This is a genomic window from Streptomyces sp. GS7 (assembly GCF_009834125.1).
Classification (GTDB): domain Bacteria; phylum Actinomycetota; class Actinomycetes; order Streptomycetales; family Streptomycetaceae; genus Streptomyces.
In genome coordinates this window covers 1,447,086-1,561,737 of the sequence record NZ_CP047146.1, presented here as the reverse complement: position 1 = coordinate 1,561,737, position 114,652 = coordinate 1,447,086, and the positions used below count along the sequence as shown (strand labels likewise).

Here is a 114,652-nt window from a genome sequence, read left to right as displayed (position 1 = left end):
TCGCGGTGTCCAGCTTGCGGTCGTCGATGTCCACCGCGATGATCCGCGACGCCCCGGCCAGCCGCGCCCCGACGACCGCCGCGTCGCCGACCCCGCCGCAGCCGATGACCGCGACCGCGTCGCCGCGCCCGACGCCGCCGGTGTTGATCGCGGCGCCGATACCGGCCATCACGCCGCATCCCAGGAGCCCCGCGACGGCCGGCGAGACCGCCGGGTCCACCTTGGTGCACTGGCCCGACGCGACCAGCGTCTTGTCCGCGAACGCCCCGATGCCGAGCGCCGGCGTCAGCTCCGTGCCGTCCTTGAGCGTCATCTTCTGCCGGGCGTTGTGGGTGTCGAAGCAGTACTGCGGCCGGCCGCGCAGACACGCCCGGCAGGCGCCGCACACCGCGCGCCAGTTGAGGACGACGAAGTCGCCGGGCGCGACGTCGGTGACGCCGTCGCCGACCGACTCCACCACGCCGGCCGCCTCGTGCCCGAGCAGGAACGGGAACTCGTCGTTGATCCCGCCCTGCTTGTAGTGCAGGTCGGTGTGGCACACCCCGCACGCCTGGATCTTCACCACGGCCTCGCCGGGCCCCGGATCCGGCACCAGGATCGTCTCCAGCCGGACCGCTTCGTTCTTCCCCGGCGCAACGACGCCGCGCACTTCCTGTGCCATCGGTACCGCCCCTCTTCGAAGATGAAGATCACGTACGGGACCACTGTGGCGTACCGCCACCGCGTCGTGCCACACCGCACGCGGGCGGGCCGGCCACGCCGCGGGTCACCAGCGCGGCACCGCGGGGGCGGTCCAGCCGGGGTCGGCGCGGCGCATCGCGGCGGCGTCGTCGCGGGAGCGGTGGGTGCCGTCGTCGGCCAGCCAGCGGCGGTGCAGGGCGGCGAGCCGGTCGCGGTCGAGGGTGACGCCGAGGCCGGGGGCGTCGCCGACGTCCAGGTGGCCGTCGCGGAAGGCGAGGCGCTCGGTGAGGACGTCCTCGGCCTGCCAGGGGTAGTGGGTGTCGCAGGCGAAGTCCAGGTTGGGCACGGTGGCCGCCACCTGGGTCATGGCGGCCAGGCTGATGCCCAGGTGGGTGTTGGAGTGCATGGACAGGCCGACGCCGAACGTGCGGCACAGGGCGGCGAGTTCCCGGGTGCTGCGCAGCCCGCCCCAGTAGTGGTGGTCGGAGAGGACGACCTGCACGGCGCCGCGGGCGAAGGCTTCGGGGATCTCCTCGAAGGCGGTGACGCACATGTTGGTGGCCAGCGGCACCGGCGTACGGGCCGCCACCCGGGCCATCCGGTCGGTGCCGCTCGCCGGGTCCTCCAAGTATTCCAGGACGTCCTGCAGCGCGTCGGCGACCCGCAGCGAGGTCTCCACCGTCCAGGCGCCGTTGGGGTCGAGGCGCAGCGGCCGCCCGGGGAACGCGGCGGCCAGCGCCCGGATCGCCGCGATCTCCCGGTCCGGCGGGAAGACGCCGCCCTTGAGCTTGAAGGACGTGAAGCCGTGGCGGTCGGCGAACCGTCGGGCCTGGGCGACGATCCCGGCCGGGTCGAGGGCCGCGCCCCAGTCGTCGGGCTCGCCGCGGTCGCCGGGGTGGGCGGCCCAGCGGTAGAAGAGGTAGGCGCTGTACTCCACGCGGTCGCGCACCCGGCCGCCGAGCAGCGCGTGCACCGGCAGGCCGGCGGCGCGGCCCCAGGCGTCGAGGCAGGCGACCTCGAAGCCGGCGAGCACCGAGCGCCGCAGCTTGCCGGCGGTCCGGGCGCCGCGCAGTCCGGCGGCGTCGACGGTGGCGGCGTCGTCGACGGTGGCGACGGTGCCGGAGGTGGCGACTGCATGGACGGTGCCTGCGTCGGTCGCGTCCGGGGAGTCCCCGCACACCCGGTCGGCGAGCGCGGGCAGCCCGTTCAGGTCCGTGACCCTCCGACCGACCAGCGCATCGGCCAACAGACGTGCCGGGCCGAGGTATTCGGTGTCGCCGTAGGTCTCCCCGAGCCCGGTGGCACCGCCCGCGGTGACCACCTCGATGATCAGCCGCGGGGTGTAAGGCTGGTGGACGCCCTGGATGTTCAGCAGCGGCGGGTCGGCGACCAGGACGGGGGTGAGCCGGACCTCGGCGACGGTCAGGTCCTCGGGGGCGGCGGCCATCGGCACTCGTCTCCATATGTAGATGCCGTCCATGGACAGAAATGGAGCGTAGGGAGCACGCTCCAGCAGCGTCAATATCCCTGGCGGGGCGGGGCAGTTGGGCGGCACGCTTCCGCCACCCTTTACCAATGCTTTAATCTTCGCGCGTAGATATACCGATTGAGGCTCTGTTAGACCTACCCGGGACCACCCCCACCTCCCGAAAGAGCCGCGCATGCCCCGTCTCCCCCTCTCCCGCCGCACCCGCCCTGCGCTCTCCCGCCGCACCCGCCTCGCCGGTGCGGTGGTCGCCGCCCTCGCCGCCGGCACCGCGGTGTTCGGAGCCGGCCAGGCGACCGCCGAGCACTCCGTGCCGCGCACCGACAAGGAGATCCCCAACCTCACGCAGGTGCAGGACAAGATCAAGGCGTACTACGGCGACACGGTGACGGCCGACGGCGAGCACTACGCCTCCCCCACCAGCAACTACGCCCGCCAGGTCCGCGGCATAGAGGCCACGGCGCGCACCTACCTGACCGGCGCGCTCGGCAAGCACAAGCCCGCGGGGAAGGCCAGGCCCGCCATCGTCCTGGACATGGACGACACCACGCTGCTGACCTACAACTACGAGCTGAAGGTCGGCTTCAACTTCACCCCGAAGTCCCAGGACGACTACCTGGCGCACACCGACATGGCCCCGGTCTTCGGCATGAACCAGCTCGTCAACTGGGCGCACGAGAAGGGCGCCGAGGTCTTCTTCATCACCGGCCGCAAGGAGGCGCAGCGCGACTGGAGCGTGCGCAACCTCAAGAACGTCGGCTACGACGTGCCGCTGGATCCGGCGCACGTCTTCCTGCGCGACAAGGAGCACCCGCCGGCCTACCTCCCGTGCGGTGCGACCTGCTCGACCGTCGACTTCAAGTCCGGCACCCGCAAGCACATCGCGTCGCTCGGCTACCGCATCGTGGCCAACTTCGGCGACCAGTACAGCGACCTGCTGGGCGGCTCCGCGGACCGCGCCTTCAAGCTGCCGAACCCGATGTACTACCTGCCGTAGGCGGATGTACTACCTGCCGTAAGGCGCATGCACCACCTGCCGTGGGCGCCCGGCCCGGCAGGACATCCGGCCCCCGGCCCCTCCGCTGAGCGTCCGGCCCCGCCGGGCGCTCAGCGCCTCTTGGGGAGCGGCACGCGCAGCAGGTCCCGGGCGATGGTGAGTTCACCGGCGAAGCCCGCCGCGCGCGCCTGGCGCGCGAACTCGTCCGGGTCGGCGTAGCGCTGCGAGAAGTGCGTCAGCACCAGATGCCGCACGTTCGCCTCCGCCGCCACCCGGGCCGCCTGTCCGGCCGTCAGATGCCCGTGGTCCGTGGCCAGTTGGACGTCCTCGTCGAGGAACGTCGACTCGATGACCAGCATGTCCACCCCCTCCGCGAGCGCGTGTACGCCCTCGCACAGCCGGGTGTCCATGACGAACGCGAACCGCTGGCCCGGCCGGAACTCGCTGACCTCGTCGAGGGTCACACCGTTCAGCTCGCCGGCCCGCTGGAGGCGGCCGATGTCCGGTCCGGCGATGCCGCGGTCGGCCAGCAGGTCCGGGAGCATCCGCCGGGCGTCCGGCTCGACCAGGCGGTAGCCGTACGACTCGACCGGGTGCGAGAGCCTGCGCGCCTCCAGGACGTACGACGCCGAGCGGTCCAGCTCGCCGTCCTCGGCGACCGGCCGCTGGGCGATGCGGACCGTCTCCCGGTAGGCGGTGGCATAGCGCAGCCGGTCGAAGAACCGCTCCCCGCTGGCCGGGTAGTGGGCGGTGACCGGATGCGGCACCCGGTCCAGGTTGATCCGCTGGATCACCCCGGCCAGGCCCAGCGAGTGGTCGCCGTGGAAGTGCGTGATGCAGATCCGGTCGATGTCGTGCGCGGCGACCCCGGCCCGCAGCATCTGGCGCTGGGTCCCCTCACCGGGGTCGAAGAGCAGCCCCTGGCCGTCCCACCGCAGCAGATAGCCGTTGTGGTTGCGGTGCCGGGTGGGGACCTGGCTGGCGGTCCCGAGGACGACCAGTTCGCGTACGGACACGGCTCGTTATCCGGGGGGCCACTGGAGGCCGCGGCCACCGAGGACGTGCAGATGCGCGTGGAAGACGGTCTGGCCCGCGCCGGAGCCGGTGTTGAAGACGACCCGGTAGCCCCCGTCCTCGACCTCGTCCGCGGCGGCGACCTCGCGGGACTCGGACAGTATGTCGGCGATCACCTGCGGCTCGGCGGCGGCGAGCGCCGCGGCGTCCGGGTAGTGGACCTTGGGGATCACCAGGACGTGCGTCGGCGCCTGGGGGTTGATGTCGCGGAACGCGACGGTGGTACCGGTCTCCCGGACGATGGTCGCCGGCACCTCCCCGGCCACGATCTTGCAGAACAGGCAGTCGGCCTGCGGTTCTCCCGCCACCGGTGGCTCCTCCCGGGTCGCGCGGCGTGCGCCGTACGCGCCGTGCGTACGCCCCTGGGATGCTAGCGGATCACTAAGCTGGCCCTTCAGACCGCATTGGCCCCACAACCGGGAGTTATGCACCATGGCAACCACCCGCACCGCCACGACCCACTGGGAAGGCAACCTCCTTCAGGGCAAGGGCACCGTCGCCCTGAACTCCTCCAACGTCGGCACCTACGACGTGAACTGGCCGGCGCGCGCCGAGCAGCCGAACGGCGTCACCAGCCCCGAGGAACTGATCGCCGCGGCCCACTCCTCCTGCTACTCCATGGCCTTCTCGCACGGCCTGGCCGGCAAGGGCCACACCGTCGCCTCCCTCGACACCCGGGCCGATGTCACCTTCCAGCCGGGCGAGGGCATCACCGGCATCGTGCTGACCGTCAAGGCCAGTGTCCCTGGCCTGTCCGAGGAGGACTTCCGGACCGCGGCCGAGGACGCCAAGAAGAACTGCCCGGTCAGCCAGGCGCTGGCGGGCGTCAAGAACATCACGCTCCACGCGGAGCTGATCTGAACACGGAGCCGACCTGACGGAGCGCCGGGGCGGCCGTCCGCCCCGGGCACGGTCAACCGCGGTGCGCCGGCCGGCTCCTGGGCCGGCCGGCGCACCCCGGACCTCGGACGGACGCTAGCTCCAGCGCCCGGTGCGCCCCAGCAGCAGCGCGGTCGCCGCCGTGCCGGCCGTGGAGGTGCGCAGCACGGTCGCGCCCAGGCGGTACGGCTTGGCGCCCGCCTCGGCGAAGGCGGCCAGCTCCTCCGGGGAGACGCCGCCCTCCGGGCCGACGACCAGCACGATCGAGCCCTGGGCGGGGAGTTCGGCGGTGGCCAGCGGGGCGCTGCCCTCCTCGTGGAGGACGGCGGCGAAGTCGGCACCGGCGAGCAGCGCGGCGACCTGCTTGGTCGTCAGCGGGTCGGCGACCTGCGGGAAGGTCAGCCGGCGCGACTGCTTGCCCGCCTCGCGCGCCGTGGCACGCCATTTCGCCAGCGACTTGGCGGCCCGCTCGCCCTTCCACTGGGTGACGCAACGCGCCGCCGCCCAGGGGACGATGGCGTCCACGCCGGTCTCGGTCATGGTCTCCACGGCCAGCTCCCCGCGGTCGCCCTTGGGCAGCGCCTGCACGACGGTGATCGTGGGCACCGGAGGGGCCTCGGTGCGCAGTTCCGCCACGGCGACGGTGAGCCGGTCCTTGCCCTCGACGGCGGCGACCGTGCCGTGGGCACCGGCGCCCGCGCCGTCGGTCAGCACGACCTCCTCACCGACCCGCAGCCGCCGTACCGACACCGCGTGCCGGCCCTCGGGACCGTCCAGGGTCAGGGTGCCCCCGGCCCGTACGCCCGCCAGCGAGTCGACGAGGAAGACCGGCGCGGTCATGCGGCACCGCCGGTGGCGTCCACGTCCCCGCCGCTGCGGACCTCGCCCAACGCGACGCGTGCCGCGTCCAGTTCGGACACCAGCACCTTCACCAGCCGGCCGGCGGGCATCTCCCGCGCCAGCCGGTGCCCCTGCCCCGCCCACAGGTTCATGCCCTGCGCGTCGCCGGCCTTGGCGGCGGCCTTGCGGACGGTGGAGGTGAGGTAGTGCACGGCGGGGTAGGCGGCCGGCGCGTACGGGCCGTGCTCGCGAAGGAAACGGTTCACCAGCCCGCGCGCCGGCCGCCCGGAGAACGCCCGGGTCAACTCCGTATGTGTGAAAAGGGGGTTGGTCAGCGCCTGCTTGTGCAGCGGGTTGGCGCCGGACTCGGGCGTGACGAGGAAGGCGGTGCCCAGCTGCGCCATCGACGCCCCGGCGGCCAGCACCGCCGCGATCTGCGCCCCGCGCATCAGCCCGCCCGCGGCGATCACCGGGATCTGCACGGCCTCCCGGACCTGCGCGAGCAGCGCCAGCAGCCCCAGTCCCGCACCGGTGCCGTCCGCGTGCGGATCGTCCCGGTGGGTGCCCTGGTGGCCACCCGCCTCCACGCCCTGCACGCAGACCGCGTCGGCGCCGGACCACTGCGCGTCCTGCGCCTCGGCGACCGTGGTGACCGTGACGACGGTGTACGTGCCGACCTTGGCGAAGCCGTCGAGGACCGCCCGCGAGGGGCAGCCGAAGGTGAACGAGACCACCGGCACCGGGTCCTCGCGCAGGATCGCGAGCTTGGCCTCGTACCCGTCGTCGCAGGGGCCGTCGATGTCGCCGAGTTCGGTCTCGTACCAGGCGGCCTCGCCCGCGAGTTGCTCGCGGTAGACCTCGACGGCGGACGTGTCGGCCAGCGAGGGCTGCGGCATGAAGAGATTGACGCCGAAGGGGTGGTCGGTCAGCGCCCGGAGCTGTTTGATCTCCTGGTACATGCCGTCGGCGGTCTTGTAGCCGGCGGCGAGGAAGCCGAGCCCGCCGGCCTGGCAGACCGCCGCGGCCAGCTCGGACCCGGAGGCGCCGCCCGCCATCGGGGCCTGCACGATGGGGTGACGGCAGAGATCGGTGAGCGCGGTGGGCATGACCACATCGTGTCACGCCCACCGCCCTGCCCCGAACCGGGGCACCGCCTCGAAGTGCGGAACGGCCGGCCGGGGTACACCGTGTGCCTACCGCCCGTTGAACGCGTCCTTCAGGCGGGAGAAGAGGCCCTGCTGGCCGGGCTGGAACTGCCCGGTGGGACGCTCCTCGCCACGCAGCTTGGCCAGGCGGCGCAGGAGTTCCTCCTGCTCGGGGTCGAGCTTCGTCGGGGTCTGGACCTCGACATGGACGATCAGGTCGCCCCGGCCGCCGCCGCGCAGATGCGTCACGCCCCGCTGGTGCAGCGGGATCGACTGGCCGGACTGGGTGCCGGGCCGGACGTCGACCTCCTCCATCCCGTCCAGCGTCTCCAGCGGGCACTTCGTGCCCAGCGCCGCCGCCGTCATCGGGATGGTCACCGTGCAGTGCAGATCGTCGCCGCGCCGCTGGAAGACCGCGTGGGGCAGCTCGTGGATCTCGACGTAGAGGTCGCCGGCGGGGCCGCCGCCGGGGCCGACCTCGCCCTCACCGGCCAGCTGGATGCGGGTGCCGTTGTCGACGCCGGCCGGGATCTTGACCGTGAGCGTACGGCGCGAGCGGATCCGGCCGTCGCCCGCGCACTCGGGGCACGGGGTCGGCACGACCGTGCCGAAGCCCTGGCACTGCGGGCACGGCCGGGAGGTCATGACCTGGCCGAGGAAGGACCGGGTGACCTGCGAGACCTCACCGCGGCCGCGGCACATGTCGCAGGTCTGCGCCGACGTCCCGGGCGCCGCGCCCTCACCGCTGCAGGTCGTGCAGACCACGGCGGTGTCGACCTGGATGTCCTTGGTCGTGCCGAACGCCGATTCGCTCAGCTCGACATCGAGGCGGATCATCGCGTCCTGGCCGCGGCGGGTCCGCGAGCGCGGTCCGCGCTGCGACGCCGTGCCGAAGAACGCGTCCATGATGTCGGAGAAGTTGCCGAAGCCCGCGCCGAAGCCGCCCGCGCCGCCGCCGGCACCGCCGGACTGCGACAGGGGATCGCCGCCGAGGTCGTAGACCTGCTTCTTCTGCGGGTCGGAGAGGACCTCGTAAGCGGCGTTGATCTCCTTGAACCGCTCCTGGGTCTTGGGGTCCGGGTTGACGTCCGGGTGCAGCTCGCGCGCCAGCCGCCGGAATGCCTTCTTGATCTCGTCCTGCGAGGCATCGCGCCGTACGCCCAGGACCGCGTAGTAGTCCGTGGCCACTTACGACTCCGCCAGGATCTGTCCGACGTAACGTGCCACTGCGCGTACCGCTCCCATCGTTCCGGGGTAGTCCATGCGGGTCGGTCCGACCACGCCCATTTTTGCGACGGCCTCGTCGCCCGAACCGTAGCCGACGGCGACGACCGAGGTGGACGTCAGGCCCTCATGAGCATTCTCATGCCCGATACGTACGGTCATGCCCGAGTCCTTGGCCTCCCCGAGCAGCTTGAGCAGCACCACATGCTCCTCAAGGGCCTCCAACACCGGCCGGATGGTCAGTGGGAAATCATGCCCGAAGCGCGTGAGATTGGCGGTACCGCCGATCATCAGCCGCTCCTCGGTCTCCTCCACCAGAGTCTCCAGCAACACCGACAGTACTGTCGAGACCGTGCCGCGGTCGTCCTGCTCGAAGGACTCCGGAAGATCCTGCACCAGCTGCGGCACGTCCGTGAACCGCCGCCCGACGACACGGCTGTTGAGCCGCGCCCGCAGGTCCGCCAGGGACATCTCGCCGAACGGCGACTGGCAGTCGACCAGCCGCTGCTCGACCCGTCCGGTGTCCGTGATCAGCACCAGCATCAGCCGCGCCGGGGCCAGCGCCAGCAGCTCGACGTGCCGGACCGTGGACCGCGTCAGGGAGGGGTACTGCACGACCGCGACCTGCCGGGTCAGCTGCGCCAGGAGCCGGACCGTCCGGCCGACCACGTCGTCGAGGTCGACGGCGCCGTCCAGGAAATTCTGGATGGCGCGCCGCTCCGGGCTGGACAGCGGCTTGACGCCGGCCAGCCTGTCGACGAAGAGGCGGTATCCCTTGTCGGTCGGGATCCGCCCGGCGCTGGTGTGCGGCTGGGCGATGAAACCCTCGTCCTCCAGGGCCGCCATGTCGTTGCGCACGGTGGCCGGGGAGACCCCCAGCTTGTGGCGCTCGGTGAGCGCCTTGGAGCCGACCGGCTCCTCCGTGCCGACGTAGTCCTGGACGATGGCGCGCAGCACTTCGAGCCTGCGTTCGCTGAGCATCCCGCGCACCTCCAGTCCGGCCGTCCCGCCGTGTGTCGTCTCTCCTGGCACTCACCTCAGCCGAGTGCCAGACCCAGTAAGTGTACGGCCGGGTAGCACGGATGCGGCAAGGGCGGGCGTGGTGGGGAGTTGCCCGGGGCCGCGGAGTCCGACCCCGGGAGCGCCCCTCGGCGCCCCCCGACCGCTCCCCGGCCGGCACCCGGTCCGGGCCGCCGGAACGGCCGACCGTCGCGCAACGCTATCGCGATGGCGCTAGCGTCTCGGTATGCGCACTGCATGGGAAGAGGCAGGCTGGGAACAGCTCGACGACGGTGTCGTCCGGCGCCGGATGCCCGGCTGGGACGAGACGGTCGGGGTGATCGCCGGCACCGCCGGGGTCATGATCGTCGACACCGGCGCCACCCTCCGCGACGGCGCCGAACTGCGCCGTACGATCCGCGGCGTACTGGGCCGCGACGTGACGCACATCGCACTGACCCACCCGCACTTCGACCATGTGCTGGGCACCGCCGCCTTCGCGGGCGTCGAGGTGTTCGGCGCGGCCGGCCTGGGCGAGCTGCTGCTGCGCAGCAAGGACGAGCTCCGGCACTCCGCGGTGCGGCACGGCGTCGACCGGGACGCCGCCGCGGAGGCCGCCGACCTGCTGGTCGCGCCGCACCACCACGTCCACGGCGAGCTGACCGTCGACCTCGGCGACCGGCAGGTGCTGCTGGCCAACGTCGGCCCCGGCCACTCCGCGCACGACCTGGCCGTCCTGGTGCCCGGCCGGCACGGTTCCCCGGAGATCGTCTTCTGCGGTGACCTGGTGGAGGAGTCGGGCGAGCCGCAGGCCGGGCCGGACGCGCTCCCCCAGCAGTGGCCCGCCGCCCTGGACCGGCTGCTCGCCCTGGGCGGCGAGGACGCGGTGTACGTGCCAGGCCACGGCGCCGTCGTCGACGCCCGCTTCGTGCGCGCCCAGCGCGACGCCCTCGCCGCCCGCTTCGGCCCGCCGCCGTCCTGAGCCGCCGCCCCGCACCGCTCTCCGCTTCCGCCGCTCCCCCCCTTCCGCCCACCGGTCCGGCCGGTCGGTCAGTCCCACCGGTCCGGCCGGTCAGGCCGGTCGGCCCGCAGAAGTCCGTCCACAGAACAGGCCCTCATGCAGAGCAAGCGCTACCGCCCCGACCTCACTCCCCCGTGGAAGAGGCAGCAGCCGGCGCCCGAAGTGCCCGCCGATCCCGATCTGGTCGTCGAGGAGGTCACCACCGGCTACTGCGGCGCGGTGATCCGCTGCGAGAAGACCGCCGAGGGTCCGACGGTCACGCTGGAGGACCGGTTCGGCAAGCAGCGGGTCTTCCCGATGGCGCCGCGCGGCTTCCTCCTGGAGGGCAGGGTCGTCACGCTCGTACGCCCCCGGAGCCGCCCCGCGCCGAGCGGTCCGGCGCGGACCGCCTCCGGGTCGATCGCGGTCCCCGGCGCCCGCGCCCGGGTCGCGCGGGCCGGCCGCATCTACGTGGAGGGGCGGCACGACGCCGAACTGGTCGAGCGCGTCTGGGGCGACGACCTGCGCATCGAGGGCGTGGTCGTGGAATATCTGGAGGGCATCGACGACCTCCCGGCGATCGTCCGCGCCTTCTCCCCCGGCCCGGACGCCCGGCTCGGCGTCCTGGTCGACCATCTCGTGCCCGGCTCGAAGGAGTCCCGGATCGCGGCCGAGGTGACCGGTGCGCACGCGCTGGTCGTCGGCCACCCGTACATCGACGTCTGGGAGGCCGTGAAGCCGTCCTCGGTGGGCATCGCGGCGTGGCCGGCCGTACCGCGCGGCCAGGACTGGAAGACCGGGGTGTGCCGGGCGCTGGGCTGGCCGGAGAACACCGGCGCGGCCTGGCAGCGGATCCTCTCCGGCGTGCGGTCGTACAAGGACCTGGAGCCGGCCCTGCTGGGGCGGGTCGAGGAACTGATCGACTTCGTGACGGCCCCGGAGGGGGCGTAGCGGGCCCGGGGCATGTGGTGCGCCGGGGCCGTGGCGAGCGCACTCTGGTAGCAGCGATTCCGGAGGTGACCGTCATGTTGAAGACCGTTGTCGGATGGCATGTCGAGCTGGAATTCGAGGAGGACACCCACCGCACCCGGGCCGCCGCGCTGGTCCGGCTGCCCGACGGGACCGAGGTGCGGTCCCATGGTTATGCCAGCCGCCACCCCGCCGACGGGAACCAGCCCCGGGTCGGCGAGGAGGTCGCGGGCGCACGGGCGCTCAACGACATGGCGATGCAGCTGCTGACCAAGGCCCACGACGAGATCGACCAGGAGTCGGGGCGGCAGTCACGCCCGCTGACCCACTGACGTGCCCCGCTGGCCCGCTGGCCCACTGATCCACTGATCCACTGACGTACGGTGCCGCGCCGACGTGCCCGTGATCCGCTGAAGTTCCGTGCTGCGCCGACGCGTTGGGCCGGCGCCCCGTGGACCCGGTGACCCGGTGGCCGTCCCGTGCCCGGCGGCCGGGCGGTCGGACCGCGCCTGACCGGCGAGGGCCCGCCGGTCGGTCCGCTCGGTCCACCCGGCCCGTCCCCTCAGTCCACCAGGTCTCGCACCACCGCGTCCGCCAGCAGCCGCCCGCGCAGCGTCAGCACCGCGCGTCCCGCCTCGTACGGGCCGGGCTCCAGGAGGCCGTCGGCCAGTGCGCGGGCGGCGGCGCGGGCGCCCGCGGGGGCGAGGAGGGAGAGCGGGCAGCCGCCGGCGAGGCGGAGCTCCAGGAGGATGCGCTCGACGCGGCGGTCCTCGTCCGGGAGGACTTCGCGGCCGGCGCCCGGGGAGCGGCCCTCGGCGAGGGCCTGGGCGTAGGCGCCGGGGTGCTTCACGTTCCACCAGCGGACGCCGCCGACGTGGCTGTGCGCGCCGGGGCCGGCGCCCCACCAGTCGGCGCCGGTCCAGTACAGCTCGTTGTGGCGGCAGCGGGCGGCTTCGGACGTGGCCCAGTTGGAGACCTCGTACCAGGTGAAGCCGGCGGCGGTGAGCCGGTCCTCGGCGATCAGGTAGCGGTCGGCGTGCACGTCGTCGTCGGTCATCGGGATCTCGCCGCGGCGGATCCGGCGGGCCAGCCGGGTGCCCTCCTCGACGATCAGCGCGTACGCGGAGACGTGGTCGGGGCCGGCGCCGACGGCCGCGTCGAGGGAGGCCCGCCAGTCGTCGTCGGTCTCGCCCGGGGTGCCGTAGATCAGGTCGAGGTTGACGTGCTCGAAGCCGGCCGCGCGGGCCTCGGCGACGCAGGCTTCGGGGCGGCCCGGGGTGTGGGTGCGGTCGAGGATCTTCAGGACGTGCTGCCGGGCGCTCTGCATGCCGAAGGAGACGCGGTTGTAGCCGGCCGCGCGCAGCTCGGCGAGATAGCGGGGGTCGACGGAATCCGGGTTGGCCTCGGTGGTGATCTCGGCGCCGGGGGCCAGGCCGAACTCGTCGCGGAGGGCGGCCAGCATCCGGCCGAGGTCGGCAGTCGGCAGCAGGGTCGGGGTGCCGCCGCCGACGAAGACCGTCCGCACGGGGCGGGGGTCGTCGCCCAGCACCTTGCGGGCCAGGCGGATCTCCTCGACGACCGTGTCGGCGTAGGTCTCGCGGGAGGCCGGGGCGCCGCCGGAGCCGCGCAGCTCGCTCGCGGTGTAGGTGTTGAAGTCGCAGTAGCCGCAGCGGGTCGCGCAGTACGGCACGTGCAGGTAGAAGCCGAGGGGCCGGCCGGCGGCGCCGGTCAGCGCATGGCGGGGCAGCGCCCCGTCCTCGGGCATCGGCTCACCGTCTGGCAGTGCGGAAGGCATGGGGTCCATTGTCCGTCATGCGGCGGCGGTCCCGGCTCGGCTCCGGCGGCGGCCCACGTCACACGCCCGACCCGCCCCGGGGGGGGCCGCTCCGCCCCTGAGCCGTCGGGCGGTCCTAGGTGTTCTGTCCGGGGAGGTTGTGGACGGTGAGGCAGGTCTCGGCTGGGATCTTGAACAGGTGAGGGCCTTCCGGGTTCGGTGTGGATTGCGACGTCTACACCGACCGAAAGGCCCTCGTGCCCCACCGTAATGCACCCCTGACCGAGACTGGACGGCTGCGTCTGGCCCGCTGCGTCGTCGACGAGGGCTGGACCCTGCGGCGGGCCGCCGAACGCTTCCAGGTCTCGCCCACCACCGCCCAACGCTGGGCCGACCGCTACCGGCTGCTGGGTGAGGCGGGGATGGCAGACCGTTCAAGCCGCCCACACCACAGCCCGCGCCGCACCCCGACACGCACGGAACGGCGCATCATCAAGGTCCGCCTCCTGCGCCGGTGGGGCCCGGCCCGCATCGCCCACCTGCTGCGACTGGTCCCCTCGACCGTGCACCGCGTGCTGACCCGGTTCGGCCTGGCCCGCCTGACCCACCTGGACCGGGCCACAGGCCGGCCGATACGCCGCTACGAACGCGACCGCCCCGGCGAGTTGGTCCACGTGGACATCAAGAAGCTCGGCAACATCCCCGACGGCGGCGGCCACAGGACACTCGGCCGGCAAGCAGGCCGCAAGACCCGCTCGGGAGTCGGCTACAGCTACATCCACACCGCCGTCGACGACCACTCCCGCCTGGCCTACAGCGAGATCCACACCGACGAGAAAAAGGAGACCGCCACCGCCTTCTGGACCCGGGCCCAAACGTTCTTCACCACCTGCGGCATCACCGTCGAACGCGTCCTGACCGACAACGGCGCCTGCTACAAGTCCCACACCTGGCGCGATGCCCTCGCAGCAGCCGGGATCACCCACAAGCGAACCCGGCCCTACCGACCACAGACCAACGGCAAAGTCGAACGCTTCAACCGCACCCTGCTTGACGAATGGGCCTACGCGAAGCCCTACCGCTCAGAGACCGAACGCCGCGAAGCGTTCCCCCAATGGCTCCACACCTACAATCACCACCGCGGACACACCGCGCTCAAGGGCAAACCACCCGCCAGCCGCGTCCCCAACCTCACAGGGCAATACACCTAGGGCACCCCGTTCGCCGCCGCGCGGGCCGCGGCCTGGAGGACCAGCAGCGCCAGGTCGTCGTCCGGCGGCGTCGGCCCGAAGGCGTGGACCGTGCGCCGGATGTGCTCGGCGATGTCCTCGGCGCCCTGCCCGGCCGCCGCGGCCAGGGCCTGGGCCAGCCCGTCCTCGTCGTCGAACAGCCGCCGCCCCGAGCGGCGCTCGGTCACCCCGTCGGTGACGCACAGCAGCGTCTCCCCGGGGCGCAGGTCGAACGACTCGCTGACGTACGCGGCGTCCTCGACGACCCCCAGCAGCATCTGCGGCGCCGCCACGACCCGGACCGCGCCGTCCGCACCCAGCACCAGCGGCAGTGGGTGGCCGGCGCTGGCCAGGGTGCAGCGGGCGCCGCCGGCGCCGCCCCGGTACGGCACGATCTCGCCGTACAGGAGGGACAGGAAGCGGGCCTGCTCGCCCTCCTCGCGGATCTCGACGGGCGCCTCGGCCCCGGCGCCGGCCGCCGCCACCGCCGCCGCGACCGCCGCGACCGAGTCGGCGGCCTCGCGCGCCATGGTCTTGTTGAGCCGGTCGAGCACCTCGGAGACCCCGAAGCCGTCGCGGGCCAGCAGCCGCAGCACCGGCCGGGCCAGGCCGGTGACCGCGGCGGCCTCGGGGCCGCTGCCGCAGACGTCGCCGAGGGCGAAGCACCAGCGGCCGTCCCCGGCCTCGAAGAGGTCCCAGAAGTCGCCGCCCGCCCAGGCACCCTCGCGCGGTTCGTAGACCACCGCGGAGTGCACCCCGGGCACCCGGGCCCGGCCGCGGGGCAGCAGCCGCCGCTGGAGGACCTGGCTGATGCGCTCCTGGCGGCTGTAGGCGCGGGCGGTGGCCAGCGCCCGGGCGGCCCGGCGGCACAGGTCCTCGATCAGCGCGACCACCTCGTCGGGGAAGTGCAGCAGCCCGGCCCGGCCGAGCAGCACGGTGCCGAGCCGGCGGCCACCGGCGACCAGCGGGCAGGCCAGGGCGGCGCCGCCGGGCTCGTAGTGGCCCGGTTCGTGCGGCCAGGGCCAGGGCGCCGCGGTGGGCCTGCCGCCCAGGGCCTCCCCGGCGGCGACGCCCGGCGGCTGCTTCTCCAGGGCGGTGCGCAGCGCGTCGATCCGGCCCTCGGACAGGTGCCAGACGCGTGCCAGCCGCGGCGCCTCGCCGCTCATCGCCAGCCCGCGTCCGGGGGCGCCGCCGTCGCCGTCGTGGAGCCACACCGCGCACCAGTCGGCGAGCCGCGGAACGATCAACTGGGCGGCCAGGGAGGCGACTTGGTCGGCGTCGAGCTGTCCGGAGAGCAGGTCGGACGCCTCGGCGAGGAAGGACAGCGCCCCGCTGTCGACGCCGCCCCGGCCGCGGGCCCGGCCGGCGGTCGCGTCGGGGCCGTCGAGGCCGTCGGGCGGGGCGGTGCGGCGGGGCACCGGGGCGAGGAGTTCGGCGGCTCGCAACCCGCGCCGCAGCAGCTCCTCGTCGACCGCGCCGTACTCATCGCACTCGCCGTACGCCCCGAACGCCCCGTCCACCACCTCCGGTTCCGGCCGTACGCCCTCCGGGGCGCCCACCGGCAGCCGGAACCACACGGTCTTCATCGCCCGGCGGTAGGTCACGCCCCACGCCTCGGCCACCGCGCTGATCAGCTGGAGGCCGTGGCCGCCGCCCTCGTAGGCGCCGGTGTCCTCGCGGGCGCGGACCGGCTGCGTGGGGTGCCGGTCGGAGACCTCGACGACCAGGCCGGCGCGCGGCGGCTCGTCGGGGTCCACTCCCGGCGGGGCGTCCGGGAAGGGCCCCGGCTCCGCGTCCGGGTCGAGCCGGCAGCGCAGTTCGACGGTGGTCCCGGCGTGCACCACCGCGTTCGTCACCAGCTCGCTGACCAGCAGTACCGCCTCGTCCGCCAGCCGGTCGGTGAGCCCCTCGGCGCCGGGCAGCCGCTGGGCGGCCCAGTCGGCGAACGCGCCCCGGACGAACTGCCGCGCGGCGGCCGCCGCCCGCGGGTCGCCGGGCAGACTGGCTCGCAGGGACCGCGTGGCGGCTCCCGCAACGTCGTTCCGTTCAGACGAAGTTGTCGTCCTCATTGAGCAACTCCCGAGCAGCTCCCCTGCAGCGCCGGATGCGCCACCGCCAGGGTGACAGAACGAGCGCACCCATAAGCGGTGAGTTACGGAAGTACGTGGTCAGCGCCGTCAATTCGGCTGACGCCGCACGGTAGTTGACCGACACGGGAAGATACGTCCGAATCAACCTGTATGGACAACTTCACCCGCACCGCCCGTCCGCCCGGACACCGCGGTGCGGGGCGGACCGCCCGGCCCGCCCCGCACCCGCCGTCGCCGGGTCCTATGCCTCCCGCGACCCGGCGTACATCTCCTCCAGCAGGTCCTTGAAGGCCCGCTCGACCGCCGGCCGCTTGATCTTGAGGCTGGGGGTGACCTCGCCGTGCTCGATGTCCAGGTCGCGCGGCAGCAGCCGGAACTTGCGGATCTGCTGCCAGCGCTGGAGCCCTTCGTTGACCCGCTCCACATAGCCGTCGATCAGCTCGCGGACCTGGTCGGTGGCGACGACCTCGGCGTACGTCCGGCCGGCCAGCCCGTGCTCCTTGGCCCAGCCCAGGATCGTCGGCTCGTCGAGCGCGATCAGCGCGGTGCAGAAGTTCCGGTTGGCGCCGTGCACCAGCACGTTGGAGACGAACGGGCAGACCGCCTTGAACTGGCCCTCCACCTCGGCCGGCGCGATGTACTTGCCGCCGGACGTCTTGATCAGGTCCTTCTTGCGGTCGGTGATCCGCAGGTAGCCGTCCGGGGAGAGCTCGCCGATGTCGCCGGTGTGGAACCAGCCGTCCTCCTCCAGGACCTCGGCGGTCTTCTCGGGCAGGCCGTGGTAGCCCTGCATGATGCCGGGGCCGCGCAGCAGGATCTCGCCGTCCTCGGCGATCCGCACCTCGGTGCCGGGCAGCGGCTTGCCGACCGTGCCGGTGCGGTACGCCTCACCGGGGTTGACGAAGCTGGCGGCGCTGGACTCCGTCAGGCCGTAGCCCTCCAGGATGTGGATGCCGGCGCCGGCGAAGAAGTAGCCGATGTCGGGGGCGAGCGCGGCCGAGCCGGAGACCGCGGCGCGCAGCCGGCCGCCGAACGCGTCGCGCAGCTTGGTGTAGACGAGGGCGTCGGCGACCTTGTGCTTGGCGGCGAGCGCGAACGGCACCGAGGCGTTGCCGGTGCGGCGGAAGTTGTCCTGCGAGAGCTTGGCGTACTCGCGGGCCACCTCGGCCGCCCACTGGAAGATCTTGTACTTGGCGCCGCCGCCCGCCCGGGCCTTGGCCGCGACGCCGTTGTAGACCTTCTCGAAGATCCGCGGGACGGCCGCCATATAGGTGGGCCGCACCACCGGCAGGTTCTCGATGATCTTGTCGACCCGGCCGTCCACGGCGATCACCTGGCCGGTGGCGATCTGCCCCGCGGTGAGCACCTTGCCGAAGACGTGCGCGAGCGGCAGCCAGAGGTACTGCACGTCCTCCGCGTGGACCATGCCGGTCGCCTGGATCGCACGCGCCATGTACGCCCAGCAGTCGTGCGGCAGCCGCACGCCCTTGGGGCGGCCGGTGGTCCCCGAGGTGTAGATCAGCGTCGCCAGCTGGTCGGCGCGCAGCGCACCGACCCGCTCCGTGACGCACTCCGGGTGCTCCTCCAGATACGCCGTGCCGCGCTTCTCCAGTTCGGCGAGCGAGAGCACCCAGCCCTCGGGGTCGCCCTCGGCGGGCTGCGCGGCGCTCTCGTCGATGACCACGACGTGCGCCAGCTCGGGCAGCTCGGCGCGCCGCTCGCGGGCCTTGGCGAGCTGCCCGGCGTCCTCCGCGATCAGCACCCGGCTGCCGGAGTCGGCCAGGATGTACGCGGTCTCCTCGGCGTTGGTGCTGGGGTAGACGGTGGTGGTGGCGGCACCGGAGCAGAGCACCCCGAGGTCGGCGAGGATCCACTCGACCCGGGTGTTGGACGCCAGCGCCACCCGCTCCTCGGGGCGCACCCCCAGCGCGATCAGCCCGGCGGCCGTGGCGTGGACCCGCTCGGCGGCCTGGGCCCAGGTCAGCGTCTTCCAGTCGTCCGGACCGGCGGAGGAGGGGACGGGATAGCGGTACGCCTCGGTGTCGGGCGTGGCCGCGACCCGTTCCAGGAACAGGGTCGCCACCGAAGGCGGCCGGTTTTCGATCAGCGTGTGGGTGTCCGTCACGGCATCCTCCGGGGCCCGCTTCATTGCTGGTGACTCGCGAGTAACCTTTGAGCAGTGATCAGAGTAGAACGCGTGACGCCGCCATGTAAGGGGCTGCGGTCGACTGGTTCAGGATGTGACCACCGCGATAGGTGTACGTAACAGTCGTATGACCCGGCGGAGAGCGGCGGCCCGCACCGGCCCCGGCACAGCACAGGGCGCCGGCCCCCGAAGGAACCGGCGCCCCACCACCGGCCACCGGCCGGCTGCTTCCCCCTACCTCTTCCTGCTTCGCCCTGCTTCTTCCTACTTCTTCGCCTTGCCGTCACCCTCGGAGTCCGACGACAGCACCGCGATGAAGGCGTCCTGCGGCACCTCCACGCTGCCGACCATCTTCATCCGCTTCTTGCCTTCCTTCTGCTTCTCCAGCAGCTTCCGCTTACGGGAGATGTCACCGCCGTAGCACTTGGCGAGGACGTCCTTGCGGATGGCGCGGACCGTCTCACGGGCGATGACCCGGCTGCCGATGGCGGCCTGGATCGGCACCTCGAAGTTCTGCCGCGGGATCAGCTCGCGCAACTTGGCCACCAGCCGCACGCCGTACGCGTACGCCTTGTCCTTGTGCGTGATCGCGGAGAACGCGTCGACCTTGTCGCCGTGCAGCAGGATGTCGACCTTCACCAGGTCGGAGGTCTGCTCGCCGGTGGGCTCGTAGTCCAGCGAGGCGTAGCCGCGGGTCTTGGACTTGAGCTGGTCGAAGAAGTCGAAGACGACCTCGGCGAGCGGGAGGGTGTAGCGGATCTCGACCCGGTCCTCGGAGAGGTAGTCCATGCCGAGCAGGGTGCCGCGGCGGGTCTGGCACAGCTCCATGATCGCGCCGATGAACTCGCTCGGCGCCAGGATCGTGGCCCGTACGACCGGCTCATGGACCTTGTCGATCTTGCCGGTCGGGAACTCGCTCGGGTTGGTGACGATGTGCTCGCTGCCGTCCTCCATGTCCACGCGGTAGACCACGTTGGGCGCGGTGGCGATCAGGTCGAGGCCGAACTCGCGCTCCAGCCGCTCACGGATGACCTCCAGGTGCAGCAGGCCCAGGAAGCCGACGCGGAAACCGAAGCCCAGGGCGGCCGAGGTCTCCGGCTCGTAGACCAGCGCGGCGTCGTTGAGCTGGAGCTTGTCCAGCGCTTCGCGCAGCTCCGGGTAGTCCGAGCCGTCGAGCGGGTACAGCCCCGAGAACACCATCGGCTTGGGGTCCTTGTAGCCGCCCAGCGGCTCCTCGGCACCCTTGGCGAGCTGGGTGATGGTGTCGCCGACCTTCGACTGCCGGACGTCCTTCACGCCGGTGATGAGGTACCCGACCTCGCCGACCGACAGGCCGTCCGCCGGCGTCATCTCCGGCGAGTTCGTACCGATCTCCAGCAGCTCGTGCGCGGCGCCGGTGGACATCATCTTGATCCGCTCGCGCCTGCCGAGCGTGCCGTCGACGACCTTCACGTACGTCACGACGCCGCGGTAGGCGTCGTAGACCGAGTCGAAGATCATCGCGCGAGCGGGGGCGTCCTTGACGCCGACCGGGGGCGGCACGTCGCGGACCACGCGGTCCAGCAGCTCGGGCACCCCGACGCCGGTCTTGGCGGAGACCTTCAGCACGTCCTCGGGCTCGCAGCCGACCAGGTTCGCCAGCTCGGCGGCGAACTTCTCGGGCTGCGCGGCCGGCAGGTCGATCTTGTTGAGGACGGGGATGATCGTGAGGTCGTTCTCCATCGCCAGGTAGAGGTTGGCGAGGGTCTGGGCCTCGATGCCCTGGGCGGCGTCGACGAGGAGGATGCAGCCCTCGCACGCGGCGAGGGAGCGCGACACCTCGTAGGTGAAGTCGACGTGGCCCGGGGTGTCGATCATGTTGAGGATGTGGGTCGTCCCACTCCCCTCCTCGCCCTCGGACGGCGCCCAGGGAAGCCGGACCGCCTGGGACTTGATCGTGATGCCGCGCTCGCGCTCGATGTCCATCCGGTCCAGATACTGCGCGCGCATCTGCCGCTGGTCGACGACACCGGTGAGCTGGAGCATCCGGTCGGCGAGCGTCGACTTGCCGTGGTCGATGTGCGCGATGATGCAGAAGTTACGGAGGAGCGCCGGGTCGGTACGGCTCGGCTCCGGCACGTTCGTAGGGGTCGCGGGCACGCAGGATCCATTCAGTGAACGCGGTAGGCGGGACAGGGGTGCGTCGTACGGGGTGTGTCATCTCGTGTCGGACGACGTCTCCCCCATCGTCCCATGAGCGACGGGGGTGGGGCGGTTTGGGCGTCCGCGGGGCGGCCGCCCGGTCCACCCGGACGCGTCGACGGCGGGTTGGGCGGACGCTTCGGCGGCGGGGCGGGCGCGTCGGCAACGGGCGGGGCGGGGCGGTCTTGGCCGGGGCGGTCTTGGCTGGGGCGGTCGGCCCGGGGCGCCTGTGGTCCGTACCGGGATGCCGGTGGCCGGTGGCCGGTACCGGGATGCCTGCGGTCCGTACCGGGGCGGGCGGGGCTGGTACGGGGCGGTACCGGGGCCGTGTGAGGAAACGGTCGCCGGTTGGGGGCGGTCGCGTGCGATGGTGGTCCCCGGTCGGGAGTCGGTCCAAGGTCGGGAGTCGGTCCAAGGTCGGGAGTCGATCCCTGGTCCGGAGGCGATCCCGGTCCGGAGGCGGTCCCCAGCCCGGTTTGGGAGCCATAAACCCTGCTGGTAACCTGGTCCACTGCGCTTCGTGCCCTCTCTCGTGCGCGGCGCACATCGAAACTCCAACGAACCTGAAAAGGCTCTTTCGTGGCGAACATCAAGTCCCAGATGAAGCGGATCAAGACCAACGAGAAGGCTCGTCAGCGCAACAAGGCTGTCAAGTCCGCTCTGAAGACCTCGATCCGTCGTACCCGTGAGGCCGTCGCGGCCGGTGACCTGGAGAAGGCCACCACCGCCGTGCGCGAGGCTTCCAAGAAGCTCGACAAGGCCGTCAGCAAGGGCGTCATCCACAAGAACGCCGCCGCCAACAAGAAGTCGGCGCTGGCCAAGACGGTCGCCGGCCTCAAGGGCTGACCTTCTCTTCCTGACCGCACCAGCTGCGGTCACCCTGCCGCCAGGGACTCAGCGGCCCCTCTCACCGCTCCCTGACCGGTGCACCACCGCGCCGCACGCGGCCTGCGTTCGCCACGCGGGTGCGGCGCACCCGGCTCGCTCGGCGGAATCGCCGAAGCAGCCACACAAGCTGGATACGGAAGCCCCGTCTCCGCCCCTCTCCGGGGCGAGGGCGGGGCTTTTCGCCGTGTGAGGCGGCGGGGGGACGCGGTGAGGTGGAGCTGGTGCCGCGGGCCGGGGTGGGATGGGATGGGATGGGATGGGACGGGATGGCGTGCGGGTCGCAGGGGCTGCGGGGGGGACGGCGCGCAGGTCGGGCGGCGGGCAGACCTGGGACAGCGTGCAGGTCCGGCGGGGGACGGGCAGAGGTGGGACGCGAACGCCAGGGGCCGGGCGACACGACCTCAGAGGCTAGAGGGCCAGGGGGTCAGGGGCCTGGCGACATGGTCCGGGATATTCGCTCCCATCCCCGATATCTGGATACCTCCGAAGCGGGTTGACTGTCGGCGATGTCCCGCTACGCTGCGGCCATGTCCAACACGGGGGACCAGAACAATCCCTACAACGCCCCGCCGCAGCCGAGTCCTTACGGCCCGGCTCCCGCGCCGCAGAACCCGCCGCCCGCCCAGCAGAATCCGTACGCGCCGCAGAACCCGCCGGCCGGGGCGCCGCCTCAGGCGCCCGGCAGTTACGGCTATCCGGCGATCGGCACCGCCGGGACACCGGGAGCACCCGGAGCACCGGGAATTCCCGGCATATCCGGGGTGCCCGGCGCACTCATAGGCACCGCGCCAGGCGCACCCACAAGCGCCGCGGGGGTACCCGGCATACCAGGAGGGGCCCCGCTCGGCGGCGTTGCCGGCGGCACGGGCAGCGGCGTCTCCGGCTGGCTGTGGGCCCTCGGCGGCGCGGTCGCCGCCACCGCCATCGGGGCATCCGTGCTGTTCGCCACCGGTGGCTTCTCCTCGAAGCCCAGCCCCGACCTCAAGGGCTACGCGTACAAGAGCGACCTCTGCGCCGCCACGTCCATGACCCCCTTCGAGAACGCCCACCTCCAGACGAAGCCGAGCAGCGGGACCACCGGCTCGGCTTCGCCCGGATCGCCGACGGAGAACCCCCAGCACAGCGGCACCCAGCAGCCGTCGATGGACTCGATGTGGTGCAACGTCACGCTGACGCCGGACGGCGCCGGAAGCACCGGCTACTCCTCGACCTGGCTCTACAACGCCGTCACGCTGCACAAGAAGTCCGACCCCGCCCCGGAATTCGCGGACAACTACCGCTCCTGGGAGAAGCAGGAGACGTCGGTCCACTACAAGGTCGCGTCCGTACCGGGCATCGGCGACGAGGCGTATCTGGTCACCCGCGACGACACCTCCAACAACACCGGCGCCTACGTCATCCTCGCCGTCCGCGACGGCTGGCTTACCTACCAGTCGACCTGGTCCAGCTATACGTCGAGCACCGCCACCAGCAAGCCGCCGACCACCGACCAGATCACCACGATGCTCGAAGCCAGCGCCAAGGACACGCTGCGCCGGCTGAAGGGGTGAGCGGCGGCGGGCAGGCCGGGTAGCGCGCGGGCCGGGGCAACCCGGCTGCGGGCGCCGCTGGTTGGGGCCCGCAGCCGAGTCGCCCGTCATGGGGCACGAGCGGCTGGGGGCCTGTGAGGGAGGCTCGGCATGGGCCCGTCGTAAGTGACCGTGCGGGACCCGTGGGTGGGACCCATGAGTTGGGCCCATGAGTTGGGCCTGTGGGTGGGGCCTGTGGGTGGGGCCTGTCGTGGCAGCCTGCGGGGAGGTCGGTCGGCTCGGCACCATGCGACCACCGCCACATCCGGCGCCAGACCCATCCGCACGCCAGACCCGCCCGCCTACACGCCCGCACACCGCAACGCTGTCGGGCGCCGCCTTCGGCTCTCCCCCGCCGCCCGCCTCCCCTAGCGCCGGGAGCGAGCCGCCCGGGCGATCGCCACCACGGCCTTCTCCAGGGCGTATTCGGGATCGTCCCCGCCGCCCTTCACCCCCGCGTCGGCCGCGGCCACCGCGCGCAGCGCCGTCGCGACACCGTCCGCCGACCAGCCGCGCATCTGCTGCCGTACCCGGTCGATCTTCCACGGCGGCATCCCCAGCTCGCGGGCGAGGTCACCGGGGCGGGCGCCGCGCGGTGCGGAGGCGAGCTTGCCGATGGCTCGGACGCCCTGGGCCAGCGCGCTGGTGATCATGACCGGCGCGACACCGGTCGCGATCGCCCAGCGCAGCGCCTCCAGCGCCTCGGCGGCCCGGCCTTCCACCGCCCGGTCGGCGACCGTGAAGCTCGACGCCTCGGCCCGGCCCGTGTAGTAGCGCGCCACGACCGCGTCATCGATCGTGCCCTCGACGTCGGCGGCCAGCTGCGAGCACGCCGACGCCAGCTCCCGCAGATCGCTGCCGATCGCGTCGACCAGCGCCTGGCACGCCTCCGGCGTCGCCGAACGCCCGGCAGCCCGGAACTCACCTCGGACGAACGCGAGCCGGTCGGCTGGCTTGGTCATCTTGGGGCAGGCCACCTCACGCGCCCCGGCCTTACGGGCCGCGTCCAGCAGGCCCTTGCCCTTGGCCGCGCCCGCATGCATCAGCACCAGAGTGATCTCCTCAGCGGGCGAGCCGAGATACGCCTTGACGTCCTTGATGGTGTCCGCGGACAGGTCCTGGGAGTTCCGCACCACCACGACCTTGCGCTCGGCGAAGAGCGAGGGGCTCGTCAGCTCGGCGAGGGTGCCGGGCTGGAGCTGATCCGAGCTGAGGTCGCGCACATCGGTGTCCGCGTCGGCCGCCCGGGCAGCCGCCACCACCTGCTGCATCGCGCGTTCGAGCAGCAGGTCTTCCTGGCCCACCGCGATCGTGACGGGGGCAAGGGGGTCGTCGTTAGCTGTCTTCCTGGCCATCGCGTCCCAGCATCCCACGCCCCACTGACATCGCCTCCCGCACCACAGCCCGCCCACACAGCAGCCCGTTTGCGCCGCGGCCTGTCTGCGCCGCGGCCCGTCTGCACAGCCGCCCGGCCGCGCTCCGGCCCGCTTCCCGGAACGCCGTACCGCTCCCCGACAATGGTCCGGTGAACGACACACATCACCTGCGCCACGTCCTCGTCCTCCCCGACCGCGACGCCGCGGAAGAGGTCGCCGAGGCGCTGACCGAACGCTTCGGCGTCGCCGAGGCACCCCAGCTCGTACGGGACGCGCTGGCCGGCGAGGACGACGCCGAGGACGCGCAGTGGCTGGTGGTCGTCGAGGACCCGGAGGCCGCCTACGACGCGGACCGGCTGGACGACCTCGCCGCCGAGTACGAGGGCTGGCGCGAGGAGGAGTGACGACCGGCGGCAGCCCGGGCACCCGTCACCGAGCGCCGGGGGGGCATCGCTCCCTGCCCCGATCACCGCCGCCGACGGGGGCCTCCCCCCCCCCGGCCCCCAGCCCCTCCCCACCCTCCCCACCCCGCCCTTCGGTTAGCTCCCGGTCTCCGGCCTCCGCCCTCCCCACCACTGCTGCTTCTACTCCTGCATCTGCATCTGCCTCTGCATCTGCCTCTGCATCTACTTCTGGTCGATACCGGTGAACGTGGTGACGACGGGCTCCCTGTCCAGCGAGATGCCGAAGTGGCTGCGATAGGCGGACAGCACCTCGGCCGCGCCCAGTTCACGTTCCTCGCGCGCACCATCGGCCCCGGTGACCAGCAACGTACGGCCGGAGAGCGTGACCCGGCCGGTCTCGGTCAGCCGCGAGCAGACCAGCGACTGGGTGAAGTGCGACCGGGGCGAGGTGCGGTTCCACCAGCAGCCGACCTCGAAGTCCGCGAGCGCCCGCGGGCGTTGCTCGACCCTGTACTGCGGAACCCCGTCCCGCAGAACGTCCAGATCCCCCTCGTCGGTCTCCTCGATACGGAAAACGCCCCCGGGATCCGCCTGATCCTCCCGACTGTCCAGCCGCAGCGGATAGTGGCTGTGCCTGCCGAAACCGACATCCGTGAGCCACGGCCCGGTCGGAGTCCGCACCCGCAACGCCAGGTGGTCATACGGAATCCCGATCCCGTCGGGTCCGAACACCCGCGCCGACAGCAGTGCGACCTCGTAGCCGAGTGCCCGGAGCAGTATCGCGAAGGCTCCGTTGAGTTCGTAGCAGAACCCGCCCCGCCGCGCCCCGACGATCTTCTCCAGCAGCGGGCCCTCCGCGAGCACGATCTCCTCACCGAGATGGATCGAGAGGTTCTCGAACGGCACGGCCCGCAGATGGCTCAGATGCAGCCTCCGCAGCGCTTCGGCATCCGGCACGGCGGGCCGGTCGGCACCTATCCGCCGGAGATACCGGAGAGACGCATCGGTCGTGCCGGGCGCCCCAGGCTCACCGGCCACGCCTGTCGCACTCCTGTCGTCAGGCACACCGGTCGCACCTATCGCACCCCTGCCGTCAGGCACACCGGTCGCACCTATCGCGCCCCTGCCGTCAGGCGCCTCGGTGACGGCCGTCGGATCCGTAGGGTGGATGGGGTCGATGCGGTTGATGGGGTCGATGCTGTTGATGGGATCGATGGGGTCGGCGTGCATCAGAAGTGTGTCCTCTCCATCGGATCTGCGTCCTCTCCATGATGGAACGGGCGCCGAGGCGGGGTCGACGGCCGGCTCCTCCCCTGGACGGTGGTCCCGGCGGCGGCGACGTCTGGCGGAGCCCGTCCGGCGAAGGGAACGGCGTCCGCTGACCACCGCGGACAGCTTGGCCGGGGTGCCCAGGACCGCGAGGGCCCCGTCGGTGTCGGTGCGCAGTACCCGTGCGCCCTGGCCACGCAGCGCCGCGATCGTGCGGGACGCCGGATGCCCGTACGGATTTCCGGCACCGCAGGAGATCAGCGCCAGCCGCGGCGCCAGGCGGTGTATCAACTGGGGGTCCTGATAGGCGGATCCGTGGTGCGCCACCTTGAGGACGTCGACCGCGGACAGCTCCGGATGAGCGGCCAACAGGGCCTGCTGGGCGCCCGGTTCGAGATCACCGAGCAGCAACACGGTCAGACCCCCCGTACGGACGAGCAGCGTGACGCTGGCGTCGTTGGGGCCGGTGAGCCCAGCGGTGCCGGGTGCAGCGCCGGTGACGCGCGATGCCACGGGTACCAGTGGGGGCACCGGCCGTGGGGGCATGGGCGGTGAGGGAACCGGCGACATCGGGAATGGCAGGGGCGGGACCGGCGGGGCGAACGGCGCGGGTGGCCAGAGCACTTCCCAGGTCAGCGTGCCCAGGCGGCGCCGCTCCCCCGGTACGGCGACGGTCACCGGAACCCGCGCGTCCGCCGCCACCCGACGCACGGACCGGACCTGGCCGTACGGTTCCTGGAGCGACGTGGTCTCGATCGCGCCGACCGAACGGCCGCGCAACACCCCTGGAAGCCCGTCCACATGGTCGGCGTGAAAGTGCGTCAGGACGAGGAGGGGGATGCGCCGGACGCCGAGTTCGCTCAGGCAGCGGTCGATGGCGCGCGGGTCGGGCCCGGTGTCCACCACGAGTGCCGTACCGTCCCCGGCGGCCAGCACCAGGCCGTCGCCCTGCCCGACGTCGCAGGCCACCATCCGCCAGCCCGGCGGCGGCCAGCCGGTCAGGATGCGGGTGAGCGGCGCGGGACGGCACACCGCCAGAACGAGGGCCAGCGCGCACAGCACGCAGAGCCAGGGCCGGCGCAGTGCCCGGCGGCCGACCGCCAGCAGCACCACGGAGGCGGCGGCGAGCGACAGCCCGCCCGCCCAGCCGCCCGGCCAGGCGAACTCCGCCCCCGGCAGCGCCGCTCCCGTGCGCGCGACCCAGGCGATCCACCCGGCCGGCCAGCCCGCACACCACGCCAGCCCCTGAGCGAGCGGGAGGGCGACGGGAGCGGCGGCGAGGGCCGCGAAGCCGAGGATCGTCGCGGGGGCCACGGCCAGCTCGGCAAGCAGGTTGCAGGGCACCGCGACCAGCCCCACCCGCGCCGCGATGACCGCGATCACCGGGGAACAGACCACCTGGGCGGCCGCCGCGGCGGCGATCACCTCCGCGAGCCGGGGCGGCACCCGGCGCCGCCGGAGGGCGTCGCTCCACGGCGGGGCGAGCAGCAGCAGCGCGCCGGTGGCCAGGACGGAGAGCAGAAAACCGTAACTCCGGGCAAGCCGGGGGTCATAGAGGACCAGCAGCAGGACGGCAGCGGCCAGTGCGGGAAGCAGCGAACGCCGTCGGCCGGTGCCGATCGCCAGCAGCGTGATCAGCCCGCAGGCGGCGGCCCGCAGCACGCTCGGATCCGGGCGGCATACGACCACGAACATCAAGGCGAGCCCGCCGCCGACGAGGGCGGTACCACGCAGCGAAAGTCCCAGCCGCCGTGCCAGCCCGCGGCGTTCGGCCCGGGCCGCCAGGTGTGGTGGGCCGATCAGGAGAGTGAGCACGATCGTCAGATTGCTGCCGGAGACGGCGAGCAGATGCGTCAGATCGGTGGCCCGAAAGGCATCGTCGAGGTCCTGTGGCACACGGGAGGTGTCGCCTACGACGAGGCCGGGCAGCAGCGCCCTGGCATCCGGACGCAGGCCCTCGGTGGCTTCCCGGAGCCCGGCACGCAGCTTCCCGGCCAGTTGCTGCAGGGCGGAGGGCGGGCCGACCGTGCGCGGCGGCCCGTAGGCGGTGATCCGCAGCACCGCGGCGACCGGCTCGGCCGACGACAGTGGCGGTACGGCACGGGCCGCCACCCGGATACGCGTCGACGGCAGCAGCCCACGCCACTCCGGCAACGCCCCGCCGGATCCCTCGGCCCGGCCTCCCGTCCCCGACGCGTCCGGCACACCGGCCGGGCCTCCGCCCGCGGACTTCCGGCCACCCGCACCCCGTTCCTCCGAGCCATCCCCCGGCCCCTGCCCTGCCCCCTCCCCTTCCCTTGAATCGTCCCCGGCACCGTGTCCCGAGCCTTTCCGTGCATCGTGCTGCTGGACGACGGCGAGCACCGGGGTGCGGACGGCGGTGACCGACCCGTCCGGTGCCATGACACGGACGGCATCGGCGGTGAACACCAGTGACGGTGGCGTGCGTTGCGACCCGCGCACCTTGGGCCGGGTCATCCGTGGGTCGCCGGTCAGCTCCAGCTCCACAGTGAGCCGGGCGTTCCGCTGTGCCCAGACCGGCAGCGGACCGCTCCGTGCCTCCGCCGCGTGCAGCGCCCCGGACGCCGCCCCCGCCGCCGCGCACAGCAGCACCGCCGCCACGGCGACGAGCGCCCCCGCGGACCAGATGCGAGCCGGGCGCGAGCGGTCCGCCGTCCGGTCCTCGCCCACCGCGGACGGGCCTTCCCTGGCCTTCGCCCTCCACAGAGCGCAGGCCGCGAGCGCCACCGCCACCGCACAGGCCACGGCCACGCCACCGCCCGGCGCGTCCAGGCCGATCGCGGCAGCCGCCCAGGCGGCCAGCGCCGGTGCCACCAGCCGGAGGTCGGCCGGGCCGGGCTGCCGCCGCTCCGACACGTCCGCCTGGTCGCGATCGGCGGGCACGGAGCCGGGAGTGGCGTCCACGCGGTCGGCCGGATCACGGCTGGTCGTCATCGTCATGGCTCCACCAGAGGGCGCAGGTCGGCAAGCCGCCGATCACCGATACCGGGCACCTGACGGAGCTGGTCGACGGAGGTGAACCCGCCGTGCTGGGTACGGAATTCGATGATGCGGCGAGCGAGGGCGGGCCCCACCCCGGGAAGGGCGTCGAGCTGCTGCTCCGTAGCCGTACCGAGACTCACCGGCCCGCCCGCACCACCGCCCTGCGGCCCGCCCCCAGAGACACCACCACCGACACCGCCGGCCCCACCGCCGGCGTTGCCGCCGCCCTCCTCGCCGACCACGATCTGCTCGCCGTCGGTCAGCAGCCGAGCCCGGTTCAACCCGTGGGTGCTCGCGCCGTGGAGCACTCCGCCCGCGGCATCCAGCGCATCGATCACCCGCGCCCCCGCCGGCAACCGGTGAATCCCCGGATGCCCCACCTTCCCCACGACGTCGACGACCACCATCCGACCGGCCGCACCCGGCGGCCCGCCCGTAACGGAGGCAGCGGACGCACCGTTCGCCGCCGACGGCTGCCGGGACGACGAACGTCCAGCGGGGCCGGGCGCCGCGGGCGCGGCCCGCTCGGCGGTCGGGGCGCCCACCGGCTCGGGTCGCGCGGCCCAGAAGTGCTGAACGGCGAAGCCCATCGCCACCACGAGCACCACGGCCAGCGCGGCAAGCGCCTTGGGGTCCGTGCCGCACCTCAACTGCACCCACAACGGCAGCCGTTCCCGTACGGCGGACCACACCCGCCCCGGCCGCCGCACGCCGGGCGGATCGTGCTCACGCGACGGCGGCGCACGATGGGCATGCGGTGGATCCGCCCCGGCGCCATCGCCGGCCGGCCTCCCCACCCCGCCGCCCCGCCCCGTGTGCGCATCCGCATCGGCAGCGCCCCACGTTCCGATGGCACCCTGCGTATCGGCCGCGCCGGGAGCACCGGCAGGGGCCTGAGGGCTGGCGGCGGCACGAGGACCGGCACTGGGTCGCGCGTCTACGTCAACGCCGGCGTCTGCGTCTGCGTCTGCGTCTGCGGGCGCATCGTTACCGCCGTCCGAATCCGCGTCCGCTCCTGCGACTGCCGGCGCCTCCGCTTCCGGCTCCGGCTCCGGCTCCGGCTCCGCGCCGAAGATCGCGGCGGCACGCACCCGCATGCGCTCCCGCTTCCATTCCCTCAGTCGCTCCCGCTCCCGCCGCCCTCGCATGGACGGAACGACCGAGAAGGAGGGAACGGGAGAGGGAAGAACAGCGGAAGGACCGGAGGAGGGGACAGAGGAAGTGGCAGAGGAGGAGATCGCGGAAGGGAAGGAAGCCCGCGACGGAACTGACGAAGAAACGGATGAAGAGGCGGATGGGGAGGCGGATGGAGAGGCGGACGGGGAGACCGACGAAGACGCAGATCGGAAAGTGCTCATAGCTCTCGACGGTAAGCACGGCGCGCGAATCTCGCCGATCTGCGTCAAATACCGTGGATAACCATCGAGTTGTGGATAACTCCGTCACCCTTACGGGCAAGCGCGGCCCACACCGGACGCACCTGCCGCGTCCCTCACCTCGGTGACACCACAGCCCCCAATAGCCCCGGGCCCGTGTGCGCGCCGATCACCGCGCCGACCTCGCTCACATGGAGTTCGTTCAGCCCCGGCACCCGCTCCCGCAGCCGCTGGGCCAGCGCGTCCGCGCGCTCCGCCGCCGCGAGATGGTGGACGGCGATATCGACCTGGCCCTCCCCCGCCCGCTCCGCGGCGATCTCCTCCAGCCGCGCGATGGCCTTGGAAGCCGTACGGACCTTCTCCAGCAATTCGATCCGTCCGTCGGCGAGTTGGAGGATCGGCTTCACGGCGAGCGCCGAGCCGAGCAGTGCCTGCGCCGCGCCGATCCGGCCGCCGCGCCGCAGATAGTCGAGGGTGTCGACGTAGAAGTAGGCGGAGGTACCCGCGGCGCGCTTCTCCGCCGCGGCCACCGCGTCGTCCGCGTCCCCGCCGCCCTCCACCGCCTCCGCAGCGGCCAGGGCGCAGAACCCGAGCGCCATCGCCACCATTCCGGTGTCCACGACCCGTACCGGCACGGGGGCATCCTTCGCCGCGAGCACCGCCGCGTCGTAGGTGCCGGAGAACTCCGAGGAGAGATGGAGCGAAACGATGCTGCCCGCCCCCTCCGCCGCGATCGCGCGGTAGGTTTCGGCGAACACCGTGGGGCTCGGCCGCGAGGTCGTCACGGGCCGGCGCTTCTGGAGCGCCTGGGCGACGGATCTCGCGGAGATCTCGGTGCCCTCCTCCAGGGCCTGGTCCCCCAGGACGACGGTCAGCGGTACGGCCGTGATGCGGTGGCGCTCGATAGCCGTCCGCGGCAGGTAGGCCGTGGAATCGGTGACGATCGCGACATGGCGGGACATGACTGGGAGATTATCCGGGGATCCGAACGCCCGACAGTCCGGGCCCCTCCCCAAGATCTTCCAGGTTTCACCAAGGCTCTGCCAAGACCCCATAGCTCACCGGCAAGACCCCATGGCTCACCGGCCGTCGGGCCGACAGCCACCGGCAGGAGACCGGGGTGACGGAGATCCCCGGACCGCCGCTTTCAACGTTTGGTGCTCTTCTTCCCCCTCCCCCCTGCCCACCCACCCCCACCCCACCCGGCCCCACCAGAGCCTCAAGCCGCAGAGACACAGAGGGCCTCAGAAACACGGAAGCACGGACGCACGGATGCGCAGAAGCGCAGAAGCGCAGAAGCGCAGAAGCGCAGAAGCGCAAGAGCGCAGCTACGTAGAAGCACACAGGCTCAGAGCCGCAGAGCCTCGGAACCTCAAAGCCCCGACACCTCCATGGCTCGGAATCACGAGAACCCGGGAGCCCGGACGCCGCGAAGCTCACAACGCCAGGCGGCCCGTGTCCCGCCGTCCCTCCGCGCGTCAGGTCTTCTCCCGCTGGGTCTCCTCCCGCAGGGGCTTCTCCCACGGATACGACCGCTGGGTACGCGGATCCGGGGCGGTGATCGCCGGAGCCTCCTCCCCCGAGGGCCCCCACGAGTAGGCCCCACCGGCCCCACCGGCCGCGCCGGCACCCGGACCCGCTGCCGCACCGGGTATGGAACCGGAGTCGGAGTCAGAGCCCGAGCCGGAACCCGCACCGGAACCGGCCCCCGATCCCGTCCGCGTGGGCCCACTCTCCGGGGCGTCCGCCGTCCAGTGCCGTAGTGCGCCCACCTCCACGTCGATCTGGTCGGTCAGCGCCGACAGGTCGTCGTCGGCGAACTTGCGGGCCCGGTCACAGGCGGCCCAGCGCAGCGACTCCGCGGAGTGGGTGATCCGCTCCGTGCGCTCCCGGAGTTCGGGGAGCCGGGCCGCGATGGTGGCCTTGTCGGGCTCCCGTTCCAGTCGCCGCAGCTCGTCGTCCAGTTCGTGGCCGTGGGCGCTGAGCCGCTCGAAGAGGCCGACCGCCTCGCCGAGCGAGGCGTCGTCCGAGGAGCCGGTGCGCAGCACTTCCTGGGTGGACCGCATGGACGTCCGCAGGGACAGCCGCAGTTGTGCCAGCTCGCCGACCGCACCGGGCTGGGTGAACTGACGGGCGCGCAGGGTGGTGTCCTCGACCGTTCGGCGGGCCTGGGCGACCTTGCGGTCCACCCCGCGCTTGGCCGCCTGCACCGCCTTGACCGTGAGGAACACCCCGGCCGCCACGAACAGCACGAAGAGCAACCCGATGACGGCGACAGCGGCTTCCATGGACGCTCCCCAGAGGTGTCGGCGGCGCCGACTCCGCGTCGGCGCCCGTACCTCCACGGTAAACGCCCAGGGCAGGTCGAGGGTTCCGAACGGACCCCCAACCTGCCCGTAGGGGAAAGCCCCTAGATCGATGGTGGCGCACCCCGAGACGAGGCCGTCCCGGACGGCGTTCCCGCAGGTCAGCCGCCGGGCGGGGCCCGGAGGACCGGAGCCGTGGACGGCCGCTGTCCGCACACCGGCCACACGCCGGCCGGCCACCGGTCGGCGTCGGCGGGCCACCCGGCCGGCCACCTGGGCGACCTCTCGCCCACCGGTGCCCGGCCGGCGGCCCGCTACGTCAGCTCCTTCGTCCAGCCCCTCGACCAGCTTCTGGTCAAGTTCCTCGTCGAGTTCCTCACCCAGTGCGCCGGCGCCCGCTACGCCGGAACGATGTTCACCAGCTTCGGCGCCCGGACGATCACCTTGCGGATGCCCGCGCCGCCCAGCGCCGCGACCACCGCCGGCTCCGCCAGCGCGGCGGTCTCCAGGTCCGCGTCGGAGATCGACGGCGCGACCTCCAGCCGGGCCTTGACCTTGCCCTTGATCTGGACGACGCAGGTGACGGTCTCGTCGACCACGTACGCCGGGTCGGCCACCGGGAAGTCCGCGTGCACCACCGAGTCGGTGTGGCCCAGCTTGCGCCACAGCTCCTCGGCGATGTGCGGGGCCAGCGGGGCGATCAGCAGCACCAGCTGCTCCGCGATGGTGCGCGGGACCGGGCCTCCCGCCTTCGTCAGGTGGTTGTTCAGCTCGGTGATCTTGGCGATGGCGGTGTTGAACCGCAGGTTCGCCATGTCTTGGGTGACACCGTCGATCGCCTTGTGCAGCGCCCGCAGCGTGGCCTCGTCCGGCTCGGTGTCGGCGACGGTGGCCGCACCGGTCGCCTCGTCCACGACGTTGCGCCACAGCCGCTGCAGCAGGCGGTACTGGCCGACCACGGCGCGGGTGTCCCAGGGGCGGGAGACGTCCAGCGGGCCCATCGCCATCTCGTACAGGCGCAGGGTGTCCGCGCCGTACTCGGCGCAGATCTCGTCCGGCGTGACGGCGTTCTTCAGGGACTTGCCCATCTTGCCCAGCAGTCGGGAGACCTTGCCGCCCTCGTAGTAGAAGACGCCTCCGTCGTGCTCCTCGACCTCGGCCGCCGGGACGGCGATACCGCGGGTGTCCCGGTAGACGTACGCCTGGATCATGCCCTGGTTGTACAGCTTGTGGAACGGCTCCGCGGACGAGACGTGCCCCAAGTCGTGCAGCACCTTGGACCAGAAGCGGGCGTACAGCAGGTGCAGTACGGCGTGCTCGGCGCCGCCCACGTACAGGTCGACACCGCCGTGCGGCTGGCCCTCGCGCGGGCCCATCCAGTACTGCTCGACGTCCGGGTCGACCAGTGCGCCGTCGTTCTTCGGGTCCAGGTAGCGCATCTCGTACCAGCACGAACCCGCCCAGTTGGGCATGGTGTTGGTCTCGCGGCGGTAGCGCCGCACCCCGCGGCCGTCGCCCAGGTCCAGCTCGACGTCGACCCAGTCCTCGTTACGGGACAGCGGGGTCTCGGGCCGGGTGTCGGCGTCGTCCGGGTCGAAGGTGCGCGGCGAGTAGTCGTCGACCTCGGGCAGTTCCAGCGGCAGCATCGAGGCCGGCAGCGGGTGCGCCACACCGTCCTCGTCGTAGACGATCGGGAACGGCTCGCCCCAGTAGCGCTGGCGGCTGAACAGCCAGTCGCGCAGCCGGAAGTTGACGGTGCCCTCGCCGATGCCGCCGGCGGTCAGCCAGTCGGTGATCCTCGCCTTGGCCTCGGCCACGCCCAGGCCGTCCAGCGAGATGGTGCCGTGGGACGAGTTGACCAGCTTCGCGTCGTACGAGCCGAACGCGTCGTCCCAGGCGGCGGGGTCGGTGCCGCGGCCGTCGGTGGGCTCGACGACGCAGCGCATCGGCAGTTCGAAGGCGCGGGCGAAGGCGAAGTCGCGGGTGTCGTGGGCCGGGACGGCCATGATCGCGCCGGTGCCGTAGCCCATCAGGACGTAGTCGGCGATGAAGACCGGGATCCGCTCGCCGCTGACCGGGTTGGTGGCGTGGACGCCGGTGAAGACACCGGTCTTGTCCTTGGCCTCGGCCTGCCGCTCGACGTCCGACTTGGCGGCGGCCTGCTTGCGGTAGGCGGCGACGGCCTCGGCGGGGGTGGCGTGGCCGCCGGTCCACACGTCGTGGGTGCCCTCGGGCCAGGCGTCGGGAACGATGGAGCCGGTGCCGTCGTCGGAGCCGGCGATCAGCGGGTGCTCAGGGGCCAGCACCATGTAGGTCGCGCCGAACAGGGTGTCCTGGCGGGTGGTGAAGACGGTGATCTTGTCGTCGCCGGCGGGGAAGTCGACCCGGGCGCCCTCGGAGCGGCCGATCCAGTTGCGCTGCTGCAGCTTGATGGCCTCCGGCCAGTCCAGCGCGTCCAGGTCGTTCAGCAGCCGGTCGGCGTAGGCGGTGATGCGCATGTTCCACTGGCGCAGCTTGGACTTGAAGACCGGGTAGTTGCCGCGCTCGGAGCGGCCCTCGGCGGTGACCTCCTCGTTGGCCAGCACGGTGCCCAGTCCGGGGCACCAGTTGACCGGCGCGTCCGAGGCGTACGCCAGGCGGTACCCGCCCAGGACGTCGGCCCGCTCGATCGGGCTCAGTTCGCTCCAGGGACGGCCGTCGGGCGTCTGCCGGGTGCCGGCCTCGAACTGGGCGACCAGGGTGTCGATCGGACGGGCCGCGTCCGCGTCGGGGTCGTACCAGGAGTTGAAGATCTGCAGGAAGATCCACTGGGTCCACTTGTAGTACGCCGGGTCGATCGTCTCGATCGAGCGGCGCTGGTCGTGGCCCAGGCCCAGCCGGCGCAGCTGGCGCCGCATGTTGACGATGTTGGCCTCGGTGGAGACCCTCGGGTGGGTGCCGGTCTGGACGGCGTACTGCTCGGCCGGCAGCCCGAAGGCGTCGAAGCCCAGGGTGTGCAGGACGTTGTGGCCCGTCATGCGCTGGTGGCGGGCGTAGACGTCGGTGGCGATGAAGCCCAGGGGGTGGCCGACGTGCAGCCCCGCACCCGAGGGGTAGGGGAACATGTCCATGATGAACTTCTTGGGACGGGCCACCAGCTCGGCGTCGCCGGCCAGGCCGCCCTTCGGGTTCGGGGCCTCGTAGGTCCCCGCCGCCTCCCAGAAGTCCTGCCAGCGTGCCTCGATGTCGGCGGCCAGCGCGGCCGTATAGCGGTGCGGCGCTGCCACCTCGGCAGCCGAAGTCGTCTCGCTCATCGTCCTCAAAGCTCCATCGATCGTCTCTGCCTGCGGCTGCTGCGGACACGGTTCCTGCCGAAACAAAAACGCCCCTCACACAGGAGGGGACGCCGCGCCGATGCCGATCCGGGCGGCCACAGCACATGGCCCGGTCGGGACTGAGTCAGCGCGGCCCGCTAAGCAGAAGGCGTACGGCACACATGGCGCCAGGGTACCGCAGGGGCAACGGGGCCCGCGCCCGGGTTTCCCCGGCGCGAGCCCCGCGCCCGTTGCGCCACGCTCCGCCACCGCCGTGCCCAGGAGGTCACGGATCACGCGGAGCGGTAGTGCAGGCCCCTGGCATCAGGGGCGGTAGGAACTCACATATCCGGCGCCCGGCGAGCCCACGCCGGTGACGTTGTCGTATCCGACGGTCGCGTGCAGGGAGCTGTCCTGCCCCAGGGTGCGCAGCGACGTCGTGGTGCCCTTGGCGGCGTCCGCCCCGTTGACATAGTCGACACGGACGACCGCCAGGCCACGGCCGGCACCCAGGGGGTGGTCGGTGACGTCGTGGTACGCGGCGGTGCCGTAGCGCTGGTAGATGGCGGGGTTGGCGAAGCCGATGGCGACGCCGTGCCGGGCCTGCGTCGCCAGTGCCTGGACACCCGCGATCACCGGCGCCGCCAGGGAGGTGCCGCCGATGCGGTACTCGTCATAGCCGAGCTTGCCGTTGGGCAGGGTCTGGGTCTGGCCGACCAGGAAGCCGGTGTTGGGGTCCGCCACGGCCGAGATGTCCGGAACGGTCCGCATCGCACTGCCACCGTTGGCCTTCGCCAGCCCGTCCGGGACGACACCGCGCTGGTAGAAGGGCTGCGGGACGCTCTTGCTGGTGCCGCCGCCCGCGCCGCCGTTGAAGGTGCCGGGGAAGTCGGTCCAGTCGCCGTCCTTGGAGAGCACCGACTTCTGGGTGCCCCAGCCGGTCTCCCACTGGTACGTGTTGCCCTTGCCGATGGCCAGGGAGGTGCCGCCGACCGCGGTCACCCATGCGGAGTTCGCCGGGGTGCCCACCTGCTTGGAGCCGGTCTTGGCGACCTCGTCGCCGTCGTCACCGGAGGAGAAGTAGAAGCCGATGCCCTGCACCGCGCCCTGCTGGAAGAGCTGGTCGTAGGCGGCGGCCACGTCCGGGGTCTCGTTCGCCTCGACGTCGCCCCAGGAGTTGGAGACGATGTCGGCGAGGTGGCCGTCGACGACCTTGCCGAGCGAGTCGAGCAGGTCGTCGTCCTGGCAGGAGGCGGAGCCCACGTAGACGATGTCGGAGGCCGGGGCGACCGCGTGGACGGCCTCGACGTCGAGGGTCTCCTCGCCGTACCAGCCGGCCGCACCGCAGTCCGCGATGTGCGTGTAGTCCTTGGGCAGCACCTGCGACAGCTGGCCCTTGCGGTAGCGGGGGTCGCCGTTGCGGTGCGCGTAGGTGTCCGCGTCCTTGGCGATGGTCGGCGAGGCGTACGCGTCGGTGATCGCGACGGTGACGCCCTTACCGGTCCAGTTCTTCGCGCCGTAGGCGGCGCGCAGCTGCTTGCCGGTGTAGCCCTTGATCGCGTACGGCGCCTTGCCCCCGAAGGCCGACGGCAGGCCGGTGTTCGTCCGGGAGCCGTAGTACGAGGAGAACGGCCCGGCGTTGCGGAAGACCGGGGAGGGCGGCGGCAGCTGGGCGGAGTGGTGCTGGGCGAACCGCGGCGCGTTGTCCAGGCCGGTGACCGTCAGGACCGCGTCGGACACCGAGCCGGGAGCGGAGGCGGTGGCCGACGGCGCGTGGTAAGTGTGGCCGTTCTTGCGGTAGTTGTGCAGGTCGGTCGCGAAGGCCCGCTGGGCGGCAGCCGCGTCGCCCTTGACCGTGACAAAGCGGTTGGTGGTTCCGGTGACCGTCAGGCCGGACTTTTTCAGCCAGGCGGTCACCCTGGCTATCTGGTCCTTCGTCGCACCGTAGCGGGCACGCACCTGGGCGGGGCTCAGGTACTTCCCGTACGCGGCGGAGTGCGGGTCCGACACGGCCTTGGCGTACTCCGCGAGGCCCTTGGCGTCGCGGCCGGCCAGGTAGACCCGGGCGGTGACGCCCGTGGAGTCGGCGGCGGCACCCTGGTCGGCCTGGTCGGTGGCCCACTGCGGCTTGGTGCCCTGCAGTGCGTGCCGACCCCCGTCGTGGCCTGCGGCGTCGGCGGCCGGCGCGCCCAGCGCCAGCGTTCCGGCGACCAGCGGCAGCGCCGCTGCCCAGGCCAGACCGGCACGGGCGCGCGGCGATCTGGTACGGCTTGCTCTCATGTAACCCCCTGCTGTGGCGATGCGGTGCGCTGCGTGGTGACGCGCTGCGCCGGTGCGCCGATGCGCGGCACCTCACGAGCGGTGAATGCGTTGGATGTGACGGTCACGCGATTCGCCACTCTTTCGGTGAACGGTTCATGTCAGGGATATGCGATCACCAAGAAGAGACCAAGGAACGGCAATGTCCGGGTAGGAATGACGTCTGAGGGGACGCCCAACTCGCCCTGGCGGACGCCTCGATGACCGGATATCAGCGCAACCTTGGAGAAACGTCCCCGCCCTGGACGCCGTCCCCGGGCAACACGCAGCAGAGCGGGCCGTCCGCATCGGACGACCCGCTCTGTCTTCTGTGGAGCTAAGGAGAATTGAACTCCTGACCTCCTGCATGCCATGCAGGCGCTCTACCAACTGAGCTATAGCCCCAGGCCTTGTTCCGCTGCGGTTTCCTTCCGGCTCCCCGCTGCGGCATCGCCTACATTACACGGACCTCCCCGCCTTCTGCCAAATCGCCCGCCCGTCACCCGACCACCGCCCCTGGACGAGGCCCTTCGGGCCGCAGCGCCCCCGAGGGCCCTCCGGCGGGACCCGAGGTACTGTCGGCGAGCCGTGCCCGATTCGTCCAGGGAGCCCGTACGCCGTGACCGCGCCGGAGCTGGAAGCGCCCACCGACCCCCGCGGTCCGCGCCCCCTCGTGGGCGCCGTCCGCCGCCACCCGACCCTCGTGGCGGCACTGGCCTGCCTGGTCTCCTTCGCCGCCTTCTGGGTCGTCCAGCGCCTGGCGCATGTGTCGATGATCGACCTCATGGTCTACCGCGCCGAGGGCTGGACCGCCCGCAACGGCGAGGACCTCTACGACATGGTGGCCACCTCCGCGCATCTGCCCAACACCTATCCGCCCTTCGCCGCGCTGCTGTTCATACCTCTGACCTTCTTCGGCGTCGGGACGATGCGCACCCTCGCCACCGCCGGCAACCTCGTCCTGCTCGTCGCCGTCGTCCACCTCTCCCTGCGCCTGGTCGGACGGCCCCGGCGGCTGCCCCGGCCCGCGGCCACGCTGGCGCTCTCCGCGCTGCTGGTGTGGTGCGAGCCGGTCTGGACGACGCTGCGCTACGGCCAGATCAACCTGCTGCTCGCCGTCATGGTGCTGTGGGACCTGACGCGCCGGGACGGCAACCGCTGGGCGGGCATAGGCATCGGGATCGCGGCCGGCATCAAGCTGACCCCGGCGCTCTTCGTCGTCTTCCTCGCCCTGGCCGGTGCGGTCCGCGCCGGCCGGATGCTCCGCTCCGGCGCGGACCGGCGCGCCGCCTGGAACCCCTGGCTGCGGCAGGCCGCGGTCGCCACCGGGACGTTCTGCGCCACCGTCCTCCTCTCCGCGATCGCGCTACCGCGCGACTCGCACCGCTTCTGGACGCAGATCGTGTTCGCCGCCGACCGGGTCGGTGAGGTGGAGATCACCGCGAACCAGTCGCTGCGCGGCGCCCTGGCCCGGCTGCTGCACACCGACACCCCGGGCACCGCCTGGTTGGCCCTGGCCGCCCTGACCGCGGCAGCCGGGCTGGCCCTGGCCGCCGGGTCGCTGCTGCGCGGCCAGCGCTCCTGGGCGACCCTCGCCTGCGCCGCGACCGCCCTGCTGGTCAGCCCGATCTCCTGGTCCCACCACTGGGTGTGGGGCGTCCCGATGCTGATCCTGCTCGGCTCCGAGGCCCTGGAGAACACCGGCGCCGCCGCGCGCCGCTGGTGGGCGGTGACCGCCGTGATGGGGCTGATGTTCTGCTCGTTCGCGCTGTGGTGGGTACCGCACCGCTGGCACCAGCACGCGGAACTGCACCAGAACGGCGGCCAGATGCTGCTCTCCGCCGTCTACCCGCTCGCCGGGCTGACGCTGCTGGCACTTGCCGCGGTCCGACTGCGGCGGCTCACCCGGCGCGACGCCCGCGGCGGTGCCGGCGGTCCCGGCGACACCGGCGCGGACAGTGGCGGCGACGGCACCGGCACCGGCCCCCGTCAGGCCGCGGTCGCCGGCGATATCTGAAGCCGCCGCGCCCGCCCCGCAGTTGACCGTCGCTCACTCCGGCCCGCGCCGACCCCACGGGCTTTGACGCCCCCTTGGGCCGTGACGATCCCCTGGACCTCGACGACACCACGGGCGCTACAGGCGGCCCGGCCCGCGCGCCCCGGACAACCGGGCCCACAGCGCGCCGTACACCGGCACGATGCGCGTTCTTCCCTGTCCGTCATATCCGCCCCCGTCACGCTATACCGTGCCGCCGCGGCCGATTCCGGCGGCGGCTCGTACTGCGGGAACGCGCAGCCGCTCCGCGGGAGTTCCGACTCACCGAAGACGATCGAAAGTGTTCACCGCTGACCGGCACCGCCCGGAAACGACCGCGTGGCGGGAGTACGCGGCCCGGCCGACGGGCCCCAACTCACGCCGTAACTCACGCCGTGGCGAACGAATAGAACCGTTTCAGCGTGCAGTGCTCGTCCAGCAGCCGGCCGTAGATCGGCTCCCCCTCGAGTTCCCGGTAGGTCTCGATGGGGTCGCCCTTTATGACCAGGGCGCGGGCGCATTCCTCGCACCAGTACTGGTAGTCGGCGTTGACCGGTTCCATGTCCCGGACGATCGGCGTACCGCTGCCGCACCAGTCGCATTTCCTGCTGTGGGCGCCCATCCATCAGCTCCAACTGTGGCCGCAGGCCGTACAGACGAAGGAAATCCCCCCGTTGTCGCCCAGCACCTGGGCGACGTGGGAGGAACCGCACGCGGGGCACTGGAGAGCGGAACCCTCACCACCGCACGCGGAAGCCGGACCGTCGACAGGGCAGGTGAAGCGGAGCACGTATTCCGGCAGCCAGTCATAACCCTGCGCCTCGGCCACGTCGAGGAGGTCGTTGACCTCCTCAAGGATGCTCGTGGGCATCGCGATCTCTCCTCCTCTGGCGGCGCCGTCCGATTCTGCCACGGACCGCCCACCGGGTCAGGACCGCCGTCCCGCCACCCCGGCGGCCCAGCCGCACACCGCCGCGCCGGCCAGCGCGAGAACGCTCCCCCACAGAGCCCGCGCCGCGCCGGCCGCCCCCTCAGCCGCCAGCCGATTCAGGAAGGCCGTCCCGAAAAGCGACGTTCCCAGCAGCAGTCCGACCTGGTTGACGGTCACCACCAGCCCGCTCGCATCCGCCGCGTCCTCCCGGCGCACGGACGCCAACGCGGCGGCGTTGTCAGTGCCATCGCCTTTCATGGCAGGTGGAGTTGACGGGGTGCCGGCGGCGTCCCTGAGGTGAGGGTGCCCGCTGATCGCCCGGCTTCAGGGACCAGTGAGGAGTTCGCGCGCCTGTGGGCGGGCGGGGATGTCGCGCCGCACGCCCGCCGCATGAAGGTGATCCGGCACGCCTCGGTCGGCGAGGTGCGGCTGGTATCGACGTCGCTGGTGGTGGGCGCGGTCCCCGAGACCCGGATCGTGGTCTACACCCCGGCCGACGAGGAGAGCCGCAGGCTGACGGCGGTGCTGCGCACGGTCCATGACCCGGTCCTCGGCTGCCCGGCGCATCGGCGGCCCACCTCCGAGGTCGTGGCGGAGCTGGAGCGGAAGTGGGAGGGGCAGGGGGAGGGCAGCTGGGCCGCGTCGTCGCTGCGCTGACCGGCGGTGCGCGCCAACTCCCGGGCCCGCGGCCCGAAGCGCGCAGCCGAGCCGGGCGCCGTAACGCGAAGATCCCGCCTCCTGCTGGAGACGGGATCTTCCGGGTTGTGGAGCTAAGGAGAATTGAACTCCTGACCTCCTGCATGCCATGCAGGCGCTCTACCAACTGAGCTATAGCCCCGGGTCTTGTTCCGCCCCTCCGGGTTTCCCCCGGCGGCGCCGCGAACAAGAAGAACTTTAGCCTGCGACCTGCCCGGATGTGAAATCCGGAGGGCCGCCCCCGCTCCGGGGGCTCAGGCGTCGTCGCCGAGCACCGGCTCCGGGAGGGTGCCGGCGTTGTGCTCCAGCAGCCGCCAGCCGCGGGCGCCTTCGCCGAGGACGGACCAGCAGCAGTTCGACAGGCCGCCCAGGCTCTCCCAGTAGTGGGAGTCCAGTCCGAGCATCCGCCCGATGGTGGTGCGGATCGTGCCGCCGTGGCTGACGACGACCAGGGTGCCCTCGTCGGGCAGCTTGTCGGCGTGGTTGAGCACCACCGGGGCGGCCCGGTCGGCGACCTCGGTCTCCAGTTCGCCGCCACCGCGGCGCACCGGCTCACCGCGCTTCCAGGCGGTGTACTGCTCGCCGTACTGCGCCAGGATCTCGTCGTGCGTCAGGCCCTGCCAGGAGCCCGCGTAGGTCTCCCGCAGCGCCGGGTCGTGCGTCACGTCGAGACGGGTCAGGGCGGCCAGCTCGTCGGCGGTCGCCGCCGCCCGGCGCAGATCGGACGCGATGATGGCGTCCGGCCTCAGGGCGGCGAGCAGCCGGGCCGAGCGCCGCGCCTGGGCGAGGCCGGTCTCGGTCAGCTCGATGTCCGTCGAGCCCTGGAAGCGGCGCTCCAGATTCCAGGCCGTCTGGCCGTGGCGCCACAGGACGACGCGGCGGCCCCGGCCGCCCTTGGTGCCGTTCAGAGCAGATCTCCGTCCTCGTGGCCCGCGGTGGCCTCGGCGTGCGCGGCGGCCTTGCCACGGGTGGCCTTGGCCTCCTCGGGGAGGTCGAGTTCGGGGCAGTCCTTCCACAGGCGTTCGAGCGCGTAGTAGACCCGCTCCTCGCTGTGCTGGACGTGGATGACGATGTCGACGTAGTCGAGCAGCACCCAGCGCGCTTCCCGGTCGCCCTCGCGGCGGACCGGCTTGGCGCCGAGGTCCTTGTTGAGTCGTTCCTCGATCTCGTCGACGATCGCCTTGACCTGGCGGTCGCTGGGCGCGGAGGCCAGCAGGAAGGCGTCGGTGATCGAGAGGACGTCACTGACGTCGTACGCGATGATGTCGTGCGCGAGCTTGTCGGCCGCTGCCAGAGCGGCGGCGTTGATGAGCTCGATGGAGCGGTCCGTGGCGGTCACAAGCGGCTTTCCGGGTCGGGGGGTGCTTCTCCGGCCGGGGCACTGGGCGCGCGGCGGAGCCGGGGCGCGCCGCGGCCCGCCGGTCGGTCGGATCAGCGGTCAGGTACCCCTCAAGGGTCTCACGGACCACCGACACTCCCGGCGGGCTTTTCGGGCCCGCCGGTCGGTGCCGGTGTTCGACCAGGTCAGCCCTTGTAGTCCTGGCCCAGGACGACGCCGATGTCCGCGTTCGAGGCGACCTTGCCCTGCGTGACCGCGCCGGCCGGGAGGCCCAGCGTCTTGGCGACCTCGGCGGCCTTCGCCTTCTGTGCGGCGTCCGCGTACGTCACCTGGGAGGTGGCGGCCGTGGTGTCGCTGCCGCCGTCGACGAAGGTGTAGCCGCCGTTGAGGAGGGCGACCTGCGCCTTGCCGGTGGCGGCCTTCTCGCCGGAGGCGTTGCGGACCGCGACCCGGGGGGTCGTGCCGGAGGCGGTCTTCTTGACCGTGCCGCCCAGGACGTCCTTGACGACACCGGCCGCCGCGGACGGGCTGAGCGTCCCGTCGGCCTGCACGGGCAGCGTCGTGGTGGTGTAGGCGCCGGTCTTCGCCAGCTCCGCCCGCTGGGCCAGCGAGCTGCCCAGCTGGGCCTCGGTGAGCGGCGGGTCGAGCACCTGGAGGAGCGTCTTCACGGTGGCGGTGGCGCCGTCCGCGTCGCTGGAGACCTTCTTGAGGGTGGCCTGCATGACCTGCCCGAACCGCGCCAGCTGCTTGGTCTCGCTCTCGCCGGGCCCCTGGTAGGTGGCGTAGGCGACGGCCGCCTGCCCGTTGAGGGTCTGGGCGGAGCCCTGCTTGACCAGCGGGGAGTCGTCCTTCTTGGCGCCCGGTACGGCGGTGTCGGTGTCGAGGGTGATGCCGCCGACCGTCTCGACCAGGTTCTCCAGATAGGGGGTGTCCAGTCGCCAGCTGGCCTTGAGGTCGGCGCCCAGGAGGGTGTTGAGGGACTCCCGTGTCGGGTCGGTGCCGTCGTCCTTGACGGACTTGCCGAGCGTCGTGGTGGTGCCGTCGTCCTTGCTGACGATGAGGTTGTTGGGCAGCAGGAGGGTGGTGCCCTTGTGGGTGGTCTCGTTGTCCACGAGGAGGGCCGTGGAGCTGTTGCCGGTCTTGATGTCCCGCAGGTTCACGACGAGGACGTCGCGCTTCTGCGCGCCGGCCGCCGTGTCGGTGGCGCCGCCCGCGCCGGAGAGCCCCGGCAGTTTGCCGGCCCACCACAGGTAGCCGACCCCGCCGGCCACGAGGAGGGCCAGCACGACCGACAGCGCGACGATCCGGCTGCGCCCGCGCCGCTTGGCCTCCTCGCGCCGCTCGGTGCGGCTCTCGGTGAACTTCAGCCAGTCGATGACGTCCTCGGAGTCCTCGTCCGGCTCCTCGATGAACGAGAACTGCTCGGTGCCGTAGTCGGGCGCCGCGGACTCCGCTCCGGCGCGCTCGGCCTTCTCGGTGCCGGCCGGCGCGGCCGGCGCCTCGGGGCTCCGCTGCGGCGCCCCGGCGTGCTGCTCTCCGTAGGAGAACTGCTCGGGGACCTGCTCGTAGGCCGGCTGCGGCGCCTGCTGCGGGATCCACTCGCCCTGGTGGGGCCGGTGCGGCTGCTGCTGCGGCTGCGCGTACGGGTCGTACTGCTGGGGGTAGCCGGGCTGCTGCTGCACCTGCCCGCCGCCGTACTCATAGCCGTACTCCGGCTGCGCCTGGTACGGCTGCCCGCCCTGGCCGGGCTGCGCGCCGTAGGGGTCGTAGCCGTCGTGGACCGGCGGCGCGGTCTGCTGGGCCGGCTGCCCGTAGGGGTCGTAGTGCTGCTGCTCGTACGACGGCTGCGGTGCCTCCTGGTGCACCGGCCGGCCGTAGGCGTCGTAGGTGTGGCTCTGCTGTCCCCGACCCTGCCCGTGGGCATACGGGTCGTGGGCATACGGGTCCTGCGGACCGTACGGATCGTGTCGGTCACTCACCGGTACCCCTTTCCGTCAGCCCCGTCAGCGATCGTCGCGGTACAGCTGCTTCTTGTCGATGTAGCGCACCACACCGTCCGGTACCAGGTACCAGACCGGATCCCCCTGGGCGACGCGCGCCCGGCAGTCGGTCGAGGAGATGGCCAGCGCGGGCACCTCGACGAGCGACACCGCTCCCTCGGGCAGCCCGGGGTCCGCGAGGACGTGGCCGGGCCGGGTCACCCCGATGAAGTGGGCGAGCGAGACCAGCTCCGCGGCATCGTGCCAGGTCAGGATCTGGCTGAGCGCGTCGGCGCCGGTGATGAAGAACAGGTCCGCGTCCTGGTGTTCCGCGCGCAGATCACGCAGCGTGTCTATCGTGTACGTCTTGCCGCCGCGGTCGATGTCGATGCGGCTGACGGAGAACTGCGGGTTCGACGCGGTCGCGATGACCGTCATCAGATAGCGGTCCTCGGCCGGGGACACCTTCTTGTGGCTCTTCTGCCACGGCTGCCCCGTGGGCACAAAGATGACCTCGTCGAGGTGGAACTGGCTGGCCACCTCGCTTGCGGCGACCAGGTGTCCGTGATGGATCGGGTCGAACGTGCCGCCCATCACTCCGAGTCGCCGCTTCACGGGTCCTGTGTGCTCTCCCATGCGTGCAGACCCTACTTGGCCAGACGCGTTGCCGGGGGCCGGGTGTTCGGGCTCAGTGGTCGCGGTTGAAACGGGTGGTGATCCAGAGCAGGAGAAGCAGGATGAAAAGGGCGCCGCCGCCGGTGATGAACGGGTTGAGGCTGTCGTGGTTGCCACCCTTCATCCCGCCTTCGGCGAGGGTGACCAGGGACTGTGCGGTGGAGTGCAGACTCATCGTTGGCAGGACCAATCCGGGCGGGTTTCGGACAGAGGCTTCCGCCACATCGTAAGCGCCACGTCACCGGGGGCTCACGCCGACTCCACCCGACGCCGCCCGGGCGGCGTCGGCGCTGGTCCCGGGGGTGCCCGTGGCCGGTCCTCAGTCCTGGTTGCCGTAGCCGCGCAGCAGGAACCACGCGAGCAGCGCGGCGCCCACGACGCCGACGATGATCACGGTACGCAGGAGCCAGCCGGGGCCGCCTCCCCTGGAGGTCTCCTCGGCGGCGGCGAGCAGCAGGGTCGGATGCGGCATGGCGGTGGCTCCCTATTGTGGCGGCCTGGTCGGTCGTTCGGTGCGCTCGCCAGCGTACGCCCGAGCATCCATTCCGCTGTCAGTGGCGTCCTCTAGGCTGAACACACGCAGTCGAACAGGGGGAGGCCCCAATGACGGAGAGCCCAGACGGCAGCGCCAACGTACCGAGCCGGGACCGCAGGCGGTTCCCCGGTATCTCGTCGCGGTCCTACGAGCACCCGGCGGACCGCTCGGCGCTGGTCGCGCTGCGCAAGCTGAGCGGGTTCGACACCGTCTTCAAGACGCTCAGCGGCTTGTTGCCGGAGCGCAGCCTGCGGCTGCTCTTCCTGTCGGACTCGGTCCGGGTCGGCGAGCAGCAGTTCGCCCACCTCAACGACATGCTGCGGGACGCCTGCCACATCCTGGACCTGGAGAAGGTCCCGCCGATGTACGTCAACCAGGACCCGCAGCCCAACGCCATGTGCATCGGCCTGGACGAGCCGATCATCGTGGTCTCGACCGGCCTCGTCGAGCTCCTCGACGAGGAGGAGATGCGGGCGGTCATCGGCCACGAGGTGGGCCACGCCCTCTCCGGGCACGCGGTGTACCGCACCATCCTGCTGTTCCTGACGAACCTGGCGATGAAGGTCGCGTGGATCCCGCTGGGCAATGTCGCGGTCATGGCGATCGTGACGGCGCTGCGCGAGTGGTTCCGCAAGTCGGAGCTGTCCGCGGACCGCGCCGGCCTGTTGGTGGGCCAGGACCTGCAGGCGTCGATGCGCGGCCTGATGAAGCTGGCCGGCGGCAACCACCTGCACGAGATGAACGTGGACGCGTTCCTCAAGCAGGCCGAGGAGTACGAGGCCGGCGGCGATCTGCGGGACTCCGTGCTGAAGATCCTCAACCTCCTCCCGCGCAGCCACCCGTTCACCACCGTGCGGGCGGCCGAGCTGAAGAAGTGGGCGGAGAGCCGCGACTACCAGCGCATCATGGACGGCCACTACCCGCGCCGCGACGAGGACAAGGACGCGTCGGTCTCCGACTCGTTCAAGGACTCCGCCTCGCACTACGCCGAGTCGGTGCGCAACAGCAAGGACCCGCTGATGGGCCTGGTCCGCGACATCGCGGGCGGTGCGGGCGACCTGGGCGGCAAGCTGCGCGACACGGTCTTCGGCTCGCGCTCCGAGGGCTCCGGTGGGGCTAACGGATCGGATGGCTCGGGTTCGGCTGGGAAGTAGCCGAAAGCTCGCCGCAGACGGAGGCGTTGGGCCGGCCGGTGGCGAAGGGGTCGGTGCCGGCGGGACGGTCGGTGCCGGCGTGCTGCCCCGCGAGCAGCGGACGCAGCACGTCGGCCGGGTTGGACGAGCAGGACAGCGGCCCTGCCTGGAGGCTGCTCTGGAGCACTTCCAGGCGGTGGTCGTTGAGGTCGTCGCGGCTGAGCCGGAAGTGCATCTCGCGCCGGACGGTGAACAGCGAGGCGGCGCCCGGCGTCGGCGTGCCGGTCCGCTGCCCCGCGGCGGCGTCCTGCGGAGCGCCGGCGACCGGCCGTACGGCGTAGACGAAGGTGTAGTCGGCGGTGACGTCCAGCGCGTCCTGGCTCAACTCCGCCGCGGTCAGCGTGCCGTTGACCCGGACGTTGCGGTCGGCGAGCTCGGTCTGCTTCGGATCGAAGCGGACCAGCCAGCCGGTCGCCGCATAGCGGCCGTTGTCGTCGGGGCGCGCCATGCTCCGGTCGAACTGGTCGAGTTGGCCGGTGTCCAGCAGCAGCCGCACCGGGCGTACGGACTCGCCGGTGAGGGTGGCCGGGTCCACCGACGAGCGGACGATGTAGTCCTTGGCGATGGTCAGCGCGGTGACGATCTGGCCGTCCGAGAAGTGCGCGCTGCGCTCGACGTCGGGGAGGTTGACGCCCGCCGCGCCGATCCGGAAGTCCGCCGCCGGGCTGTGCGCGAAGAGGTCGGCGGGGGTCGCGCCCGGTACGGTCCCGGGCGGCGCCAGCGGCACCACCGCGGACCGCAGCGGCTGCGCCCGGACCGGCTCCGGGGCCTTGTACGGGTGGCGTATGCCCATGTAGACGGCGGTGCCGAAGGCCAGCACGATCAGCAGCACCAAAAGGACCGCCTGGCGGGAGCCGCCCAGCCGCAACCATGCGTGGCGGGTCCGTACGGCCGGTGAATGGTGCTCGCCGAGCCGCTCGTCGGCGGAGAATTCCTGCAGGCGTGCAGCGCGCACGAACGACTCGTCGAAGACAACGGATCGGTACTCGTCGTCACCGCCTCCCGGGGCGCCGTCGGGCGTCCCTTCGGGAGGGTCACCAGGCCCGCTCATACAACAAGGGTAGGTCTGCCGAGGCGAAGGTAAACGCCGGGAGCCGCCACAACTTCACGTCATTGCGGCCGGGGCACGGCGGAGGACGACGGGCGCTGCGGCACCGCGGATGCGGGCGGTGGCAGGCCGGGGCGGGGCGTGTGCACGGTGTTCGCGCCGCCGGTGGGAGGGGTGCCGGTGGCCGGTGCGTCCACGCCGCTGGTGCGGGCCGGCGTCGCCGGGTTCTGGGGGCGGCCGGCGACCCCGCGGTAGACGGCGCTGAAGGCCAGCGCCACCAGCCCGATGCCCATCACCACGGCGAGCACCCAGGCCATGGGGCGGTGCCAGCGAGCGCTCCCGCGGTACGGGCGCAGGGACCCGCCGTAGGGGCCGTACGGGCCGTCGGACGGATATCCGTCGTCGTAGGCCCGGTGGCCGCCGGGCGCCGGGTGGTCGAAGTCGTCGCCGTCCGGCCCGAACCCGGGCCCCGGGCGGGCCGCCGCCTCGGCCTCCGCGCGCGCCTCGGCCGCGGCCAGCATCCGCTCGACCGCCGAGGGTTCGTGGATCGTCGCGGCCCGTACGAATTCCTCGTCAAAGACCACGGAAGCGAAGTCCTCGTCCGCTTTTCCGTGGCTCCCGTGGTGGTGCTCGTCGGGCTCCTCGCCGTCCGGGAACGGCGTGCCCCCCACGTCGTCCGGCACCCGTCCAGGGTAGCCCCGGCCGGACCGTTTGGGCAGAGACCGGAGCGACCGAACAGCGCGCGGAACGGGGCCGTCCGCGGGGCGGTTCAGCGGGTGTGGCCGTCGCCCGTGACGATGTACTTGGTGGACGTCAGCTCCGGAAGACCCATGGGGCCACGGGCGTGCAGCTTCTGGGTGGAGATGCCGATCTCGGCGCCGAAGCCGAACTGGCCGCCGTCGGTGAAGCGGGTCGAGGCGTTGACCGCGACGGTCGTGGAATCCACCAACTGGGTGAATCGGCGAGCGGCCGCCTGCGAGCCCGTGACGATGGCCTCGGTGTGGCCCGAGGTCCAGCGCCGGATGTGCGCCACCGCCGCGTCCAGGTCCGGCACCACGGCCGCCGCGATGTCGTACGAGAGGTACTCCGTCGCCCAGTCCTCGTCGGTGGCCGGGGCGACCAGGCCGGGGCCGGCCTGCTGCCAGGCCGCGTCGCCGTGCACCACGACACCGGCCTGGGTCAGCGCCTCCAGGGCGCGCGGCAGGAACTTCTCGGCGATCCCGGCGTGCACCAGCACCGTCTCGGCGGCGTTGCAGACGCTGGGACGCTGCGCCTTGGAGTTGACGAGGATGTCGATCGCCATGTCGAGGTCGGCGGCCTCGTCGACGTACACGTGGCAGTTACCGGTGCCGGTCTCGATGACCGGGACGGTGGACTCCTCGACGACCGTGCGGATCAGGGCGGCGCCGCCGCGCGGGATCAGCACGTCGACCAGGCCGCGGGCGCGCATCAGCTCGCGCACCGAGTCCCGGCTCTCCCCGGGCACCAGCTGCACCGCGTCGGCCGGCAGCCCGGCGCTCTCCACGGCGCCGCGCAGCACGTCCACCAGCGCGCTGTTGGAGGCGTAGGCGGAGGACGAACCGCGGAGCAGTACGGCGTTGCCGGACTTCAGGCAGAGCGCGGCGGCGTCCACCGTCACGTTGGGCCGGGCCTCGTAGATGATCCCGATCACACCGAGCGGGACCCGGACCTGGCGCAGGTCGAGGCCGTTGGGCAGGGTCGAGCCGCGCACCACCTCACCCACCGGGTCGGGCAGCGCCACGACCTTGCGGACGTCGTCGGCGATGGCCGCGATCCGCTCGGCGGTGAGGGTGAGCCGGTCCACGATCGAGCTTGAGGTGCCGGCGGCCCTGGCCTTCTCGACGTCCTGGGCGTTGGCGGCCACGATCGCGTCGGTGTGCGCCACCAGCGCGTCGGCGATGGCGAGCAGCGCCCCGTCACGGGCCGTGCGCGGCAGCGGCGCCAGGACGGCGGCGGCTTCCTTGGCGCGGCGGGCGGTGTCGAGGACGGGCGAGGACTGCGATGCACTGCTGGTCATGGCCGCAGCCTAGCGCCGCCGCGGGCCACGGCCACGCCGCATTCCACAGAGCGGGACACCGGTATCACCGGTGGAACGGGGCTGGGGAAAACCCCGCGGACCCGGGCATGACCCGTCGGGCAGGCCCTAGTAGGGATGGACCCCGACCGGTGACGCCGGCGGCGGGCCGTAGCCCTCGGCGACGCGCTGGTGGTAGGTCTCCCGGTCGATGACCTCCAGGCCGACGATCTCCCACGGCGGCAGCTTGGCCGTCGAGCGGTGCTCGCCCCACAACCGCAGGGCGACCGCGGCGGCGTCGTGCAGGTCCCGGGCCTCCTCCCAGTAGCGGATCTCCGCGTGGTCGTTGGCGTAGCGGCTGGTCAGCAGGAAGGGATGGTCGTGGGCGAGTTGCTCCAGCGACCGCCGGACCTCCTTCAGCGGAGCCTCCGCGCCCGAGACGCTGAGGGTGATGTGCCACAGCCGGGACGCCTCGCGGCGCTCGCTGTCCGGTGCCGGCTGCGCGGTCCCGTCCCGCTCCACACACCGGTCGTCCGCCGGCCGGGCGGCTTCGCCGCCGGTCCCGACGCTGGTCAGGGTGCGCTCCGCCGTCCCTCGGGGCGGTGCCCCTGGGCGCCCTCGTCTCACCGGCGGCCTCCTGTGATGCGAATCGCTCCGCCCCCGGGGGTGCGGAGCCGACTGGTGCGGTCGTTCTTCGGCGTCTGCGCTCGCGCGCTGCGGGCGCCGCTCCCCTACGGCGCCCCGCAACAAAGTTGACCAGTCCGCGGCCCGTCGCGGGGGCGTTTTGCCGAAGGTGCCCTTGGAAAGGCCGGTGCGGGCCGGTCCCGGACGGGCCGCCTCAGTGGTGCAGGAGCACCAGGTCGTCGCGGTGCACGACCTCGCGCTCATACGCCGGTCCGAGTTCGCGGGCCAGATCCCGGGTCGAACGGCCAATCAATCGAGGGATTTCCCGGGCGTCGAAGTTGACGACCCCGCGGGCGACCGCACGGCCGTCGGTGGCCCGCAGCTCGACCGGGTCGCCGGCGGAGAACTCCCCCTCGACGGAGGCGATTCCGGCCGGCAGCAGCGAGGAGCGCCGCTCGACGACGGCCCGCACCGCCCCGTCGTCCAGTACTAGTGCGCCGCGCGGCGCGGAGGCGTGCGCCAGCCACAGCAGCCGGTCGGCGGAGCGGCGGCCGGTGCGCAGGAAGTGGGTGCCGGTGGTGCCGCCGGCCAGCGCGTCCCCGGCGTGCACGGCGGAGGTCAGCACGACGGGGATGCCGGCCGCCGCGGCGATCCGGGCCGCCTCGACCTTGGTGACCATGCCGCCGGTCCCGACCCCCGCCTTGCCCACGCTCCCGATGGAGATGCCCTCCAGGTCCTTGGGACCGCTGACCACCGCTATCCGGGACGTGCCCGGGGTGGACGGGTCACCGTCGTAGAGGCCGTCCACGTCGGACAGCAGGATCAGCAGGTCGGCGCGGACGAGATGGGCGACCAGGGCGGCCAGCCGGTCATTGTCGCCGAACCGGATCTCGTCGGTGGCGACGGTGTCGTTCTCGTTGACGATCGGCACCGCCCCCATGGCCAGCAGCTGGTCGAGGGTGCGGTACGCGTTGCGGTAATGGGCCCGGCGGGCGGTGTCGTCGGACGTGAGCAGCACCTGGCCGACCCGGCGGCCGTAGCGCGCGAAGGAGGCGGTGTAGCGGGCGACCAGCAGGCCCTGGCCGACGCTGGCGGCGGCCTGCTGCCGGGCCAGGTCCCGCGGGCGCCGCTCCAGGCCCAGGGGGGCGAGGCCGGCCGCGATGGCCCCGGAGGAGACCAGCACGATCTCCTTGTCCTGGTGCTTGGCCAGCACGTCCACCAGCGCGTCGACGCGGTCGGCGTCCAGTCCCCCGGCGGCGGTGGTCAGCGAGGAGGAGCCGACCTTCACCACGATCCTGCGGGCGTCCGCGACGTCCTGCCTTGCCCCTGCCACCTGCATACCCCTGTGCTCGCCGATCCTGCCGTACGAATTCCGTACAGCGGCAAATCTACGGCAGCGGCCCCTTCGGACGCTTCGGCATATCGCCTGGCGGACGTCCCGGCGGACACCGGAGGCCCGCCTCCCACCCCTCTGACCGAATTTTTGTTAAGACGGTACGAGAGGCCAAAAGGTTGCGTTCGATTGGTTCGCTTTCGCGATGAAGAGAGCCACAGCAGATTGTCACCAAGGCCAACAAGGTCATACGGTCGGGTGTCCATCGGTCCCGTTTCGTCGCACTTGCGGCGTCGCAGCGCGGGACCCGGACACCGTCCCGGCCTCCCCCCGACCTTTCTTGCCGCCAGGAGCCCTCTCCCGTGCCTTCCGCCGGAATCGCCCCCAGACGAGCCGTGCAGCTCGCGGCGCTCTTCGCGATGATGGTCGCGTTCATCGCCCAGCTCATCGGCGCGCTGCTGCCCGTCATTCCGCTGTTCATCGCCGCGTCGGTCGTGAACCTGGGCCTCGACCTGGTCCTCCAGCACCAGCAGCCCGGTCTGCTCTCCGTACTCGGCCGGATCCGCTTCGACGTGACGGTGCGTCAACTGCTGCGGGACATGGTGATACTGGTCGGCCTGCTGCACATCGACGGCATCAACCCCCTGGAGGAGCAGGCACCTCTCACCATCACGCTGCTGCTCTTCTACGGCACCCACTTCGTGTGCCAGACGGTCGCGGTCCTGGTCCGCAGGGCCCGCACCCTGCCGTTCGTCACCCGCAACATCGACGCGAGCGCGCTCGCGCTGACCGACGCCCCGCCGCGGCTGCTCTTCCGGCAGACCGGCCGGCGGCTGCTGCGCTTCTCGGTGCCGACGACGGCGGGCATGATGGTCACCGCGGTCACCGGCAACGCCTACTGGGGCGGCCTCGGCATCGCCGTCGCGGTGCTGCTGTCCGCCGGCGGCACCCTCTACCTGAGCACCTGGCTGCTGCCGAAGAAGCGGACCCTCGACGAACAGCAGGCCCTGGCCTGGCTGGACCGCTGGCTGGCGGCCTACCGGCCGACGGTCGGCATGTACTTCTCCGGCGGCTCGACCTCCGCCTACCAGGCCAACATGTGGCTCGGCACCCTCGCCGAACTGGGCGGCAACCCCGTCATCGTGCTCCGCGAGCGCTTCATGGTGCAGAAGATCGAGGCCACCGACATCCCGATCGTCTGCATCCCGAAGGTCGCCCACCTGATGCGCCTGGAGCGCTCCACCCTCAAGGTCCTGCTCCACCCGGCGAATTCCGGCAAGACCTCGCAGATCCTGCGGATCCCCTCCATCAAGCACGCCTTCATCAACCACGGCGAGAGCGACAAGCTCTCCTCCTGCAACCCGTACGCGAAGGCGTACGACGAGGTGTGGGTGGCCGGCCCGGCGGCCCGGGACCGCTACCAGCTCGCCGACATCGGCATCGAGGACAAGGACGTCGTCGAGGTCGGCCGCCCCCAGCTGGCGCCGATCCGCCCCTACGAGGGCGCCCCGCTCGGCCGGTTCACCACGGTGCTGTACGCGCCGACCTGGGAGGGCTGGGACGGCAACCCGGGCAACACCTCGGTGATCCTGGCCGGTGAGAACATCGTCCGCGCCCTGCTCGCCGACCCCAAGGTGCGGCTCCTGTACAAGCCGCACCCGATGACCGGCTCCGTGGACCCGCGCGCGGGCGCCGCCGACTCCCGTATCCAGGCGATGATCGCGGAGGCCAACGCCCGGCGCGGCGGTGCGCTGCCCGGCCCCGAGGCCGCCGCCGAACTGGCCCGCCGCACCACGGAGCTGGACCGGCTGACCACCGCCGACTTCCGCGCCAGCGCCGACGAGTTGGAGCGGATGCGGCTCCAGGGCACCCCCGAGGAGGGCCGCGCCGCCGCCGTGGACGCCGCCGTCGCCGCCTGGGAGGACGCGTACTGGAACTCCGTCCCCGAGTGGGAGCACCTGGTCGTCACCGCCGCCCGCCCCGGCATCTTCGCCTGCTTCAACCGGGCGGACGTGCTGATCAGCGATGTCTCCAGCGTCGTCTCCGACTACCTGACCAGCGAGAAGCCGTACGCGGTCGCCAACACCTCGGGGATGGACGAGGACGACTTCCGGGCGCACTTCCCGACGGTGCGGGCGGCGACCATCCTGACGCCGGACGCGGAGGGGGTGGCCAGCCTCCTGGACACCGTGCGCCATCCGGAGCGGGACGCCCTGGCCGCGGCCCGCGCCGAGCTGAAGGAGCACCTGCTCGGCCCGTCCGACCCGCCGTCGGCGGTCCGCTTCGAGAAGGCCGTGCGGAACCTGTGCACCAAGGCCGACGAACGCCGGGTGCGGATGGAGAGCCGGCTCTCCGGCATCCCCGTGCAGCGCTCGCAGCGGGGCCTGAACGCCGCCGGAACGGCCGGGCAGGGCGCGGGCGGCGCCCCGGACGCGACGGCCGCCGTCTGACCCGCAGCGGGCCGCTCAGGGCCACGAACGCTACGGGACAGGCCCCCGGGAGGAGCGTTCCTCCCGGGGGCCTGTCCCGTACGACTCCCGCCCTCAGAAGGGGTTGAAGCCGTCGTAGTCGCTCTGCGCCTCGTCCCGCTCCGCGTCGCGGTCGCGGCGCCGCTGCGCGGCCGGCCGGGGCGCCTCGAAGCGGTGGTCCTCACCGCGCCGGCCCAGCATCTCCGCACCGGCCGACATCGACGGTTCCCAGTCGAAGACCACGGCGTTGTCCTCGGGGCCGATCGCCACCCCGTCCAGGGCGCGGGCGCCCGCCTTGAGGAGCGCGTCCTCCACGCCGAGGCGGCTGAGCCGGTCGGCCAGATAGCCGACCGCCTCGTCGTTGTTGAAGTCGGTCTGGCGGACCCAGCGCTCGGGCTTCTCGCCGCGGACCCGGAAGAATCCCTCGTCCTCCTGCGTGACCGTGAAGCCCGCGTCGTCGACCGCCTTGGGGCGGATCACGATGCGGGTGGCCTCCTGCACCGGCTTGGCGGCCCGCGCCTTGGCGACGATGTCGGCGAGGGCGTACGACAGCTCCTTGAGGCCCTGGTGGGCGACCGCGGAGACCTCGAAGACGCGGTAGCCGCGCGCCTCCAGGTCCGGGCGGATCATGTCGGCGAGGTCCTTGCCGTCGGGGATGTCGACCTTGTTGAGGACGACCACCCGCGGCCGGTCGCCGAGGCCGCCGTACTGCGCCAGCTCCGCCTCGATGACGTCGAGGTCGGAGACCGGGTCGCGGTCCGACTCCAGGGTGGCGGTGTCCAGGACGTGGACCAGCACCTCGCAGCGCTCGACGTGCCGCAGGAACTCCAGGCCCAGCCCCTTGCCCTGGCTGGCGCCCGGGATCAGGCCCGGGACGTCGGCGATGGTGTAGACCGTGGCGCCGGCCGTCACCACACCGAGGTTGGGCACGAGCGTGGTGAAGGGGTAGTCCGCGATCTTCGGTTTTGCCGCGGAGAGCACCGAGATCAGCGAGGACTTGCCGGCGCTGGGGTAGCCGACCAGCGCCACGTCGGCGACGGTCTTCAGCTCCAGGACGATGTCCCGCGCCTCGCCGGGCTCGCCGAGCAGCGCGAAGCCGGGGGCCTTGCGGCGGGCGGAGGCGAGCGCGGCGTTGCCGAGGCCGCCGCGACCGCCCTGGCCCGCGACGAAGGTGGTGCCCTGGCCCACCAGGTCGGCCAGCACCTCGCCGTTCCCGTCCAGTACGACCGTGCCGTCCGGGACCGGCAGGACCAGGTCCTTGCCGTTCTTGCCCTCGCGGTTGTCGCCCGCGCCGGGCTGGCCGTTGGTGGCCTTGCGGTGCGGGTGGTGGTGGTAGTCGAGGAGGGTGGTGACGTCCTGGTCGACGACCAGGATCACATCGCCGCCGCGGCCGCCGTTGCCGCCGTCGGGGCCGCCGAGCGGCTTGAACTTCTCCCGGTGAACGGAGGCGCAGCCGTGGCCTCCGTTACCCGCGGCGACATGCAGCTCGACGCGGTCCACGAAGGTGGTCATGGTGGGGATGCCTCCAGATCAGCGGGATTGTCTGCGTACTGCTGTGATTCAGATGGGATGTCTTCTTCGTAACGCGCCAAGGGCGGACCAGCCTTCCCGCTCCCGCGAGAAAAGGCGGTCCGCCCTTGGCGTGCTGCTGTACTACGTCCGGGCCGGAATTACTCGGCGACCGGGACGATGTTCACGACCTTACGGCCACGGTGGGTGCCGAACTGCACCGCGCCGGGCTGCAGGGCGAACAGGGTGTCGTCGCCGCCGCGGCCGACGCCCGTGCCCGGGTGGAAGTGGGTGCCACGCTGGCGGACCAGGATCTCACCGGCGAGGACGGCCTGACCGCCGAAGCGCTTCACGCCGAGCCGCTGAGCATTGGAGTCGCGACCGTTCCGAGTGGACGATGCGCCCTTCTTGTGTGCCATGTCTCCTCAGTCCCTTACTTCGCCGGAGCGTCGATGCCGGTGATCTTCAGCGCCGTGTGGAGCTGGCGGTGGCCGATCCGCTTCTTGTAGCCGGTCTTGTTCTTGTACTTCTGGATCCGGATCTTGTCGCCCTTGTGGTGGTCCACGACCTCGGCCTGGACCTTCACGCCGGCCAGGACCCACGGGTCGCTGGTGACCGCGTCACCGTCGACGACCAGCAGCGTGGAGAGCTCGACGGCGTCGCCGACCTTGCTGGTGGAAATGCGGTCAACCTCGATGACGTCGCCAACAGCAACCTTCTGCTGGCGCCCGCCGGTGCGCACGATCGCGTACACGCGGAACTCTCTTTCGCTAGGTTCGGATCCTCTGATGCCAGCCGCTCACACGGGCTCGGGATACGGCCCGTGAAATCCGAGTGGACGAGCGGCCTCCCTCGGCGGAGCCGAGAGGTAGTTGCTCAGGGGGGTGGTGCCACACAGACACCGACGGTCAAGGTTACGGGGCCTCGACCAGAGGGTCAAACCGGCCCCGGGCCGCCGTGACGGCCCGGGGTACCGGGTACTGCTCAGTCCTCCGCGGAAGCCGACACCGACCCGGCCGAGGACTGCTCGGCCGCCGCCGTCTTCTTCGCCGCCGCCTTCTTGGCGGTGGTCTTCTTCGCGGTGGTCTTCTTGGCCGCGGTCTTCTTGGCGGTGGTGGTCTTCTTCGCCGCCGCCTTCTTGGCCGTGGTCTTCTTCGCCGCGGCCTTCTTGGCGGTGGTCTTCTTCGCCGCCGCCTTCTTCGCGGTCTTCTTGGCCGCGGGCGCCGCCTCGGCGGGCTGCTCCTGGACCTCGGCCGGTGCCTCGGCGACCGGCTCGGCCACCGGAGCGGTGATCACGATCGTGCCCGCCGGCTCACCGACCGCCTCCGGCGCACCCGCCGGGGCGGTCACCTTGCGGGTCGCCCGGCGGCGCGGCCGGACCGGAGCGGGCTCCGCCGCCGGCGCCTCGGCTACCGGCTCCGCAGCGGGCTCCGGCGCGGCGGCCGGGGCCGCCGGCTCGGCCGGCAGCACGATGGCGGCGGCCTCCTCCGCGGCCTTGGGCGCACCCGCCGGAGCGGACACCTTGCGGCTCGCCCGGCGGCGGCCACGGCCCCGCCCGGCAGCGGCGGCCTCGGCCTCGGCCGGGCTGCCGTACCACTCGTCCGTGCCGTCCACCGAGGGCTGCAGCTCGGCCTCCGTCACCGCCACGGGCTCCAGCTCCGGCGCCGCCTCCTCCGCGGCCGCCTCGGCCTCGAGCGCCTGCTCCGGCTGCGCGCCGTTGGCGCCGGCCTTGCCCTTCTTCTTGCGCTTGCCGCCACCGCCGGCAGCGGTCGGCTGGTCCATGTGGACGATGACGCCCCGGCCGTTGCAGTGCACGCACTGCTCGGAGAACGACTCCAGCAGCCCCTGGCCGACCCGCTTGCGGGTCATCTGGACCAGGCCGAGCGAGGTGACCTCGGCCACCTGGTGCTTGGTGCGGTCCCGGCCCAGGCACTCCAGCAGCCGCCGCAGCACCAGGTCCCGGTTGGACTCCAGGACCATGTCGATGAAGTCGATGACGACGATGCCGCCGAGGTCGCGCAGCCGCAGCTGGCGCACGATCTCCTCGGCCGCCTCCAGGTTGTTCCGGGTGACGGTCTCTTCGAGGTTGCCGCCCTGGCCGGTGAACTTCCCGGTGTTGACGTCGACCACGACCATCGCCTCGGTCTTGTCGATCACCAGCGAACCGCCGCTGGGCAGCCAGACCTTGCGGTCCAGCGCCTTCATCAGCTGCTCGTCGATCCGGTACGTCGCGAAGACGTCGACCTCCGACGTCCACTTCTGGAGCCGGTCGACGAGGTCGGGCGCGACGTGCGAGACATAGCCGTGGATGGTCTCCCAGGCGTCGTCACCGCTGACGATGACCTTGGAGAAGTCCTCGTTGAAGATGTCGCGGACGACCCGGACGGTCATGTCCGGCTCGCCGTAGAGCAGGCTCGGCGAGCTGGTCGAGGACGCCTTCGCCTTCTTCTGGATCTCCTCCCACTGCGCCTGCAGCCGCTCCACGTCCCGGCGCAGCTCGTCCTCGCTCGCGCCCTCCGCGGCGGTACGCACGATGACGCCCGCGTCCTCGGGGACGATCTTCTTGAGGATCTGCTTCAGCCGGGCCCGCTCGGTGTCCGGGAGCTTGCGGCTGATACCGGTCATCGAGCCCTCGGGCACGTAGACCAGGTAGCGGCCGGGCAGCGACACCTGGCTGGTCAGCCGGGCGCCCTTGTGGCCGATCGGGTCCTTGGTGACCTGGACGAGGACGGACTGGCCGGACTTCAGCGCGGTCTCGATGCGGCGCGGCCCGTTGGCCATGCCCAGCGCCTCGAAGTTGACCTCGCCCGCGTACAGCACGGCGTTGCGGCCCTTGCCGATGTCGACGAAGGCGGCCTCCATGGAGGGCAGGACGTTCTGCACCTTGCCCAGGTAGACGTTGCCGACGTACGAGGTCGCCTGCTCCTTGTTGACGAAGTGCTCCACGAGCACGTTGTCCTCAAGGACGCCGATCTGGGTGCGCTCGCCGCTCTGGCGGACCACCATCACCCGCTCGACGGCCTCCCGGCGCGCCAGGAACTCCGCCTCGGTGATGATCGGCACCCGGCGGCGGCCCTGCTCGCGCCCCTCGCGGCGGCGCTGCTTCTTGGCCTCCAGGCGCGTCGACCCCTTGATCGACTGCACCTCGTCCGCGCCGGTGCCCTCGTCCTTCTTGCGGGGCTCGCGGACCTTGACGACCGTACGCTCCGGGTCGTCGGCGTGCGCGGTCTCGACCTCGGCGGGCTCACCGCTGCGGCGACGGCGACGACGGCGACGACGGCTGCTGCTCGTGCTGCCGCCGGGCTCGCCGGCCTCGGCGGCCCGCTCCTCGGCTTCCTCGGCTTCCTCGGCCTCCTCGGCCTCCTCCGCCTCGGCGGCCGGACGCTCCTCGCCCTCCGCGGCATGCTCCTCGGCACCCTCGGCGGCCTCACCGCGGCGACGGCGGCGGCCACCCCGGCGGCGACGGCGCGAGGGACGCTCGCCCTCCTCGCCGTACCCGGCCTCGGCGTGCTCCTCCTCCGCCTCGGCGGCCTCGGCAGCCTCCTCGGCGACCGGCTCCGCGACGGGCGCGGCGGCCACCGGCTCGGCCTCGGCAGCACCACGGCGGCGGCGCCGGCGCGGCGCGGGCGCCTCGGCCGCCTCCTCCTGCACGGCCTCCTCGTCCTGACGGGCCGCGGCGGCGTGCGCGGCAGCCGCGCTCTCCGGGGTCTGGAACATCGGCTCGGTGAACACCGGCGCCTGGAAGACCGCCGTCGGCGGCTTCTGCGCCCGGCGACGGCCACGGGCCGGCGCCTCCTGCGCGGGCTCCTCCGCGGCACGCGGCGCGGACGCCTCGGCGGCGGCCGGCTCCGGGGTGCGCTCACCACGGCGGCGCGCCCGGCGGCGCGGGGCCTCGGCCTCGGCGGCCGGCGTCCCCTCAGCCTCCTCGGCGGCGGGGGCGGCGCTCTCCTCGGCGGCGGCCTGCGGCGCCCCGGCCGGAGCGGTGGCCTTGCGGGTGGCCCGGCGACGGCTACGCGCCGGACGCGTGCCCTCCTCCGCGGCGGCGGCAGCGGCCGGCGCCTCCTCGGCAACCGCAGCGGCCTCAGCCGCCTCCTCTTCCTCTTCCGCCTCCACGGCAGCAGGCTCCGGCGCCGCGACCGGGGCGCTCACCTTGCGGGTCGCCCGGCGGCGGGTACGCGCCGGACGCGGCTCCTCTTCGGCGGCTGCGGCCGGCGCTTCCTCGGCGGCGGCCGCGGGCGTCTCGACGGGCTCGGCGGCCTCGGGCTGCGGGGGCCCGGCCGGCGCGGTCGCCTTGCGGGTGGCGCGGCGGCGGGTACGGGCCGGCTTGGCCTCGTCGCCGGTGGTGACCGCGGCGGCGGCCGGCTCCTCGGCGGCGGGCTGCGGCGCGGGCGCCTCGGCGCTCACGACCGTGGCCCCGGCGTCGGCGGCGGCCGGCGGGCCGGCCGGCCGGGAGGCCGCGCGGCGCCGGCGGCGCGGCGGCAGCGTGTCGCTGGGCGAGTGATTGTCGTCGGCACCACGGTCCGCGGACGGCGTGGATGCGTTGGGCTCAATAGATTCGAGCATGCGGGCGGTTCTCCCGTCACGCTCCCGGGCGCCGCGCCTGATTCCGGCCGCGGTCCGCGTGATGAGCGCGGTTCCGCTGTCCGGGGCGCGGGCGCCGCACGGGAGCTGTCGTCTCGCTCGCCGGGCCCGTTGGCCGGGTACCGGCGAAAGTCTCCTGGTCAGTGCGTCTGCCGGACCGGGGTGGCTCCCTGGCTGATCGGCGACGCGACGACGCGCGTCCTACGCAGTACCTTCCCCGGAAATCGCCGGGGAGGCCCCACTCGGCGCCGTCGCGGCACTCAGCCCGGCGGCCGTGGATGAGGCGGCCATGGCAGCGTCGCGGTCGGGCGCTAGCGGGTCGGTCACCGCGCCGGTCTCCTCATCGAGCAGCCCCTGCGCCAGCCTGGTCACCGCTGCGGGGACCGGCGGCGCCAGGTCGGCCGTAGCTCGGAGGCCGGACAGGACGTCGTCGGGTCGAACGGCAGGTGTCAGATGCCGAACAACCAGCCGCAGTATCGCACAGGCATTGCCGTCGGGCCTATCGCCCTCGGCAGCCGCTGCCTCCAGGCGCGCCACCGCGCCCCGCGCGTCGAAGGACCGCATGCCGTTTTTGGTGCGGCGCTCGACCTGTACTTCCTCGGCGGCGAGGAACGCCTCGACGGCGCGCCCGGCCTCCTCGGCGGCGACGCCGTCGAGCCGGATCTCCCACACCGACGCCTGCAGCCGGTCGGCGAGGCCGCTGGTGTGCGCCTCCACGGCGTCGATCACGTCGAGGCCGCCCGGCAGGGACTCGTCGAGCAGCTCGCGCAGCTCCTCCGGGTCACGGCGCGCGGTGAGCTGGATCTCCAGATACTCGGCCTCGCTGCCGGTGCCCGTCGGGGCGGCGTTGGCGTACGACACCTTGGGGTGCGGGGTGAAGCCCGCCGAATAGGCCATGGGGACCTCGGCGCGGCGCAACGCCCGCTCGAAAGCGCGCTGGAAGTCGCGGTGGCTGGTGAACCGGAGGCGGCCGCGCTTGGTGTAGCGCAGTCGGATGCGCTGCACCGCCGGTGCGGGCGGCGGGCCTTCGGGCTGTCGCTTGCCCAGTGTTACTTCTCCTTGGTGTAGGGGCGCGGCTGGCGTCGCCCGGTCCGGACCGCCCCCGCGTGGGCGAGGGCGCCCGGACGTCTTTACCTAGAGTACGTGCCCGGACGCCGCCCAGTTCCCGCCGGGGCGGCCGGACCTCGGCCCGCCCGCGTCCCCGGCCCGGCAAAATCCATCGGACGAGTGCGCCGCCCCGGTCAGCCGCGCTCTCCCCCGCCGTGGATCCAGAAGCGCAGCTTCTCCGCCCGGCGGTCCTCGAAGACCCCGCCGCACTCCTCGATCACCCGGCGTGAGGCGGCGTTGGTGTCGTCGCAGGTGAGCAGCACCGGATCGATGCCCAACGCGCGGTGGGCGTACGGCAGCGCGGCGCGCAGCATCGCGGTGGCGTGGCCCCGGCGGCGGCCGGTGGGGCGTACCGCGTAGCCGATGTGGCCGCCGTACTCGTGCAGGGACGCGGTCAGCCGGTGCCGGATGGTGAGCCGGCCCAGGAAGGTGTCGCCGTCCGCCCACCACAGGGTGGTCATCGGGACCGTGCCGTCGGCCCGCTCGTCCGGGGAGGTGGCTCCGACCAGCGCGACGTACGCGGCGAACCCCTCGGCGGACGGCCAGCGGGTGCGCCAGGTCCGCAGCTCGCGGCCCAGCCCGGAGTGGCGGGAGCGGTCCACGCCCTCGGCGCGGAACTCGTCCATGGCGGCGAGGAAGGAGGCATGGACGCGGATGGTGGGGGTGATCAACTGCGGCGTCATGCGCCTCATTGTGCGGGGCACCCGGAAGCCCGGGAGGCGGGGCCTGCGGGCCGTGACCGCACCGCAACGGGACTCCTGTCCGGGTGCTGGACCGTTCGGCCCTATCGGCCGCGGGCCCCTGGTTGAACGCTGGGGAGCAGTCTTCCTGCTAGGAGGCACGTCATGTCGATTTCCGCCGGCGCCGGGCGTTCGAGCCTCCGGCGCCGGGCTGTGCTCACCGCCGTCGCCACCCCGCTGCTCCTGACGTCGGCCGGCGCGATGTCGCAGCCCGCGAGCGCGTCGACCGCCCCGAAGACGATCACGGCCGTCACCGCGCACCACGCCGTTCCGGCGTACGAATGCTCCACGCTCAAGAACTGGCTGGACCACCACCCGGCGAACACGCCGGAGTGGCGCAAGGTTTCCCTGATGTGGGCGGACAAGGGATGCCCCTGACGCGGTGGGAGCAACTCCGCTGAGGTGGTGCCGAGCTGCGTAAGCGGGGGCACCGGGAAACGCGGCGGCCCGGCCCCGCGCGAGGCGGAGGCCGGGCCCAGGGTGCGGGGGCGCTACGTGACGACGGTCGGCGGGAGCAGCTTCTTGCCCGTCGGGCCGATCTGGATCCGGGTGTCCATCTGCGGACGAACAGCGCTCCGTAAGCGCGCCCGGTAGCCCCTGCCCCTGCCCCTCAGCACCGTGTCGCCCCGCTGGAGGCTGGAGACCAAGAGTTCCGCGGGGGCGGTCGGAGCCGACGTCCGTGCCTTCGCCCGGTCTCGCCCGGACCTGTCAGGTTCGGGCCGACGACCGCAGCTCGTCCAGCAGGGCGCGGATCCGCCGTTCGATCTCGTCGCGGATCGGTCGGACGGCGTCCACTCCTTGGCCGGCGGGGTCGTCCAGCCTCCAGTCCAGGTACTTCTTGCCGGGGAAGATCGGGCAGGCATCCCCGCAGCCCATGGTGATCACGACGTCGGACGCCTGAACGGCCTCGGCAGTCAGTACTTTCGGGGTCTGGGCGGACAGGTCGATGCCGACCTCGGCCATAGCCTCGACCACCGCCGGGTTCACCGCGCCGGCAGGGGCGGAGCCGGCCGAACGGACTTCCACCTGGTCGCCGGCGAGGTGGGCGAGGAAGGCGGCGGCCATCTGGGAGCGTCCAGCGTTGTGGACGCAGACGAAGAGCACCGATGACGTGCGGGACTCAGCCACGGGCGGGCTCCTTGAGACCGGCCGACTCGGTAGCCGGGGCGGGTGTGTCGGGGAAGAGGCGGCGGGCGGCCAGGGCGACATGGACCAGGCCGATCAGGACCGGGACCTCGATGAGAGGTCCGACGACCCCGGCCAGGGCCTGGCCGGAGGTCGCGCCGAACGTCGCGATGGCAACGGCGATGGCCAGTTCGAAGTTGTTGCCGGCCGCCGTGAACGCCAGTGTCGTCGCCCGCGGATAGTCCAGCCCAACGGCCTTGCCCAGAGCCATTGACCCGGCCCACATGACAGCGAAATACGCCAGCAGCGGCAGCGCGATGCGCGCGACGTCCAGGGGCCGGGAGGTGATGGCATCGCCCTGGAGAGCGAAGAGCACAACGATCGTGAACAGCAGGCCCCACAGGGCGAACGGGCCGATCCGCGGGATCAGCCTGGTCTCGTACCAGGTGCGGCCCTTGGCCTTCTCGCCCAAGCGGCGGGTCAGGAAGCCGGCGGCCAGGGGGATGCCAAGGAAGATCAGCACGCTGCGGGCGATCTCCCACACCGAGACACTCAGCCCGGTCTGTTCCAGGCCGAGCCAGCCGGGCAGGACCGAGAGATAGAACCAGCCGAGCAAGCTGAACGCCAGGACCTGGAAGACGGAGTTCAGGGCGACCAGGACGGCGGCGGCTTCGCGGTCGCCGCAGGCCAGGTCGTTCCAGATGATGACCATGGCGATGCAGCGGGCCAGCCCGACGATGATCAACCCGGTCCGGTACTCCGGCAGGTCGGGCAGGAGGAACCACGCGAGCGCGAACATCAGGGCCGGGCCGACGATCCAGTTGATCACCAGCGAGGGGATCAGCAGACGGCGGTCGCGGGCGACGGTGTCCAGGCGGTCATAGCGGACCTTGGCCAGGACCGGATACATCATCACCAGCAGCCCGAGCGCGATCGGCAGCGAGACGCCGGTGACCGTCACCTTCGCCAGCGCGTCCCCCAGCCCCGGAACCAGGCGGCCCAGGCCGAGGCCGGCGGCCATGGCCAGCAGGATCCACACGGCCAGGAAGCGGTCCAGGAACGAGAGCCGGGCCGCGACCGTCCCCGCCGCCGTGGTGGTGTCCGTCGCGGTCACGAGGCGGCTCCCGCGGGCGTCCGGTCGGTCCGGGGAAGGGGCTGGCCTGCGGGGCGGGTCAGTATCCCGGCGAGGCGGTCGGTCATCTCCGGCAGCAGCCAGTAATAGACCCACGTCCCGCGGCGTTCGCAGTCGATCAGCCCGGCCTGTCGCAGCAGCTTGAGGTGGTGGGAGATCGTCGGCTGCGACAGATCGAACGCCGGCGTCAGATCGCACACGCACACCTCACCACCGGCCCGGGAGGCGATCATCGACAGCAGCCGCAGCCGCACCGGATCCCCCAGGGCCTTGAAGACCTTCGCCAGCTCTGTGGCCTGGCCCTCGTCCAACGGCGCGGTCAGCAGCCCCGGACAGCATTCCTGGGACTGGCCGAGCACCTCACGCTCTTGATTCGACATACCTCTATGTTGACCAACTTCGATTCAAGGCGCAAGGTTGCATCGACAGTCATCAATGCACTGCGATGAGGAGAGTGTCATGCCCCGCGTTCAGCTCGCGCTCAACGTCCCCGACCTCGATGCGTCGGTGGAGTTCTACTCCACGCTGTTCGGTGTCGAGCCGGCCAAGCGCCGCCCCGGTTACGCCAACTTCGCCATCGCCGAGCCGCCGCTGAAACTTGTCCTGATCGAAGGTGAGCCCGGCCAGGAGACCCGGCTGGACCACCTCGGCGTCGAGGTCGATTCCACCGACCTGGTCACCGCGGCCACCGACCGCCTCAAGGAAGCGGGACTTGCGACCTTCGAGGAGAACGGCACCCCCTGCTGCTATGCCGTCCAGGACAAGGTCTGGGTCCGCGGCCCAGGCGAGGAGCCCTGGGAGGTCTACGTCGTCAAAGCCGACGCCGACGAGATGGGCAAGGCCCCCGCCCTGGAAGGCGACGCCTGCTGCACCAGCAGCAGGCCCACCGTGTGAGTTCGGCCCAGCACGGTCACCCTCGCCACGATCCGGCTATGGCTGCGGGGTGACCCGCCGGACAGCCCCCAGATGATCGATTTCAAGGGGGCCTGATGAGTGGAGCCAGGTTCATGCGCGGTCAGCCGGTCATGCGCGCACTGACCGCCTACGACCACCAAACCCCTTGGAATCGACCATCTAGGCCCTTGGCTGGGTGAAGCGGATCCGGTTCCCAAAGGGGTCGCGAAGTCCGCAGTCGCTACCGTACGGGCGGTCCGTGGGTTCCTCGGTGAACTCCACGCCTCGGCCCAGCAGCGTCTCGTACGTCTTGCGGCAGTCGTCCGTGGTGAAGATGAGCCACCCACCCATCGCACCCTTGGTCACCAGCTCCCGGACCTGCTCCGCCGTCTCCTCGGACATCGCCGGAACGCCCGGCTTCTCCAGCAGGATCTGGCGCTCGGGATGACCGGGAACGCTGACGGCCAGCCAGCGCATGAAGCCCAAGTCGACGTCGGCGGCGACCTCCAGGCCGAGCTTGCCGACGTAGAAGTCGAGGGCCTCGTCCTGGTCCAGGACGTATATCTGCGAGTGCGTGATGGCGTTGAACATGTGCATCACGCTACTGAGCCGGCGGGACGAAAACTTATCCAGAACTGCTCTGTCGACGGGCGGCACGAGCAGGACGGAAGATCAGCCGCTCGGTCGCGTCCACGCCATCGTGAAGCACGTCGGCACGCCCGTGGCCACCGCTTCCTTGCGGTACGTCCTCGGCGACCGCCCGACGATGTCGCGGAACGTGCGGCTGAAGGTTCCCGGGCTGCCGAAGCCGACCTCGAAGCAGATGTCCGTCACACTGCGGTCAGTCTCCCGCAGCAGGAACATGGCCCGCTCGACACGGCGGCGCTGCAGGTAGCGATGCGGCGTCTCGCCGAACGTGGCCCGGAAGGTGCGGGAGAAGTGCGCCTGTGACACGTGCGCGATCCGGGCCAGGGCCGGCACGTCCAGCGGCTGCGCGTAGACACGGTCCATCACATCCCGCGCCCGGAGCATGCGGCGGTTGGTCTCTTCTGCAGCGCGACTCACGGCGCCATCACATCACGGCTCGCCACCACCGAAGACAGCACCGGTGATCGCTCCGCCCGTCCGGTGCAACGAGTGCACCTCACGACCCGACGGACAGACCCTAGAGGCCGCGAGACAGCCCGAAAGGCCCCTCACACCCACTCCACCTCTGAGTGGACGTTCGAGGGGCCTCCCTGCGTCGGCAGAGGCGTTCCGGGCATCTCTGCCGATGCGACGGACCGCCGACGCCGAGCGCGCTCAGCACGTCAGCCATCTCAGGGCTCCGTGACGTCAGTCACAGCGTCGGCGATCCGCCGTAAGGCGTCGCTCACGTCACTGGCCGTTTGCGCTGTTCGCAGGCTGCTTCACGCTCAGCGGGAGCAGCTTCTTGCCCGTCGGGGCGATCTGGATCTGGGTGTCCATCTGAGGGCAGATCGAGGTCCCCAAACGGGCCCTCTCCGAACTAGAAGGCTTGGGATGCGCGGCAATGTATCCGCAGTGAGGATTGATATGTGAGGGCGATGGCGCCTCATGCTCGGGTGCTTGGTGGCCCTCGCACCGATCCGTGGTTGGGAGAGATCCACGATGACCGCGACGACAGGTGCAACCCGATCGCCTCACCCCGAGCGCCCGGGCAGGTCGGATGGAGTCTGCAGCGAGTTCACCGTCTTTACCAAGATCAAGCCGGGCCATGCGGATGCGCTGCGTAAGGACCTCGCCACGCTCGCCGACGCGGCGGATGACGAGAGGGTCCATGCGGCGGTGCGCCAGATCGGCACCCTGCATGACGCACGGCACGTGATCTTCGACAACGACACCCGGTTCATGTTCGCCAGCGTTTTCGACGGCTCCTGGGACACCTACATCGACGACTTCGCCCAGACGGTGGTCGGGGCCCGCTTCGACAAGGTCTTCTCGCACAGCGAAGGATTCCCCGGCATCGCCGATCCAGGGGTGAAGGACTGGTTCGTCGCCCACCAGGAGCCCGCAGGAGTCTTCGTCAGCGCCTACCCCGACCTGACCGTTCAGCAGATCTACAAGGACCACCGCGTGGACGACGCGTTCCAGGAGGTGCTGGACACCCCCCAGTTCCGGGCGGCGCTGGACAACCCGGCCAACGCGGAGTTGGTGGCCACTCCTGCCTTCCAGAAGCTGCTGGAGGAAGCCTCGGCCTAGAACCCGGACACAGCCGACCCTCGGAGCCCACCCACCATCGGTGGACCACGCCAGCCGGTGCGAGTCGGCCATAGCAGGGCTGTCCAGGCAGAGACCGATGTGGAGGCACAAGCAACCATGAACGCAGCGGACACCAGTAGCGCGGCCGGCGTGAGCGTCGAGATCGACGACGTCCAAAGTGGGGCCCTGCGTCCGAGGCCCGTCCCGTACGAGGGAAAGTTCGTCTTCCTGCGCGTCGATGACCGCCATGCCGGGCGCGCCCTGCTGCGGCGGCTGCTCCCGGTGACCTCGGGTGGTCTGCCGAGCGCGGACCGGAGACAGGATGCCTGGGTCGCTGTGGCGTTCACCTTTCAGGGGCTGAGGGCCCTGGGGGTGCCCCAGGAGTCGCTGGACAGTTTTCCGCGGGCGTTTCGTGAGGGCATGGCCGCTCGGGCGGAGCTGATCGGCGACGTGGGCGAGTGCGCGCCGGCCCGCTGGGAGGCGCCGTTCGGAACCGGCGATGTCCACATCGCGTTGAGTGCCCTCTCCTCCGACGCGGGACAGCTGGACAAGGAGCTGGAGCGGGCCCGTGTCGCCTACGAGGACACTCCCGACGTCCAGGTGATCTGGCAGCAGGAGGTCCGCCAGCTCCCGACCGGGCGTACCACCTTCGGCTTCCGTGACGGCATCAGCCATCCGAACATCGAGGGAGTCGGGCTACCCGGCTCCAACCCCCAGGAAGCCCCCATCAAGGCCGGCGAGTTCATCCTCGGCTACCCCGACGAAACCGGCAGCCTGCCGCCCATCCCCAGCCCCGATGTGCTGGGGCGCAACGGGACCTACGTGGCCGTTCGCAAGATTCACACCGACGTGGCGGCCTGGCGCCGGTACCTGCGCGCGAACAGTTCCAGCGCCGAGGAGGAGGCGCTCCTGGCGGCGAAGATGGTCGGGCGCTGGCCGAGCGGAGCACCGCTGACGCTGGCACCGGAGCGCGATGATCCGGAGCTGGCGGCCGATCCGCACCGCGTCAACAACTTCCTGTACCGGGAGAACGACGACCGAGGGTACCGGTGCCCCGCTGGTGCGCACATCCGGCGCACCAACCCCCGTGATGCCACCATCATCGGCGACGCACGGATGCACCGGCTCATCCGCCGCGGCACCACCTACGGCCCGCCGCTGCCCGAGGGCGTACTGGAGGACGACGGCGCCGACCGCGGCTTGGTCGGAGTATTCATCGGGGCCCACCTGGAACGACAGTTTGAGTTCATCAAGGCCGAATGGGTCAACGACGGCAACTTCATCGGCTACCCAGGCGAGAAGGACCCGGTGGCCGGACATCACGGCGGAACCGGCAGCGTCACCATCCCGGAGAAGCCGGTCCGACGGCGCCTGCAGAACCTGCCCGGCTTCGTGGTCACCCGCGGCGGCGAGTACTGCTTCCTGCCGGGGCTGCGTGCCCTGCGCTGGCTCGCCGCACTGGAGGACTGACGGCGATTCCCACCCCTGAGGTCCGATCACGCTCTTCGAGGAGAGGTCGAAGCCATGGCAGCACAGTTCGTCCGCTACACGCCTGAGGTCGAAGACGACGACCCGGACTTCGACCGCAACGTGCAGACGGTGATCGAAAAAACGGAGAGCTACATCGCCGAGTCGGTCAAGGCCGGCGGCACTGGACGGGCCCTCCGCGACGCCCACGCCAAAGGCTACGGGCTGGTCCGAGGGGAAGTGGAGATCCTGGACGGGCTTCCCCCCGAGTACGCCCAAGGCATCTACGCGACTCCGGGAACCCATGATGCGCTCATCCGCTTCTCCAACGGCTCGCCTCACGCCGGAGCCGACGCGCGACTGGGCGCCGCCACCGGACTGGCGCTGAAGATGTTCGACATCCCCGGCCCGACCCTGCTGGAAGACGAACCGGACACGGGCACATTCGACTACGCCAACATCAACGGACCGATCTTCTTCTGCAACACGGTCGAGCACTACCTGTTCATCCAGGAATTGTTCCTGAACGCGCCGGCCTACTTCTCCAAGGGCCGACCCGGCGCGCGTCGTTTCTTCACCGAGTTCGTGACCGGGAAGGGAACGCTGGACCAGGACAACTGGGCGTGGGACGAGTTCCTGGCCTTCCTGCGCCTGTCGAAGACCCCTCCGGCACACCTGCTGCTGTCGAGCTACTGGACGATGGGCGCGGTCCGGCACGGGGACTACATCGCCAAGGTGCGGATCACCCCCGACCCGTCCTCCGCCGCCGCGGTGGTCCGGCGCACCATCGACCCGACCTCGACGGCGGAGGTCTTCCGACCCGCCCTGCAAGCCGAGTTGCAGGAACGGCCCTACGCCTTCGACATCCAGGTACAACTCTGCACCGACCTGGAACGCATGCCGGTGGAGGACACCACCGTGGAGTGGCCGGAACAGCTCTCGCCGTCCGTCACCGTGGCCAAGCTGCGGCTGCCACAGCAGGACATCTCCGGCCCGGAAAACCTGGAGAAGATGGACGCGCTGTCCTTCACGCCCTGGCGGGTCACCGCCGAGCACGCGCCCCTGGGGAACATCATGCGGGCCCGCAAGGAGGTCTACCGACGATCCTCCATCGCGCGCCACAAGCTCAACCAGCAGCCGCGCGCAGAGCCGCGCAGAGCCGACGACGCGCTTGGCGCTTGACCCGGCCCAGCACCGAGACGGTGGGTGCAAGGCGGCGGTTTGACCGTCGTCGACTGCGGCCCGCGGCGCCTCGGCCCCCTGCCCGGGGGTGACAGGCGCCGCGCCGACACGGCAGTCAGCCCACTGAGTCGCGTTCGGTCACGCTGGCCTTCTCGACCCGATTCGAACGAATGGCCTAGACAGGGCGCGTGCAGCACTCGGGCGCGGGCACTCCGGCGACCATCGGACAACCAGGCCGCGCAATACGCCCGAAGGCCCCTCACACCCACTCAACCTCGGAGTGGACGTTCGAGGGGCCTCCCTGCGTCGGCAGAGGCGTTCCGGGCATCTCTGCCGATGCGACGGACCGCCGACGCTCCGAGACGCCGACGCCGAGCGCGCTCAGCACGTCAGCCATCTCAGGGCTCCGTGACGTCAGTCACAGCGTCGGCGATCCGCCGTAAGGCGTCGCTCACATCACTGGCCGCTGTTCGCAGACTGCTTCACGCTCAGCGGGAGCAGCTTCTTGCCCGTCGGGCCGATCTGGATCTGGGTGTCCATCTGAGGACAGACGCCGCAGTCGAAGCACGGGGTCCAGCGGCAGTCCTCGACCTCGGTCTCGTCGAGGGCGTCCTGCCAGTCCTCCCAGAGCCAGTCCTTGTCCAGGCCGGAGTCGAGGTGGTCCCAGGGGAGGACCTCCTCGTAGGTGCGCTCGCGGGTGGTGTACCAGGCGACGTCCACCCCGAAGTCCGGGAGGGTCTTCTCGGCGGCCTGCATCCAGCGGTCGTACGAGAAGTGCTCGCGCCAGCCGTCGAACCGGCCGCCGTCCTCGTAGACGGCGCGGATGACCGCGCCGATGCGGCGGTCGCCGCGGGAGAGCAGGCCCTCGACGATGCCGGGCTTGCCGTCGTGGTAGCGGAAGCCGATGGAGCGGCCGTACTTCTTGTCGCCGCGGATCTTGTCGCGGAGCTTCTCCAGGCGGGCGTCGGTCTCCTCGGCGGAGAGCTGCGGGGCCCACTGGAAGGGGGTGTGCGGCTTGGGCACGAACCCGCCGATGGAGACCGTGCAGCGGATGTCGTTGGACCGGGAGACCTCGCGGCCCTTGGCGATGACCTTGGTCGCCATGTCCGCGATCTGGAGGACGTCCTCGTCGGTCTCGGTCGGCAGACCGCACATGAAGTAGAGCTTGACCTGCCGCCAGCCGTTGCCGTAGGCGGTCGAGACGGTCCTGATCAGGTCCTCTTCGGAGACCATCTTGTTGATGACCTTGCGGATCCGCTCGCTGCCGCCCTCGGGGGCGAAGGTCAGCCCGGAGCGGCGGCCGTTGCGGGTCAGCTCGTTGGCGAGGTCGATGTTGAAGGCGTCGACCCGGGTGGAGGGGAGCGACAGGCCGATCTTGTCTTCCTCGTACCGGTCGGCGAGGCCCTTCGCGATGTCGCCGATCTCGGTGTGGTCCGCGGAGGACAGCGACAGCAGGCCGACCTCCTCGAATCCCGTGGCCTTCAGGCCCTTGTCCACCATCTCGCCGATGCCGGTGATGCTTCGCTCCCGTACGGGACGCGTGATCATGCCGGCCTGGCAGAAACGGCAGCCGCGGGTGCAGCCACGGAAGATCTCGACCGACATCCGCTCGTGGACGGTCTCGGCCAGGGGGACGAGCGGCTGCTTGGGGTAGGGCCACTCGTCGAGGTCCATGACGGTGTGCTTGGAGACCCGCCACGGGACGCCGGAGCGGTTCGGCACGACGCGCGAGATGCGGCCGTCGGCGAGGTACTCGACGTCGTAGAACTTGGGGACGTAGACGCTGCCGGTCCTGGCGAGGCGGAGGAGCAGCTCGTCGCGCCCGCCCGGCCGGCCCTCGTTCTTCCAGGCGCGGATGATCTCGGTGATCTCCAGCACCGCCTGCTCGCCGTCGCCGACCACCGCGCAGTCCAGGAAGTCCGCGATCGGCTCCGGGTTGAAGGCGGCGTGTCCGCCGGCCAGCACCAGCGGGTGGTCCTCGGTGCGGTCCTTGGACTCCAGCGGGATACCGGCCAGGTCCAGGGCGGTGAGCATGTTGGTGTAGCCGAGTTCGGTGGAGAAGCTCAGGCCGAAGACGTCGAAGGCACCGACCGGGCGGTGGCTGTCGACGGTGAACTGCGGCACCTCGTGCTCGCGCATCAGCTCTTCGAGGTCCGGCCACACGCTGTACGTGCGCTCGGCGAGGACGCCCTGCCGCTCGTTGAGGACCTCGTAGAGGATCATGACGCCCTGGTTGGGCAGCCCGACCTCGTAGGCGTCGGGGTACATGAGCGCCCAGCGGACGTCGCAGCTGTCCCAGGGCTTAACGGTGGAATTCAGCTCTCCGCCGACGTACTGGATCGGCTTCTGCACATGGGGCAGCAGAGCTTCGAGCTGCGGGAAAACCGACTCGGACATCTCGAACCTTCATGGGCTGACAAGGGGCGACTCACAAGCGTAACCCGCTCGGAGTCACCCCTCGGCACGGCGAGCGCCCCGCACCGCGGCGGCCGGGCGCCCGTGCGGTCACCGCCGCAGGGCGTCCCGGTACTTCGGACGGGAGACCTTCGCCCACAACCCCGGCAGTTCCCGTTCGCGGTCGGCGGCGCGGGCCTCCTCCCGGCCGTAGAGCAGGCCGAAGGTGAAACCGCTCTCACCGGCCCCGCGGGCCTGGGTGGCCAGTTCGCGCAGGGCCGCGCGGGCGACCACGCTGTCCTGGTGGTCGCCGAGCAGCTGCTGGACCTGCTTGGCCCGCCGGGTGAACGTCCGCGCCGGGCGGCCCAGCGCCGGCTGGGCCGCCTCCGCGGCGTACCGGATCCGCTTGGCGGCCTTGCGGGCGCTGTGCAGCGCCTCGTCGCGGGCCGGTCCGGCGGGGGTGCCGAGGGCCGTCTCGACGCGGCCGGCCAGCCGCCGGTAGTCCTTCAGCACGGCGTCGGCGACGATCCCGGGGGCGGGCCGGGCGGCGGGGGCGCGCAGCGGCGGATCGGCGAGCAGGGCGTGCAGGGCCTCCAGCAGGGCGAGATAGCGCGGCCCGTCGAGCGCGGCGAGCAGCCGGCCGCGCGCTCCCGTACGGCGGCGCCCCGACCAGATGCGCAGCCGGGCGGTGACCGGGCCCAGCCGCAGCGTCCGGGGCACCTCGGCCAGCGCGCCCGCCAGCCGTTCGGCCAGCACCTCCTGGTCCCGTCCCACCCCCAACTCGACGGCCAGCCAGCGGAGTTCGGCGCCGATCGGGTCGGTTGCGGCCCGGTCGAGCACCGCGGCGTAGGAGCGGAAGGCGCTGCGCAGCCGACGGGTGGCGACCCGCATCTGGTGGACGGCGTCGGGCAGGTCGCGGCGGACGGCGGGGTCCAGTGCGACGATCGCCCGGACCTGCTCGCGGACATAGTCCAGGACGACGTCTCCGGCGGTGCGACGGCCCCTCCCGGCCGGCCGCGGCGGCTTCTCCCCCGCCGCCTCCGCCACCCCTGCCGCCCCGTCCGGCGCGGTCTGCGCCAGCGCCCTCGCCAGCTTCGAGCGCGCCGGCGCCGGGCGCAGCCCCGCGGCGGCCAGCAGCCGACCGGCCTCGTCCAGCAGGGCCAAGTCCCCGCGCTCCGGCGCCAGTTCCACCTCGACCTCGCGCCAGCGGGCCTTGCCGGCCCGGCCCAGCCCCTCCGGGTGCAGCCGCCGCGCCCGCACCTCGTCCACCGCGACCTCGGCGAGCGGCGCGCCCGCGGCGTCCCGGAGCACCCGGACGGTACGCCGGGTGCGCAGCCGTACGACGGGGACCAGCTCGGCGCCGCGCACCCGCGAGCGGACCAGCGCGGCCAGCTCGGCGGGCGGGGCGCCGGACAGCGGCGCCCGGATCTCGTCGCGCACACAGCCGGCGGCGCCCGCGAGCGCGACCGGGAGCTTGAGGTGCCAGCCCGCGTCGGCACCGCCGGTGCGCCGCCGCAGGGTGATGCCGTCCGCGGCGAGGCGCTGGTCGCCGGTGTCGTAGTAGAGGGCGTCGAGGTCTTCGGCGCCCTGTTCCACCACGGTCGCGACCCGGCCGATCCCGGTCAGGTCGGGGAGCCGGATGTCGTCGGTGGCGCTTGCGGCCTCGTACTTCCGCTCGATCTCCCGCACGGTGTCCGCCATGCATCGAATCTAGTCAGCCACCACCCGCCCGACCACCCACCCGGCACCGCGGCGGGGTCGCGCGCTCCGGTGGGCGGGTAGCACTGCCGGCACACGGTGTCTTACGGTGTGTGACAGGTCGCCCACGCAGCGTGGCGACCGGCGTTCGACCGACACCGGGAGAAACCGTGCACCCCCATACCGCAGCCGTCGCCCGGCCCCCGCTCTGCGTCTCGGCGGGCGCCCGCCCCCATCTGCTGACCGCGCCGAGCAGCCCCACCGCCCCGAAGGCCGCCCGGGACTTCGTCCGCACGGTGCTGCGCCGGGGCCCGCTCGCCCCCCTGCTGGACACCGCCGTGCTGCTGACGTCGGAGGCGGTCACCACCTCCCATCTGCGCACCCCCGCGCCCGCGGACATCCTGCTGCGGGTGCTGACGGCCGGTCACGGGCTGCGGATCAGCGTGCACGACGAGCCGCCGGCGGCGGTCCGCCTCCCCGCACCCTCCCCCGAGGGCCTCCGGCACGTTCCGCCCCGCGGGGCACCGCATGTGCCGCCCGGCGACCGCGACCCGGCGCACGGGCTGCTGCTGATCAGCCGGCTCGCCGACGACTGGGGCATGACCCCGTTCGCCGGGCCGCCCCGCTCGGCGTCCCTGTGGTTCACCCTGCACACCCCGCGCTGAGCGGCCGGCCTGCGGCCCCGTACCGGCCCGGCCGCAGGCCGGCCCGGAGCCCACGGGCTCAGCGCGCGGCGGACACCGGGCGCTGCACGCGGATCGACTGGAGCAGCCCGATGGCGATCCAGACCGCGAACATCGAGGTGCCTCCGTAGGAGACGAACGGCAGCGGCAGACCGGTGACGGGCATGATGCCGAGGGTCATCCCGATGTTCTCGAAGGACTGGAACGCGAACCACGCGACGATGCCGGCGGCCACGATCGTGCCGTAGAGCTCGCCGGTCCCGCGGGCGATCCGGCAGGCGCGCCAGAGCACCACGCCCAGCAGGAGGATGATCAACCCCGCGCCCAGGAAGCCCAGTTCCTCGCCGGCGACGGTGAAGATGAAGTCGGTCTGCTGCTCGGGGACGAACTGGCCGGTGGTCTGGCTGCCGTGGAAGAGGCCGGAGCCGGTCAGCCCGCCGCCGCCGATCGCGATCCGCGCCTGGTTGGTGTTGTAGCCGACGCCGGACGGGTCCAGGCTCGGGTCGGCGAACGCGGCGAAGCGGGCGATCTGGTACGCGTCCAGCAGCCCGAGCTGCCAGATGGCGAGGCAGCCGACGACGCCGGTGCCCAGCAGGCCGAGGATCCAGCGGTTGGAGCAGCCGGAGGCGACCAGCACGCCCAGGACGATGGCGCCCAGCACCATCACCGAACCGAGGTCGGGCATCAGCAGGATGACGCCCACCGGGATCGCGGCCAGGCCGAGGGCCTGGACGACGGTGCGGTGGTCGGGGCGCGGGCGGTCGCCGGCGTCGACCCGGGCGGCCAGCACCATCGCCATGCCGAGCGTGATGGTGATCTTGGTGAACTCGGCGGGCTGGAGCGAGAAGCCGCCGGGGATCGCCAGCCAGGAGCGCGAGCCGTTGATGGTGGCGCCCAGCGGGGACAGCACCAGCAGCGCGAGCAGCACCGAGACGCCGAAGAGGACCGGGACGGCACCGCGCAGGGTGCGGTGGCTCAGCCAGACGGTGCCGGCCGCCAGGGCCAGCCCGATACCGGTGTTCAGCACGTGGTGCAGGAGGAAGAGGTACTCGTCGCCCTTGGTGAGCCCGGTGCGGTTGCGGGTGGCGGAGAAGACCAGCAGCGAGCCGAGGAAGGACAGCCCGAGGCAGGACAGCAGCAGTATCCAGTCCAGCCTGCGCACCACCGAGTCGTGGGCGGTCAGCTTGCTCCAGACGCCCGGCTCGGGGGTGTAGCGGCGGACGGCGAACGCCCGGGAGAAGAGCGGGGTGCTCACTGCGGCGGACTCCCGGAGGGCGACGGGGACGGGTCGGCCGGCGGCGGCTTGATGGGCTGGGCCTCGATGGTGCCGTCGCTCTCGATCTTGGGCAGCGAGGTCTCCGGCTTCGGGAGGAGGGCGGCCTTGGGGTCGATCTCGCCCTTGTCGTTGACGCCGTAGAGCGCGTCGTAGATCTTGCGTACGGCCGGGCCGGAGGCGCCGGAGCCGGTACCACCCTGGGAGATGGTCATGACGATCGTGTAGTCCTTGGTGTACGTCGCGAACCACGAGGTGGTCTGCTTGCCGTAGACCTCGGCCGTACCGGTCTTGGCGTGCATCGGGATCTTGTCCTGCGGCCAGCCCTGGAAACGCCAGGCGGCGGTACCGCGCATCGTCACGCCCTGGAGCGCGGCGCCGATCTGCTGGAGCGTCTGGGGCGTGTCGGGCAGGTGGCCGTGCGCCTTGGGCTGGATCATCCGGACGTGCTTGCCGTCGGCGCTGACGATCGCCTTGCCGACGGTCGGGTTGTAGAGCGTGCCCCCGTTGCTGAGCGCGCCGTAGATGGTCGCCATCTGGATCGGGGTGACGAGGGTGTCGCCCTGTCCGATGGCGTAGTTGATCGAGTCGTAGGCGTGCAGCTTCATGCCTTCGAGGCAGCCCTCACGGGCGAGCTTGGAGACGTAGTCGTCACCGCTCTTGCCCTGCGAGCACCAGGTGTCCTTGTTGGCCTTCCAGAACGCGTTCTTCCACTGGCGGTCGGGGACCCGGCCCTTCACCTCGTTGGGGAGGTCGATGCCGGTGGTCTTGCCGAGGCCGAACTGGTGGGCCGTCTTGTAGAACCAGTCGCTGGGGTTCGCCTTGGGCTTGTCGCCGCCGTCCTTCTTCCACTCCTCGTGCCCGATCCGGTAGAAGACGGTGTCGCAGGAGACCTCCAGCGCACGGCCCAGGCTGATGTCGCCCTGCGATTCGCCCTCGAAGTTCCGGAAGACCTGGCCGCCGATGCTGTACGAGCTGGTGCAGGGGTAGTGGCCGTCGAAGGGGTAGCCGGCGTTGACCGCGGCGGAGGTCGAGATGACCTTGAAGATCGAGCCGGGGGCGGCCTGCCCCTGGATGGCGCGGTTGAGCAGCGGGTAGTTGGAGTCCTTGCCGGTGAGGTGGGCGTAGTCCTTGCCGGAGATGCCGCCGACCCAGGCGTTGGGGTCGTAGGTGGGGTTGGAGGCCATCGCCACCACCCGGCCGGTCTTGGCCTCCATGACGACCACGGCGCCGGAGTCGGCCTTGTAGTTGGTGCCGGTGTTCCGGTCCACCTGCTGGCGGGCGTCCTTCATCGCCTGGTCGAGCTGCTTCTCCGCTATGGCCTGCACGCGGGCGTCGATGCTGGTGACCACGCTCGAACCGGCCTGGCCCTTGTCGCTCTTGGCCTGGCCGATGACCCGGCCGAGGTTGTCGACCTCGTAACGGGTGACGGCGGCCTTGCCGCGCAGGTACTCGTCGTACTGCCGCTCCAGCCCGGACCGGCCGATCTGGTCGGAGCGCAGCAGCGGCGCGGGGCTGTTCTTGGCCTTCGTGATCTCCTCGTCGGTGACCGGCGACAGATAGCCGAGAACCTGGGCGGCGTTGGCGTCGCCGGGGGCGGCGTAGCGGCGTACGGCGGTGGGCTCGGCACTGATGCCCGGGAAGTCCTCGGAGCGCTCGCGGATCTGGAGGGCCTGCTGGGTGGTGGCCTCGTCGGTGATCGGGATCGGCTGGTAGGGCGAGCCGTTCCAGCAGGGCTGCGGGGTCTTGGCGTCGCAGAGCCGGACCTTGTCGCGGATCTCCTGCGCGGGCAGGTTCAGGACCTTGGCCAGCCGGGTGAGCACGGCCTTGCCGCCGTCCTTCATCTTCAGCAGGTCGGTGCGGCTGGCGGAGACCACGAGCCGGGTCTGGTTGTCGGCCAGCGCCACCCCGCGGGCGTCGAGGATGGAGCCGCGGGTGGCCGGGTCGATGACCTGCTGGACGTGGTTGGACCTGGCCTTGGCGGCGTACTCCTGGCCGTTGCGGATCTGGAGGTACCAGAGCCGGCCGCCGAGCGTGGCCAGCAGCGAGAAGACCAGGATCTGGATCGCGACCAGCCGGATGGTGACCCGCGAGGTCCGGCCGGTTTCCGGAATATTGCTCATGGCGCGCAGCGCCTCCATGCGGGGTGGTGGTCGGGTGACGGGTGGGCGCTCACAGCCTCTTGACCCCCTTGAGTCCCTTGACGCCCTTCATGCGGCCCGACTTGCCGCCCCGCGCCGGCTTGGGCACCCGGCCGGTCCGTACCGCCTTCATGGCGCCGCGGCTGGCCTTGAGGCCGGTGCCGGTGTTGAGCCAGCCGTACGCCGGCTTCCGGCGGGCCACCGGAATCGCGGAGCCGCCGGAGCCGTCGGTGGCCAGCGGATCGTGCTCCGTCCGGCGCGCCAGCGCCATCACCAGCGGGACGGTGAAGGGGGCCAGCAGCAGGTCGTAGAGCGTGGAGCTGAGCAGCAGCCCGACGATGCCGACGTGCCGGGCCGCGGTGTCGCCGACGAGCGAGCCGACGCCCGCGTACAGCAGCGTGGAGCCGAGGGCGGCGCCGAGGACGACCATCAGCGGCAGGGTCGCCGAGCGGTGCTGCCCGCTGTCCGGCTTGGTCAGGCCCGCGGCGTAGCCGATGACGCACAGGACCAGGGCGTAGCGCCCGATGGCGTGGTCGGACGGCGGGGCGAGGTCGGCGAGCAGTCCGGCGCCGAAGCCGATCAGCGAGCCGCCGACGTGGCCGTAGACGAGGGCCAGCCCGAGGACCACCAGCAGCAGCAGATCCGGTACGGCGCCGGGCAGTTGGAGTCTGCCGAGGATGCTGACCTGAATGATCAGGGCGACCACCACCAGCGGGGTGGCGAGCAGGATCCGGTTGATGCGCATCGGTCAGCTCCTGGGAGAAGCGCTCGCGGAGGGGGTGGCCGTGACGGTGACCGTCGGCGTCGGTTCGGGTTTGACCGGGGGCGGCAGCACGGTGTCCCGCGGGTCCTCGCGGGGCGGCTGGACGACGACGCCGACGATGTCGAGCGACGAGAAGGAAACGAACGGCGTGACCTGGAGGGTGCGGGTCAGATCGCCGTTGAGCGGTTCGACCTTCGAGACCGTGCCGACCGGCACTCCGGGCACGAACGGCTTGTCCTTGCTGGAGCCGAAGGTGACCAGCCGGTCGCCCTTCTTGACGTCGGCCTTGCCGTTGAGCAGCTGGACGCGCAGCGAGCGGACGCCCTGCCCGTTGGCGAAGCCGATCTCGTTGGTCTTCTCCATGCGGGTGCCGACGGTGAACTCCGGGTCGGCGGCCAGCAGCACGGTGGAGGTGTGCGGGGTGACGGTGGTGATCCGGCCGACCAGCCCGTCGCCGTTGAGGACGGTCATGTCGCGGGCGATACCGTCGCGGCTGCCGGCGTCGATGGTGACGGTCCAGGAGAAGCCCTGCGCCGATCCGATGGCGATGACCTCGGCGCCCTTGATGGCGTACTGGCCGGTGCCGGCGGTCTTGAGGATCTTGTCCAGTTCGGCGGCGCGGCTGCGGTTGTGGTCGGGCGAGGAGAGCTTGGCCTTCAGGGCCGCGTTCTCGTGCTCCAGGGTCCGGATGCGGTTGTGGCGCTCGCCGGAATCCCGTACGGCGCCGACGGCGTTGCCCACCGGGTTGACGACCCGGGCCACGCCGCGCTCGACCGGGCCGAAGGCAGAGGCGGCGGCCTGCCGGGCGCCGTCGAGCGGGGACTGTGCGCCGCCGCGGATATCGACCGTGATCAGCGCGAACGCGATCGCGACCAGCAGCACCAGCAGCAGCCGGCTCTCTCGTGTGTCCCTCACGTGCGGCGGCCGTGTCCTTCCTCGTAGGACCGGCCGGCTGCGGACCCGCCGGTCTCGTTCGGGAGTTGAGCGTTGTGCCTTGATGTGACGGTGCGGGCGGTGGAACGTCCGTGCACCGTATCTGTGGGAGCGTTACGGGTGTATGTCAGCGATCCGGCGGACGGATCGGCTGCTGTGTGTATGGTGCCCGACCCCCGCGACCGCCGTGTGACGGCCGCGGAACGAGTCGGGTCCGGGGTCTCGTCAGCGGCGCGGCTGGGAGTCGAGGACCTGCTGGAGCGCCTCGAACTCCTCGACGCACTTGCCGGAACCGAGCGCGACGGAGTCGAGCGGGTCCTCGGCGATGTGGATGGGCATACCGGTCTCGCGGCGCAGCCGCTCGTCGAGGCCGCGGAGCAGAGCGCCGCCACCGGTGAGAACGATGCCGCGGTCCATGACGTCACCGGACAGCTCCGGCGGGCACTTGTCGAGGGTCGTCTTGACCGCGTCGACGATGGAGTTGACCGGTTCCTCGATGGCCTTGCGGACCTCGGCGGCGGAGATGACGACGGTCTTCGGCAGGCCGGAGACCAGGTCGCGGCCGCGGATCTCGGTGTGCTCGTCCTGCTCCAGGTCGTACGCCGAACCGATGGTGATCTTGATGGACTCGGCGGTGCGCTCGCCCAGCAGCAGGCTGTACTCCTTCTTGATGTGCTGGATGATCGCGTTGTCCAGCTCGTCGCCGGCCACCCGGATCGACTGGGCGGTGACGATGCCGCCGAGCGAGATGACCGCGACCTCGGTCGTCCCGCCGCCGATGTCCACGACCATGTTGCCGGTGGCCTCGTGGACCGGCAGGCCGGAGCCGATCGCCGCGGCCATCGGCTCCTCGATGATGTGGACCTGGCGGGCGCCTGCCTGGGTCGACGCCTCGATGACCGCGCGGCGCTCAACTCCCGTGATTCCGGAGGGGACGCAGACGACCACCCGCGGGCGGGCGAGGTAGCGCCGCTTGTGGATCTTCAGGATGAAGTAGCGGAGCATCCGCTCGGTGATCTCGAAGTCGGCGATCACGCCGTCCTTCAACGGCCGTACGGCGACGATGTTGCCGGGCGTCCGGCCGATCATCTTCTTCGCCTCGGCACCTACGGCCAGGATGCCGCCGGTGTTGGTGTTGATGGCCACGACCGACGGTTCGTTGAGAACGATGCCGCGGCCCCTGACGTACACCAGCGTGTTGGCGGTCCCGAGGTCGACAGCCATGTCACGGCCGATGAACGACATGTTGTTCCCCATGAGGATACGTCTGGCCTTCCCAACTGGAGCGAATGCTTACTTTGAGGTCGGCAGGAGGTGATGCGCTGTGAGGCGCGGAAGCCCCCATCGTAGTTCGTAGTGGTACCCCACCCGAACACGGCGGGAGGCCGTTTAGCCATTGTCAGCCGTACACGCACCCGCCCCCCTCAATGGTGACGTCGTGTCGCGGGGATGCGTTCCCCCGATCGTGTCGTGTACACCAAGGGGCGACCGATGATTTCACCGGTCGCCCCTGGTCACAAGGGGGTTGGCCACTAATGGCGTGTCAGGAAATCCCGGGGAAGAAAATCTTGATCTCGCGCTCGGCGGACTCTTCGGAATCCGAGGCGTGGATCAGATTTTCCCGGGTGATCGTTCCGAAGTCCCCACGAATGGACCCACTCGGGGCGGCAATCGGGTCAGTGGGCCCGGCCAGTGCCCGTACGCCCTCGATGACCCGCTCACCCTCGACGACCAGCGAGACGACCGGGCCGGACGACATGAACTGCACCAGCGGCTCGTAGAAGTCCCGGCCGACGTGCTCGGCGTAGTGCTGCTCAAGAAGGGCGCGGTCGAGCGTGCGCAGTTCCAGCGCGCTGATCGTCCAGTTCGCCTTGCGCTCGATCCGGCCGATGATCTCGCCGATCAGGCCGCGCTGGACGGCATCGGGCTTGAGAAGGACGAGGGTGCGCTGGCTCACGAAGGGACTCCCTGTATATGCCTGTATATGAACGACGGTCAGCGTTGCCTTGAGGCTACCGGCTACGCACCGGCCCTCCGGTGCCGGGCCCCCGCGGCCTGGCGGGGCTCAGCCCGCGGCGGACGATTCGGCCGCGAACCGGGCCTTCGCGTCGTCGATCTTGCGTCCGAAGTGCACCGACGCCCACCACAGCGCGGCGAAGACACCGCCGAGGAAGTACATCGTGGGGATGACCAGGCCGCTGGCGATCAGGCCGATCTGGAGCACCCAGCCGAGCTGGACGCCGCCGGGGCGGTTCAGCATGCCGCACAGCAGGACGCTCAGCAGCATCGCGATCCCGCTGACCGTCCAGATCGTGGCCGCCGACAGATCGGTGAGCTGCATCGCGACCAGACCGGCGAAGCCGATCACGAAGAACTCCCCTATCAGGGTGCTGGCACACAGCGTGCGCATGGTCAGTTCCTTCCCAGGAGCAGCCGGGCCTCGCCGACCGTGATCACCGAACCGGTCACCAGCACGCCCGCGCCGGAGAACTCGCCCTCTTCCTCGGCCAGCGTGATCGCCGCCTCCAGGGCGTCGTCCAGGCGCGGCTCGACCTGGACCCGCTCGGCGCCGAAGACCTCGACGGCGACGGCGGCCAGCTCGTCCGGGTCCATCGCGCGCTGGCTGGAATTACGCGTCACCACGACCTCGGCGAAGATCGGCTCGAACGCCTCCAGGAAGCCCCGGACGTCCTTGTCGGCGCTGGCGCCGACGACCCCCACCAGCCGGCTGAAACCGAACGCCTCGGTGACCGCCTCGGCCGCCGCCTGCGCGCCCGCCGGATTGTGCGCGGCGTCCAGCACGACCGTGGGGCTGCGCCGGACCACCTCCATCCGGCCGGGCGAGACGACCGCGGCGAACGCGGAGCGGACGGTGTCGATGTCGAGCGGGCGGGCGTGCTCGGAGCCGACGCCGAAGAACGCCTCGACGGCGGCGAGCGCGACCGCGGCGTTGTGCGCCTGGTGGGCGCCGTACAGCGGCAGGAAGACCTCCGGGTACTCGCCGCCCAGTCCGCGCAGCGTCAGCATCTGGCCGCCGACCGCCACCTCGCGGGAGAGCACCCCGAACTCCATGCCCTCGCGGGCGACCGTGGCATCCACCTCGACGGCGCGCTTGAGCATCACCGAGGCGGCGTCCACCGGCTGCTGGGCGAGCACGACCGTCGCGTCCTTCTTGATGATCCCGGACTTCTCACCGGCGATCTGCTCGGGCGTCTCGCCGAGGCGGTCGGTGTGGTCCAGCGCGATCGGGGTGATCACCGCGACATCGGCGTCGATGACGTTGGTCGCGTCCCAGGTGCCGCCCATGCCGACCTCGACGACCGCCACGTCCACGGGGGTGTCCGCGAAGGCCGCATACGCCATCGCCGTCAGCACCTCGAAGAAGGAGAGGCGGTACTCCTGCTGGGCGTCGACCATCTCTACGTAGGGAGCGATGTCGCGGTACGTCTCGATGAAGCGCTCGGCGGAGATCGGGCTGCCGTCCAGGCTGATCCGCTCGGTGATCGACTGGACGTGCGGGCTGGTGTACCGGCCGGTGCGCAGCTCGAAGGCGGAGAGCAGGGCCTCGATCATGCGGGCCGTGCTGGTCTTGCCGTTCGTCCCCGTGATGTGGATGGAGGGGTAGGCGCGCTGCGGCGTGCCCAGGATGTCCAGCAGGGCGACGATGCGCTGGACCGACGGGTCGAGCTGGGTCTCGCCCCAGCGGCCGGCGAGTTCCTCCTCGACGGCGCGCAGCGCGCGGTCGACCTCCGGGTCGGCGGGGCGGGCCGGGACCTGGTCCCCCTGCGGCGGTCCGGCCTGCGCGCGCAGGGTCCGGCTGCCGGCCTCGATCACAGCGAGGTCGGGGTCGCGATGGGTCTCGGCCTCGACCATGTCGTCGAAGGCGTCGGTCGGGTCGGGGTCGTCGTTCTGGGGGCGCTCGCTCACGACGACAAGTCTACGAGGCACCTCTGACAGCGGGCGCGCTGCGCCACCGCCCGCCGGCACCGCGCCGCACCCGGCCCGGCCGGTGGCCCGGCTACTTCAGCGCGGCCTGCATCATCGCCTTGGCGATCGGGGCCGCCAGCCCGTTGCCGGAGACCTCGTTGCGGGCCGCCAGCCCGTCCTCGACCATCACGGCGACCGCGACCTGGTGCCCCTTGCCGTCATCGGCGTACGAGACGAACCAGGCGTAGGGCGTACCGCTGTTGTTGACGCCGTGCTGAGCGGTGCCCGTCTTGCCGCCGACGGTCAGTCCGCCGATCTGCGCGTTGGAGCCGGTGCCCTGGTCCACGACCGTCTGCATCGCCGACCGCAGCTGCGCCGCGGTCCGCGCCGACATCACCTGGTGGTAGGTCTTCGGGCTGTTCTTCTGGACGGTGTTGCCGCCGCCGTCGGTGAGCTGATCGACCAGCTGCGGGGTCTTCAGGTCGCCCCCGTTGGCGATCGCCGAGGCGACCATGGCCATCTGGAGCGGCGTCGCCTGGTCGTTGAACTGGCCGATCCCGGAGAGCGCGGTCTGCGCCTGGTCCATGTCCGACGGGTAGACGCTCTTGGTCGCCCGGACCGGGACGTCCATCTTGTCGTCGTTGAACCCGAACTTCTCGGCCTGCGCCCGCACCTTGTCCTTGCCGAGGTCCACCGCCATCTTCGCGAAGACGGTGTTGCACGAGTACTGGAGCGCGGTGCGGATGGTGGCGTTCTCGCAGGGCGCCGAGGAGCTCTCGTTGGTGAGCTTGGTGCTGGTGTTCGGCAGGGTGTACGGGTCGGGGCTGGCGGTGGGCTGGTCCACGGAGGAGTACAGGCCGTTCTCCAGCGCGGCGGCGGCGACCACCAGCTTGAAGGTGGAGCCGGGCGGCAGCGGCTGGCGCAGCGCGCGGTTCAGGTTGGGCTGCCGGCTGTCCTGCGACATCGCCTGCCATGCCTTCTGGTCGGCGGCGCCGGACCCGGCGAACGTCCCGGGGTCGTACGACGGGGTGCTGACCATGCCCAGGATCCGGCCGGTCGCCGGGTCGAGCGCGATGGCGGCGCCGGTCTTGCCGCCGAGGGCGTCGTAGCCGGCCTTCTGGACCTTGGGATCGATGGTGGTGGCCACGTCGCCGCCCCTGGGCCGCTCGTGCAGCAGCGCGTCGGAGGGGGTCTGCAGCCGGCTGTCGGTGCCGCCGAGCAGGTCGCTGTAGAGGCTCTCCAGCTGGGTGCTGCCGAAGATCTGCGAGGAGAAGCCGGTGACCGGGGCGTAGAGCGGGCCGTTCTTGTAGGTCCGCTTGTACTTCAGGTTGGCGTTCGTGGTGGCCGAGCCGGTGACCGGCTGCCCGTCGACGAGGATGTTGCCGAGCGGTGCTGAGTACTTGGCGATCGCCACCCGCGGATTGTGCGGGTCGTCCTGGTAGTCACTAGCCTTGGCGCCCTGGATCCAGGTGGCCCAGCCCATCAGCACAAGGATCATTGCGAGGCAGAAGACCGACACCCTCCGCAGTGGCTTGTTCATGGGCGCGGCTCCTCGGGCTGGACGTGCGTTTCCGCCGGGACTCCGGCATTCCGGTCCACGGTGCCTCGGCTTCATGAGAGCGCCATGAGAAGGGCGTACAACCGTGATGTGAGCCATCAGTCCGGCGGACGGGACAACCTTTCCGCCCTGATCGGCCCTCTTCCATGGCGGGGTCTGTATGTCCCCGGAGTTCAGACGACCGCACCGGTCGGGAAAGCAGGAGCTGAAAACGCGTGCCGGCAATCAGTCAGCGGATGCATTTGGTACTGCTCACCGCCTGGACCGTCCTGTGGTTCATCGTCGTGGAGCCGCACGGCGGCTTCTCGTGGCATTACCTGCGCACCGGCGGTGAGCTGATCTACCAGGGCAGCGGCACCGGCGGCCTCAACCTGTACGCGCACCACCCCGAGCTCCAGATGGGGCCGATCAGCTTCCTGACGGCGGGGCTGTTCAACCCCTTCCCCGAGGCCACCGGGCAGTTCCTGGCCGCGGCCCTGATGTCCGCGCTCGGCCTGGTCATCGTGGTGCTGGCCGGCCGCAGCGCCGCCCACCACTTCCTGGGCACCGGCACCAACCACCAGCGGCTGCGGCAGCGGGTACTGATCGCCGGGCTGGCCTTCATCCCCATGTGGATCGAGGTCGCGGTCCGCTTCGGGCACCTCGACGACGTGCTGGCGCTGTTCTTCACCGCCCTCGCGGTACGCGGTGTCACCCGCGGCAGCCCCGCGGTGACCGGTGCCTGCCTGGCCCTGGCGATGGACTCCAAGCCGACCGCGCTGGCCTTCGTCCCCCTGCTGCTGGCGCTCCCGCGGGACAAGTGGCTGCGCGCGGGCCTGTGGTGCGCGGGGCTGGTCGCGCTCGCCTGGCTGCCGTTCTTCCTCGGCGACGCCCAGTCCTTCGCCGCCGCGAAGTTCACCATCCCCAACCATCCGGCGTCCGCGCTGCGCTGGCTGGGCGTCGCCGACCCGAAGACCCCCGGCTGGGACCGGCCCGCCCAGTTCGCCCTCGGGCTCGTGCTGGGCGCGATAGCCGTCTGGCGCGGGCGGTGGGCGGCGGTGGTCCTGCTGGGCGCCAACGCCCGGATCGTGCTGGACCCCAGCGTCTACACGTACTACACCGCCTCGGTGCTGCTGGGCACGCTGCTGTGGGACGTCATCGGCCAGCGCCGGCTGGTCCCGTGGTGGAGCTGGCTGGCGGTGATCATCCTCTACGGCAGCGTCTTCGTCGTCCCCGACGACTCCGTCCGCGGGCTGATCCGGCTGGCGTTCGTGGCGGTCTCCACCGCGTACGTGCTGCTCTGGCCCGTGCGGGAGCGGGGCGGGCGCGGCGGGCGGCGGGGACGGCGCAGGCCCCCCGCCCTTGCGGACGAGGGGCCTGTGGAGCCTGAGCAGGGGCCTGCACTGCCCGCGGACCAGCAGCCCGCGCGGACCGCGGACCAGAGGCCGCTTCCCGGCGCGTGGACGCAACCGCCGGCTACGCCGTGGGCAGGCCCGCCAGCTGCCCGGTGATCCGGACGATGTCCGCCTCCGCGGCCGCCAGCCGGCCGCGGATCTTCTCCACGACCTGCTCCGGGGCCTTGGCCAGGAACGCCTCGTTGCCGAGCTTCCCGGTGGCCTGGGCCTTCTCCTTCTCGGCGGCGGCCAGGTCCTTGGTGAGCCGCTTCCGCTCCGCCTCGACGTCGATCGCACCGGACAGGTCCAGGGCGACCGTGGCCCCCGCGACGGGCAGCGACGCGGTGGCGCTGAAGCCGTCACCGGCCGGCTGGAGCCGCAGCAGCGACCGCATCGCGGCCTCGTGCGCCGCCAGCGCCGTGCCGGACAGGTCCAGCTGGGCCGGGACCTTCTGGCCGGGCTGGAGCCCCTGGTCGGAGCGGAACCGGCGGACCTCGGTGACGATCTGCTGAACGGTCTCGACCTCCCGCTCGGCCGCCGCGTCCCGGAAGCCCGAGTCGCGGGGCCACTCGGCGATGACCACCGACTCACCACCGGTCAGCGTCGTCCACAGCGTCTCCGTGACGAACGGCACGATCGGGTGCAGCAGCCGCAGTGTGACGTCCAGGACCTCTCCCAGCACCCGGCGGGAGGCGTCGGCGGCCGGGCCGCCCGCCATGAACGTCGTCTTGGACAGCTCGACGTACCAGTCGAAGACCTCGTCCCAGGCGAAGTGGAAGAGGGTGTCCGACAGCTTGGCGAACTGGTAGTCGTCGTAGTACGCGTCGACCTCGGCGACGACCGCGTTGAGCCGGGAGAGGATCCACCGGTCGGTCGCCGACAGCTGCTCGGCGGGCGGGAGTTCGCCCTCCACCGTCGCGCCGTTCATCAGCGCGAAGCGGGTGGCGTTCCAGATCTTGTTGGCGAAGTTCCGGGAGCCCTGGACCCAGTCCTCGCCGATCGGCACGTCGACACCGGGGTTGGCGCCGCGGGCCAGGGTGAAGCGGACGGCGTCCGAGCCGTAGGCGTCCATCCAGTCCAGCGGGTTGACCGCGTTGCCGAAGGACTTGGACATCTTCTTGCCGAACTGGTCGCGGACCATGCCGTGCAGCGCGATGGTGTGGAACGGCGGGGTGCCGTCCATGGCGTACAGCCCGAACATCATCATCCGGGCGACCCAGAAGAAGAGGATGTCGTAGCCGGTGACCAGGACCGAGTTCGGGTAGAACTTCTCGACGCTCGGGGTCTGCTCGGGCCAGCCCAGCGTGGAGAACGGCCACAGGCCCGACGAGAACCAGGTGTCGAGGACGTCGGTGTCCTGGTGCCAGCCCTCGCCGGTGGGCGCCTCGTCGTCCGGTCCGACGCAGACGACCTCGCCGTTCGGGCCGTACCAGACCGGAATGCGGTGTCCCCACCACAACTGCCGGGAGATGCACCAGTCGTGGAGGTTGTCGACCCAGCCGAAGTACCGGGACTCCATCTCCTTGGGGTGGATCGCGACCTTGCCCTCGCGGACCGCGTCACCGGCGGCCTTCGCCAGCGGGCCGACCTTGACCCACCACTGCATCGACAGCCGCGGCTCGATGGTGGTCTTGCAGCGCGAGCAGTGCCCGACGGAGTGGGTGTACGGGCGCTTCTCGGCGACGATCCGGCCCTCGGCGCGCAGCGCGCCGACGATCGCCGACCGGGCCTCGAAGCGGTCCAGCCCCTGGAACGGGCCGTGCGCGGTGATCACGCCGCGCTCGTCGAGGACGGCCAGGTTCGCCAGGCCGTGGCGGCGGCCGATCTCGAAGTCGTTCGGGTCGTGCGCCGGCGTGACCTTGACCGCACCGGTGCCGAACTCCGGGTCGACGTGCTCGTCCGCGACGACCGGGATGCGGCGGCCGGTCAGCGGCAACTCGATCTCGGTGCCGACGAGGTGGGCGTACCGCTCGTCCTCCGGGTGGACGGCGACGGCGGTGTCGCCGAGCATCGTCTCGGCGCGGGTGGTGGCGACGACGATCGACGTGTCCCCGTCCCCGTACCGGATCGAGACCAGCTCGCCGTCGTCGTCCTGGTACTCCACCTCGATGTCCGAGATGGCGGTCAGGCAGCGCGGGCACCAGTTGATGATGCGCTCGGCGCGGTAGATCAGCTCGTCGTCGTAGAGCCGCTTGAAGATCGTCTGGACGGCCTTGGAGAGGCCCTCGTCCATGGTGAACCGCTCACGGGACCAGGCGACGCCGTCGCCCAGGCGCCGCATCTGCCCCGAGATCTGGCCGCCGGACTCGTCCTTCCACTGCCAGACCCGCTCGACGAACGCCTCCCGGCCCAGGTCGTGCCGCGAGACGCCCTCCTTGGCGAGCTCCCGCTCGACGACGTTCTGGGTGGCGATGCCCGCGTGGTCCATGCCCGGCTGCCACAGCGTCTCGTACCCCTGCATCCGCTTGCGGCGGGTGAGGGCGTCGATCAGCGTGTGCTCGAAGGCGTGGCCCAGGTGCAGCGAGCCGGTGACGTTCGGCGGGGGGATGACGATGGTGTACGGCGGCTTGTCGCTCTTCTCGTCCGCCTCGAAGTAGCCCCGCTCTACCCAGCGCTCGTACAGCGGCCCCTCTACATCGGCCGGCGTGTACTGAGTCGGCAGTTCGGGGACGCTGTGCTTGGGCTGCTGAGTGTTCTCGGTCACGACGGACAGTGTACGGGCGGGAATGTAGCGGCTTCGAATCGGTTTCGCCCCCGGGGCACCGGTTGTCAGCGGCGTACTACAGGATGTCGGCAGCGCATCACCACCATGCACGGAATTTCCGGGGCATCAGCAGTCACGAGGGGAACCGCTCCATGAGCTTCAACCAGCCGCCTCCCGGCCCGTACGGCCAGCAGCCCCAGCAGCCGGGCCCCTACGGCCAACCGCAGCCGCCCGCCCCTCAGCCCGGCTACGGCTACCCCCAGCAGGGCGGCCAGGTCCCACCGCAGCAGGGCTACGGCTATCCGCAGCAGGGCGGCCAGGTCCCACCGGCGCAGGGCTACGGCTACCCCCAGCAGGCCCCTCAGCAGCAGTACGCCCCGCCGCAGCAGCCGAACTTCGGCCAGCAGCCCCCGTACGGCGGCCAGCAGACCCCTTACGGGATGATCCCCGACACCCCGGAGACCGGCGGCGGCAACGGCAAGAAGATCGGCATCATCGTCGGCGCCGTCGCCGCCGTCGCGGCGATCGGTGTGGGCGTGTACTTCGTCTTCGGCTCGGGCGGCAACGTGAAGCCGTACACGATCTCGCTGGGCGACAGCCTGCTGAGCGGGCAGTTCCACAAGCAGCCGACGAACGACGCCGGCTCCCAGGACTTCACCAACAACAAGGACGCCCAGGCGCTCGGCATCACCAACAGCAAGGGCGTCACCGGCCAGTACAAGGACGGCAGCGGGCTGGTGATGAGCGTGGTCGGCATCTACGGCAACATCGCCGACCCGCAGGGCGCCGTGACCAAGATGTTCGCCAAGGTCGACGAGAACGTGAAGCAGGACACCGACCGCCGGAACGGCAAGGTCGAGGACGTCACGCCCATCACCGCGTTCTCGCCGAGCGGCTTCGACGGCGCGGTCATGAAGTGCCGGACGCAGAAGCTCAGCTCCTCGATGGGCGGCGTGAACGTGTCCTTCAACGCCTCCACCTGCATCTGGGGCGACAGCAGCGCCCTGGGCGTGGTCCAGATGATCGCCGTGCCGGACCCCAGCGGCGCCGGCTCCGCCACCACCCCGAGCGCCAAGGACCTGTCGGACAAGACCGCCAAGGTCCGCAACGAGGTCCGCAAGGACAAGTAGCGGGTCCGCACACGAGAACCGCCCGGCAGCAACTCCGCTGCCGGGCGGTTCTGTTGTACGTGTACGTGGGGGGACGGCGCTACGCGCTCTTCTCCTGGGGCTCGCCCGAGTCGCCGCGGGTGCGCGGGACCAGGGTCGGGTTGACGTTGGAGTGCACCACGTCCTCGGTGATGACGACGCGGGCGACGTCCTTGCGGGACGGGATCTCGTACATCACCGCCTGGAGGACCTCCTCCATGATGGCGCGCAGACCGCGGGCGCCGGTGCCGCGGAGGATGGCCTGGTCGGCGATGGCCTCCAGGGCCGGGCGGTCGAAGTCCAGCTCCACACCGTCGAGTTCGAAGAGCCGCTGGTACTGCTTGACCAGGGCGTTGCGCGGCTCCACCAGGATCTGCAGGAGCGCCTCGCGGTCGAGGTTGTGGACCGAGGTCAGGACCGGGAGGCGGCCGATGAACTCGGGGATCATGCCGAACTTCACCAGGTCCTCCGGCATGACCTCCTGGAGCCGGTCCTTGGACTCGATCTCCCGCTTGGAGCGGATCGTCGCGCCGAAGCCGATGCCCTTGGCGCCGGACCGGGCCTCGATGATCTTCTCCAGGCCGGCGAAGGCGCCGCCGACGATGAAGAGGACGTTGGTGGTGTCGATCTGGATGAATTCCTGGTGGGGGTGCTTGCGGCCGCCCTGCGGCGGGACCGAGGCGGTGGTGCCCTCCAGGATCTTCAGCAGGGCCTGCTGGACGCCCTCGCCGGAGACATCGCGGGTGATCGACGGGTTTTCGCTCTTCCGGGCGACCTTGTCGATCTCGTCGATGTAGATGATGCCGGTCTCGGCCTTCTTGATGTCGAAGTCCGCGGCCTGGATCAGCTTGAGGAGGATGTTCTCGACGTCCTCGCCGACATAGCCGGCCTCGGTCAGCGCGGTCGCGTCGGCGAACGCGAAGGGAACGTTGAGCATCCGGGCCAGGGTCTGCGCGAGCAGCGTCTTGCCGGAGCCGGTGGGGCCGAGCAGCAGGATGTTGGACTTGGCGAGCTCGATGCCCTCGTCGCCGCGGCCCGGGCCGTTCTCACCCGCCTGCACCCGCTTGTAGTGGTTGTAGACGGCCACCGAGAGCGCCTTCTTGGCGGGCTCCTGGCCGACGACGTAGCCGTTGAGGAACTCGTAGATCTCGCGGGGCTTGGGGAGTTCCTCCCAGCGCACCTCGGAGGTCTCGGCGAGCTCCTCCTCGATGATCTCGTTGCAGAGGTCGATGCACTCGTCGCAGATGTACACACCAGGCCCCGCGATGAGCTTCTTCACCTGCTTCTGGCTCTTTCCGCAGAACGAGCACTTGAGCAGGTCGCCGCCGTCACCGATGCGTGCCACGAGGTGAATCCCCTTCGCCTGGGATCCGCATTGCTCCGCGGACCCGGGTGCTTGCCTATCGACGGTACCTTGCCGGGCCCCCCGTACGGGCCCCCCTTGGACCGACTCGGTTCACTCGGTCCAAGGGGGCAACACTCCGGCGCATTTCGCGAAGATCGCGATCAGACCGAGACGGAGGTCTTCCGCGTCGAGACGATCTGGTCGACCAGACCGTACGCCAGGGACTCCTCGGCGGTCAGGATCTTGTCGCGCTCGATGTCCTCGCGGATCTTCTCGATCGGCGTGGACGAGTGCTTGGCCAGCATCTCCTCCAGCTGCTGGCGCATCCGCTGGATCTCGCGGGCGGCGATCTCCAGGTCGGAGACCTGGCCGCGGCCGGTCTCGCTGAAGGGCTGGTGGATCAGCACCCGGGCGTTGGGCAGCGCCATGCGCTTGCCCGGGGTGCCGGCCGCCAGCAGCACGGCCGCGGCGGAGGCCGCCTGGCCCATGCACACCGTCTGGATGTCCGGCTTCACGAACTGCATCGTGTCGTAGATCGCGGTGAGCGCCGTGAAGGAGCCGCCGGGGCTGTTGATGTAGACCGAGATGTCGCGGTCCGGGTCCATCGACTCCAGGCACAGCAGCTGCGCCATGACGTCGTTGGCGGAGGCGTCGTCGATCTGCACACCGAGGAAGATCACCCGCTCCTCGAAGAGCTTGGCGTAGGGGTCGTACTCACGGACGCCCTGCGAGGTGCGCTCGACGAAGCGCGGGACGATATAGCGGGACTCGGCGGGCATGCCGGAGAACTCGGCCTGAGCGCGCTCGTAGAGGCCGCTTCCGGGGAAGTTGTTCATCTGGAGGTTCACCGTCCTGGTGGCGAAAGGGAGCTGGAGTCGACTGCGAGGCGGGTGTCCGGGGCTCAGGCCCCGGTGCCGCCCCCGCCCGGAACGCCGGCGGCGGAGGGCATGACGTCGTCGATGAGGCCGTACGCCTTGGCCTCCTCGGCGGTGAACCATCGGTCGCGGTCGGCGTCCTTGGTCCACTGCTCCAGCGTCTGGCCGGTGTGCATGGCGGAGAGCTCGCCCAGGCGCTTCTTCGTACGGAGCAGCTGCTCGGCGTGGATCTTGATGTCCGAGGCCGAGCCCGCCAGGCCCGCGGAGGGCTGGTGGATGAGGATCTCGGCGTTCGGCAGCGCGAAGCGCTTGCCCGGGGTGCCGGCGCTCAGCAGGAACTGGCCCATCGAAGCGGCGAGGCCCATGGCGATGGTGACCACGTCGTTCTTGATGTACTGCATGGTGTCGTAGATCGCCATGCCGGCCGTGACCGAACCACCGGGGGAGTTGATGTAGAGGAAGATGTCCTTGTCCGGATCAGCGGCGAGGAGCAGCAGCTGCGCCGTGATCTTGTTGGCGATGTCGTCGTCGACCGGCTGGCCGAGGAAGATGATCCGCTCGCCGAGCAGCCGGTTGTAGACCTGGTCGCCGAGGCCACCGGAGGTCGGCTCAGCGGCGGCGGAAGGCATCGGGATCGTCACGTGTCCACCTGCTCGTTGTCGGACGGCTCGCGACCGTCTCAGCGTCGTCTTCTGGGGCGCGGGGACCGGCGCCGTGTGGTGCGCCCGGCGCGCGTTCAGAAACTCCCCTGCCCTCGTATCTACGGACCCTAACGCGCAGGTCGGACAACGCCATCCCGCAGCGAGAACTGTTCGCTGTGAGCGCAGGCTCACCGACCGGTATGACGTACGGGCCCGAACACGCACTCGTGCGTGTTCGGGCCCGTACTCAGCGCTCGAAGTGCCCGGGGAGGCCCCGGGCGGCCGGGGCTCAGCCCTCGGTCTTCGCGGCCTCCTCGGCCTTCTCCTCGGTGCCCTCGGCCTCGGCGACGACGGCCTCGGCGACCTCGGCCTCATCCTCGTCCTCCAGGTCGACGACCTGGCCGTTGGAGTCCTTGACCGTGGCGGCCTCGACGACCACCGCGAGGGCCTTGCCGCGCGCGACCTCGCCGACCAGCATCGGGACCTGGCCACCCTCGACGACCGCCTGGGCGAACTGGTCGGGGCTCATGCCGGAGGACTGGGCGCGGCGCATGAGGTGCTCGGTGAGCTCCTCCTGGCTGACGTTCAGCTTCTCCTTGTTGACCAGCTCGTCCAGGATGAACTGGGTCTTGATGCCCTTCTCGGCCTGCTCCTTGGTCTCGGCGTCGAACTCCTCCTCGGTCTTGCCCTGGATCTCCAGGTACTTCGCGAGGTCGAGGCCCATCTGGCCGAGCTGGTGGTGCTCCAGGTTGTGCTTGCGGGTCTGGATCTCGTCCGCGAGCAGCTTCTCCGGCATCGGCACCTCGACGAGCTTGAGCAGCTCGTCCAGGACCTTCTCCTGCGCCTGGGTGGCCTGGTCGTACTTCTTCATCTGCTCAAGGCGCTTGCGGCTGTCCGCGCGCAGCTCCTCAAGGGTGTCGAACTCGCTGGCCAGCTGCGCGAAGTCGTCGTCCAGCGCGGGCAGTTCGCGGGACTTGACCTCGGTGACGTCGACCTTGACCTCGGCCTCCTTGCCCTGGGCGGAGCCGCCCTTGAGCTCGGAGGTGAAGGTGGCGCTGCCGCCGGCCTCCAGGCCCTTGACGGCCTCGTCGATGCCGTCGAGGAGCTCGCCGGAGCCGACGGTGTACGTGACGCCGTTGGCGACGCCGTCCTCCAGGACCTCGCCGTCGACCTTGGCCTCCAGGTCGACGGTCAGCACGTCGCCCTCCTGGGCGGCGCGCTCGGCCGGGGTGGTCGTGGCGAAGCGCTCACGCAGCTGCTCGACGGACTTGTCGACGTCCTCGTCCGACACCTCGACGGCGTCGACCTCGACCTCGATGCCGGAGTAGTCCGGGATCTCCAGGGCGGGGCGGATGTCGACCTCGGCGGTGAAGGCCAGCAGCTCGTTGTCCTTGAGCTCGGTGATGTCGACCTCGGGCTGGCCGAGGACGTTCAGCTCCGCCTCGTTGACCGCTTCGGTGTAGAACTTCGGGAGCGCGTCGTTGACGGCCTCTTCCAGCACGGCGCCGCGACCGAACCGCTGGTCGATGACGCGGGCCGGGATCTTGCCCCGACGGAAGCCCTTCACCGTGACCTGCTGGTTGATCTTCTTGTACGCCGCGTCGAGGCTGGCCTTGAGCTCCTCGAAGGGCACCTCGACAGTGAGCCGAACCCGAGTCGGGTTCAGGGTCTCCACGGCGCTCTTCACGGTTCGGTCTCCTTGGGGCTGACTTCTGGGGTTATGCCTGAGATCTTCCGGTTCCGGCAGATCCCGGCCCGGCCGATCGCGCCCGGTACAAAAGACACACAGGCACGCAGCTTGCATAGTAACCGCAAGGAGGAGGGCACCCACAACGCGATCTCGAACGGCCACTGATGCCGTCTCCGCGGCATCGGGCGGGTACCAACTGGTCGGGGTGGCCGGATTCGAACCGACGACCTTCCGCTCCCAAAGCGGACGCGCTACCAAGCTGCGCCACACCCCGTCGGTGCGACACGTAGGGTACATGGCCGCGGACTCTGCGGCTGCCAGTTATTCGGGAGCGCGATGCGGTGTGCGGCGGACCGCCGGCACCCGCTACGATGCACTGCGTGCCGAGGTCCTGCGACCGTCGGCGCTCGCGGGCGTAGCTCAATGGTAGAGCCCCAGTCTTCCAAACTGGCTACGCGGGTTCGATTCCCGTCGCCCGCTCCGGAACGGCCCGGGGCCGGATCGTGGACTTTCCCGATCCGGCCCCGGGGCGTTTGTGCCGCCGGCCGCCGGGAAGTCCGTCACCTCCCCCGCCGAATTCCCCGCCGCCGGAATTCCGGATTCGCCACGGCGCGCCCATCCCGGAAAACGTTGCCCGGCGGGCCGATATCCGCGTGATCGCCGCCGAGCCCATGTCCGATATCCCCGTGCACCCGGAGAAGAACGTGCGCCACGGCACCCCGCTGCGCGCCATGGTGGCCTCCCAGGCGGGACTCCGGGGCGATGCTCCACGCCCGGGCCCACGCCCGTACGCCCCGGGAATTCCGGTCCGTACGCGGACCGGGCGGCGGACGGCGGCACGCCCCGGGCGTTTCCGCGCAACCGCGGACCGGATGGTTCCTCGCACCTCGCACGGGCTGCGCCGCCGCGCCGGAATCCATGACCGGGGGGGCGCTCTCCGGCGAGGAGACCCGCGGGACAGCTCTTCGCTCGGCGGTACTGCGACCGAACCGCAGCGGCACCACGGCGACACGGAGGCGAAATCGCGCCCGGCGCGGACCACAACTCGCGGATAGCGGAAGGCGGAAAGCGGAAAGCGGAAAGCGGAAAGCGGATATCCGCTGTCGGAAAGCGTCGGCCGGCCGGAGAACCGCTTTCCCCTTCGCCGGTAGGGCACTTGTGCCGTTCGGTCGGTTGGCTAGGGTGCACGCATGGAGATCTGGATCAACCCTGCCTGTTCCAAGTGCCGTTCCGCCGTGCAGCTCCTCGACGCGGAGGGGGCGGAGTACACCGTGCGGCGGTATCTCGAAGAGCCGCCGAGCGCCCAGGAGTTGCGGGAGGTGCTGGAGCGGCTGGCGCTGGAGCCGTGGGACATCACCCGCACCCAGGAGGCCGACGCGAAGGAACTCGGCCTGAAGGACTGGGGCCGCACGGCGGACGACCGCGAGCGGTGGATCGAGGCGTTGGCGGCGCACCCCCGGTTGATCCAGCGCCCGATCATCACCGCCGACGACGGATCGGCACTGGTGGGACGCAGCGAGGACGCCGTACGGGACGCGCTGGGGCGGACCGGGGGTGGCGACGCCCCCTGAGCCCGGTCCGCGCCGCGGACCGGCCTGGGGTCTGTCCGACAGGTCGGACCCTAGAACGTGATGTGGTTGATGGTCTGCGCGATGGAGGTCAGGAACCGGTTGATCGACGGCGCCATCCCCGTGGAGGCGAGGAAGAAGCCGAAGAGTATGGCGACGAGCGCCGGGCCCGCCTTGATCGACTTCTGTCTGATCAGCACGACGAGGATGATCCCCAGCATCACGACAACTGACAGCGAAAGAGCCACAACTGATCACACCCTCGGTCGGAACGCCTCACCGGCCCTGGGGCATGCCGCGCACACCCCCGGCACCCATCGTGCCATCAACTCTTTGCCCATCGCAGGCGGGTGACGAATCTTCGGCCAACGCTTTGCCCGATTCATGGGGTTGGCGTGAAGTGGGGCGAGTGGGGGGTTGTGGGGTGACGTCCGGGCGGTGAGGAAGAGGTGACGCGCGGCCGGTGGGACACGGCGCGACTGCGGTCCGTGAGCGCCGCCATCCGGGCGGCGATCCGGTCGGCCGGAACGGCCTCCAGCCGGTCCGCCAGGGCCCCGTCGGCGAGGAGGAGGACCTGGTCGGCCCAGGCGGCGGCGACCGGGTCGTGGGTGACCATGACGACCGTGGCGCCGAGGGCGTCGACGGTGTGCCGCAGGACGGCCAGGACCTCGGCCGCGGTCGCGGCGTCCAGGGCGCCGGTCGGCTCGTCGGCGAAGATCACGTCCGGCGCGGTGACCAGGGCCCGGGCGATCGCCACCCGCTGCTGCTGCCCCCCGGACAGCTGACCCGGGCGGCGCCGGGCATGCTCGTGCAGGCCGACGCCGGCCAGCACGTCGGCCGCCCGCCCGCGGTCCGGGCGCTCACCGGCCAGCCGCAGCGGCAGCAGGACGTTCTGCTCGACGGTGAGCGCGGGCAGCAGGTTGAACGCCTGGAAGACGAAGCCCAGCCGGCTGCGGCGCAGTGCGGCCAGGCGGCCCTCGCGGAGCCGGGTGATCTCCGTGCCGGCCAGGCGGACGGAGCCGGCGGTGGGGCGGTCGAGGCCGGCCGCGCACTGGAGGAAGGTGGACTTCCCCGAGCCGGAGGGGCCCATGACGGCGGTGAACGAGCCGTGCGGCAGGGCCAGATCCATCCCGCGCAGGGCGTGTACGGCGCCGGCGCCGCGGCCGTACCGGCGGCACACCCCGCGTAGTTCCACGGCGTATCCACCGCTCATCGGGCACTCCCGTTCCGTGTGGTCGACCGGCCTCCTCCGACAGCCGGTCACTGCGTTCACCGTAGGGATCGGACGCCCGGTCCGGCCATGAGGAGGGCCGCCGGTCACGCCGGGGGAAAACCCCACCCCCGGGGGGCGTGGAGGGGGCGGGCATCGCGGACCGGGCTCGGACACCGACACCCGCGTCCGCACCCGCAGGTCAATCGTTTGGTAATCTAAGTATTGACGATTTATTGACGCATCCTTGACCAAGTTGCTCTCTCGGCCCGGCCGCCGGAGCACCCGACGACCAGGAGGAACGGGCCCATCGGACACGCAGACACCCTGATCGCCATGGGCGGCGCCTTTCTCGCCGCCGCCGTCCTCGCCCGCCTCGGCGGCCGGATCGGGCTCCCCACCATCCCCCTGTTCATCCTGGCCGGAATCCTGCTCGGCCCACACACTCCTGGCATCGTGCTGGTCGCCGACCCGCACGACCTGGAGATGCTCTCCCTCCTCGGCCTGGTGCTGCTGCTCTTCTACCTGGGCCTGGAATTCCATGTGGACGACCTGAAGGCGGGCGGGCGCAGGATGGCGCTGGCCGGCGGCGCCTACCTGGCGCTGAACGTCGGCGCCGGGCTCGGCTTCGGCTTCGCGCTCGGCTGGGGCACCGCCGAGGCGCTGGTGCTCGCCGGGGTGCTGGGCATCTCCTCGTCGGCCATCGTCACCAAGGTGCTGGTCGACACCGGGCGGCTGGGCAACCCGGAGACCAAGCCGATCCTCGGCATCATCGTCGTCGAGGACATCTTCCTGGCGCTCTATCTGGCCGCGCTGCAACCGGTGTTGTCCGGCGCCGACTCGCTCGGGTCGGCCGCCCTGGACGCCGGCAAGGCGTTCGGCTTCCTGCTGCTGCTCGCGGCGGCCGCCCGCTGGGGGACCCGGGCCGTCGGCCGGCTGATCGCCACCAAGGACGACGAGCTGCTGGTGATCTCCTTCCTGAGCGCCGCCGTGCTGGTCGCCGGGGTCTCCGAGTGGTTCGGGGTCGCGGACGCCATCGGCGCGTTCATGGTGGGCCTGATGCTGGGCAGTACCCGCTCCGGCCCGCGGATCCGGGAGCTGGTGCATCCGCTGCGGGACGCGTTCGGGGCGATCTTCTTCTTCGCCTTCGGGCTCTCCGTCGACCCCGGTGACCTGCCCCGCGTGCTGGGGCCGGTGCTGGTCGCGGTGGCGCTGACCCTGCTGATGAACGTGTTGGCGGGGCTGGTCGCCGCCCGGATCCACGGCTTCGGGTCCGGCCCGGCCGCGAACATCGCCACCGCGCTGCTGGCCCGCGGCGAGTTCGCGCTCATCCTGGCGACGATGGCGGCGGGCGCCGGGCTCGACGAGCGGCTGTCCCCGTTCATCGCCGGGTACGTCCTGATCCTGGCCGTCCTCGGCCCGCTGGCCGCCGGCCGTTCCGGGCTGCTGGCCCACGTTCTGCCGGGCGGGCGGACGGGCAGCCGTACGGAACCGGAGGCGCCGAACGGCCCTACGCGTCCCGGCAGATCAGCAGCAGTGCCCGGTCGTCGTTGACGTCCTTGGCGACGGCCTCGATGAGATGCCAGGCGGCGCCGGCGAAACCGCTGTGCACATAGCGCTCGGCCTCGCCGGTCAGCCGGTCGATGCCCTCGGCGATATCGCGGTCGGCGGCCTCCACCAGGCCGTCGGTGAACATCATCAGTACGTCGCCGGGCCGCAGCGTGCCCTTGACCGGGTCGAACTGGGCGCCGTCGTAGACCCCGAGCAGCGGCCCCTCCCCCGCCTTCTCCTCCCAGCGGCCGGTGCCCGCGCTGAGCTGGAGGGCGGGGAGGTGGCCCGCGGAGAGGAGTTCGTAGTCCCCGGACTCCAGGTCGAGGACGAGGTGGATGGAGGTGGCGAACCCCTCGTCCCAGTCCTGCCGCAGGAGGTAGCCGTTGGCGGCGGGCAGGAAGCCGTGCGGCGGGAGGGAGCCGAGCAGCCCGCCGAAGGCGCCGGAGAGGAGCAGCGCGCGGGACGCGGCGTCCATGCCCTTGCCGGAGACGTCGGTGAGCACGACTTCGAGGATGTTGCCGCCCTGGGTGCGGGAGGCCACCACGAAGTCGCCGGAGAAGGACTGGCCGCCGGCCGGGCGGAGCGCCATCTCCTGGTGCCAGCCCTGGGGCAGTTTGGGCAGTGCGCTCTGGACCCGGATCCGCTCGCGCAGGTCGAAGAGCATGGTGCCGCCGCGCCGCCAGGGCACCCCGACCCGGCTGCGGAACTGCGCGATCAGCAACCCGAAGAGCCCGACCGCGGCGACCACCAGGACCGTGCCGGGGGTGATCCGGTCGGGCCCCTCGTCGTACGGGCCGAACAGCGCGGCCTCGACGATCAGCGCGGTGGCGGAAGCGGCGTACAGGACAAGGAGGTTGGCCGGCCGCAGCAGCAGCCCGCCGGCGATGATCGGGAGGACCAGCGCGGTGGGCGCGAACCACTCGGAGTGCCAGAGGGTGCCGGCGGCGATGGCGGGTATGGCGGCGAGCAGGGCGGCCAGGGCGAGCCAGTCGGAGCCGTCGCCGCGGAAGTAGTCGACGCCGGCCTTGCGCAGGCCGATGCGTGCCCGGTGCAGACCTCTGCGCATCCGGGCCGTCAGGGGTTCCGCTCCCGGGCCGCGTGTCATTGCTCTGGGACCTTATCCACCCGTTCGGCGGTGCGTCGATTCGCCGCACGTCACCCAGGGGAATTGCCGGGAAATCGCGTTCGAAATGCGGTCGCGCGGCCGGAGAGCGTCCTGCTAGGCATGGCGCATGACAACAGAGTTGCAGCCGTTGCGGTGGGCCGAGTGGGATGCCTGGTTCGACACGTTGGACGTGGTGTTCGGCGGGGTCGCGGACGCTCCGGAACGGCGCGCGTGGTGGCGGGAGGTCACCGAGATCGACCGGGCGCTGGCGGTCCGGGACGGCGCGGACACCGTCGCCACGGGCGGCGCCTTCTCGTTCGGACTAACGGTGCCGGGCGGCGCGGAGTTGCCCGTCGCCGGGGTCACGGCGGTCGGTGTGCTGCCGACACACCGCCGCCGCGGGGTGCTGCGCTCGATGATGCGGCATCAGCTGACGGACATTCATGAGCGCGGTGAGGCGCTGGCGGTGCTGACCGCCTCGGAGCCGGCGATCTACGGGCGCTTCGGCTACGGCGTGGCCACCCAGGGGATGGGGATGACGGTGGACACGGTGCGGCTGGCCGCCCCGGACCTGCCCGGGGTGGACGGTGTGCGGCTGCGGCTGGCGGACCCGGTGGCCGCGGTGCCGGACTGCGAGCGGGTCTACGCCCGACTGGTCCCGGAGCGGCCGGGGATGCTCGCCCGGCGGCCCGGCTGGGAGCGGCAGGGGGTGCTCGACCCGGAGAGCGAGCGGGACGGGGCCGGGAAGCTCCAGTGCGTGCTGGCCGAGGTGGACGGCGAGGTGCGGGGGTACGCCCGGTATTCCGTCACGCCGCAGTGGGACCGCTCCGGGCCGTACGGGCAGGTGACCGTGCGGCAGGTCGAGGCCCTGGACCCGGTGGTCTACGCGGCGCTGTGGCGCTATCTGTTCGGGATCGACCTGACCTCGTCGGTGGCGGTGCGCAGCCGGCCGGTCGACGACCCGCTGCCGCATCTGGTGGCGGACCAGCGGCGCTGCCAACTGGGGTTGCAGGAGGCGCTGTTCATCCGCCCGGTGGACGTGGGAGCCGCGCTGGCGGCACGCGCGTACCGGACGCCGGTGGAGGTGGTGCTCGACGTCGCGGACGACTTCTGCCCGTGGAACGCGGGGCGCTGGCGGCTGTCCGCGGACGAGAAGGGTGCGGTCTGCGAGCGGACCGCCGACCCGGCCGATCTCGCGCTGTCCGTACGGGAGTTGGGCTCCGCCTACCTGGGTGGCTTCTCGCTGGCGGCGCTGGCGGGGGCCGGCCGGGTGCGGGAGCTGCGGCCGGGGGCGCTGGCGGCGGCCACCCTCGCCTTCGGGTCGGACGTGCCGCCCTGGCTGCCGCATTCCTTCTAGCCGTACGACCCCGGCCGCGCGCATCGGGCAGGCCCTACGCCCGCCGGGCCGTGGCCGGTTGGCAGCCCGGGCACCAGAAGAGGTTGCGGGCGGCGAGGTCGGCGGTGCGGATCTCGCTGCCGCAGATGTGGCAGTGGCCGGCGGCCCGGCGGTAGACGTACACCTCGCCGCCGTGGTCGTCGACCCGCGGCGGGCGGCCCATGGCCTCGGGCAGGTGCTCGGGGCGGACGGTGTCGATCCGGTTGTGCCGGACGCCCTCGCGCATCAGGGACACCAGGTCGGCCCAGATCGCGTCCCACTGGGCGCGGGTGAGGTCGCGGCCCGGGAGGTAGGGGTCGACGCCGTGCCGGAAGAGGACCTCGGCGCGGTAGACGTTGCCGACTCCGGCGATCACCTTCTGGTCCAGGAGCAGCGCCGCGATGGTGGTGCGGCTGCGGGCGATCCGCTGCCAGGCGCGGGCACCGTCGTCGCCGGGGCGCAGCGGGTCGGGGCCGAGCCGGGCGTGCAGCGCCTGCTTCTCGGCGTCGGTGATCAGGGCGCAGGTGGTGGGGCCGCGCAGGTCGGCGTAGTGGCGGGCGCCGACCAGCCGCAGCCGGACGGTGTCGGTGGGCGGCGGGGCCGGGGTGCCGCCGAAGCCGAGCTTGCCGAAGAGGCCGAGGTGGACGTGGACCCAGCGGTCCGGGCCGAAGCCGAGGAAGAGGTGTTTGCCGTGCGCCTCGGCGGTGTCCATGACCTGGCCGTCGACGAGCGCCGCGCCGTCCGCGAACCTGCCCTGCGGACTGCTCGCCCGGACCGCTCCGCCCTCGAAGCGGTCCCGGTGGTCCAGCGCGAGGCGGTGGATGGTGTGCCCCTCGGGCATCGGGTGGTCCTCCAGTGGGCACGCCCGCCCGCGCCGGTGGGCGGCGGGCAGCGCGGCGCCTGCCGCTCCGGTGGCGGGGGCCTCCCCTGCTCACGTGGATGCGAGAAGCCCGGGGAAGGGTGCCCGCACCGGAGGGCGGCGGCGGGGTGCGGCGGTCAGTCCTGCTGCGGGTGGTGGGCCGGGATCGGGGGGAGTTCGCCGGTGGTCTCGTAGGCGGCGAGCATCTCGATCCGGCGGGTGTGCCGCTCCTCGCCGGAGTACGGGGTGGCGAGGAAGACCTCGATGAACCGGGTCGCCTCCTCTTCGGTGTGCATCCGGCCGCCGACCGAGATGACGTTGGCGTTGTTGTGCTCCCGGCCGAGCTTGGCGGTCTCCTCGCTCCAGGCGAGCGCGGCGCGTACGCCCTTGACCTTGTTGGCGGCGATCTGCTCGCCGTTGCCGGAGCCGCCGATCACGATGCCGAGGCTCTCCGGGTCGGCGGCGGTGCGCTCCGCGGCGCGCAGGCAGAACGGGGGGTAGTCGTCCTGGGCGTCGTAGATGTGCGGGCCGCAGTCGACGGGTTCGTGGCCGTGGGCCGTGAGCCAGTCGACGAGGTGGTTCTTGAGGTCGAAACCTGCATGATCGGAGCCGATGTACACGCGCATGGCACGAGTGTGGCACGACGCTGCGGGGGTAGACGTCACCGGGGCTTTGTGCCGCCGCCGGCGACTCCGTACAACTCGGCGGTAACCACAACGATCCGGGGTCGGCTCTTCCCAACGGTCGTGCACAACGGTCTCATTCCAAGGTTCCCCACGCAGAACCACAGTTCCCCACACAGAACCACAGAAGGACGGTGCACATGGGCGCGCACCCTCCCCCGAGCTCCGAAGGAGCAGGGGGCATCCCGATAGCGAAAGCGGTCCCCGCCGCCGGTGAACCCGGCGGCGGAGCCGGCGGGGGGCAGTCGCAGGACGGTCTCCAGGCAGGACTGAAGAACCGCCATCTGTCGATGATCGCCATCGGCGGGGTCATCGGCGCGGGTCTGTTCGTCGGATCCGGCGCCGGGATCAAGGCCGCCGGTCCCGGCATCCTCCTCTCCTACGCACTGACCGGCCTGCTGGTGGTGCTGGTGATGCGGATGCTGGGCGAGATGGCCGCGGCCTCGCCGACGTCCGGGTCGTTCTCGGCGTACGCGGACCGGGCGCTGGGGCGCTGGGCGGGCTTCACGATCGGCTGGCTGTACTGGTTCTTCTGGTCGGTGGTGCTGGCCGTGGAGGCGACCGCGGCGGCGTCGATCCTGACCGGCTGGGTCCCGGCCGTTCCGCAGTGGGCCTGGGCGCTGCTGGTGATGATCGTGCTGACCGGCACGAACCTGGTGTCGGTCAGCTCGTTCGGCGAGTTCGAGTTCTGGTTCGCCGGGATCAAGGTCGTGGCGATCGTGATCTTCATCGTGGTCGGCGCGCTGGCGATCTTCGGGCTGCCGCCGGGTCACCACGCGGTGGGCACGGCCAACCTGACCGGGCACGGTGGCTTCCTGCCGAAGGGGCCGGGCGCGATCCTCTCCGGCATGCTGCTGGTGGTCTTCTCCTTCATGGGCAGCGAGATCGTGACGCTGGCGGCGAGCGAGTCGCCGAACCCGGTGGTGGCCGTCCGCAAGGCCGTCAACAGCGTCATCTGGCGGATCGCGCTGTTCTACATCGGCTCGATCACGGTGATCGTGACGCTGCTGCCGTGGGACGACCCGGAGGTGGCCAAGAACCCGTACGTGGCGGTGCTGAAGTCGCTGAACATCCCGTACGTGGACGTGGTGATGGACGTGGTCGTGCTGACCGCGGTGCTGTCCTGCCTGAACTCCGGGCTCTACACGGCGTCCCGGATGGCGTACTCGCTCGGTGCGCGCGGCGACGCGCCCAGGGCGTTCGCGACGGTCAACAAGGGCGGCGTGCCGGCGGTGGCGATCTGGGCGTCGGTGGCCTTCGGCTTCATCGCGACGATCTTCAGCTACACGTCGAAGGACACCGTCTTCCAGTTCCTGCTCAACTCGTCCGGCGCGGTGGCCCTGTTCGTCTGGCTGGTCATCTGCTTCTCGCAGCTGCGGATGCGCCGGACGCTCGAACGGGAGGCGCCGGAGCGGCTGTCGGTGCGGATGTGGCTGTACCCGTGGCTGACCTACGCCACGATCGCGCTGATCGTCTTCGTCGTGGGCTACATGTTCTACGACAAGGACGGCCGGGAGCAGATGGTGCTGTCGGTGGTGGCGGCCGTGGTGGTGCTGGCGGTCGGGCTGACCCTGGAGCGGCGGCGGCCGCGCGAGCCGGAGGCCGTTGAAGCGGCGGAGAGCGCATAGTCGCGGTACGCAGACGACGGCGGGGCCCGCACCGATCGCCCGGTGCGGGCCCCGTCGTGTGCGGTGCGTCAGCCGCGGCGGCCGGCCAGCTTCCAGGCGGCCGGCAGGGCGCCCATGGCCAGGGCGATCTTGAGGGCGTCGCCGAGGAGGAACGGCACCATGCCGACGGCGACGGCCTTGCCGAGGGGCATCCCCGTGCTGAGGGCGAGGAAGGGGACGCCAATCGCGTAGATGAGGGCGTTGCCCGCGGCCATGGTGGCGGCGGTGCGCAGCACCCCGCGGTCGCCGCCGCGGCGGGCCAGCGCGCCCACGGCGGTGGCGGCGAGCAGCATGCCGAGGACGTAGCCGAAGGTGGCGCCGCCCGCGCCCGAGGCGCCGCCCGCGAACCACGGCATCCCGGCGACGCCCGCGATGGCGTACAGCGCGAGCGAGAGCAGACCGCGGCCGGCCCCGAGGGAGGCGCCGACCAGGAGGGCGGCGAAGGTCTGACCGGTGACCGGGACCGGGGAGCCGGGGATCGGCACGGCGATCTGGGCCGCGACACCGGTGAGGGCGGCGCCACCGACGACCAGCGCGGCGTCGCGGACGCGGGCGCGGGTGGCGCTGGCGGCCGGCAGCAGGTCGGCGAGAACCGCACCGGCGTTGAGGGCGGGTGCTGCTGTGCTCATCGGTACTCCGCGGGGTGAGAAGGATGCGGGACGGTCGGGACGCGATGACGTTAGTCCAGCGGGCCGTTGGCGATCATCGTGTGGCACCGACAAAGCCGTACCGGCCCGCTTGGAGACTTCCGAACATCCGCCAGAATGCCGGGCGTTGCCGGGTCGCGGGGTGTCTTTGCAGGTCACGTGATGCTCATCACGGCCGCGTTGGCGAGCGGGCGCCGGTTTTGTGGTAGCGCGGGGCGGGCGGCGACACTGGGCGGCGACCCGCGGTGACCTGTGGAGTTCCCCCAAAGCCGTCGGCGGCCCGGCCGCCCTGTCGCGAGAGTACGCACCATGCACGACGCACCGCCTCCGGTCGGGAAAGAGCCGCTGTCCACCGGGCTCAAGCAGCGCCATCTGACGATGCTGGGGCTGGGCGGGGTGATCGGCGCGGGGCTGTTCGTGGGCTCCGGGGCGGGGATCTCGGTGGCCGGGCCGGGCATCGTGCTGTCGTATCTGATCGCCGGCGCGCTGGCGATGCTGATCATGCGGATGCTCGGGGAGATGTCGGCGGCGATGCCGGCGTCGGGGGCGTTCTCGGTGCACGCGGAGCGGGCGCTGGGGCGCTGGGCCGGGTTCAGCGTCGGCTGGCTGTACTGGTTCCTGCTGGTGGTGGTGCTCGCCGTGGAGGCCACCGGGGCGGCGCAGATCGCGCACGGCTGGGTGCCGGCGGTGCCGCAGTGGGCCTGGGTGCTGGTCTTCATGGTCGTCTTCACCGCCGCCAACCTGGCCTCGGTGAAGAACTTCGGGGAGTTCGAGTTCTGGTTCGCGGCACTGAAGGTCACCGCGATCGTGCTGTTCCTGGCGCTGAGCCTGCTGGCGGTCTTCGGAGTGCTGCCGGACACCCACCCCGTCGGGCTGGCCAACCTCACCGGGCAGGGCGGCTTCCTGCCGCACGGCTGGGGCGGGGTGGTCTCCGGCGTGCTCGCGGTGGTGTTCGCCTTCGGCGGGCTGGAGGTGGTCACCATCGCGGCGGCCGAGTCGGACGACCCGGCGCGCGCGGTGGGCCGGGCGGTGCGCAGCGCGGTGTGGCGGATCCTCTTCTTCTACGTGGGCTCGATGCTGGTCATCGTGACCGTGCTGCCCTGGTCGTCGATGCGGCCGGGCGAGAGCCCGTACGTGATGGTGCTGGACCGCATCGGGGTGCCGGGCGCCGGGCAGATCATGAACATCGTGGTGTTCGTGGCGCTGCTCTCGGCGCTGAACGCCAATCTCTACGGCGCGTCGCGGATGGTGTTCTCGCTGGCCGAGCGCGGTGAGGCGCCGCGCGGGCTGCTGAAGGTGTCCGGAGGGGGGTCCCCCCGCTCGGGCGAAGCCGAGACTGGGGGAGGGGTGCCGCGGCGGGCGGTGCTGGCGTCGGTGGCGTTCGGCTTCGTGTCCGTCCTGCTGAATCTCCGGTGGCCGGATTCGGTCTTCCTCTACATGCTCAACGCGGTCGGTGCGGTGCTGCTGTTCGTCTGGGGGCTGATAGCCGTCTCCCAACTCCGGCTCCGGCCGCACATCGAGCGGGAGGCGCCGGAGAAGCTCGCGCTGCGGATGTGGGCGTTCCCCTATCTGACGTGGCTGGCGCTGGCGGCGATGGCGGCCGTGATCGTGCTGATGCTCACCGACGACGCGGCCCGGCCGCAGCTGCTGTGGTCGGCCGGGGCGACCGCGGCGGTGCTGGTCGTGGCCGGTGTACGGGAGCTGCGGGACCGCCGCGTACGGGACTGAGCCGGCGGCGTCCGGGCCGCCGCGGCGCTCCCCCCGGGGCGCGCGTGGCGACCCCTGGCACACATGAGTCACACATCACATTCACGGCATTCGACGATCTATCAGGCACGTACGGTCACGATCCCGTCTGAATACCGAACAATCGCTGCACGACTGTTGCCCTGAGCGGACACCGGCACTCAGACTGAGCCAGCTTTGCCGAGGACCCCGGATGTGAGCCGTCCACGGCCCCGGGAGACCGCAGTTCCGCCCGCTCCGCATCTCACTTACTGGGACAGGTACGACATGAATCGGACACCCTCGTCCGCCGCGGCCGGCCGCGAGCAGGCCGACGCGGTCCAGGGCGCCGGCCAGGACGGCGGCTCGCTGTCGAACGGCCTCAAGCAGCGCCACCTCTCGATGATCGCCCTCGGCGGGGTGATCGGGGCCGGGCTGTTCGTCGGCTCCCGTGAGGGCATCGCGGCGGCCGGCCCGTCGATCGTGCTGGCGTACGCCGTCTCCGGCGCGCTGGTCATGCTGATCATGCGGATGCTCGGCGAGATGGCCGCGGCCAATCCGGCGTCCGGCTCCTTCTCGGTGCACGCCGAGCGCTCCATCGGCTCGTGGGCCGGCTTCACCGTGGGCTGGATGTTCACCGCGCTGCTGTGTGTGGCGGTGGCCGCCGAGGCGCTGGGTGCCGCGGACGTGATGCACCAGTGGTTCCCGGCCACCCAGCCGTGGATGTGGGTGCTGCTGTTCATGGTGATCTTCACCGGGACGAACCTGGCGGCGGTCGGCAACTTCGGTGAGTTCGAGTTCTGGTTCGCCACCCTGAAGGTCGCCGCGATCGGCATCTTCCTGGTCCTGGGCGTGCTGGCCATCCTCGGCCTGCTGCCCGGCACTTCGGCTCCCGGCACCTCGCACCTCACCGGCGACGGCGGCTTCCTGCCCAAGGGCGTCGACGGCCTGATGGTCGGTCTGCTGGCGTCGGTCTTCGCGTACGGCGGCCTGGAGACGGTGACCATCGCCGCGGCCGAGTCCAAGGACCCGGTGCGCGGGGTGGCCCGCGCGGTGCGGACCGCGATGTGGCGGATCGCCCTCTTCTACGTCGGCTCGATGGCGGTCATCGTCACGGTCATCCCGTGGAGCGCGCCGTCCATCGCCAAGAGCGGCCCGTACGTGGCGGTGCTGGACTACCTGAAGATCCCGGCGGCCGGCCAGATCATGAACGCGGTCATCCTGGTCGCGCTGCTCTCCGCGGTGAACGCCAACATCTACGGCGCGTCGCGGATGGCCTACTCCCTCATCTCCCGCGGCCAGGGCCCGGCCTTCCTCGGGAAGGTCAGCGGCGGGGTGCCGCGCCGGGCGGTGCTGCTCTGCTCGGCCTTCGGGTTCGTCGCGGTGCTCTTCAGCTTCCTGTGGCCCACCACGCTCTTCCAGTGGCTGCTGAACATGGTCGGCGCGGCCGTCCTGGTGGTCTGGGGCTTCATCGCGGTCGCCCAGCTGCGGATGCGGCGGCGGCTGGAGCGCGAGGCGCCGGAGAGGCTGGTGGTCAGGATGTGGGCCTTCCCTGCGCTGACCTGGGTGGCGCTGGCCGGCATCGTGGCGGTGCTGGTGCTGATGCTGCGCGACGACAACCAGCGGATCCAGCTGCTGTTCACCGGCGGCTTCGGCGTGGTGCTGACGGTGGTCGGGCTGCTGCGGCAACGGGCGCTGAGCAACCGGTAGTTCTCCTTCCGGACCCCGTGAGGCGGGGCGGGACCTCCTTCCGAGGTCCCGCCCCGCCTCCGTCTTTGGGACCAGGCCGGGCGGCACCCCCGTCCGGTGATCACTCCTGCTGGTAGCGTGCTCTTGCGCATTGTTTGCAACTACTGCATGTTCGCAGCTTGGAGGCGGGATCGGCATGGCGACCTACACACTTCCGGAACTCCCCTACGACTACGCGGCACTGGCTCCGGTCATCAGCCCGGAGATCGTCGAGCTGCACCACGACAAGCACCACGCCGCGTATGTGAAGGGCGCCAACGACACCCTGGAGCAGCTGGCCGAGGCCCGCGACAAGGACCAGTGGGGCAGCATCAACGGCCTGGAGAAGAACCTGGCGTTCCACCTCTCCGGCCACATCCTGCACAGCATCTACTGGCACAACATGACCGGTGACGGCGGTGGCGAGCCGCTGGAGAAGGACGGCGTGGGCGAGCTGGCCGACGCCATCGCCGAGAGCTTCGGCTCGTTCGCCAGGTTCAAGACCCAGCTGTCCAAGGCATCGGCGACCACCCAGGGCTCCGGCTGGGGCGTCCTGGCCTACGAGCCGGTCACCGGCCGCCTCATCGTCGAGCAGATCTACGACCACCAGGGCAACGTCGGCCAGGGCTCCGTGCCCCTCCTCGTCTTCGACGCCTGGGAGCACGCCTTCTACCTCCAGTACAAGAACCAGAAGGTCGACTTCATCGAAGCCATGTGGAACGTCGTCAACTGGCAGGACGTCGCCAAGCGCTACGCATCCGCGAAGGAGCGCGCGAACAACCTGCTGCTGGCGCCCTAACGCCGTTACAGACGTCCTGCCTCGTGATCGTCTTCTCACCGTTCACCCGGCAGGCGGACAAGAGCGAAGCCCCCGTGAGGACAGGACTCGCGGGGGCTTCGTGCGCACCGTGCCCGGTGCCGGGTGGTCGGAGACCGGTCGGAGCTCAGTCGAAGATCGGGCCCTGCGTCCGCGTCCGCTTGATCTCGTAGAAGCCCGGGATCGACGCCACCATCAGCGTGCCGTCCCAGAGCCTGGCGGCCTGCTCGCCCTTGGGGGCGGGGGTGACGACCGGGCCGAAGAAGGCGATCTGGTCGCCGTCGGAGCCGGGGACGGCGATGACCGGGGTGCCGACCTCCTGGCCGACCAGGTCGATGCCCGCCTTGTGGGAGGCGCGCAGCTCGGCGTCGTAGGTTTCCCTGTCGGCGTAGTCGATCAGGTCGGCGGGCAGGCCGGCGTCGGCGAGCGCACCCGCGATCGACTCGCGGTTCACGCCCTCGCCCGCGTTGTGGAAGCGGTTGCCCATCGCGGTGTAGAGCGTGCCGACGGCCTCGTCGCCGTGCAGCTGCTGCGCGGCGGTCACCACGCGGACCGGCCCCCAGGACTTGCCGCCGGGGCGCATGTTCGCCGCGTACTCCTCAGGGAGCGTGTCGAGTTTGTTCTCGTTGAGGACGGCCAGGCTCATCACATGCCAGCGCACCTCCACCGGACGCACCTTCTCCACCTCCAGCATCCAGCGGGAGGTCATCCAGGCCCAGGGGCACAGCGGGTCGAACCAGAAGTCTGCCGGGGTCTTGGCGGTCTCGGACACGGGGTCTCCTTTGAAAGGCTGTGCAGCGTTCTTCCGTGGACGGTTCAACCGCCGGTCGCCGTGCCATGATTCCCAGTGTTCGATATTCGTGACGAGGGTGAGGGAGGCACGTCGTGCCAGGTGAGAATCTGTCGCGGGACGAGGCACGTGAGCGGGGCCGGCTGCTGAACGTCGACGGTTACGACGTCGCGCTGGATGTCCGCTCAGCGGTCACCCGGGGCGCGGAGGCCGCCACCTTCCGCTCCCGCACGACCATCCGCTTCCGGTGCGCCGAGCCCGGCGCCTCGTCCTTCGCGGACCTCCTGGCCCCCTCGGTCCGCTCGGTCACCCTCAACGGCCGCGAGCTGGACCCGGCCGCGGTCTTCGACGGCAGCCGGATCGCACTGGACGGCCTCGCCGCCGAGAACACCCTGGTGGTCGACGCGGACTGCGCCTACAGCCGGACCGGCGAGGGCCTGCACCGCTTCGTCGACCCCGAGGACGGCGAGGTCTACCTCTACACCCAGTACGAGCCCGCCGACGCGCGCCGGGTCTTCGCCAACTTCGAACAGCCCGACCTGAAGGCCCCGTTCACCTTCGAGGTCACCGCGCCCGAGGGCTGGCTGGTGCTCGGCAACGGCGCCCAGGACGGCGCCGCCCAGACGGGCAGGCACCGCTTCGCGACCACCCAGCCGATCTCGACGTACATCACCGCAGTCGTCGCCGGGCCGTACCACTACGTCACCGACACCTACCGCCGCGCCTTCAAGGACGGTTCGGAGCTGGAGATCCCGCTGGGCGCGCTGTGCCGCAAGGGGCTGGCCCGGCACTTCGACGCGGACGACATCTTCACCGTCACCAAGCAGGGCCTGGACTTCTTCCACGACCACTTCGACTTCCCCTACCCCTTCGGGAAGTACGACCAGGCGTTCGTCCCCGAGTACAACCTCGGCGCGATGGAGAACCCGGGCTGCGTCACCTTCCGCGAGGAGTTCGTCTTCCGCGGGAAGGTGACCGAGGCGTCCTACGAGCGCCGGGCCAACGTCATCCTGCACGAGATGGCGCACATGTGGTTCGGCGACCTGGTCACCATGCACTGGTGGGACGACCTGTGGCTCAAGGAGTCCTACGCGGACTTCATGGGCAGCTTCGCGCAGGTGGGCGCGACCCGCTTCACGGACGGCTGGATCACCTTCGCCAACCGCCGCAAGTCCTGGGCGTACCGGGCCGACCAGCTGCCCTCCACCCACCCGGTCACCGCCGACATCCGGGACCTGGAGGACGCCAAGCTGAACTTCGACGGCATCACCTACGCCAAGGGCGCGAGCGTGCTCAAGCAACTGGTGGCGTACGTGGGGCAGGACGCGTTCCTGGAGGGCGCGCGGCGGTACTTCAAGCGGCACGCCTACGGCAACACCCGGCTGACGGACCTGCTGTCGGTACTGGAGGAGACCTCCGGGCGGGACCTGGCGGCCTGGTCGCGCGCCTGGCTGGAGACCGCGGGCGTCAACTCCCTCACTCCGCAGGTCACTTACGACTCCCAGGACCGGATCACCGAGCTGGCGATCGTCCAGGAGGCCGGCGAGCAGCACCCCGAACTCCGGCCGCACCGGGTCGCGGTGGGCCTCTACCGCCGCCTCGACGCGGACTCCGCGCTGGTGCGGTACGCCCGCGCCGAGGTGGACGTCTCCGGGCAGCGCACGTCCGTGCCGGAGCTGGCCGGCGCCGAGCGGCCCGAGCTGGTCCTGGTCAACGACGAGGACCTGACGTACTGCAAGACCCGGTTCGACGAGGGGTCGCTGGCCACCCTGCGGACCCGGCTCGGCGATCTGCGGGACCCGCTCGCACGGGCGCTGTGCTGGGCCGCGCTGTGGGGGCTGACCCGGGACGGGCTGATGCCGGCCCGCGACTTCCTGGACCTGGTGCGGCGGTTCGGTGGCGCGGAGAGCGTGATCGGCGTACTGCAGTCCGTGCACGGCCAGGCGGAGACGGCGCTGGAGCACTACACCTCGCCGGAACACCGCGAGAGCGCCGCCCGGGCGCTGTCCGAGGGCGCGCTGCGCGAGCTGCGGGTGGCCGACCCGGGCAGCGGCCACCAGCTCAGCTGGGCCCGGCACTTCGCCGCGGTCGCCACCACCCCGGCCGACCTCCAGCTGCTGACCGGACTGCTGGACGGCACCGCGAAGATCGACGGGCTGGACGTGGACCAGGAGCTGCGCTGGGCGTTCCTGCTGCCGCTGGCCGCGCACGGGGTCGCCGACGAGTCGGTGATCGCCGCCGAGCTCGCCCGCGACGACACCGCCTCCGGCAGGCGCCACCAGGTGCGCTGCCTGGCCGCCCGCCCCTCAGCCGAGGTCAAGGCGCAGGCCTGGGCGGACGTGGTGGAGTCCGACACACTCTCCAACGCACTGGTGGAGGCGACCCTCAGCGGCTTCGCGCAGCCGGGGCAACGGGAGCTGCTGGCGCCGTACACCGCG

The 114,652-nt window shown here is 71.6% G+C and carries 97 protein-coding genes, 4 tRNA genes and 2 pseudogenes (2 of these 103 only partly in view); 31 read left to right on the top strand and 72 right to left on the bottom strand.

From position 1 onward, the window contains the following. Together GR130_RS06535 and GR130_RS06530 are read right to left on the bottom strand one after the other, a co-directional pair. Positions 1-661, bottom strand: partial view of an S-(hydroxymethyl)mycothiol dehydrogenase gene (locus GR130_RS06535; RefSeq protein ID WP_159503824.1) — the 5' portion only. Its footprint begins 425 nt before the window's first position; 661 of the gene's 1,086 nt are visible here — the first part of the coding sequence; it begins with the start codon at positions 659-661; its stop codon lies off the left edge, out of view. A gap of 105 nt (positions 662-766) precedes the next feature. Next, entirely contained in the window at positions 767-2,128 is a 1,362-nt protein-coding gene (locus GR130_RS06530; RefSeq protein ID WP_159503823.1) for an enolase C-terminal domain-like protein, read from the bottom strand. A 214-nt stretch (positions 2,129-2,342) separates the two neighbouring features. Here GR130_RS06530 and GR130_RS06525 point away from each other — a divergent pair, with 214 nt between their 5' ends. After that, positions 2,343-3,164 carry an HAD family acid phosphatase gene (locus GR130_RS06525; RefSeq protein ID WP_159503822.1) on the top strand — a complete coding sequence of 274 codons (822 nt, stop codon included), beginning with the start codon at positions 2,343-2,345 and terminating at the stop codon, positions 3,162-3,164. Positions 3,165-3,274: 110 nt separating this feature from the next. Here the strand turns inward: GR130_RS06525 and GR130_RS06520 are convergent, their stop codons facing one another. Then, positions 3,275-4,180 (bottom strand): ribonuclease Z, encoded by a 906-nt coding sequence (locus tag GR130_RS06520; protein WP_159503821.1) that lies wholly within the window; start codon positions 4,178-4,180, stop codon positions 3,275-3,277. A 6-nt stretch (positions 4,181-4,186) separates the two neighbouring features. Then, positions 4,187-4,546, bottom strand: coding sequence for a histidine triad nucleotide-binding protein (locus GR130_RS06515; RefSeq protein WP_159503820.1), 360 nt, complete (start codon positions 4,544-4,546; stop codon positions 4,187-4,189). Positions 4,547-4,670: 124 nt separating this feature from the next. On the opposite strand from GR130_RS06515, the gene GR130_RS06510 reads away from it, so the two are divergent. After that, positions 4,671-5,099: an OsmC family protein gene (locus tag GR130_RS06510; protein WP_159503819.1), complete on the top strand. Its 429-nt coding sequence runs from the start codon at positions 4,671-4,673 to the stop codon at positions 5,097-5,099. A gap of 114 nt (positions 5,100-5,213) precedes the next feature. Here GR130_RS06510 and GR130_RS06505 read toward each other — a convergent pair whose 3' ends face one another. The 4 genes from GR130_RS06505 to hrcA form a co-directional block, all read right to left on the bottom strand. Further along, positions 5,214-5,957, bottom strand: a complete 744-nt coding sequence (locus tag GR130_RS06505; RefSeq protein ID WP_159503818.1) for a 16S rRNA (uracil(1498)-N(3))-methyltransferase — start codon at positions 5,955-5,957, stop codon at positions 5,214-5,216. Beyond that, positions 5,954-7,063, bottom strand: coding sequence for a nitronate monooxygenase (locus GR130_RS06500; protein ID WP_159503817.1), 1,110 nt, complete (start codon positions 7,061-7,063; stop codon positions 5,954-5,956). Before GR130_RS06500 ends, GR130_RS06505 begins: the two co-directional genes overlap by 4 nt. 87 nt (positions 7,064-7,150) lie before the next feature. Next, on the bottom strand, positions 7,151-8,290 hold the full coding sequence (gene dnaJ / locus GR130_RS06495; RefSeq protein ID WP_159503816.1) for a molecular chaperone DnaJ: 1,140 nt from the start codon (positions 8,288-8,290) through the stop codon (positions 7,151-7,153). Further along, positions 8,291-9,307, bottom strand: a complete 1,017-nt coding sequence (gene hrcA / locus GR130_RS06490; RefSeq protein WP_159503815.1) for a heat-inducible transcriptional repressor HrcA — start codon at positions 9,305-9,307, stop codon at positions 8,291-8,293. Positions 9,308-9,572: 265 nt separating this feature from the next. Between hrcA and GR130_RS06485 the strand changes: the two genes are divergently transcribed. From GR130_RS06485 to GR130_RS06475, 3 genes are all read left to right on the top strand, one after another. After that, positions 9,573-10,307, top strand: coding sequence for an MBL fold metallo-hydrolase (locus GR130_RS06485; RefSeq protein ID WP_159503814.1), 735 nt, complete (start codon positions 9,573-9,575; stop codon positions 10,305-10,307). 135 nt (positions 10,308-10,442) lie between these two features. Then, positions 10,443-11,276: a DUF3097 domain-containing protein gene (locus GR130_RS06480; RefSeq protein ID WP_159503813.1), complete on the top strand. Its 834-nt coding sequence runs from the start codon at positions 10,443-10,445 to the stop codon at positions 11,274-11,276. Between the two features lie 74 nt (positions 11,277-11,350). Continuing rightward, the gene (locus GR130_RS06475) at positions 11,351-11,626 is read left to right on the top strand and encodes a DUF1876 domain-containing protein (protein WP_201304814.1); all 276 of its coding nucleotides are present in this window, start codon (positions 11,351-11,353) and stop codon (positions 11,624-11,626) included. Between the two features lie 230 nt (positions 11,627-11,856). Here GR130_RS06475 and hemW read toward each other — a convergent pair whose 3' ends face one another. After that, entirely contained in the window at positions 11,857-13,089 is a 1,233-nt protein-coding gene (hemW, locus tag GR130_RS06470) for a radical SAM family heme chaperone HemW (protein WP_159503811.1), read from the bottom strand. 236 nt (positions 13,090-13,325) lie between these two features. On the opposite strand from hemW, the gene GR130_RS06465 reads away from it, so the two are divergent. After that, on the top strand, positions 13,326-14,279 hold the full coding sequence (locus GR130_RS06465) for an IS481 family transposase (protein ID WP_159502972.1): 954 nt from the start codon (positions 13,326-13,328) through the stop codon (positions 14,277-14,279). Here the strand turns inward: GR130_RS06465 and GR130_RS06460 are convergent. The 3 genes from GR130_RS06460 to lepA form a co-directional block, all read right to left on the bottom strand. Beyond that, a complete protein-coding gene (locus GR130_RS06460; RefSeq protein ID WP_159503810.1) occupies positions 14,276-16,366 on the bottom strand; it encodes a SpoIIE family protein phosphatase in 2,091 nt (696 codons plus the stop codon). The genes GR130_RS06465 and GR130_RS06460 overlap by 4 nt on opposite strands. A gap of 262 nt (positions 16,367-16,628) precedes the next feature. Continuing rightward, complete coding sequence (locus GR130_RS06455) at positions 16,629-18,512, bottom strand: AMP-dependent synthetase/ligase (protein WP_159503809.1); 1,884 nt, start codon at positions 18,510-18,512, stop codon at positions 16,629-16,631. A gap of 285 nt (positions 18,513-18,797) precedes the next feature. Next, positions 18,798-20,672: a translation elongation factor 4 gene (lepA, locus tag GR130_RS06450; RefSeq protein ID WP_159503808.1), complete on the bottom strand. Its 1,875-nt coding sequence runs from the start codon at positions 20,670-20,672 to the stop codon at positions 18,798-18,800. Between the two features lie 621 nt (positions 20,673-21,293). Here lepA and rpsT point away from each other — a divergent pair. Together rpsT and GR130_RS40315 are read left to right on the top strand one after the other, a co-directional pair. After that, positions 21,294-21,560 (top strand): 30S ribosomal protein S20, encoded by a 267-nt coding sequence (gene rpsT, locus GR130_RS06445; protein ID WP_159503807.1) that lies wholly within the window; start codon positions 21,294-21,296, stop codon positions 21,558-21,560. Between the two features lie 569 nt (positions 21,561-22,129). After that, positions 22,130-23,152 carry a hypothetical protein gene (locus tag GR130_RS40315; RefSeq protein WP_236572856.1) on the top strand — a complete coding sequence of 341 codons (1,023 nt, stop codon included), beginning with the start codon at positions 22,130-22,132 and terminating at the stop codon, positions 23,150-23,152. 386 nt (positions 23,153-23,538) lie between these two features. Here GR130_RS40315 and holA read toward each other — a convergent pair whose 3' ends face one another. Continuing rightward, positions 23,539-24,525, bottom strand: a complete 987-nt coding sequence (gene holA, locus GR130_RS06435; RefSeq protein ID WP_159503806.1) for a DNA polymerase III subunit delta — start codon at positions 24,523-24,525, stop codon at positions 23,539-23,541. A gap of 170 nt (positions 24,526-24,695) precedes the next feature. On the opposite strand from holA, the gene GR130_RS06430 reads away from it, so the two are divergent. Further along, on the top strand, positions 24,696-24,950 hold the full coding sequence (locus GR130_RS06430) for a hypothetical protein (protein ID WP_201304813.1): 255 nt from the start codon (positions 24,696-24,698) through the stop codon (positions 24,948-24,950). A gap of 222 nt (positions 24,951-25,172) precedes the next feature. Here the strand turns inward: GR130_RS06430 and GR130_RS40310 are convergent. From GR130_RS40310 to GR130_RS40305, 3 genes and pseudogenes are all read right to left on the bottom strand, one after another. Beyond that, positions 25,173-25,883: pseudogene (locus tag GR130_RS40310) on the bottom strand (arylamine N-acetyltransferase family protein); the annotation flags it as partial. A gap of 444 nt (positions 25,884-26,327) precedes the next feature. After that, positions 26,328-29,042 (bottom strand): annotated as a pseudogene (locus GR130_RS06425) (ComEC/Rec2 family competence protein); the annotation flags it as partial. Positions 29,043-29,176: 134 nt separating this feature from the next. Beyond that, positions 29,177-29,932: a ComEA family DNA-binding protein gene (locus tag GR130_RS40305; protein WP_236572854.1), complete on the bottom strand. Its 756-nt coding sequence runs from the start codon at positions 29,930-29,932 to the stop codon at positions 29,177-29,179. A 436-nt stretch (positions 29,933-30,368) separates the two neighbouring features. On the opposite strand from GR130_RS40305, the gene GR130_RS40300 reads away from it, so the two are divergent. Beyond that, positions 30,369-30,641, top strand: coding sequence for a hypothetical protein (locus tag GR130_RS40300; RefSeq protein WP_236572852.1), 273 nt, complete (start codon positions 30,369-30,371; stop codon positions 30,639-30,641). Positions 30,642-30,714: 73 nt separating this feature from the next. On the opposite strand, the gene GR130_RS06415 is transcribed toward GR130_RS40300, so the two are convergent. From GR130_RS06415 to GR130_RS06395, 5 genes are all read right to left on the bottom strand, one after another. After that, the gene (locus GR130_RS06415) at positions 30,715-31,560 is read right to left on the bottom strand and encodes a DegV family protein (protein WP_159503804.1); all 846 of its coding nucleotides are present in this window, start codon (positions 31,558-31,560) and stop codon (positions 30,715-30,717) included. A gap of 516 nt (positions 31,561-32,076) precedes the next feature. Beyond that, positions 32,077-32,886 carry a hypothetical protein gene (locus GR130_RS06410; RefSeq protein ID WP_159503803.1) on the bottom strand — a complete coding sequence of 270 codons (810 nt, stop codon included), beginning with the start codon at positions 32,884-32,886 and terminating at the stop codon, positions 32,077-32,079. A 416-nt stretch (positions 32,887-33,302) separates the two neighbouring features. Continuing rightward, positions 33,303-36,197, bottom strand: coding sequence for a leucine--tRNA ligase (locus GR130_RS06405; protein ID WP_159503802.1), 2,895 nt, complete (start codon positions 36,195-36,197; stop codon positions 33,303-33,305). 324 nt (positions 36,198-36,521) lie between these two features. Next, a complete protein-coding gene (locus GR130_RS06400; RefSeq protein WP_159503801.1) occupies positions 36,522-38,477 on the bottom strand; it encodes a S53 family peptidase in 1,956 nt (651 codons plus the stop codon). 350 nt (positions 38,478-38,827) lie between these two features. Next, positions 38,828-38,900, bottom strand: a tRNA-Ala gene (locus tag GR130_RS06395). A 214-nt stretch (positions 38,901-39,114) separates the two neighbouring features. Here GR130_RS06395 and GR130_RS06390 point away from each other — a divergent pair. Continuing rightward, on the top strand, positions 39,115-40,512 hold the full coding sequence (locus GR130_RS06390) for a glycosyltransferase 87 family protein (RefSeq protein WP_159503800.1): 1,398 nt from the start codon (positions 39,115-39,117) through the stop codon (positions 40,510-40,512). A 406-nt stretch (positions 40,513-40,918) separates the two neighbouring features. On the opposite strand, the gene GR130_RS06385 is transcribed toward GR130_RS06390, so the two are convergent. Genes GR130_RS06385 through GR130_RS06375 form a run of 3 tightly spaced genes read right to left on the bottom strand, consistent with a single transcriptional unit; the run spans position 40,919 to position 41,719 of the window. Continuing rightward, positions 40,919-41,152, bottom strand: coding sequence for a hypothetical protein (locus GR130_RS06385; protein ID WP_018538025.1), 234 nt, complete (start codon positions 41,150-41,152; stop codon positions 40,919-40,921). A gap of 3 nt (positions 41,153-41,155) precedes the next feature. Continuing rightward, on the bottom strand, positions 41,156-41,401 hold the full coding sequence (locus GR130_RS06380) for a hypothetical protein (protein WP_159503799.1): 246 nt from the start codon (positions 41,399-41,401) through the stop codon (positions 41,156-41,158). A 57-nt stretch (positions 41,402-41,458) separates the two neighbouring features. Further along, positions 41,459-41,719, bottom strand: a complete 261-nt coding sequence (locus GR130_RS06375) for a hypothetical protein (protein ID WP_159503798.1) — start codon at positions 41,717-41,719, stop codon at positions 41,459-41,461. Positions 41,720-41,764: 45 nt separating this feature from the next. On the opposite strand from GR130_RS06375, the gene GR130_RS06370 reads away from it, so the two are divergent. Next, positions 41,765-42,118 carry an MmyB family transcriptional regulator gene (locus tag GR130_RS06370; protein WP_236572850.1) on the top strand — a complete coding sequence of 118 codons (354 nt, stop codon included), beginning with the start codon at positions 41,765-41,767 and terminating at the stop codon, positions 42,116-42,118. Between the two features lie 108 nt (positions 42,119-42,226). Here the strand turns inward: GR130_RS06370 and GR130_RS06365 are convergent. The 7 genes from GR130_RS06365 to GR130_RS39675 all read right to left on the bottom strand — a co-directional run bounded on the left by GR130_RS06365 (position 42,227) and on the right by GR130_RS39675 (position 46,622). Next, positions 42,227-42,299 (bottom strand) — tRNA-Ala (locus GR130_RS06365). A gap of 112 nt (positions 42,300-42,411) precedes the next feature. Then, entirely contained in the window at positions 42,412-43,065 is a 654-nt protein-coding gene (locus GR130_RS06360; RefSeq protein WP_159509787.1) for a histidine phosphatase family protein, read from the bottom strand. Then, positions 43,062-43,496, bottom strand: coding sequence for a ribosome silencing factor (gene rsfS, locus GR130_RS06355; protein ID WP_159503796.1), 435 nt, complete (start codon positions 43,494-43,496; stop codon positions 43,062-43,064). The genes GR130_RS06360 and rsfS overlap by 4 nt, the downstream gene beginning before the upstream one ends. Before the next feature lie 185 nt (positions 43,497-43,681). Continuing rightward, positions 43,682-45,475 (bottom strand): LCP family protein, encoded by a 1,794-nt coding sequence (locus GR130_RS06350; RefSeq protein WP_159503795.1) that lies wholly within the window; start codon positions 45,473-45,475, stop codon positions 43,682-43,684. A 24-nt stretch (positions 45,476-45,499) separates the two neighbouring features. Beyond that, on the bottom strand, positions 45,500-46,111 hold the full coding sequence (gene nadD, locus GR130_RS06345; protein ID WP_159503794.1) for a nicotinate-nucleotide adenylyltransferase: 612 nt from the start codon (positions 46,109-46,111) through the stop codon (positions 45,500-45,502). A 52-nt stretch (positions 46,112-46,163) separates the two neighbouring features. Beyond that, entirely contained in the window at positions 46,164-46,325 is a 162-nt protein-coding gene (locus tag GR130_RS39680; RefSeq protein ID WP_189299227.1) for a hypothetical protein, read from the bottom strand. A gap of 144 nt (positions 46,326-46,469) precedes the next feature. Next, positions 46,470-46,622: a hypothetical protein gene (locus tag GR130_RS39675; RefSeq protein WP_201304811.1), complete on the bottom strand. Its 153-nt coding sequence runs from the start codon at positions 46,620-46,622 to the stop codon at positions 46,470-46,472. A gap of 131 nt (positions 46,623-46,753) precedes the next feature. Here GR130_RS39675 and GR130_RS06340 point away from each other — a divergent pair, with 131 nt between their 5' ends. Continuing rightward, complete coding sequence (locus tag GR130_RS06340; RefSeq protein WP_159503793.1) at positions 46,754-47,839, top strand: M48 family metallopeptidase; 1,086 nt, start codon at positions 46,754-46,756, stop codon at positions 47,837-47,839. On the opposite strand, the gene GR130_RS06335 is transcribed toward GR130_RS06340, so the two are convergent. From GR130_RS06335 to proB, 5 genes are all read right to left on the bottom strand, one after another. After that, the gene (locus tag GR130_RS06335) at positions 47,802-48,929 is read right to left on the bottom strand and encodes an SCO2583 family membrane protein (RefSeq protein ID WP_159503792.1); all 1,128 of its coding nucleotides are present in this window, start codon (positions 48,927-48,929) and stop codon (positions 47,802-47,804) included. The genes GR130_RS06340 and GR130_RS06335 overlap by 38 nt on opposite strands. A 59-nt stretch (positions 48,930-48,988) precedes the next feature. Further along, positions 48,989-49,609 (bottom strand): SCO2584 family spore wall biosynthesis protein, encoded by a 621-nt coding sequence (locus GR130_RS06330; protein WP_159503791.1) that lies wholly within the window; start codon positions 49,607-49,609, stop codon positions 48,989-48,991. Between the two features lie 86 nt (positions 49,610-49,695). Then, positions 49,696-50,964 (bottom strand): glutamate-5-semialdehyde dehydrogenase, encoded by a 1,269-nt coding sequence (locus tag GR130_RS06325; protein WP_159503790.1) that lies wholly within the window; start codon positions 50,962-50,964, stop codon positions 49,696-49,698. A gap of 126 nt (positions 50,965-51,090) precedes the next feature. Beyond that, on the bottom strand, positions 51,091-51,588 hold the full coding sequence (locus tag GR130_RS06320; RefSeq protein ID WP_159503789.1) for a hypothetical protein: 498 nt from the start codon (positions 51,586-51,588) through the stop codon (positions 51,091-51,093). A 211-nt stretch (positions 51,589-51,799) separates the two neighbouring features. Beyond that, positions 51,800-52,924 (bottom strand): glutamate 5-kinase, encoded by a 1,125-nt coding sequence (gene proB / locus GR130_RS06315; RefSeq protein ID WP_201304810.1) that lies wholly within the window; start codon positions 52,922-52,924, stop codon positions 51,800-51,802. Between the two features lie 356 nt (positions 52,925-53,280). Between proB and GR130_RS06310 the strand changes: the two genes are divergently transcribed. After that, positions 53,281-55,368, top strand: coding sequence for a hypothetical protein (locus GR130_RS06310; protein ID WP_159503787.1), 2,088 nt, complete (start codon positions 53,281-53,283; stop codon positions 55,366-55,368). Between the two features lie 93 nt (positions 55,369-55,461). Here the strand turns inward: GR130_RS06310 and obgE are convergent, their stop codons facing one another. From obgE to GR130_RS06280, 6 genes are all read right to left on the bottom strand, one after another. Continuing rightward, positions 55,462-56,898, bottom strand: coding sequence for a GTPase ObgE (gene obgE, locus GR130_RS06305; RefSeq protein WP_159503786.1), 1,437 nt, complete (start codon positions 56,896-56,898; stop codon positions 55,462-55,464). Positions 56,899-57,056: 158 nt separating this feature from the next. Then, the gene (gene rpmA, locus GR130_RS06300; protein ID WP_066931927.1) at positions 57,057-57,314 is read right to left on the bottom strand and encodes a 50S ribosomal protein L27; all 258 of its coding nucleotides are present in this window, start codon (positions 57,312-57,314) and stop codon (positions 57,057-57,059) included. A gap of 14 nt (positions 57,315-57,328) precedes the next feature. After that, a complete protein-coding gene (gene rplU / locus GR130_RS06295; RefSeq protein WP_046928040.1) occupies positions 57,329-57,649 on the bottom strand; it encodes a 50S ribosomal protein L21 in 321 nt (106 codons plus the stop codon). A 230-nt stretch (positions 57,650-57,879) separates the two neighbouring features. After that, a complete protein-coding gene (locus GR130_RS06290) occupies positions 57,880-61,458 on the bottom strand; it encodes an Rne/Rng family ribonuclease (protein ID WP_159503785.1) in 3,579 nt (1,192 codons plus the stop codon). Between the two features lie 219 nt (positions 61,459-61,677). Continuing rightward, the gene (locus GR130_RS06285; RefSeq protein ID WP_159503784.1) at positions 61,678-62,481 is read right to left on the bottom strand and encodes a TIGR03936 family radical SAM-associated protein; all 804 of its coding nucleotides are present in this window, start codon (positions 62,479-62,481) and stop codon (positions 61,678-61,680) included. A 236-nt stretch (positions 62,482-62,717) separates the two neighbouring features. Next, a complete protein-coding gene (locus GR130_RS06280; RefSeq protein WP_159503783.1) occupies positions 62,718-63,266 on the bottom strand; it encodes a GNAT family N-acetyltransferase in 549 nt (182 codons plus the stop codon). A gap of 162 nt (positions 63,267-63,428) precedes the next feature. Between GR130_RS06280 and GR130_RS06275 the strand changes: the two genes are divergently transcribed. After that, positions 63,429-63,701: a hypothetical protein gene (locus GR130_RS06275; RefSeq protein WP_159503782.1), complete on the top strand. Its 273-nt coding sequence runs from the start codon at positions 63,429-63,431 to the stop codon at positions 63,699-63,701. Positions 63,702-64,031: 330 nt separating this feature from the next. On the opposite strand, the gene GR130_RS06270 is transcribed toward GR130_RS06275, so the two are convergent. The 3 genes from GR130_RS06270 to GR130_RS06260 are packed head-to-tail and all read right to left on the bottom strand — an operon-like array spanning position 64,032 to position 65,960. Further along, positions 64,032-64,451, bottom strand: coding sequence for an arsenate reductase ArsC (locus tag GR130_RS06270; RefSeq protein WP_159503781.1), 420 nt, complete (start codon positions 64,449-64,451; stop codon positions 64,032-64,034). Further along, positions 64,444-65,562 carry an ACR3 family arsenite efflux transporter gene (gene arsB, locus GR130_RS06265; RefSeq protein ID WP_159503780.1) on the bottom strand — a complete coding sequence of 373 codons (1,119 nt, stop codon included), beginning with the start codon at positions 65,560-65,562 and terminating at the stop codon, positions 64,444-64,446. The genes GR130_RS06270 and arsB overlap by 8 nt, the downstream gene beginning before the upstream one ends. Continuing rightward, a complete protein-coding gene (locus GR130_RS06260; RefSeq protein WP_159503779.1) occupies positions 65,559-65,960 on the bottom strand; it encodes an ArsR/SmtB family transcription factor in 402 nt (133 codons plus the stop codon). The genes arsB and GR130_RS06260 overlap by 4 nt, the downstream gene beginning before the upstream one ends. 79 nt (positions 65,961-66,039) lie before the next feature. On the opposite strand from GR130_RS06260, the gene GR130_RS06255 reads away from it, so the two are divergent. Then, the gene (locus GR130_RS06255) at positions 66,040-66,474 is read left to right on the top strand and encodes an ArsI/CadI family heavy metal resistance metalloenzyme (protein ID WP_159503778.1); all 435 of its coding nucleotides are present in this window, start codon (positions 66,040-66,042) and stop codon (positions 66,472-66,474) included. A 180-nt stretch (positions 66,475-66,654) separates the two neighbouring features. Here the strand turns inward: GR130_RS06255 and GR130_RS06250 are convergent, their stop codons facing one another. Both GR130_RS06250 and GR130_RS06245 read right to left on the bottom strand, forming a co-directional pair. After that, entirely contained in the window at positions 66,655-67,065 is a 411-nt protein-coding gene (locus tag GR130_RS06250; RefSeq protein ID WP_159503777.1) for a VOC family protein, read from the bottom strand. Positions 67,066-67,146: 81 nt separating this feature from the next. Continuing rightward, positions 67,147-67,539 (bottom strand): helix-turn-helix domain-containing protein, encoded by a 393-nt coding sequence (locus GR130_RS06245; RefSeq protein ID WP_201304808.1) that lies wholly within the window; start codon positions 67,537-67,539, stop codon positions 67,147-67,149. A 564-nt stretch (positions 67,540-68,103) separates the two neighbouring features. Between GR130_RS06245 and GR130_RS06240 the strand changes: the two genes are divergently transcribed. From GR130_RS06240 to GR130_RS06230, 3 genes are all read left to right on the top strand, one after another. Continuing rightward, on the top strand, positions 68,104-68,694 hold the full coding sequence (locus GR130_RS06240; protein ID WP_236572849.1) for a hypothetical protein: 591 nt from the start codon (positions 68,104-68,106) through the stop codon (positions 68,692-68,694). 117 nt (positions 68,695-68,811) lie between these two features. Then, entirely contained in the window at positions 68,812-70,164 is a 1,353-nt protein-coding gene (locus tag GR130_RS06235) for a Dyp-type peroxidase (RefSeq protein ID WP_159503776.1), read from the top strand. A 54-nt stretch (positions 70,165-70,218) separates the two neighbouring features. After that, entirely contained in the window at positions 70,219-71,343 is a 1,125-nt protein-coding gene (locus GR130_RS06230; protein ID WP_159503775.1) for a catalase family protein, read from the top strand. Between the two features lie 259 nt (positions 71,344-71,602). Here GR130_RS06230 and GR130_RS06225 read toward each other — a convergent pair whose 3' ends face one another. The 3 genes from GR130_RS06225 to GR130_RS06215 all read right to left on the bottom strand — a co-directional run bounded on the left by GR130_RS06225 (position 71,603) and on the right by GR130_RS06215 (position 75,438). Further along, complete coding sequence (locus GR130_RS06225; protein WP_236572841.1) at positions 71,603-71,740, bottom strand: hypothetical protein; 138 nt, start codon at positions 71,738-71,740, stop codon at positions 71,603-71,605. A gap of 59 nt (positions 71,741-71,799) precedes the next feature. Further along, positions 71,800-73,740, bottom strand: a complete 1,941-nt coding sequence (locus tag GR130_RS06220; protein ID WP_159503774.1) for a TIGR03960 family B12-binding radical SAM protein — start codon at positions 73,738-73,740, stop codon at positions 71,800-71,802. Between the two features lie 108 nt (positions 73,741-73,848). Beyond that, the gene (locus GR130_RS06215; protein WP_159503773.1) at positions 73,849-75,438 is read right to left on the bottom strand and encodes a CYTH and CHAD domain-containing protein; all 1,590 of its coding nucleotides are present in this window, start codon (positions 75,436-75,438) and stop codon (positions 73,849-73,851) included. Positions 75,439-75,605: 167 nt separating this feature from the next. Here GR130_RS06215 and GR130_RS06210 point away from each other — a divergent pair, with 167 nt between their 5' ends. Beyond that, entirely contained in the window at positions 75,606-76,100 is a 495-nt protein-coding gene (locus tag GR130_RS06210; RefSeq protein WP_159503772.1) for an ATP-binding protein, read from the top strand. Between the two features lie 58 nt (positions 76,101-76,158). On the opposite strand, the gene GR130_RS06205 is transcribed toward GR130_RS06210, so the two are convergent. The 9 genes from GR130_RS06205 to GR130_RS06165 form a co-directional block, all read right to left on the bottom strand. After that, positions 76,159-77,373, bottom strand: coding sequence for an FtsW/RodA/SpoVE family cell cycle protein (locus tag GR130_RS06205; protein ID WP_159503771.1), 1,215 nt, complete (start codon positions 77,371-77,373; stop codon positions 76,159-76,161). Beyond that, positions 77,370-79,514, bottom strand: coding sequence for a penicillin-binding protein 2 (mrdA, locus tag GR130_RS06200; protein ID WP_159503770.1), 2,145 nt, complete (start codon positions 79,512-79,514; stop codon positions 77,370-77,372). Before mrdA ends, GR130_RS06205 begins: the two co-directional genes overlap by 4 nt. Positions 79,515-79,563: 49 nt before the next feature. Continuing rightward, a complete protein-coding gene (gene mreD / locus GR130_RS06195; RefSeq protein WP_159503769.1) occupies positions 79,564-80,277 on the bottom strand; it encodes a rod shape-determining protein MreD in 714 nt (237 codons plus the stop codon). Positions 80,278-80,280: 3 nt separating this feature from the next. Then, the gene (gene mreC / locus GR130_RS06190) at positions 80,281-81,210 is read right to left on the bottom strand and encodes a rod shape-determining protein MreC (RefSeq protein WP_159503768.1); all 930 of its coding nucleotides are present in this window, start codon (positions 81,208-81,210) and stop codon (positions 80,281-80,283) included. A 243-nt stretch (positions 81,211-81,453) separates the two neighbouring features. Continuing rightward, the gene (locus GR130_RS06185) at positions 81,454-82,473 is read right to left on the bottom strand and encodes a rod shape-determining protein (protein WP_003985182.1); all 1,020 of its coding nucleotides are present in this window, start codon (positions 82,471-82,473) and stop codon (positions 81,454-81,456) included. 298 nt (positions 82,474-82,771) lie between these two features. Then, positions 82,772-83,185, bottom strand: coding sequence for a nucleoside-diphosphate kinase (ndk, locus tag GR130_RS06180; RefSeq protein ID WP_159503767.1), 414 nt, complete (start codon positions 83,183-83,185; stop codon positions 82,772-82,774). Positions 83,186-83,293: 108 nt separating this feature from the next. Further along, positions 83,294-83,638, bottom strand: coding sequence for a DUF4233 domain-containing protein (locus GR130_RS06175; RefSeq protein WP_159503766.1), 345 nt, complete (start codon positions 83,636-83,638; stop codon positions 83,294-83,296). Between the two features lie 2 nt (positions 83,639-83,640). Beyond that, positions 83,641-85,155, bottom strand: coding sequence for a bifunctional tetrahydrofolate synthase/dihydrofolate synthase (gene folC, locus GR130_RS06170; protein WP_159503765.1), 1,515 nt, complete (start codon positions 85,153-85,155; stop codon positions 83,641-83,643). A gap of 91 nt (positions 85,156-85,246) precedes the next feature. Further along, positions 85,247-86,695 carry a peptidoglycan D,D-transpeptidase FtsI family protein gene (locus GR130_RS06165; protein ID WP_159503764.1) on the bottom strand — a complete coding sequence of 483 codons (1,449 nt, stop codon included), beginning with the start codon at positions 86,693-86,695 and terminating at the stop codon, positions 85,247-85,249. A gap of 254 nt (positions 86,696-86,949) precedes the next feature. Here GR130_RS06165 and GR130_RS06160 point away from each other — a divergent pair, with 254 nt between their 5' ends. Beyond that, positions 86,950-88,203: a hypothetical protein gene (locus GR130_RS06160; protein WP_159509784.1), complete on the top strand. Its 1,254-nt coding sequence runs from the start codon at positions 86,950-86,952 to the stop codon at positions 88,201-88,203. Here the strand turns inward: GR130_RS06160 and GR130_RS06155 are convergent. Next, the gene (locus GR130_RS06155) at positions 88,169-90,790 is read right to left on the bottom strand and encodes a valine--tRNA ligase (RefSeq protein ID WP_159503763.1); all 2,622 of its coding nucleotides are present in this window, start codon (positions 90,788-90,790) and stop codon (positions 88,169-88,171) included. The genes GR130_RS06160 and GR130_RS06155 overlap by 35 nt on opposite strands. 152 nt (positions 90,791-90,942) lie before the next feature. On the opposite strand from GR130_RS06155, the gene GR130_RS06150 reads away from it, so the two are divergent. Further along, entirely contained in the window at positions 90,943-91,920 is a 978-nt protein-coding gene (locus GR130_RS06150) for a hypothetical protein (protein WP_159503762.1), read from the top strand. A 79-nt stretch (positions 91,921-91,999) separates the two neighbouring features. Here GR130_RS06150 and clpX read toward each other — a convergent pair whose 3' ends face one another. From clpX to GR130_RS06125, 5 genes are all read right to left on the bottom strand, one after another. Continuing rightward, positions 92,000-93,283 (bottom strand): ATP-dependent Clp protease ATP-binding subunit ClpX, encoded by a 1,284-nt coding sequence (clpX, locus tag GR130_RS06145; RefSeq protein ID WP_159503761.1) that lies wholly within the window; start codon positions 93,281-93,283, stop codon positions 92,000-92,002. Positions 93,284-93,444: 161 nt separating this feature from the next. Next, positions 93,445-94,119 carry an ATP-dependent Clp protease proteolytic subunit gene (locus tag GR130_RS06140; protein ID WP_159503760.1) on the bottom strand — a complete coding sequence of 225 codons (675 nt, stop codon included), beginning with the start codon at positions 94,117-94,119 and terminating at the stop codon, positions 93,445-93,447. Positions 94,120-94,184: 65 nt separating this feature from the next. Further along, positions 94,185-94,787, bottom strand: coding sequence for an ATP-dependent Clp protease proteolytic subunit (locus GR130_RS06135; RefSeq protein WP_201305147.1), 603 nt, complete (start codon positions 94,785-94,787; stop codon positions 94,185-94,187). A 301-nt stretch (positions 94,788-95,088) separates the two neighbouring features. Further along, on the bottom strand, positions 95,089-96,486 hold the full coding sequence (gene tig / locus GR130_RS06130) for a trigger factor (protein WP_159503759.1): 1,398 nt from the start codon (positions 96,484-96,486) through the stop codon (positions 95,089-95,091). Between the two features lie 200 nt (positions 96,487-96,686). Beyond that, a tRNA-Pro gene (locus GR130_RS06125) sits at positions 96,687-96,763 on the bottom strand. 135 nt (positions 96,764-96,898) lie between these two features. On the opposite strand from GR130_RS06125, the gene GR130_RS06120 reads away from it, so the two are divergent. Both GR130_RS06120 and GR130_RS06115 read left to right on the top strand, forming a co-directional pair. Further along, positions 96,899-96,969, top strand: a tRNA-Gly gene (locus GR130_RS06120). A 710-nt stretch (positions 96,970-97,679) separates the two neighbouring features. Further along, positions 97,680-98,060 (top strand): arsenate reductase family protein, encoded by a 381-nt coding sequence (locus GR130_RS06115; protein ID WP_159503758.1) that lies wholly within the window; start codon positions 97,680-97,682, stop codon positions 98,058-98,060. A gap of 50 nt (positions 98,061-98,110) precedes the next feature. Here GR130_RS06115 and GR130_RS06110 read toward each other — a convergent pair whose 3' ends face one another. Both GR130_RS06110 and GR130_RS06105 read right to left on the bottom strand, forming a co-directional pair. After that, positions 98,111-98,305 (bottom strand): hypothetical protein, encoded by a 195-nt coding sequence (locus tag GR130_RS06110; RefSeq protein WP_159503757.1) that lies wholly within the window; start codon positions 98,303-98,305, stop codon positions 98,111-98,113. Positions 98,306-98,439: 134 nt separating this feature from the next. Beyond that, positions 98,440-99,270 (bottom strand): ABC transporter ATP-binding protein, encoded by an 831-nt coding sequence (locus GR130_RS06105; RefSeq protein ID WP_159503756.1) that lies wholly within the window; start codon positions 99,268-99,270, stop codon positions 98,440-98,442. A 333-nt stretch (positions 99,271-99,603) separates the two neighbouring features. On the opposite strand from GR130_RS06105, the gene GR130_RS06100 reads away from it, so the two are divergent. Next, the gene (locus GR130_RS06100; RefSeq protein ID WP_236572839.1) at positions 99,604-100,821 is read left to right on the top strand and encodes a cation:proton antiporter; all 1,218 of its coding nucleotides are present in this window, start codon (positions 99,604-99,606) and stop codon (positions 100,819-100,821) included. Here the strand turns inward: GR130_RS06100 and GR130_RS06095 are convergent. Beyond that, positions 100,778-101,923, bottom strand: a complete 1,146-nt coding sequence (locus tag GR130_RS06095; protein WP_236572838.1) for a PP2C family protein-serine/threonine phosphatase — start codon at positions 101,921-101,923, stop codon at positions 100,778-100,780. The genes GR130_RS06100 and GR130_RS06095 overlap by 44 nt on opposite strands. A 127-nt stretch (positions 101,924-102,050) precedes the next feature. Here GR130_RS06095 and GR130_RS06090 point away from each other — a divergent pair, with 127 nt between their 5' ends. Then, positions 102,051-103,280, top strand: coding sequence for a GNAT family N-acetyltransferase (locus tag GR130_RS06090; protein ID WP_159503755.1), 1,230 nt, complete (start codon positions 102,051-102,053; stop codon positions 103,278-103,280). A gap of 34 nt (positions 103,281-103,314) precedes the next feature. On the opposite strand, the gene GR130_RS06085 is transcribed toward GR130_RS06090, so the two are convergent. Beyond that, positions 103,315-104,139 (bottom strand): Fpg/Nei family DNA glycosylase, encoded by an 825-nt coding sequence (locus GR130_RS06085; RefSeq protein ID WP_159503754.1) that lies wholly within the window; start codon positions 104,137-104,139, stop codon positions 103,315-103,317. 155 nt (positions 104,140-104,294) lie between these two features. Further along, positions 104,295-104,783, bottom strand: a complete 489-nt coding sequence (locus GR130_RS06080; protein WP_159503753.1) for a ribose-5-phosphate isomerase — start codon at positions 104,781-104,783, stop codon at positions 104,295-104,297. 197 nt (positions 104,784-104,980) lie between these two features. Here GR130_RS06080 and GR130_RS06075 point away from each other — a divergent pair, with 197 nt between their 5' ends. Continuing rightward, positions 104,981-106,468 carry an amino acid permease gene (locus GR130_RS06075; RefSeq protein WP_201304806.1) on the top strand — a complete coding sequence of 496 codons (1,488 nt, stop codon included), beginning with the start codon at positions 104,981-104,983 and terminating at the stop codon, positions 106,466-106,468. 68 nt (positions 106,469-106,536) lie between these two features. On the opposite strand, the gene GR130_RS06070 is transcribed toward GR130_RS06075, so the two are convergent. Beyond that, the gene (locus GR130_RS06070; protein WP_159503752.1) at positions 106,537-107,136 is read right to left on the bottom strand and encodes a biotin transporter BioY; all 600 of its coding nucleotides are present in this window, start codon (positions 107,134-107,136) and stop codon (positions 106,537-106,539) included. 327 nt (positions 107,137-107,463) lie between these two features. Here GR130_RS06070 and GR130_RS06065 point away from each other — a divergent pair, with 327 nt between their 5' ends. The 3 genes from GR130_RS06065 to GR130_RS06055 all read left to right on the top strand — a co-directional run bounded on the left by GR130_RS06065 (position 107,464) and on the right by GR130_RS06055 (position 111,406). Next, positions 107,464-108,882 carry an amino acid permease gene (locus GR130_RS06065; RefSeq protein WP_159503751.1) on the top strand — a complete coding sequence of 473 codons (1,419 nt, stop codon included), beginning with the start codon at positions 107,464-107,466 and terminating at the stop codon, positions 108,880-108,882. Positions 108,883-109,167: 285 nt separating this feature from the next. After that, a complete protein-coding gene (locus GR130_RS06060; RefSeq protein ID WP_159503750.1) occupies positions 109,168-110,589 on the top strand; it encodes an amino acid permease in 1,422 nt (473 codons plus the stop codon). Positions 110,590-110,764: 175 nt separating this feature from the next. Further along, entirely contained in the window at positions 110,765-111,406 is a 642-nt protein-coding gene (locus GR130_RS06055) for a superoxide dismutase (RefSeq protein ID WP_159503749.1), read from the top strand. 145 nt (positions 111,407-111,551) lie between these two features. Here GR130_RS06055 and GR130_RS06050 read toward each other — a convergent pair whose 3' ends face one another. Then, on the bottom strand, positions 111,552-112,196 hold the full coding sequence (locus GR130_RS06050; RefSeq protein WP_159503748.1) for a mycothiol-dependent nitroreductase Rv2466c family protein: 645 nt from the start codon (positions 112,194-112,196) through the stop codon (positions 111,552-111,554). Positions 112,197-112,309: 113 nt separating this feature from the next. On the opposite strand from GR130_RS06050, the gene pepN reads away from it, so the two are divergent. After that, positions 112,310-114,652, top strand: the 5' portion of a protein-coding gene (pepN, locus tag GR130_RS06045) for an aminopeptidase N (protein ID WP_159503747.1). 246 nt of this gene lie beyond the right edge of the window; 2,343 of the gene's 2,589 nt are visible here — the first part of the coding sequence; the start codon lies at positions 112,310-112,312; the stop codon falls past the right edge of the window.

Excerpts from the sequence above, each read along its gene's own strand:
- GR130_RS06530 (WP_159503823.1), bottom strand. The coding sequence starts at position 2,128 with ATGGCCGCCGCCCCCGAGGACCTGACCGTCGCCGAGGTCCGGCTCACC.
- GR130_RS06525 (WP_159503822.1), top strand. The coding sequence starts at position 2,343 with ATGCCCCGTCTCCCCCTCTCCCGCCGCACCCGCCCTGCGCTCTCCCGC.
- GR130_RS06510 (WP_159503819.1), top strand. The coding sequence starts at position 4,671 with ATGGCAACCACCCGCACCGCCACGACCCACTGGGAAGGCAACCTCCTT.
- GR130_RS06505 (WP_159503818.1), bottom strand. The coding sequence starts at position 5,957 with ATGACCGCGCCGGTCTTCCTCGTCGACTCGCTGGCGGGCGTACGGGCC.
- GR130_RS06500 (WP_159503817.1), bottom strand. The coding sequence starts at position 7,063 with ATGCCCACCGCGCTCACCGATCTCTGCCGTCACCCCATCGTGCAGGCC.
- hrcA (WP_159503815.1), bottom strand. The coding sequence starts at position 9,307 with ATGCTCAGCGAACGCAGGCTCGAAGTGCTGCGCGCCATCGTCCAGGAC.
- GR130_RS06485 (WP_159503814.1), top strand. The coding sequence starts at position 9,573 with ATGCGCACTGCATGGGAAGAGGCAGGCTGGGAACAGCTCGACGACGGT.
- GR130_RS06480 (WP_159503813.1), top strand. The coding sequence starts at position 10,443 with ATGCAGAGCAAGCGCTACCGCCCCGACCTCACTCCCCCGTGGAAGAGG.
- GR130_RS06475 (WP_201304814.1), top strand. The coding sequence starts at position 11,351 with ATGTTGAAGACCGTTGTCGGATGGCATGTCGAGCTGGAATTCGAGGAG.
- hemW (WP_159503811.1), bottom strand. The coding sequence starts at position 13,089 with ATGCCTTCCGCACTGCCAGACGGTGAGCCGATGCCCGAGGACGGGGCG.
- GR130_RS06460 (WP_159503810.1), bottom strand. The coding sequence starts at position 16,366 with ATGAGGACGACAACTTCGTCTGAACGGAACGACGTTGCGGGAGCCGCC.
- GR130_RS40315 (WP_236572856.1), top strand. The coding sequence starts at position 22,130 with ATGTCCAACACGGGGGACCAGAACAATCCCTACAACGCCCCGCCGCAG.
- holA (WP_159503806.1), bottom strand. The coding sequence starts at position 24,525 with ATGGCCAGGAAGACAGCTAACGACGACCCCCTTGCCCCCGTCACGATC.
- GR130_RS40300 (WP_236572852.1), top strand. The coding sequence starts at position 30,369 with ATGGACGGAACGACCGAGAAGGAGGGAACGGGAGAGGGAAGAACAGCG.
- GR130_RS06415 (WP_159503804.1), bottom strand. The coding sequence starts at position 31,560 with ATGTCCCGCCATGTCGCGATCGTCACCGATTCCACGGCCTACCTGCCG.
- GR130_RS06410 (WP_159503803.1), bottom strand. The coding sequence starts at position 32,886 with ATGGAAGCCGCTGTCGCCGTCATCGGGTTGCTCTTCGTGCTGTTCGTG.
- GR130_RS06405 (WP_159503802.1), bottom strand. The coding sequence starts at position 36,197 with ATGAGCGAGACGACTTCGGCTGCCGAGGTGGCAGCGCCGCACCGCTAT.
- GR130_RS06400 (WP_159503801.1), bottom strand. The coding sequence starts at position 38,477 with ATGAGAGCAAGCCGTACCAGATCGCCGCGCGCCCGTGCCGGTCTGGCC.
- GR130_RS06385 (WP_018538025.1), bottom strand. The coding sequence starts at position 41,152 with ATGGGCGCCCACAGCAGGAAATGCGACTGGTGCGGCAGCGGTACGCCG.
- GR130_RS06380 (WP_159503799.1), bottom strand. The coding sequence starts at position 41,401 with ATGCCCACGAGCATCCTTGAGGAGGTCAACGACCTCCTCGACGTGGCC.
- GR130_RS06375 (WP_159503798.1), bottom strand. The coding sequence starts at position 41,719 with ATGAAAGGCGATGGCACTGACAACGCCGCCGCGTTGGCGTCCGTGCGC.
- nadD (WP_159503794.1), bottom strand. The coding sequence starts at position 46,111 with ATGGGAGAGCACACAGGACCCGTGAAGCGGCGACTCGGAGTGATGGGC.
- GR130_RS39680 (WP_189299227.1), bottom strand. The coding sequence starts at position 46,325 with ATGAGTCTGCACTCCACCGCACAGTCCCTGGTCACCCTCGCCGAAGGC.
- GR130_RS39675 (WP_201304811.1), bottom strand. The coding sequence starts at position 46,622 with ATGCCGCATCCGACCCTGCTGCTCGCCGCCGCCGAGGAGACCTCCAGG.
- GR130_RS06340 (WP_159503793.1), top strand. The coding sequence starts at position 46,754 with ATGACGGAGAGCCCAGACGGCAGCGCCAACGTACCGAGCCGGGACCGC.
- GR130_RS06335 (WP_159503792.1), bottom strand. The coding sequence starts at position 48,929 with ATGAGCGGGCCTGGTGACCCTCCCGAAGGGACGCCCGACGGCGCCCCG.
- GR130_RS06325 (WP_159503790.1), bottom strand. The coding sequence starts at position 50,964 with ATGACCAGCAGTGCATCGCAGTCCTCGCCCGTCCTCGACACCGCCCGC.
- proB (WP_201304810.1), bottom strand. The coding sequence starts at position 52,924 with ATGCAGGTGGCAGGGGCAAGGCAGGACGTCGCGGACGCCCGCAGGATC.
- obgE (WP_159503786.1), bottom strand. The coding sequence starts at position 56,898 with ATGACCACCTTCGTGGACCGCGTCGAGCTGCATGTCGCCGCGGGTAAC.
- rpmA (WP_066931927.1), bottom strand. The coding sequence starts at position 57,314 with ATGGCACACAAGAAGGGCGCATCGTCCACTCGGAACGGTCGCGACTCC.
- GR130_RS06290 (WP_159503785.1), bottom strand. The coding sequence starts at position 61,458 with ATGCTCGAATCTATTGAGCCCAACGCATCCACGCCGTCCGCGGACCGT.
- GR130_RS06280 (WP_159503783.1), bottom strand. The coding sequence starts at position 63,266 with ATGACGCCGCAGTTGATCACCCCCACCATCCGCGTCCATGCCTCCTTC.
- GR130_RS06275 (WP_159503782.1), top strand. The coding sequence starts at position 63,429 with ATGTCGATTTCCGCCGGCGCCGGGCGTTCGAGCCTCCGGCGCCGGGCT.
- GR130_RS06260 (WP_159503779.1), bottom strand. The coding sequence starts at position 65,960 with ATGTCGAATCAAGAGCGTGAGGTGCTCGGCCAGTCCCAGGAATGCTGT.
- GR130_RS06255 (WP_159503778.1), top strand. The coding sequence starts at position 66,040 with ATGCCCCGCGTTCAGCTCGCGCTCAACGTCCCCGACCTCGATGCGTCG.
- GR130_RS06250 (WP_159503777.1), bottom strand. The coding sequence starts at position 67,065 with ATGTTCAACGCCATCACGCACTCGCAGATATACGTCCTGGACCAGGAC.
- GR130_RS06240 (WP_236572849.1), top strand. The coding sequence starts at position 68,104 with ATGACCGCGACGACAGGTGCAACCCGATCGCCTCACCCCGAGCGCCCG.
- GR130_RS06235 (WP_159503776.1), top strand. The coding sequence starts at position 68,812 with ATGAACGCAGCGGACACCAGTAGCGCGGCCGGCGTGAGCGTCGAGATC.
- GR130_RS06230 (WP_159503775.1), top strand. The coding sequence starts at position 70,219 with ATGGCAGCACAGTTCGTCCGCTACACGCCTGAGGTCGAAGACGACGAC.
- GR130_RS06225 (WP_236572841.1), bottom strand. The coding sequence starts at position 71,740 with ATGGCTGACGTGCTGAGCGCGCTCGGCGTCGGCGTCTCGGAGCGTCGG.
- GR130_RS06220 (WP_159503774.1), bottom strand. The coding sequence starts at position 73,740 with ATGTCCGAGTCGGTTTTCCCGCAGCTCGAAGCTCTGCTGCCCCATGTG.
- GR130_RS06215 (WP_159503773.1), bottom strand. The coding sequence starts at position 75,438 with ATGGCGGACACCGTGCGGGAGATCGAGCGGAAGTACGAGGCCGCAAGC.
- mrdA (WP_159503770.1), bottom strand. The coding sequence starts at position 79,514 with ATGAGCAATATTCCGGAAACCGGCCGGACCTCGCGGGTCACCATCCGG.
- mreD (WP_159503769.1), bottom strand. The coding sequence starts at position 80,277 with ATGCGCATCAACCGGATCCTGCTCGCCACCCCGCTGGTGGTGGTCGCC.
- GR130_RS06185 (WP_003985182.1), bottom strand. The coding sequence starts at position 82,473 with ATGTCGTTCATCGGCCGTGACATGGCTGTCGACCTCGGGACCGCCAAC.
- GR130_RS06175 (WP_159503766.1), bottom strand. The coding sequence starts at position 83,638 with ATGCGCACGCTGTGTGCCAGCACCCTGATAGGGGAGTTCTTCGTGATC.
- GR130_RS06165 (WP_159503764.1), bottom strand. The coding sequence starts at position 86,695 with ATGAACAAGCCACTGCGGAGGGTGTCGGTCTTCTGCCTCGCAATGATC.
- GR130_RS06160 (WP_159509784.1), top strand. The coding sequence starts at position 86,950 with ATGCATTTGGTACTGCTCACCGCCTGGACCGTCCTGTGGTTCATCGTC.
- GR130_RS06150 (WP_159503762.1), top strand. The coding sequence starts at position 90,943 with ATGAGCTTCAACCAGCCGCCTCCCGGCCCGTACGGCCAGCAGCCCCAG.
- GR130_RS06140 (WP_159503760.1), bottom strand. The coding sequence starts at position 94,119 with ATGAACAACTTCCCCGGAAGCGGCCTCTACGAGCGCGCTCAGGCCGAG.
- GR130_RS06135 (WP_201305147.1), bottom strand. The coding sequence starts at position 94,787 with ATGCCTTCCGCCGCCGCTGAGCCGACCTCCGGTGGCCTCGGCGACCAG.
- GR130_RS06115 (WP_159503758.1), top strand. The coding sequence starts at position 97,680 with ATGGAGATCTGGATCAACCCTGCCTGTTCCAAGTGCCGTTCCGCCGTG.
- GR130_RS06105 (WP_159503756.1), bottom strand. The coding sequence starts at position 99,270 with ATGAGCGGTGGATACGCCGTGGAACTACGCGGGGTGTGCCGCCGGTAC.
- GR130_RS06100 (WP_236572839.1), top strand. The coding sequence starts at position 99,604 with ATGGGCGGCGCCTTTCTCGCCGCCGCCGTCCTCGCCCGCCTCGGCGGC.
- GR130_RS06095 (WP_236572838.1), bottom strand. The coding sequence starts at position 101,923 with ATGACACGCGGCCCGGGAGCGGAACCCCTGACGGCCCGGATGCGCAGA.
- GR130_RS06090 (WP_159503755.1), top strand. The coding sequence starts at position 102,051 with ATGACAACAGAGTTGCAGCCGTTGCGGTGGGCCGAGTGGGATGCCTGG.
- GR130_RS06085 (WP_159503754.1), bottom strand. The coding sequence starts at position 104,139 with ATGCCCGAGGGGCACACCATCCACCGCCTCGCGCTGGACCACCGGGAC.
- GR130_RS06080 (WP_159503753.1), bottom strand. The coding sequence starts at position 104,783 with ATGCGCGTGTACATCGGCTCCGATCATGCAGGTTTCGACCTCAAGAAC.
- GR130_RS06075 (WP_201304806.1), top strand. The coding sequence starts at position 104,981 with ATGGGCGCGCACCCTCCCCCGAGCTCCGAAGGAGCAGGGGGCATCCCG.
- GR130_RS06070 (WP_159503752.1), bottom strand. The coding sequence starts at position 107,136 with ATGAGCACAGCAGCACCCGCCCTCAACGCCGGTGCGGTTCTCGCCGAC.
- GR130_RS06065 (WP_159503751.1), top strand. The coding sequence starts at position 107,464 with ATGCACGACGCACCGCCTCCGGTCGGGAAAGAGCCGCTGTCCACCGGG.
- GR130_RS06060 (WP_159503750.1), top strand. The coding sequence starts at position 109,168 with ATGAATCGGACACCCTCGTCCGCCGCGGCCGGCCGCGAGCAGGCCGAC.
- GR130_RS06055 (WP_159503749.1), top strand. The coding sequence starts at position 110,765 with ATGGCGACCTACACACTTCCGGAACTCCCCTACGACTACGCGGCACTG.